The 112,477-nt window shown below is 72.4% G+C and carries 108 protein-coding genes (2 of these 108 only partly in view); 33 read left to right on the top strand and 75 right to left on the bottom strand.

The annotated features are described in order from the left end of the window. Positions 1-199, top strand: the final stretch of a protein-coding gene (locus ACZ43H_RS02530; protein ID WP_464587502.1) for a hypothetical protein. It extends 725 nt beyond the left edge of the window; only the last 199 of its 924 coding nucleotides appear in the window; its start codon lies beyond the left edge, outside the window; its stop codon occupies positions 197-199. Between the two features lie 28 nt (positions 200-227). Here ACZ43H_RS02530 and ACZ43H_RS02525 read toward each other — a convergent pair whose 3' ends face one another. From ACZ43H_RS02525 to ACZ43H_RS02500, 6 genes are all read right to left on the bottom strand, one after another. Further along, positions 228-386, bottom strand: a complete 159-nt coding sequence (locus tag ACZ43H_RS02525) for a hypothetical protein (RefSeq protein ID WP_464587500.1) — start codon at positions 384-386, stop codon at positions 228-230. A gap of 134 nt (positions 387-520) precedes the next feature. After that, the gene (locus ACZ43H_RS02520) at positions 521-715 is read right to left on the bottom strand and encodes a hypothetical protein (RefSeq protein ID WP_464587499.1); all 195 of its coding nucleotides are present in this window, start codon (positions 713-715) and stop codon (positions 521-523) included. Between the two features lie 51 nt (positions 716-766). Next, the gene (locus ACZ43H_RS02515; RefSeq protein WP_464587497.1) at positions 767-979 is read right to left on the bottom strand and encodes a hypothetical protein; all 213 of its coding nucleotides are present in this window, start codon (positions 977-979) and stop codon (positions 767-769) included. Between the two features lie 11 nt (positions 980-990). Next, entirely contained in the window at positions 991-1,317 is a 327-nt protein-coding gene (locus ACZ43H_RS02510) for a WhiB family transcriptional regulator (RefSeq protein WP_464587495.1), read from the bottom strand. A 125-nt stretch (positions 1,318-1,442) separates the two neighbouring features. After that, complete coding sequence (locus ACZ43H_RS02505; protein WP_464587494.1) at positions 1,443-1,625, bottom strand: hypothetical protein; 183 nt, start codon at positions 1,623-1,625, stop codon at positions 1,443-1,445. A 143-nt stretch (positions 1,626-1,768) separates the two neighbouring features. Beyond that, positions 1,769-3,796, bottom strand: coding sequence for an ATP-dependent DNA helicase UvrD2 (locus ACZ43H_RS02500; protein ID WP_464587493.1), 2,028 nt, complete (start codon positions 3,794-3,796; stop codon positions 1,769-1,771). A 75-nt stretch (positions 3,797-3,871) separates the two neighbouring features. Here ACZ43H_RS02500 and ACZ43H_RS02495 point away from each other — a divergent pair, with 75 nt between their 5' ends. Beyond that, the gene (locus ACZ43H_RS02495) at positions 3,872-4,123 is read left to right on the top strand and encodes a mycoredoxin (protein WP_379178861.1); all 252 of its coding nucleotides are present in this window, start codon (positions 3,872-3,874) and stop codon (positions 4,121-4,123) included. Between the two features lie 57 nt (positions 4,124-4,180). On the opposite strand, the gene nudC is transcribed toward ACZ43H_RS02495, so the two are convergent. Next, positions 4,181-5,092, bottom strand: a complete 912-nt coding sequence (nudC, locus tag ACZ43H_RS02490) for an NAD(+) diphosphatase (RefSeq protein ID WP_464587491.1) — start codon at positions 5,090-5,092, stop codon at positions 4,181-4,183. A gap of 65 nt (positions 5,093-5,157) precedes the next feature. Here nudC and deoD point away from each other — a divergent pair, with 65 nt between their 5' ends. Together deoD and ACZ43H_RS02480 are read left to right on the top strand one after the other, a co-directional pair. After that, the gene (deoD, locus tag ACZ43H_RS02485; RefSeq protein WP_464587490.1) at positions 5,158-5,877 is read left to right on the top strand and encodes a purine-nucleoside phosphorylase; all 720 of its coding nucleotides are present in this window, start codon (positions 5,158-5,160) and stop codon (positions 5,875-5,877) included. Beyond that, positions 5,874-6,764 carry a hypothetical protein gene (locus ACZ43H_RS02480; RefSeq protein ID WP_464587488.1) on the top strand — a complete coding sequence of 297 codons (891 nt, stop codon included), beginning with the start codon at positions 5,874-5,876 and terminating at the stop codon, positions 6,762-6,764. Before deoD ends, ACZ43H_RS02480 begins: the two co-directional genes overlap by 4 nt. Here the strand turns inward: ACZ43H_RS02480 and ACZ43H_RS02475 are convergent. Then, positions 6,751-9,996 carry a UvrD-helicase domain-containing protein gene (locus tag ACZ43H_RS02475; RefSeq protein ID WP_464587486.1) on the bottom strand — a complete coding sequence of 1,082 codons (3,246 nt, stop codon included), beginning with the start codon at positions 9,994-9,996 and terminating at the stop codon, positions 6,751-6,753. The two genes, ACZ43H_RS02480 and ACZ43H_RS02475, sit on opposite strands and share 14 nt — an antisense overlap. Then, complete coding sequence (locus ACZ43H_RS02470; RefSeq protein ID WP_464587484.1) at positions 9,993-13,223, bottom strand: ATP-dependent helicase; 3,231 nt, start codon at positions 13,221-13,223, stop codon at positions 9,993-9,995. The genes ACZ43H_RS02475 and ACZ43H_RS02470 overlap by 4 nt, the downstream gene beginning before the upstream one ends. Before the next feature lie 104 nt (positions 13,224-13,327). On the opposite strand from ACZ43H_RS02470, the gene ACZ43H_RS02465 reads away from it, so the two are divergent. Together ACZ43H_RS02465 and ACZ43H_RS02460 are read left to right on the top strand one after the other, a co-directional pair. After that, complete coding sequence (locus tag ACZ43H_RS02465; RefSeq protein WP_464587482.1) at positions 13,328-14,497, top strand: CaiB/BaiF CoA transferase family protein; 1,170 nt, start codon at positions 13,328-13,330, stop codon at positions 14,495-14,497. 80 nt (positions 14,498-14,577) lie between these two features. Next, on the top strand, positions 14,578-15,138 hold the full coding sequence (locus tag ACZ43H_RS02460) for a TIGR03086 family metal-binding protein (RefSeq protein WP_464587480.1): 561 nt from the start codon (positions 14,578-14,580) through the stop codon (positions 15,136-15,138). Between the two features lie 60 nt (positions 15,139-15,198). Here the strand turns inward: ACZ43H_RS02460 and ACZ43H_RS02455 are convergent, their stop codons facing one another. The 5 genes from ACZ43H_RS02455 to ACZ43H_RS02435 all read right to left on the bottom strand — a co-directional run bounded on the left by ACZ43H_RS02455 (position 15,199) and on the right by ACZ43H_RS02435 (position 21,540). Continuing rightward, positions 15,199-16,674: an alkaline phosphatase PhoX gene (locus tag ACZ43H_RS02455; RefSeq protein WP_464587478.1), complete on the bottom strand. Its 1,476-nt coding sequence runs from the start codon at positions 16,672-16,674 to the stop codon at positions 15,199-15,201. A 126-nt stretch (positions 16,675-16,800) separates the two neighbouring features. Then, positions 16,801-17,895 (bottom strand): barbiturase, encoded by a 1,095-nt coding sequence (gene bar, locus ACZ43H_RS02450; protein WP_464587476.1) that lies wholly within the window; start codon positions 17,893-17,895, stop codon positions 16,801-16,803. Positions 17,896-17,908: 13 nt separating this feature from the next. Beyond that, on the bottom strand, positions 17,909-18,844 hold the full coding sequence (locus ACZ43H_RS02445; RefSeq protein WP_464587475.1) for a carbamate kinase: 936 nt from the start codon (positions 18,842-18,844) through the stop codon (positions 17,909-17,911). 107 nt (positions 18,845-18,951) lie between these two features. Continuing rightward, positions 18,952-19,698 (bottom strand): SDR family oxidoreductase, encoded by a 747-nt coding sequence (locus ACZ43H_RS02440; RefSeq protein WP_464587474.1) that lies wholly within the window; start codon positions 19,696-19,698, stop codon positions 18,952-18,954. Positions 19,699-19,725: 27 nt separating this feature from the next. Next, on the bottom strand, positions 19,726-21,540 hold the full coding sequence (locus tag ACZ43H_RS02435; protein ID WP_464587472.1) for an amino acid permease: 1,815 nt from the start codon (positions 21,538-21,540) through the stop codon (positions 19,726-19,728). A 205-nt stretch (positions 21,541-21,745) separates the two neighbouring features. Between ACZ43H_RS02435 and ACZ43H_RS02430 the strand changes: the two genes are divergently transcribed. Next, positions 21,746-22,864, top strand: a complete 1,119-nt coding sequence (locus ACZ43H_RS02430; protein WP_464587470.1) for a 5-methyltetrahydropteroyltriglutamate--homocysteine S-methyltransferase — start codon at positions 21,746-21,748, stop codon at positions 22,862-22,864. Between the two features lie 7 nt (positions 22,865-22,871). Here the strand turns inward: ACZ43H_RS02430 and ACZ43H_RS02425 are convergent, their stop codons facing one another. The 8 genes from ACZ43H_RS02425 to ACZ43H_RS02390 form a co-directional block, all read right to left on the bottom strand. Then, positions 22,872-23,567 (bottom strand): hypothetical protein, encoded by a 696-nt coding sequence (locus tag ACZ43H_RS02425; RefSeq protein ID WP_464587468.1) that lies wholly within the window; start codon positions 23,565-23,567, stop codon positions 22,872-22,874. 64 nt (positions 23,568-23,631) lie between these two features. Next, on the bottom strand, positions 23,632-24,366 hold the full coding sequence (locus ACZ43H_RS02420) for an SDR family oxidoreductase (RefSeq protein WP_464587466.1): 735 nt from the start codon (positions 24,364-24,366) through the stop codon (positions 23,632-23,634). Between the two features lie 52 nt (positions 24,367-24,418). Continuing rightward, entirely contained in the window at positions 24,419-24,943 is a 525-nt protein-coding gene (locus ACZ43H_RS02415; RefSeq protein WP_464587465.1) for a flavodoxin domain-containing protein, read from the bottom strand. A gap of 80 nt (positions 24,944-25,023) precedes the next feature. Then, complete coding sequence (locus ACZ43H_RS02410) at positions 25,024-27,006, bottom strand: hydantoinase B/oxoprolinase family protein (RefSeq protein WP_464587463.1); 1,983 nt, start codon at positions 27,004-27,006, stop codon at positions 25,024-25,026. Beyond that, the gene (locus tag ACZ43H_RS02405; protein WP_464587462.1) at positions 27,006-29,114 is read right to left on the bottom strand and encodes a hydantoinase/oxoprolinase family protein; all 2,109 of its coding nucleotides are present in this window, start codon (positions 29,112-29,114) and stop codon (positions 27,006-27,008) included. Before ACZ43H_RS02405 ends, ACZ43H_RS02410 begins: the two co-directional genes overlap by 1 nt. Positions 29,115-29,212: 98 nt before the next feature. Next, entirely contained in the window at positions 29,213-29,800 is a 588-nt protein-coding gene (locus tag ACZ43H_RS02400) for a GNAT family N-acetyltransferase (RefSeq protein WP_464587460.1), read from the bottom strand. Between the two features lie 178 nt (positions 29,801-29,978). Beyond that, a complete protein-coding gene (locus ACZ43H_RS02395) occupies positions 29,979-30,647 on the bottom strand; it encodes a lysophospholipid acyltransferase family protein (RefSeq protein WP_464587458.1) in 669 nt (222 codons plus the stop codon). A 384-nt stretch (positions 30,648-31,031) separates the two neighbouring features. Then, positions 31,032-32,660, bottom strand: coding sequence for a PP2C family protein-serine/threonine phosphatase (locus ACZ43H_RS02390; RefSeq protein ID WP_464587456.1), 1,629 nt, complete (start codon positions 32,658-32,660; stop codon positions 31,032-31,034). A 70-nt stretch (positions 32,661-32,730) separates the two neighbouring features. On the opposite strand from ACZ43H_RS02390, the gene ACZ43H_RS02385 reads away from it, so the two are divergent. Next, a complete protein-coding gene (locus tag ACZ43H_RS02385; RefSeq protein WP_464587454.1) occupies positions 32,731-32,979 on the top strand; it encodes a DUF2630 family protein in 249 nt (82 codons plus the stop codon). A 7-nt stretch (positions 32,980-32,986) separates the two neighbouring features. Here the strand turns inward: ACZ43H_RS02385 and ACZ43H_RS02380 are convergent, their stop codons facing one another. From ACZ43H_RS02380 to ACZ43H_RS02345, 8 genes are all read right to left on the bottom strand, one after another. Continuing rightward, positions 32,987-33,379, bottom strand: coding sequence for a RidA family protein (locus tag ACZ43H_RS02380; protein WP_464587452.1), 393 nt, complete (start codon positions 33,377-33,379; stop codon positions 32,987-32,989). A 20-nt stretch (positions 33,380-33,399) separates the two neighbouring features. Next, positions 33,400-34,788, bottom strand: a complete 1,389-nt coding sequence (locus ACZ43H_RS02375; protein ID WP_464587450.1) for an amidase — start codon at positions 34,786-34,788, stop codon at positions 33,400-33,402. Between the two features lie 100 nt (positions 34,789-34,888). Then, positions 34,889-35,533, bottom strand: a complete 645-nt coding sequence (locus ACZ43H_RS02370; RefSeq protein WP_464587449.1) for an SRPBCC family protein — start codon at positions 35,531-35,533, stop codon at positions 34,889-34,891. A gap of 57 nt (positions 35,534-35,590) precedes the next feature. Then, on the bottom strand, positions 35,591-37,984 hold the full coding sequence (cutA, locus tag ACZ43H_RS02365) for an aerobic carbon-monoxide dehydrogenase large subunit (protein ID WP_464587447.1): 2,394 nt from the start codon (positions 37,982-37,984) through the stop codon (positions 35,591-35,593). Then, entirely contained in the window at positions 37,981-38,469 is a 489-nt protein-coding gene (locus ACZ43H_RS02360) for a (2Fe-2S)-binding protein (RefSeq protein ID WP_464587446.1), read from the bottom strand. The genes cutA and ACZ43H_RS02360 overlap by 4 nt, the downstream gene beginning before the upstream one ends. After that, entirely contained in the window at positions 38,466-39,290 is an 825-nt protein-coding gene (locus ACZ43H_RS02355; protein ID WP_464587444.1) for an FAD binding domain-containing protein, read from the bottom strand. The genes ACZ43H_RS02360 and ACZ43H_RS02355 overlap by 4 nt, the downstream gene beginning before the upstream one ends. Beyond that, the gene (locus ACZ43H_RS02350; protein ID WP_464587442.1) at positions 39,287-40,663 is read right to left on the bottom strand and encodes a uracil-xanthine permease family protein; all 1,377 of its coding nucleotides are present in this window, start codon (positions 40,661-40,663) and stop codon (positions 39,287-39,289) included. Before ACZ43H_RS02350 ends, ACZ43H_RS02355 begins: the two co-directional genes overlap by 4 nt. Before the next feature lie 158 nt (positions 40,664-40,821). Then, positions 40,822-42,114, bottom strand: coding sequence for a PucR family transcriptional regulator (locus ACZ43H_RS02345; RefSeq protein ID WP_464587440.1), 1,293 nt, complete (start codon positions 42,112-42,114; stop codon positions 40,822-40,824). Between the two features lie 79 nt (positions 42,115-42,193). On the opposite strand from ACZ43H_RS02345, the gene ACZ43H_RS02340 reads away from it, so the two are divergent. The 3 genes from ACZ43H_RS02340 to ACZ43H_RS02330 are packed head-to-tail and all read left to right on the top strand — an operon-like array spanning position 42,194 to position 45,911. After that, positions 42,194-42,991 carry an oxamate carbamoyltransferase subunit AllH family protein gene (locus tag ACZ43H_RS02340; protein ID WP_464587438.1) on the top strand — a complete coding sequence of 266 codons (798 nt, stop codon included), beginning with the start codon at positions 42,194-42,196 and terminating at the stop codon, positions 42,989-42,991. Further along, positions 42,988-44,472 (top strand): FdrA family protein, encoded by a 1,485-nt coding sequence (locus ACZ43H_RS02335; protein WP_464587436.1) that lies wholly within the window; start codon positions 42,988-42,990, stop codon positions 44,470-44,472. The genes ACZ43H_RS02340 and ACZ43H_RS02335 overlap by 4 nt, the downstream gene beginning before the upstream one ends. 8 nt (positions 44,473-44,480) lie before the next feature. Further along, a complete protein-coding gene (locus ACZ43H_RS02330) occupies positions 44,481-45,911 on the top strand; it encodes a YlbE family protein (protein ID WP_464587434.1) in 1,431 nt (476 codons plus the stop codon). On the opposite strand, the gene ACZ43H_RS02325 is transcribed toward ACZ43H_RS02330, so the two are convergent. From ACZ43H_RS02325 to moeZ, 8 genes are all read right to left on the bottom strand, one after another. Then, positions 45,877-46,200, bottom strand: a complete 324-nt coding sequence (locus ACZ43H_RS02325) for an MGMT family protein (protein WP_464587433.1) — start codon at positions 46,198-46,200, stop codon at positions 45,877-45,879. The genes ACZ43H_RS02330 and ACZ43H_RS02325 overlap by 35 nt on opposite strands. After that, positions 46,200-46,706 carry a hypothetical protein gene (locus ACZ43H_RS02320; RefSeq protein ID WP_464587431.1) on the bottom strand — a complete coding sequence of 169 codons (507 nt, stop codon included), beginning with the start codon at positions 46,704-46,706 and terminating at the stop codon, positions 46,200-46,202. The genes ACZ43H_RS02325 and ACZ43H_RS02320 overlap by 1 nt, the downstream gene beginning before the upstream one ends. Then, on the bottom strand, positions 46,703-47,998 hold the full coding sequence (locus ACZ43H_RS02315; RefSeq protein WP_464587430.1) for a DUF58 domain-containing protein: 1,296 nt from the start codon (positions 47,996-47,998) through the stop codon (positions 46,703-46,705). Before ACZ43H_RS02315 ends, ACZ43H_RS02320 begins: the two co-directional genes overlap by 4 nt. Further along, a complete protein-coding gene (locus ACZ43H_RS02310; RefSeq protein WP_464587428.1) occupies positions 47,995-48,972 on the bottom strand; it encodes an AAA family ATPase in 978 nt (325 codons plus the stop codon). Before ACZ43H_RS02310 ends, ACZ43H_RS02315 begins: the two co-directional genes overlap by 4 nt. Next, positions 48,969-49,403 carry a hypothetical protein gene (locus ACZ43H_RS02305; RefSeq protein ID WP_464587426.1) on the bottom strand — a complete coding sequence of 145 codons (435 nt, stop codon included), beginning with the start codon at positions 49,401-49,403 and terminating at the stop codon, positions 48,969-48,971. The genes ACZ43H_RS02310 and ACZ43H_RS02305 overlap by 4 nt, the downstream gene beginning before the upstream one ends. Next, positions 49,400-50,137 carry a DUF4129 domain-containing protein gene (locus tag ACZ43H_RS02300; protein WP_464587425.1) on the bottom strand — a complete coding sequence of 246 codons (738 nt, stop codon included), beginning with the start codon at positions 50,135-50,137 and terminating at the stop codon, positions 49,400-49,402. The genes ACZ43H_RS02305 and ACZ43H_RS02300 overlap by 4 nt, the downstream gene beginning before the upstream one ends. Before the next feature lie 206 nt (positions 50,138-50,343). Further along, positions 50,344-51,234 carry a serine protease family protein gene (locus tag ACZ43H_RS02295; protein WP_464587423.1) on the bottom strand — a complete coding sequence of 297 codons (891 nt, stop codon included), beginning with the start codon at positions 51,232-51,234 and terminating at the stop codon, positions 50,344-50,346. 167 nt (positions 51,235-51,401) lie between these two features. Then, the gene (moeZ, locus tag ACZ43H_RS02290) at positions 51,402-52,601 is read right to left on the bottom strand and encodes an adenylyltransferase/sulfurtransferase MoeZ (protein ID WP_464587422.1); all 1,200 of its coding nucleotides are present in this window, start codon (positions 52,599-52,601) and stop codon (positions 51,402-51,404) included. Between the two features lie 184 nt (positions 52,602-52,785). On the opposite strand from moeZ, the gene ACZ43H_RS02285 reads away from it, so the two are divergent. Both ACZ43H_RS02285 and ACZ43H_RS02280 read left to right on the top strand, forming a co-directional pair. Continuing rightward, positions 52,786-53,424: a TetR/AcrR family transcriptional regulator gene (locus ACZ43H_RS02285; protein ID WP_464587420.1), complete on the top strand. Its 639-nt coding sequence runs from the start codon at positions 52,786-52,788 to the stop codon at positions 53,422-53,424. Positions 53,425-53,477: 53 nt separating this feature from the next. After that, positions 53,478-53,699 carry a DUF3107 domain-containing protein gene (locus ACZ43H_RS02280; RefSeq protein ID WP_464587418.1) on the top strand — a complete coding sequence of 74 codons (222 nt, stop codon included), beginning with the start codon at positions 53,478-53,480 and terminating at the stop codon, positions 53,697-53,699. Here ACZ43H_RS02280 and ACZ43H_RS02275 read toward each other — a convergent pair. Then, positions 53,696-54,400: a ferritin-like fold-containing protein gene (locus ACZ43H_RS02275; protein ID WP_464587417.1), complete on the bottom strand. Its 705-nt coding sequence runs from the start codon at positions 54,398-54,400 to the stop codon at positions 53,696-53,698. The genes ACZ43H_RS02280 and ACZ43H_RS02275 overlap by 4 nt on opposite strands. A 244-nt stretch (positions 54,401-54,644) precedes the next feature. On the opposite strand from ACZ43H_RS02275, the gene ACZ43H_RS02270 reads away from it, so the two are divergent. Then, positions 54,645-56,051, top strand: a complete 1,407-nt coding sequence (locus ACZ43H_RS02270) for a DEAD/DEAH box helicase (protein ID WP_464587415.1) — start codon at positions 54,645-54,647, stop codon at positions 56,049-56,051. A 168-nt stretch (positions 56,052-56,219) separates the two neighbouring features. Here the strand turns inward: ACZ43H_RS02270 and ACZ43H_RS02265 are convergent, their stop codons facing one another. Beyond that, positions 56,220-56,933, bottom strand: a complete 714-nt coding sequence (locus ACZ43H_RS02265) for a L,D-transpeptidase (RefSeq protein ID WP_464587414.1) — start codon at positions 56,931-56,933, stop codon at positions 56,220-56,222. Positions 56,934-56,936: 3 nt separating this feature from the next. Next, complete coding sequence (locus ACZ43H_RS02260; protein WP_464587412.1) at positions 56,937-57,761, bottom strand: ParA family protein; 825 nt, start codon at positions 57,759-57,761, stop codon at positions 56,937-56,939. Positions 57,762-57,822: 61 nt separating this feature from the next. Here ACZ43H_RS02260 and ACZ43H_RS02255 point away from each other — a divergent pair, with 61 nt between their 5' ends. Further along, positions 57,823-58,602, top strand: coding sequence for an SDR family NAD(P)-dependent oxidoreductase (locus ACZ43H_RS02255; RefSeq protein ID WP_464587410.1), 780 nt, complete (start codon positions 57,823-57,825; stop codon positions 58,600-58,602). A 6-nt stretch (positions 58,603-58,608) separates the two neighbouring features. Here the strand turns inward: ACZ43H_RS02255 and ACZ43H_RS02250 are convergent, their stop codons facing one another. Both ACZ43H_RS02250 and ACZ43H_RS02245 read right to left on the bottom strand, forming a co-directional pair. Further along, positions 58,609-59,226 carry a MarC family protein gene (locus tag ACZ43H_RS02250; protein WP_379178957.1) on the bottom strand — a complete coding sequence of 206 codons (618 nt, stop codon included), beginning with the start codon at positions 59,224-59,226 and terminating at the stop codon, positions 58,609-58,611. Further along, a complete protein-coding gene (locus tag ACZ43H_RS02245; RefSeq protein WP_464587409.1) occupies positions 59,223-60,101 on the bottom strand; it encodes a PHP domain-containing protein in 879 nt (292 codons plus the stop codon). Before ACZ43H_RS02245 ends, ACZ43H_RS02250 begins: the two co-directional genes overlap by 4 nt. Before the next feature lie 134 nt (positions 60,102-60,235). On the opposite strand from ACZ43H_RS02245, the gene ACZ43H_RS02240 reads away from it, so the two are divergent. After that, positions 60,236-60,946: an ANTAR domain-containing protein gene (locus tag ACZ43H_RS02240; RefSeq protein WP_464587408.1), complete on the top strand. Its 711-nt coding sequence runs from the start codon at positions 60,236-60,238 to the stop codon at positions 60,944-60,946. Positions 60,947-60,998: 52 nt separating this feature from the next. Further along, positions 60,999-61,802 (top strand): alpha/beta fold hydrolase, encoded by an 804-nt coding sequence (locus ACZ43H_RS02235; RefSeq protein WP_464587407.1) that lies wholly within the window; start codon positions 60,999-61,001, stop codon positions 61,800-61,802. A 15-nt stretch (positions 61,803-61,817) separates the two neighbouring features. On the opposite strand, the gene ACZ43H_RS02230 is transcribed toward ACZ43H_RS02235, so the two are convergent. Together ACZ43H_RS02230 and ACZ43H_RS02225 are read right to left on the bottom strand one after the other, a co-directional pair. Beyond that, positions 61,818-62,456, bottom strand: a complete 639-nt coding sequence (locus ACZ43H_RS02230; protein ID WP_464587406.1) for a DUF6758 family protein — start codon at positions 62,454-62,456, stop codon at positions 61,818-61,820. 47 nt (positions 62,457-62,503) lie between these two features. Beyond that, complete coding sequence (locus tag ACZ43H_RS02225; RefSeq protein WP_464587405.1) at positions 62,504-63,070, bottom strand: histidine phosphatase family protein; 567 nt, start codon at positions 63,068-63,070, stop codon at positions 62,504-62,506. 60 nt (positions 63,071-63,130) lie between these two features. Here ACZ43H_RS02225 and ACZ43H_RS02220 point away from each other — a divergent pair, with 60 nt between their 5' ends. Then, entirely contained in the window at positions 63,131-64,309 is a 1,179-nt protein-coding gene (locus ACZ43H_RS02220) for an MFS transporter (RefSeq protein ID WP_464587404.1), read from the top strand. On the opposite strand, the gene ACZ43H_RS02215 is transcribed toward ACZ43H_RS02220, so the two are convergent. Further along, positions 64,269-65,738: a peptide MFS transporter gene (locus ACZ43H_RS02215; RefSeq protein ID WP_464587402.1), complete on the bottom strand. Its 1,470-nt coding sequence runs from the start codon at positions 65,736-65,738 to the stop codon at positions 64,269-64,271. The two genes, ACZ43H_RS02220 and ACZ43H_RS02215, sit on opposite strands and share 41 nt — an antisense overlap. A gap of 82 nt (positions 65,739-65,820) precedes the next feature. Then, positions 65,821-66,345, bottom strand: a complete 525-nt coding sequence (locus ACZ43H_RS02210; RefSeq protein ID WP_464590720.1) for a MaoC family dehydratase — start codon at positions 66,343-66,345, stop codon at positions 65,821-65,823. A gap of 594 nt (positions 66,346-66,939) precedes the next feature. On the opposite strand from ACZ43H_RS02210, the gene ACZ43H_RS02205 reads away from it, so the two are divergent. From ACZ43H_RS02205 to ACZ43H_RS02195, 3 genes are all read left to right on the top strand, one after another. Then, the gene (locus ACZ43H_RS02205; RefSeq protein ID WP_464587400.1) at positions 66,940-68,322 is read left to right on the top strand and encodes an HNH endonuclease signature motif containing protein; all 1,383 of its coding nucleotides are present in this window, start codon (positions 66,940-66,942) and stop codon (positions 68,320-68,322) included. Positions 68,323-68,430: 108 nt separating this feature from the next. After that, entirely contained in the window at positions 68,431-69,180 is a 750-nt protein-coding gene (locus tag ACZ43H_RS02200; protein WP_464587399.1) for a class I SAM-dependent methyltransferase, read from the top strand. Between the two features lie 131 nt (positions 69,181-69,311). Next, entirely contained in the window at positions 69,312-69,944 is a 633-nt protein-coding gene (locus ACZ43H_RS02195) for a histidine phosphatase family protein (protein WP_464587398.1), read from the top strand. A gap of 23 nt (positions 69,945-69,967) precedes the next feature. Here ACZ43H_RS02195 and ACZ43H_RS02190 read toward each other — a convergent pair whose 3' ends face one another. From ACZ43H_RS02190 to ACZ43H_RS02165, 6 genes are all read right to left on the bottom strand, one after another. Then, positions 69,968-70,153, bottom strand: a complete 186-nt coding sequence (locus tag ACZ43H_RS02190; RefSeq protein WP_379178977.1) for a DUF5302 domain-containing protein — start codon at positions 70,151-70,153, stop codon at positions 69,968-69,970. Between the two features lie 134 nt (positions 70,154-70,287). Continuing rightward, a complete protein-coding gene (locus ACZ43H_RS02185) occupies positions 70,288-71,478 on the bottom strand; it encodes an acyl-CoA dehydrogenase family protein (protein ID WP_464587396.1) in 1,191 nt (396 codons plus the stop codon). A gap of 74 nt (positions 71,479-71,552) precedes the next feature. After that, positions 71,553-72,689, bottom strand: coding sequence for a hypothetical protein (locus tag ACZ43H_RS02180; protein WP_464587395.1), 1,137 nt, complete (start codon positions 72,687-72,689; stop codon positions 71,553-71,555). A 50-nt stretch (positions 72,690-72,739) separates the two neighbouring features. Further along, entirely contained in the window at positions 72,740-74,101 is a 1,362-nt protein-coding gene (locus tag ACZ43H_RS02175; protein WP_464587393.1) for an endonuclease/exonuclease/phosphatase family protein, read from the bottom strand. Between the two features lie 179 nt (positions 74,102-74,280). Next, a complete protein-coding gene (locus ACZ43H_RS02170) occupies positions 74,281-76,443 on the bottom strand; it encodes an acyltransferase family protein (RefSeq protein WP_464587392.1) in 2,163 nt (720 codons plus the stop codon). Then, on the bottom strand, positions 76,433-77,506 hold the full coding sequence (locus tag ACZ43H_RS02165; protein WP_464587390.1) for an endonuclease/exonuclease/phosphatase family protein: 1,074 nt from the start codon (positions 77,504-77,506) through the stop codon (positions 76,433-76,435). The genes ACZ43H_RS02170 and ACZ43H_RS02165 overlap by 11 nt, the downstream gene beginning before the upstream one ends. Positions 77,507-77,586: 80 nt before the next feature. On the opposite strand from ACZ43H_RS02165, the gene ACZ43H_RS02160 reads away from it, so the two are divergent. After that, positions 77,587-78,657 carry a glycosyltransferase family 2 protein gene (locus ACZ43H_RS02160; protein ID WP_464587388.1) on the top strand — a complete coding sequence of 357 codons (1,071 nt, stop codon included), beginning with the start codon at positions 77,587-77,589 and terminating at the stop codon, positions 78,655-78,657. A gap of 9 nt (positions 78,658-78,666) precedes the next feature. Here the strand turns inward: ACZ43H_RS02160 and ACZ43H_RS02155 are convergent, their stop codons facing one another. The 5 genes from ACZ43H_RS02155 to ACZ43H_RS02135 all read right to left on the bottom strand — a co-directional run bounded on the left by ACZ43H_RS02155 (position 78,667) and on the right by ACZ43H_RS02135 (position 83,304). After that, positions 78,667-79,755, bottom strand: a complete 1,089-nt coding sequence (locus tag ACZ43H_RS02155; protein ID WP_464587386.1) for a hypothetical protein — start codon at positions 79,753-79,755, stop codon at positions 78,667-78,669. Continuing rightward, on the bottom strand, positions 79,755-79,976 hold the full coding sequence (locus ACZ43H_RS02150) for a DUF6752 domain-containing protein (RefSeq protein WP_464587385.1): 222 nt from the start codon (positions 79,974-79,976) through the stop codon (positions 79,755-79,757). The genes ACZ43H_RS02155 and ACZ43H_RS02150 overlap by 1 nt, the downstream gene beginning before the upstream one ends. Before the next feature lie 2 nt (positions 79,977-79,978). Continuing rightward, positions 79,979-81,511 carry a class I SAM-dependent methyltransferase gene (locus tag ACZ43H_RS02145; protein WP_464587383.1) on the bottom strand — a complete coding sequence of 511 codons (1,533 nt, stop codon included), beginning with the start codon at positions 81,509-81,511 and terminating at the stop codon, positions 79,979-79,981. Between the two features lie 10 nt (positions 81,512-81,521). Further along, entirely contained in the window at positions 81,522-82,814 is a 1,293-nt protein-coding gene (locus ACZ43H_RS02140) for a phospholipase D-like domain-containing protein (RefSeq protein ID WP_464587381.1), read from the bottom strand. A 70-nt stretch (positions 82,815-82,884) separates the two neighbouring features. Then, positions 82,885-83,304 (bottom strand): hypothetical protein, encoded by a 420-nt coding sequence (locus ACZ43H_RS02135; protein WP_464587379.1) that lies wholly within the window; start codon positions 83,302-83,304, stop codon positions 82,885-82,887. 78 nt (positions 83,305-83,382) lie between these two features. Between ACZ43H_RS02135 and ACZ43H_RS02130 the strand changes: the two genes are divergently transcribed. The 5 genes from ACZ43H_RS02130 to ACZ43H_RS02110 are packed head-to-tail and all read left to right on the top strand — an operon-like array spanning position 83,383 to position 87,733. Beyond that, a complete protein-coding gene (locus ACZ43H_RS02130; RefSeq protein WP_464587378.1) occupies positions 83,383-84,657 on the top strand; it encodes a magnesium transporter MgtE N-terminal domain-containing protein in 1,275 nt (424 codons plus the stop codon). Then, a complete protein-coding gene (locus ACZ43H_RS02125) occupies positions 84,650-85,168 on the top strand; it encodes a DUF1003 domain-containing protein (RefSeq protein ID WP_464587376.1) in 519 nt (172 codons plus the stop codon). Before ACZ43H_RS02130 ends, ACZ43H_RS02125 begins: the two co-directional genes overlap by 8 nt. Continuing rightward, a complete protein-coding gene (locus ACZ43H_RS02120) occupies positions 85,165-86,181 on the top strand; it encodes an endonuclease/exonuclease/phosphatase family protein (RefSeq protein WP_464587374.1) in 1,017 nt (338 codons plus the stop codon). The genes ACZ43H_RS02125 and ACZ43H_RS02120 overlap by 4 nt, the downstream gene beginning before the upstream one ends. A 46-nt stretch (positions 86,182-86,227) precedes the next feature. Then, positions 86,228-87,394: an Mrp/NBP35 family ATP-binding protein gene (locus ACZ43H_RS02115; RefSeq protein ID WP_464587372.1), complete on the top strand. Its 1,167-nt coding sequence runs from the start codon at positions 86,228-86,230 to the stop codon at positions 87,392-87,394. Between the two features lie 3 nt (positions 87,395-87,397). Further along, positions 87,398-87,733 carry a sec-independent translocase gene (locus ACZ43H_RS02110; protein WP_464587370.1) on the top strand — a complete coding sequence of 112 codons (336 nt, stop codon included), beginning with the start codon at positions 87,398-87,400 and terminating at the stop codon, positions 87,731-87,733. Positions 87,734-87,754: 21 nt separating this feature from the next. Here ACZ43H_RS02110 and ACZ43H_RS02105 read toward each other — a convergent pair whose 3' ends face one another. After that, positions 87,755-88,288 carry a hypothetical protein gene (locus ACZ43H_RS02105; RefSeq protein ID WP_464587368.1) on the bottom strand — a complete coding sequence of 178 codons (534 nt, stop codon included), beginning with the start codon at positions 88,286-88,288 and terminating at the stop codon, positions 87,755-87,757. A 111-nt stretch (positions 88,289-88,399) separates the two neighbouring features. Between ACZ43H_RS02105 and ACZ43H_RS02100 the strand changes: the two genes are divergently transcribed. Together ACZ43H_RS02100 and ACZ43H_RS02095 are read left to right on the top strand one after the other, a co-directional pair. Continuing rightward, on the top strand, positions 88,400-89,107 hold the full coding sequence (locus ACZ43H_RS02100) for a LysM peptidoglycan-binding domain-containing protein (protein ID WP_464587367.1): 708 nt from the start codon (positions 88,400-88,402) through the stop codon (positions 89,105-89,107). 31 nt (positions 89,108-89,138) lie between these two features. Next, positions 89,139-89,648, top strand: a complete 510-nt coding sequence (locus ACZ43H_RS02095) for an Rv3235 family protein (protein WP_464587365.1) — start codon at positions 89,139-89,141, stop codon at positions 89,646-89,648. A gap of 102 nt (positions 89,649-89,750) precedes the next feature. On the opposite strand, the gene secA is transcribed toward ACZ43H_RS02095, so the two are convergent. Beyond that, complete coding sequence (gene secA, locus ACZ43H_RS02090) at positions 89,751-92,558, bottom strand: preprotein translocase subunit SecA (protein ID WP_464587364.1); 2,808 nt, start codon at positions 92,556-92,558, stop codon at positions 89,751-89,753. 184 nt (positions 92,559-92,742) lie between these two features. On the opposite strand from secA, the gene ACZ43H_RS02085 reads away from it, so the two are divergent. Both ACZ43H_RS02085 and ACZ43H_RS02080 read left to right on the top strand, forming a co-directional pair. Then, entirely contained in the window at positions 92,743-93,330 is a 588-nt protein-coding gene (locus ACZ43H_RS02085; RefSeq protein ID WP_464587363.1) for a TetR/AcrR family transcriptional regulator, read from the top strand. 14 nt (positions 93,331-93,344) lie between these two features. Beyond that, complete coding sequence (locus ACZ43H_RS02080) at positions 93,345-94,472, top strand: glycosyltransferase (protein ID WP_464587362.1); 1,128 nt, start codon at positions 93,345-93,347, stop codon at positions 94,470-94,472. On the opposite strand, the gene ACZ43H_RS02075 is transcribed toward ACZ43H_RS02080, so the two are convergent. The 14 genes from ACZ43H_RS02075 to ACZ43H_RS02010 all read right to left on the bottom strand — a co-directional run bounded on the left by ACZ43H_RS02075 (position 94,426) and on the right by ACZ43H_RS02010 (position 109,361). Beyond that, entirely contained in the window at positions 94,426-95,616 is a 1,191-nt protein-coding gene (locus ACZ43H_RS02075) for a winged helix-turn-helix domain-containing protein (protein WP_464587360.1), read from the bottom strand. The genes ACZ43H_RS02080 and ACZ43H_RS02075 overlap by 47 nt on opposite strands. A 149-nt stretch (positions 95,617-95,765) precedes the next feature. Then, entirely contained in the window at positions 95,766-96,449 is a 684-nt protein-coding gene (locus tag ACZ43H_RS02070; RefSeq protein WP_379179018.1) for a response regulator, read from the bottom strand. Positions 96,450-96,560: 111 nt separating this feature from the next. Then, entirely contained in the window at positions 96,561-97,184 is a 624-nt protein-coding gene (gene hpf / locus ACZ43H_RS02065; RefSeq protein WP_464587358.1) for a ribosome hibernation-promoting factor, HPF/YfiA family, read from the bottom strand. Between the two features lie 379 nt (positions 97,185-97,563). Further along, positions 97,564-98,316, bottom strand: coding sequence for a ComF family protein (locus ACZ43H_RS02060; RefSeq protein WP_464587357.1), 753 nt, complete (start codon positions 98,314-98,316; stop codon positions 97,564-97,566). A 76-nt stretch (positions 98,317-98,392) separates the two neighbouring features. Further along, positions 98,393-100,144 (bottom strand): LpqB family beta-propeller domain-containing protein, encoded by a 1,752-nt coding sequence (locus ACZ43H_RS02055; protein ID WP_464587355.1) that lies wholly within the window; start codon positions 100,142-100,144, stop codon positions 98,393-98,395. Further along, positions 100,141-101,811 (bottom strand): MtrAB system histidine kinase MtrB, encoded by a 1,671-nt coding sequence (mtrB, locus tag ACZ43H_RS02050; RefSeq protein WP_464587353.1) that lies wholly within the window; start codon positions 101,809-101,811, stop codon positions 100,141-100,143. Before mtrB ends, ACZ43H_RS02055 begins: the two co-directional genes overlap by 4 nt. 4 nt (positions 101,812-101,815) lie before the next feature. Beyond that, positions 101,816-102,529 carry an MtrAB system response regulator MtrA gene (gene mtrA, locus ACZ43H_RS02045; RefSeq protein WP_464587351.1) on the bottom strand — a complete coding sequence of 238 codons (714 nt, stop codon included), beginning with the start codon at positions 102,527-102,529 and terminating at the stop codon, positions 101,816-101,818. 111 nt (positions 102,530-102,640) lie between these two features. Beyond that, positions 102,641-104,071 (bottom strand): adenosylhomocysteinase, encoded by a 1,431-nt coding sequence (gene ahcY, locus ACZ43H_RS02040; RefSeq protein WP_464587350.1) that lies wholly within the window; start codon positions 104,069-104,071, stop codon positions 102,641-102,643. A 131-nt stretch (positions 104,072-104,202) separates the two neighbouring features. Next, positions 104,203-105,195, bottom strand: a complete 993-nt coding sequence (locus ACZ43H_RS02035) for a cation diffusion facilitator family transporter (protein WP_464587349.1) — start codon at positions 105,193-105,195, stop codon at positions 104,203-104,205. Positions 105,196-105,205: 10 nt separating this feature from the next. Then, entirely contained in the window at positions 105,206-106,336 is a 1,131-nt protein-coding gene (locus ACZ43H_RS02030) for an acyltransferase family protein (protein WP_464587348.1), read from the bottom strand. 29 nt (positions 106,337-106,365) lie between these two features. Beyond that, on the bottom strand, positions 106,366-107,397 hold the full coding sequence (locus ACZ43H_RS02025; RefSeq protein WP_464587346.1) for an SIS domain-containing protein: 1,032 nt from the start codon (positions 107,395-107,397) through the stop codon (positions 106,366-106,368). A gap of 20 nt (positions 107,398-107,417) precedes the next feature. Beyond that, the gene (locus tag ACZ43H_RS02020; RefSeq protein ID WP_445322250.1) at positions 107,418-107,582 is read right to left on the bottom strand and encodes a Trm112 family protein; all 165 of its coding nucleotides are present in this window, start codon (positions 107,580-107,582) and stop codon (positions 107,418-107,420) included. Beyond that, positions 107,579-108,958, bottom strand: coding sequence for a phosphomannomutase/phosphoglucomutase (locus ACZ43H_RS02015; protein WP_464587344.1), 1,380 nt, complete (start codon positions 108,956-108,958; stop codon positions 107,579-107,581). The genes ACZ43H_RS02020 and ACZ43H_RS02015 overlap by 4 nt, the downstream gene beginning before the upstream one ends. A gap of 37 nt (positions 108,959-108,995) precedes the next feature. Further along, positions 108,996-109,361, bottom strand: a complete 366-nt coding sequence (locus ACZ43H_RS02010; RefSeq protein WP_464587342.1) for a DUF3499 domain-containing protein — start codon at positions 109,359-109,361, stop codon at positions 108,996-108,998. Positions 109,362-109,410: 49 nt separating this feature from the next. Between ACZ43H_RS02010 and ACZ43H_RS02005 the strand changes: the two genes are divergently transcribed. Then, positions 109,411-109,863 (top strand): metallopeptidase family protein, encoded by a 453-nt coding sequence (locus tag ACZ43H_RS02005; RefSeq protein WP_464587340.1) that lies wholly within the window; start codon positions 109,411-109,413, stop codon positions 109,861-109,863. 59 nt (positions 109,864-109,922) lie between these two features. Continuing rightward, complete coding sequence (locus ACZ43H_RS02000) at positions 109,923-111,164, top strand: IS110 family RNA-guided transposase (RefSeq protein WP_464587339.1); 1,242 nt, start codon at positions 109,923-109,925, stop codon at positions 111,162-111,164. Positions 111,165-111,403: 239 nt separating this feature from the next. On the opposite strand, the gene ACZ43H_RS01995 is transcribed toward ACZ43H_RS02000, so the two are convergent. Beyond that, a protein-coding gene (locus ACZ43H_RS01995; RefSeq protein WP_464587337.1) for a DUF5719 family protein crosses the window boundary here: on the bottom strand, positions 111,404-112,477 show its 3' portion. Its footprint extends 318 nt past the window's final position; 1,074 of the gene's 1,392 nt are visible here — the last part of the coding sequence; the start codon falls outside the window, past its right edge; it ends in the stop codon at positions 111,404-111,406.

The following is a 112,477-nucleotide window of genomic DNA, read 5'->3' as shown; positions in this document are numbered from 1 at the left end:
CCCACCGCCACGCGACCCGGCCCTGCACGCGGTCGCGCTGGGCCTGGCCGTCCGCGACCTCGTGTCCTTCGTCGACGGGGACCGCCCCGCGACCTGGTCGGCGACCGTGACGGTCGGCCCCGACCTCACGCTGGCGCGCCGTGAGTGGCGCCGGCACCTGCACTGCGGGTGCGCCTGGGACGAGCTGCTGGCCGTCTAGGGACGAGCCCTGGGTCCGGACGCCGCCCTCACCAGAACTCGCTGTCGAGCTTGCCCTCCATGGCGCGCAGGTTCGCCCGGGAGCAGGTGTCGCAGAAGACCCGCTTGCGACCGTTCTCGACCGCGGTCGTCCACGTCAGCGTCTTCGCCTCGTCGGTCTCCTGGCGTCCGCAGAAGTCACAGGTCATCACCCCCGACAGGCTACGCCCGCACCCGCGACTGGGCCCGGGCCTGGACGCGGCAGGAGCCGGCACGACGGGCGTCGTGCCGGCTCCTGCTCTTCACCCGCGATCAGGTGTTCCCGGCGGAGGTGCCGGGGGTGTCACAGTGCGCGTGCGAGGGCGAGACGTGCCTGCTGCGCGGCCTGCTCGGCCTTGCGGCTCAAGCGTCGGGCTCGGGCCACGTTGTGGCCCAGTCGCTGCTGCTGCGCCTCTCCCAGGCGCGCGGACATTTGCGCGCGGGCCAGGTTCTCGTGCATGAGATTCATGGTCTTGCTCCGCTTCCGGTAGGTCTTCATGGTGGTGTCGGTTGGCCTTCTAGGTCAGGGCGGCCGATCGGCCGCGTTTGCTCAGAGCGTGCCGGCGATGGCGTTGCGTGCCTGCTGCGCGGCCCTCTCGGCCGTGCGGGTCAGACGGTGGGCACGGGCCAGCCGGTGGCCGTGCCGCAGGTTCTGCGCCTCTCCCAGGCGCGCGGCCATCTGTGCTCGAGCCAGGTCTTCGTGCATGAGATTCATGGTGGTGCTCCGGTTCGGGTTCGTGTTCATGGATGTGTCGGCTTTCATGCGGGAGGCGCCTAGGCGGCGACCTCGTTCTTGCGGGGCCTGCCGCGCGGACGCTTGCGCGGGATCACCACTCCCTGGAGGAAGAGCTCGCCGCCCCAGACTCCCCAGGGCTCGCGGCGCTCGAGGGCGCCGTCGAGGCAGAGTGCCTGGACCGGGCAGCCCTGGCACAGCACCTTGGCGTGCTCCACGTCGGCGGGAGACTCGGCGAACCACAGCTCCGGGTTGTTGGCCCGGCACGGCAGCAGCTCGTCGTCCACCTGCCCGGCCTGGTCGTGCAGGAGCCCCAGGCTGGGCGCCTCGGCAGTCCCATCGGTGCGGTCGAGAACGCTGATGGTCATGTTTCACCTCCTTCTTCTGACCTGATCGCTCTGGTGTTGCTGGAAACAGGTGGGCCCGAGAAACAGAAAGGCCGCGGATCCCGGTGAGGGTTCCGCGGCCTGGAGGCTGCCGATGCTGTTGGTTCTCAACAGTTCGGTGGTCTCCAGGCAGAGGTCCCCGGGAAGTAGCCCTGGACGAGGCCCGTGCCGATACCGACGACGGCCTTGCGGTCGCGCACGGCAGCAGTGGCAGAGGCGGCCAGGGCGCACGAAGGCATGACGAAGGTCGACGGGATCTGAGCCGTCGCGTTGGTCATGGTGCTGATCATCTGGGCCACCTCCTTCGGTGAGTCGGGCGCCGACCTTGTCAGGGCCGTGGTGCGCGTGATTTGCGTAGTCGGAAAACTATCGCGTGATCCATGTAATGGGCAAACGATTTTGTGGGTATTTCTCGAAAAAGTTCCGCATCTGCTCAGCGGAGCAGCGTGAGCACGTCCTCGCCGTACCTCTCGAGCTTGGACCGGCCTATACCACTGATGCGCAGCAGCCCCTCCGGGGTCGTCGGCCGGTGCTCGGCGATCAGCTGCAGGGTCGCGTCGGTGAAGACCACGAACGCCGGCACGCTCTCCGACCCGGCCCGCTCCTTGCGCCACTCGCGCAGCCGCTCGAACAGCTCCTCGTCGTAGGACGCGGGGCAGTCCTCGCACCTCCCCCGCTTCTTCTCCGCCCCGGTGGAGAGCGGGCGACCGCACTCCCGGCAGCCGGCCACCTTGCGGTTGCGGGCGGGCGAGCGCTCGGCGAGCGTCTCCTCGGGCAGCAGCGGGGTCAGGAACCGCGAGGGCTTGCGGGAGGCGCGGCCGCCCGGGTTGCGCGCCTGCGCCCAGGACAGGGCCAGGTCGATCCGCGCGCGGGTCATGCCGACGTACAGCAGCCGGCGCTCCTCCTCGACCGCGGCCGGGGTGTCGGCGTAGGTGATCGGCAGGGTGCCGTCCTGGAGGCCGACGAGGAACACAGAGTCCCACTCCAGGCCCTTGGCGGCGTGGAACGTCGCGAGGGTGACGCCGTCGGCCACCGGCGCGTGCTGCTCGGCGGCGCGGCGGTCGAGGTCGTCGACGAAGTCGCCGAGCGTCGCACCGGGGGCCTGCGCGAACTCCGTGGCCTGGTCGACCAGCGCCTGCCAGGACTCCCACCGGTCGCGCGTCTGGCCGCGGGTCGTCGGAGCCTGGTTGGTCCAGCCCATCCCGGCGAGCGTGCCGTGCACGGTCTCGAGGAACTCGTCGCCCTCGCCCGACCGGGCGGCGCCGCGCAGCCGGGTGACCGCCTCGCGCACCTCGGGCCGGTCGAAGAAGCGGGCGGCGCCGCGCACGACGTAGGGGATGCCGCGGCTCGAGAGCGCCTCCTCGTAGGCCTCGGACTGGGCGTTGATGCGGAAGAGCACCGCGACCTCGCCGAGGCTGCGGCCCTGGTCGCGCAGCCGGGCGATGGAGGTGGCCACCGCGTCGGCCTCGGCCACCTCGTCGGGCTGGGCGGTGTAGGTGACGGCCGGGCCGGCAGGACGCTGGGCGCGCAGCTCGACGCCGCGGCTCGAGGATCCCGCCAGCAGGGTGTTGGCGGCGCCGACGACCTCGGGCGTGGAGCGGTAGTTGCGGACCAGCTCGATCGAGGTGGTCCCGGGGAACTTCGCGGGGAAGTCGCGCAGGTAGGAGGCGTTGGCGCCCGCGAAGGAGTAGATCGTCTGGGCGGGGTCGCCGACCACGCAGAGCTCGTCGCGGCCGCCCAGCCAGAGCTCGAGCAGCGCCGACTGCAGGGGCGAGACGTCCTGGAACTCGTCGACGACGAACCATTTGTACTGCCGGCGCACCTGCGCGGCCACCCGCTCGTCCTCGGCCAGCATCCCGGCGGTGAGGAGCAGCACGTCCTCCATGTCCATCCGCCCCTGGCCGCGCTTGACGTCCTCGTAGGCACCGAACACGCGGCCCACCGTGTCGGCGTCGTGGCCGGTGACCGAGCGCCCCCGCGCCGTGGCGACCTTGGCGTAGTCGTCGGGGTGGACGTTGCTGACCTTGGCCCACTCGATCTCGGAGGCGAGGTCGCGCAGCAGCGCCTGGTCGGCCGCGAGCCGCTGGCGCCGCGCCGCGGTGGCCAGCAGGCCGATCTTGGACTCGATCAGCGTCGGCAGCTCCGTGCCGTGCACGTGCGGCCAGAAGTAGCGCAGCTGGCGCAGCGCCGCGGAGTGGAACGTCCGGGCCTGCACGCCACCGGCGCCGAGCACCCGGAGGCGGTGGCGCATCTCACCGGCCGCCCGGGTCGTGAAGGTCACCGCGAGCACCTCGGTGGGCGCGTAGACGCCCGTGGCGACACCGTGCGCGATCCGGTGGGTGATCGCCCGGGTCTTGCCCGTCCCGGCACCGGCCAGGACCCGCACCGGTCCGCGCAGGGCCTCGGCCACCCGGCGCTGCTCGGGGTCGAGCGCCTCGAGCAGGTTTTCGGGGGTGGGCATGGGGAACAACTCCTCCTGCGCTGTGGTTGACCTTGCGTACCCCGAAACCCTAGACGCCGGAGGCGACACTTCCCGATGAGCGGTTCCTTCACGATGTACACGACGCCCTGGTGCGGCTACTGCCACCGCCTGAAGAGCCAGCTCGACCGTGAGGGCATCACCTACGACGTGGTCGACATCGAGCAGCAGCCCGAGGCCGCGGCGATCGTCGAGGCCGCCAACAACGGCAACCAGACCGTGCCCACGCTGGTGTTCGCCGACGGCTCCGCCGTGACGAACCCCTCGCTGGCCCAGGTCAAGGAGAAGCTGAGCGCGCTGGCCGTCTGAGCCCAGCTCCGCCGACCCGTCCGAGCACGACTCGGGCGGGTCGTCGCACGTCCGGGCCTACCAGTGACCGGGCAGCGGGCCGCCGTACCAGTGCTCGACCAGCGACCGCGAGATCGAGACCCCGCCGGGCAGCACCAGCTCGCCGGCCTCGGCGCCGGACCTCATCTCAGCGCGGGTGAACCAGCGGGCGTCCTCGATCTCGTGGTCGTCGACCTCGATCTCGGTGGTCTCGGCGCGCGCCACGAAGCCGAGCATCAGGCTCGCCGGCAGCGGCCAGGGCTGGTTGCCGAAGTAGGTGACCTCGCCGACCCGCACACCGACCTCCTCGGCGACCTCGCGGCGTACGGCGTCCTCGAGGGTCTCGCCGGGCTCGCAGAACCCTGCGAGCGTCGAGTACCGCCCCGCGGGCCAGGCCGACTGGCGACCCAGCAGGCAACGCTCGTCGTCCGCGCCGGGCTCGCCGGAGGTGACGACCATGATCACCGCCGGGTCGGTGCGCGGGAACTGCGCCTTGCCGCACGAGGTGCACACCAGCTCGTGGCCCGCGGCGCGCGGCTCGAGCGAGCCGCCGCAGCGGGGGCAGAAGCGGGTCGCGAAGAGCCACTCCGCCAGCCCGATCGCGTGGAAGACCAGGGGCGCCTCGTCCACGCCGTCCGTGGCCAGGTGCGGCAGCACGTCGCGCAGGCCCAGCCACTCGGCCTTCTCCCCCGGCGCCCCGGCGGGGTCCACGACCACCGCGAAGTACGTCGTTCCGTCCTGCTCCCCCAGGAGCACCCGCAGCCCGGCCGGCGCGGCGTGCGTCGGCAGCCACTCCAACGCGCCGTCGACGGGACGGACGCGCGTCCCCGCGACGACGAGGACCCGGCTGCGCGGGTCGGACCAGCGCTCGTCGAGCCAGGCGTCGTCGGACCGGCGGACACCGGTGCGGTCGTGGGGGTTCGCGGCCAGCTGCAGGTGCGGGAAGCTCACGACTGCGAGGCTAGGGCACCTCTCCCAACGCAGGACGACGCACCCTGGCCCTAGGGTGCGGTGCCATGAGCACCCACATCGGAGCCCGCCCCGGAGAGATCGCTCCGGTCGTGCTGATGCCCGGGGACCCGCTGCGGGCCCGGTGGATCGCGCAGACCTTCCTCGAGGACGCGTCCTGCTACTCCGAGGTGCGCGGGATGTACGGCTACACGGGCACCTGGCGGGGGCACCGGGTCTCCGTCCAGGGCTCGGGGATGGGTCAGCCGTCACTGGCGATCTACGTCAACGAGCTGCTGCGCGAGTACGACGTCACGACGCTCGTGCGGGTCGGCTCCTGCGGGGCGCTCAGCGAGAGGCTGGCCGTCCGCGACGTCGTGCTGGCCTCGGGCGCGTGCACGGACTCGTCGATGAACCGGATCCGCTTCGAGGGCCTGGACTACGCCCCGGTCGCCGACTTCGGCCTGCTGCGCGCGGCGTACGACGCCGCCGTGGCCCTGCCGGCCGACGACCGGCCTGGCGTGCACGTCGGGCTCGTGTTCGCGGGCGACTCGTTCTATGCCCCGCGTCCGGAGCTGACAGCACGGATGGTCGAGTACGGCGTCCTCGCGATCGACATGGAGGCGAGCGCGCTCTACACGCTGGCGGCGCAGCACGGCGCCCGGGCCCTGGTCGTCAACACGGTGTCCGACCACATCGTCACCGGCGAGGAGACCAGCGCCGAGGAACGGGAGCGGAGCTTCGGGGCGATGGTCGAGATCGCCCTGACCGCCGCGTTCACGGCATGAGCCGCGCGACCGCGACCGGGGCGGTCACGCTGCGGACCAGCCCGCTGTGGCTGCTGCTGCCGCTGGCTGCGTGCGGCTTCATCGAGGCGGGCCTGGTCGTGGCGCTGCTCGGTGCCCTGACCGAGGGCCACTTCAGCGTCGACGGCGCAGCCACCTCACCGGCCGTCACCGCGGTGCTCTTCCTGGTGCTGAGCGTGCTCGCCCTGCTGCTGGGCGTCGCGCTGGTCGCCCTGGTGAAGTCCCTGTTCTCGCCGTCGTCAGCGACCGTCCTGACCGCCGACGAGTGCCGGCAGGAGAGCGGCGGCGAGGTGCGCTCCCGGGTGACCCTGGCGGACGCGACGGGGCTCGTCCACCGGCCTGCCTCGAACACGACCTGGAAGCCGTCCGGACCGGGTGACCCGACCGTGCGCGGCGTGAGCACGCGCCGGCTGCACGCACGCATCGAGGTGCGCGGCCCAGAAGGCTGGATCGAGCTGACCGACTCGCGCTCCTGGGTCCAGGTGGTCGACATCCTGCGCGGCTGGGCGCGCACCCGGCCCGAGCTGGTCGACGACCCGGACACGGCCGCCCTGCTGCTCCCCCGCGAGCAGGCGCCGGTCGCCGGGCAGCCGACCGGCGAGCAGGAGCGCAAGGGGTTCCCGAGGACGCCCTTCGGCCTGGTCTGGCTGGCAATCCGCACCCGCGACCCGTGGGCGCCGTTCCTGCCCGACGAGTACGGGATGTACAGCCCCCAGTTCGGCGGGAGGATGTCGGCGGCCCGCGCGGCACGCCCCGGGAAGCCGGTCTGGCTGCTCCCCCGCTGGTGGCTCCTGCTGTCCTTCTGCCTCGTGTGGGCGATGCCGCTCTACATCGTGTGGCTCATCGCGAGCGCCGTCATCCGTCCGTGAGGCTCAGCAGCCGCTCCAGCCCGGCCCGGTCAGGGAGCCCCGTGGGCTCGACGACCTCACCGGTGCGGACGTAGTAGAACGCCGCCCGCACGCGCTCGAGGGGGACGTCGTGGAGCTCGGCCCAGGCGAGCCGGTAGAGGGCGAGCTGGAGCGGGTCGGCGGTGGCCGTGCGGTTGGTCTTCCAGTCGACCACCAGGTAGCCGGCCTCCCCGTCGGGTGCCCGCTGGGCGTAGACCGCGTCGATCCGGCCGCGCACCACCTGGCCCGCGAGCACGAGCGCGAACGGCGCCTCCACCCGGTGAGGGGTGCGGGTGGCGAACGGGCCGGCCTCGAAGGTCGAGATCAGCTCCTTGAGGTCGGTGTCGTCGTCGATCCCGGCGTCGGCGCGACCCGGCAGGTCGTCGTAGTCGAAGAGGTCCTGCTGGCCGAACCGCGCCTCCACCCACGCGTGGAAGCGGGTGCCGAAGCGGGCCGCGGAGGACGGCGGCCTCGGCATCGGTCGGGCCAGCTCGCGGGCGAAGGTGTCGGGGTCGTCGCGCAGCCGGGCCACGGCGGTGGCCGAGAGGCTGCTCGGGAGGGTGACGGCGATCTCGGAGCTGCGGTCGCGGCGGGCCTCGGCCAGCAGCCGGTCGATCTCGAGGTCCCAGTCGGCGACCCGCGCGGCCTCGATCATGTCGAGCTCGGGGTCCGGCCCGGCCGGGTCGGCCCCGCGCACCCGGCGGGCCGCCTCGAGGCGCAGCGCCGCCTCGACGCCCGTGCCCGTGGCCGGCCACGGCTTGGAGGGGTCCACTGCCGCATACGGGTTGGGGTCGCCCTTCTGGGGCTTGTCCAGCCAGCCGGTGACCGGCTCACCCCACTCCTCCAGCTGTTCGCGCACCACCCGCTGGTAGTCGGAGGGGCCGAACGGCGTCGCCCGCGGGCTCCAGAGGTAGGACGTGACCGAGAGCCGGTGCGCGGCGCGCGTGAACGCGACGTAGCCGAGCCGCAGCTCCTCTTCGGCATCGTGTGCGCGGGTCGCCGCCCGGTAGGCGTCGAGGGCGGCCTTGTCCCAGCCGACCAGCTGCGGCAGGTCGTGGGCGTCGCCGCGCAGCGGCGCGGGCAGGATCGAGGGTGCGGACGTCCACAGGGTCCGCGACCGGTTGGAGGGGAACCGCGTCTCGCAGACCCCGACGAGGAACACCGAGTCCCACTCGAGCCCCTTGGAGCGGTGCACGGTCAGCAGCTTGACCGAGTCGGCCTCGGTCGGGGTGGCGACGTCGAGGCCGTTGCCCTGGTCGTCCTCGGCGGTGAGGTAGGCGAGCAGCGCCGGCAGCGTCACGTCGCCGTCGACCGCCTGGAAGTCCGCCACGGCCTTGACGAACAGGTCGAGGTTGTCGCGCCGGGCGGCCGCGGCCGGGCTGACCGCCGAGGCGAGCTCGACGTCGGTGCCGGTGGTGTCGATGATCCGGCGGACGATGTCGAGCAGCGGCTCGCCGACGTAGCCGCGCAACATGCGCAGCTCGGCCGCGAGCAGCGCGAAGCGCTCCAGCGCCTCGGGTGAGTACGGCGCGTCGCCCGGATCGGCCAGCGCGTCGTCGAGCGACGGGATCTCGGCCGGGTCGATCCCGTCGGCGATCTCGAGCAGGTGGTCGGTGACCGAGGCGTGCTGGGTGCCGCGGCCCTGCCGGCCAGCGATCTCGAGGGCCCGGCGGCTGAGCAGGCGCAGGTCGCGGGGGCCGATCGCCCACCGGGGGCCGGTCAGCAGCGTGAGCAGCGCGGCGTTGGCCGTCACGTCGTGGAGCAGGTGGAGGACCGCGACGATCTCGGCGACCTCGGGCAGCCGCAGCAGTCCGGACAGGCCGACGATCTCGACCGGGATGCCGGCACCGGTGAGCGCGTCGAAGACGTCCTCGGCGTGGGCGTTGTCGCGGGTGAGGACCCCGATCTTCGACCACTCGCCGTCGTGGGCCTCGCGGACCGCCTCCGCGAGCCAGGCCAGCTCGTCGGCATGGGTCTCGAACACCCTCGTGGTGACCGTGCCGGGCTCGGCGTCCGGCTTGGGGACCAGAGGCTCGACCTGGGCGTAGCGCTCCAGCAGCGGGGTGGCCAGCCGGTTGGCCACGTCGAGGATGCGCGCGTCCGAGCGCCGGTTCACGGTGAGCGGGTGGACGGGGACGGCGCCCGAGGCGGCCGGGAAGGTGTCGGGGAAGTTGAGGATGTTGGACACCGAGGCGCCGCGCCAGCCGTAGATCGCCTGGTTGGGGTCACCGACCGCGGTGACCGCGTGGCCGCGGCCCCCGGCGACGTCGGGCCCGGAGAAGAGTCGCGACAGCATGACCGCCTGCGCGACCGAGGTGTCCTGGTACTCGTCGAGCAGCACGACCTTGAACTTCGAGCGCTCGAGCGCCCCGACCTCGGGCTGCTCGTTGGCCAGCCGGGCGCCCAGCTCGATCTGGTCGGAGAAGTCCATCAGCCCGAGGTCGCCCTTGAGCCGGCGGTAGGCCTCGACGAGGCCCAGCAGCTCGGCCCGCCGGTCGACGGCCGAGACGGCCTTCTCGCAGGGCTCGCGGTAGGTGGTGCGGTTCTTGCCCGCGACCTCCTCCTCGAGGGCGCGCTGGAACTGCGCGCGCGCCTCCGCGTCGACGGCACGCACCCGGTCGGGGTGCACGAGGTGCTCGCTCATCGCGCTGTCGAGGGCGAGGAGGTTCTGGATCGCGGTCTCGGGGTGGTCGGTCAGGTGCCGGACCTCGCCGGTGTAGCGGTCGACCACGCGCGCGCCGAGCTGGTAGCGGGCGGCGTCGGTGATCACCCGGGTGTCGGGCTCGTGGCCGATCCGCAGGCCGTGGTCGGTGAGCAGCCCGGCGGCGTACGCGTTGTAGGTCGCGACCGTCGGCTCGAGGACGTCCTCCTCGCCGTCCTCGCCCGCGACCGGCTCGAGGGCACCGGCGGTGCGCAGCGCGGCCCGGATCCGCTGGCGCAGCTCGCTGGCCGCCTTGGTGGTGAAGGTCAGGCCCAGCACCTCGTCGGGCCGGACCTGCCCGGTCACCACGAGGTAGACCACGCGCGCCGCCATCAGCGTCGTCTTGCCGGAGCCGGCGCCGGCGATCACCACCGCCGGGGAGAGCGGCGCGGAGATCGCCGCCCACTGCTGGTCGCTGGGGGCGTACGGCGTCTTCATGACCCGGGCGAGGTCCTCGGGGCCGGTGATCGCCACCGGCGTCAGCGGGCCGGGTGCGGCGGGGCTGGAGGTCATTGGGCGGTCACCGCTCCGGCGCTCTTGATCGGGCAGATGGGGACGAACGAGCACTCGCGGCAGTGCTGGCCGGCCACCGCGGGGAACGTCTCGGCGCGCAGCAGGCCGGCCGTGTGCGCGAGCTGGCCGCGCAGGGCCTCGCGCTGCGGCCCCGCCTCCTCCTGGACGGGCTGGCGCTGCACCACGGCGTCCGGACCGCCGTCGATGATGCCGAGCTGGACCAGCTCGGCCCCGCCCGCCTGCGCGGGCCCCTCGGTGAGCCGGTCGACGGCGCCGTGGTCGACGGCGTACTGGTAGAGGCCGAGCTGGACGTGGCTCTCGACGGACTTCGCGCTCGGCGCGCGGCGCCCGGTCTTGAGGTCGACCACCACGACCCGGCCGTCGGCGTCGACCTCGAGCCGGTCGGCGTAGCCGGTGACCTTCACCTGCTCGCCGTCGGGCAGCTCGACGACGGTCTCGAACGGCGTCTCGGTGCCGATCAGGGTGCGCCGGTCGGCGTGGTGCCACTGCAGGAAGCGGGCGAGCGCGGCCCGGACCCGCTCGTGCTCACGGGCCTTCGACCAGGGCGTGCGGAAGTCGAGCCGGTCCCAGACCTCGTCGACGTGGGACATCAGCAGGTCGACGTCGTCGGGCCCGGCCGTCAGGTCGCCCGTCGCGACCCGTTGGGCGAGCGCGTGCACCATCTCGCCGAGGTTGGCCGACTGGTGGGCCCGCGAGACTCCCCCGGCCTCGCGCTCGAGGAACCACTGGGTGGGACAGACCATCAGCGACTCCAGCACGCTGGCGGAGACGGGCACCGGTTGGTCGGGGTCGCGCACCGGCTGCACCGACCTGCTCGCCGCACGGGTGCCCCACCAGGTGGACGGGTCGGCGCTCGGGACCAGGGCGCGGTGGCCCACGGACTCGGCGGCGAGCCGGGCCAGGCGGCGCGCGGCGGCCTCCCGCAGCGCCTCGCCGGACTCCGGGTCGGCGACGGTGCGTCGCAGCTCGGCGACGATGCCGGCCATCGACAGCGGCCGGGCCGGGCGCCCGACCACCCGCTCCACGTGGACCCCCAGCTCGTCGAGGAAGCGGGACGGCTGCTCGCCCTCGTCGTCGGCCGAGGCCACCGCCGTGACGACCAGCCGCTGACGGGCGCGCGTGCAGGCGACGTAGAAGAGGCGTCGCTCCTCCATCAGCAGGGCCCGGCTGGAGACCGGCGGCACGATCCCGGTCTCTCCGATCCGGTCGGCCTGCAGCAGCGTCGAGCGCCGGCGCAGGTCGGGCCAGCCGTCCTGCTGGACGTGGGCCACGACGACCAGGCGCCACTCCAGCCCCTTGGCGCGGTGGGCGGTCAGCAGTCGCACCGCCGCACCGCGGGCACCCTGCTCGGCAAGCGTGTCGGCCGGGATCTGCTGGGCCACCAGCGTGGCGAGGAAGGCGCGGACACCGACGTGGTCGCGGCGCTCCTCGGCGCGGGCGGCGAGGTCGAACAGCGCGCAGACGGAGTCGAGGTCGCGGTGCGCCCGCCGCGCGGCGCCGCCCCCGAGGTCGACCGAGCGGCGCAGCCGCTGGGGCCAGCCGGTGCGCGACCACAGCGTCCAGAGCAGCTCCTCGGCCGACGCACCGCCGGCGAGCTCCTCCCGGGCGTCCAGCAGCAGCTGGACCAGGGCCCGGGCCCGCACGACCTCCGGGCCCTCGAGCCCGTCGAGGAATCCGGCCTCGACCACGGCACGGCGCACCAGGTCGCGGGACTGGCGCGGCGGACGGCCCTCGTCCCGGCTGGCGGCCTTCTCGCGGGTGCGCAGCTGCCGCGCCAGCCGGCGCAGGTCGCCCGCGTCGAGGCCGCCGAGCGGGCTGAGCAGCAGGGCCTCGGCCCGGCTCGGGTCGATGTGGTCGACGTGGTCGACCTCGGCGTTGTCGAGGTTGACCACCGCCCTCAAGCCGTCGAGCAGCGGAAGCACCGCCGGGTCGCGGACCAGGGGGACCTCGTCGCTGGCGACCTCGACCGGCACCCCCGCCGCGCCGAGGGCTCGTCGCAGCGGCGGGATCGACGCGCGGCCGGAGCGGACCAGCACCGCCATGTCGTCCCACCCGATGCCGTCCTCGAGGTGCGCCCGCCGCAGCAGGTCGGCGAGGTGCTCGGCCTCGGCGCGCTCGGTGTCGAACGTGCGGACGTGGACCCGGCCCTCGCCGAGCGGGCCGGCCACGGCCTCGGGCTGCAGGAACGCGGCCCGGGCCTCGGCGGGGATGCTGCCCGGGAGGGCGAGCCGGTGGGCGACCCGCTGCGAGGCCAGCAGGATGCGGGGACCGAACCGGCGGGTGGTGCGCAGCGCCACCACGTCGGCAGGGGTGCCGTCGGCCCGGGGGAAGTCGGTCGGGAAGTCGAGGATGCCGCGGACCTCGGCGCCGCGGAACCCGTAGATCGACTGGTGCGGGTCACCCACGACGGTCAGGTCCCGGCCGTCGCCGGCCAGCGCCCGCAGGAGCGCCACCTGGCCGGGGTCGGTGTCCTGGTACTCGTCGACGAAGACGTGCCGCAGGCCGGCCCGGATCTCGTCGCGGTGCGCCTCGGCCTCGATCGTGGCCCGGCGGATCAGGTCGGCGTAGTCGATCGCGCCCTGGCTGTCGAGGTTCGTGAGGTACTGGTCGAGGAAGATCCCGGCGGCGACGAACTCGGGCAGCCCCTCCGCCGCACCGAGGGCGCGCAGCGCCGGGCCGTCGAGACCCTTCTCCCGGGCCCGGGAGAGCACCGCGTGCACCTCCTTGGCGAAGCCGCGCGTGCCGAGCGCGCGCCCGAGGTGGTCGGGCCAGGTGACCGACTCCGGGTGGTCGGAGAGCAGCTCGCGGAGCACGACGTCCTGCTCCGGCGCGCTCAGCAGCCGCAGCGGCGCCTCGTAGAGCTCCGCGGGGGCGTAGCGACGGATCAGGGCGTAGGCGAAGGAGTGGAAGGTCGAGCTGAGGTTGGTGCCCATCGTGCGGCCCAGCCGCGCGGTCACCCGGTCGCGCAGCTGTTCGGCGGCCTTGCGCGAGAAGGTCAGGGCCAGCACCTGGTCGGGGCGCGCGCCGTCGTCCACGCGCCGCACGATCGCCTCCACCAGGGTGGTGGTCTTGCCGGTGCCGGGACCGGCCAGCACGAGCAGCGGCCCGCCGGGGTGGTCCACCACCTGCTGCTGGTGCTCGTCGAGCGCCGGGACGTCGGCCGCGGCGTGCGGTCGCACGAGGTGGTACGTCGTCGGCGAGCTCATGTGCGCAACTCAACCATCCGGCACCGACACTCGCCGTCAGGCGGGGCCCGAGGCTGTCGACACCTGCCATTCCCGCCCGGTCGGACGGGTGGAAGAGTTCCCGCATGACCGACGGACCGCTCTCCGACCTCCTCGTCCTCGACCTGACCCGCGCCCTGGCCGGGCCGCACGCCGCGATGATGCTCGGCGACATGGGCGCCCGCGTGATCAAGGTCGAGTCGCCCGCCGGCGACGACACCCGCGGCTGGGGGCCGCCGTTCATCGGGTCGGAGGAGGAGCGGGAGTCGACGTACTTCCTCTCGGCCAACCGCAACAAGGAGTCGCTGGTCCTCGACCTGAAGACCGAGGCCGACCGCGACGTCCTCGCCCGCCTGGTGGAGCGCGCCGACGTGCTGATGGAGAACTTCCGGGTGGGCGTCCTGGACCGGCTCGGCTTCCCGGTCTCGCGGCTGCACGAGCTCAACCCGGGCCTGATCGTCCTGTCCATCACCGGCTTCGGCCACGACGGCCCGGAGGCCACGCGCGCCGGCTACGACCAGATCGCCCAGGGCGAGGGTGGCCTGATGTCGCTCACCGGCACCGAGAAGCCGACCAAGGTGGGCGTGCCGATCGCGGACCTGCTGGCCGGCATGAACGGCGCGTTCGGGGTGCTCGCCGCCCTGCACGAGCGGGCCACGACCGGGCGGGGCAGGGTCGTCCGCACCTCGCTGCTGGCCGGCATGGTCGGCGTGCACGCCTTCCAGGGCACGCGGTGGACCGTGGCCGGCGAGGTGCCCGGGCTGGCCGGCGACCACCACCCGGCGATCGCGCCGTACGGCCTCTTCGAGACCGGCACCGCCCCGATCCAGATCGCCTGCGGCTCCGAGAACCTCTGGCGCGCGCTGTGCACCGCCCTCGAGCTCGACGCCGCCGACCCGCGCTTCGCGACCAACCTCCTGCGGGTCCAGCACCGTGACGAGCTGATCGCGCTGCTGGAGGCACACTTCGCGACCGACCCGGCCGAGCACTGGCTGGGCCTGCTCGCCGAGGCGGGCGTCCCGTCGGGCAAGGTGCGCACCCTCGACGACGTCTACGACTGGGAGCAGACCCGCTCGCAGGGACTGCTGCTGGAGGTCGAGCACGCCACCCAGGGCAGGCTCGACCTGCCCGGCTCGCCGATCCGGTTCGACGACAACCCGTTCTCCGGCGGCCGCTCCACCCACGCGGCTCCCCCGACGCTGGGCCAGCACGACGCGGCGATCCGGGAGTGGCTCGAGGAGCCCGTTCAGGACTGAGCAGGACACCGGCACGAGGGACTTTGGGCCCCGGCTCGCCCGCCCGCGCGCGGTTATCGTCGAGGCGAGGAGGAACCACCATGACCAGTCCCAACGACGCCGTCGTCGTGCTCTCCCGGGCCCTCGACCAGGCGGGCGACGTGCTCGCCGCGGTCCATCCCGACCAGCTCACGCGCCCCACGCCCTGCAACGACTGGGACGTCGCGCGCCTGATCGCCCACCTCGTGGCCGCCCCCACGAAGTTCCTCGCCGCGATGCGCGGCGAGGAGCCGGACTGGGCGACCGAGCCACCCGAGATCGGCCACGAGTGGGCCCCGGTGTTCCGGGTGGGGGCCGACGACCTCATCCACGCCTGGCACCAGCAGGGCGACGAGGCCGACGCCCGCACGGTGGACTGGCAGACCTCCGAGATCGCCGTGCACACCTGGGACCTGGCCCGCGCCACCGGGCAGTCGGCCCAGCTCGAGCCCAGCGTGGCCGAGCGGGCCCTGGCGTTCATGTCCGCCGGGCTGACCCCCGAGAACCGCGGCAACGCGTTCGGGGCCGAGGTCGACGTGGCCGACGACGCACCGGTCTACCACCGGCTCGCGGCGTTCGCCGGGCGACAGCTCGACGAGGCCTGGGTCGACGGCGGGGCCTGACGGCACGACGTCGTACGTCCCGGTCGCCCAGACGACCGGGACGTACGACGTCCGGCGGGGTCAGCCGAGGTACTTCTTCCAGGGACCCTTGATCGCGAATACGTGGCCCGGCTCCTGGACATTGGCGAACAGGATCCGGCCGTCGGGGCTGAAGCACGGCCCGGTCATCTCGCTGTAGACGTTCTTGCCGTTCTCGTTCTGCTCGGCGACGATCAGGTTCCGCGCGATCGCCTGGGCGCCGTGCTTCCGGCTCCAGCTCAGCACGTGGTTGGCGGTGTCGCCGTCCTCGGTGAGGACCAGCGAGCCGTACGGCGACACGTGGCAACCGTCCGGGCCGTCGAACGCCAGGTCCAGGCTGGGCCCGAGGTCGGTCAGCGGCTCGACCGTCTTGCTGTGCAGCAGCGCGTTGTAGGGGAAGTACGCCATCAGCGTCAGCGTCTGGTCGTCGTAGTCGTAGAACCAGAGCTGACCGTCGTGCGGAGTCGCGTCGCTCGGGATGTCGGCGGCGAAGGCGAAGCTGGCCACGAAGTACATGCCCTTGTCGTTGCCCCACGCGCCCTCGAGCTTCTTCGAGTGCGTGACCTGGCCGGCCTCGAACTGCTTGCGCAGCGAGGTCGTGGCGGCGTGCCGGTCGGGGACGGTCACCCAGCTCGTCCTGAACGGGCGGCCGATCTGGGCGGCCGTGACGTAGGCCAGGTCGGGCAGCACGCTGCCGTCGGGCGCGAGCAGGGCCAGGGCCTGCAGCTTGCCGGCGTCCTTGTCCAGCGCGTCGGCGATGTAGGGACGCAGCTTGTAGCCGGACGGCGCGGTCCAGCGGTAGAGCAGGCCGGTGGGGCCGCTCGCGTCCTCGGTGAGGTAGACCCGGCGCCGCGAGGGCTCGACCACGACGGCCTCGTGGGGCGCGCGGCCCCACGCCTCGATGGGCTTCGGGGACTGCTTCCTGGGGCCGCCCGCGAAGACCTCGAAGACGTAGCCGTGGTCCTTCTCGAGGGTGCCCGTGCCCGCCTTGGACTCGCTCTCCTCGCAGGTCAGCCACGAGCCCCAGGGCGTCGGGCCACCGGCACAGTTGCTGATCGTGCCGGAGAGGCCGACCCACTCCTGGACGCGCTTGCCGTTGCGGTCCACGTCGATCACGGTGCAGCCGCCGCCGAGGGCACCCGGGTCGTAGACCGTGCCCTCGACGAGCGGCACTGGCTGGGCGCTGCCGGGGCTGCCCTCGTGGTTCTGCACGAGGCGGTAGCCGCGGTCGGTCGCGACGACCAGGGTGCCGTCGGGGCGCTCCGGGGTCTTGCCGGCGCCGTCGGCGAGGTCGGTCTCGCCCGAGACGGCGACGACCTCGTAGGAGAAGCCGGGCGGCAGGGCGAGCAGGTCGCCGTCGGAGGACTGCAGCGGCGGGAAGAGGGGGTGGGCCTTCGAGGAGGCGCCGGGCCGGTCACCGGCGGCGGTGGCCGGGGCCTGCAGGAGAGCAGCGCCGGCGAGCAGGCCCGCCCCGGAGGCCGCGCCGGTGTTGATCAGCTGTCGTCTGTTCATGGTCATGGCAGCAACCTCGTGCAGCCACGTGAACACCTGCCGAACACCGCGGAAAGCGAACCGGGACGTCGCGCGAATCGAGGCCCGCAGGCCCCGGTCCGCACGACGTCCCGGGAGGACGAGCGGAGAGGGTCAGCCCAGGTCGACGATCGCGGCCACCGGGCCGCCGCCGTCGGGACCCTGGTGGGCGGCCGAGACCGACACGAACACCGCCGGGTCGCCCGTGACGGCCGCGGTGACGCCGCCGACGCAGGCCTTGATCTGGCGGTGCCAGTGCACGTCGGAGTCGTCGAGCATCGCGTTGCGTCGGCCCCGGACCTGGCCGTCCTGCGACGCCTCGCACTTGAGGAAGACGTTGACCAGCTTGCCGTCGAGGTCGGCGGTGCGCGGACGCTCGGGCAGCTCGAGGCCGGCGTCCTTGATCGCCGCCCAGATGCCGTCCTGGTCCAGCGCGTCCTTCATCACCGAGTGGCCGATGCGGTAGCGGCCGCCGACGCCGGTCGCGTTGCCGACCACGACGACCTGCGCCTGGTCGAGCTCGACGCCCGAGGAGCAGGACGCGACGCTGGAGTAGAGGTCGCGGTTGTGCATGACGTCCTCGTCGGAGGGCATCTCGATCTCGCCGAGCGCGACCGCGATGCCGAGCGCCGTGCAGCCGTTGGAGAGGTCCATCGACTCGTGGGTGTGCTCGGTCCACACGGTCTTGCCGCGGCTCTTGGCGTCACGGATGGTGTGGATCGTCAGCAGCGGCGTCTTGGTCTGCACGTAGTGGACGTCGGCCGGGTCGGTGATGCCGGCCCGCTCCATCGCGACCTTCACGGCGTCGGCGACCTTGGAGACCATCGTGGTCCGGCCGATGTCCTCGGGGAGCAGCTGCTCGCTCATCGCGAAGCCCACGGTGAGCCGCGGCTCGTCGGTCGGCTCGGCGTCGGTGGTGGCGAAGATCGTGGCGTGGGGGCTGATCACGCCGTCGGTGCCGCCGGACCACACGATCGGGACCTGCTTGACCTGGTCGGCCGGGGCACCCTTCTCGACCAGGACCTCGCGGAACGCGCGGTCGGCGATGATGCGGGTGTAGTCGTTCACCCCGCCGTTGCCCTCGGTCTTGCCGATGATGGCGATGACGCGGCTGGCGTCCATCACGCCGTCGTCGATGAGCTTCGCGAGCTCCGAGGCGTCGGCGACCGAGTGGATCGGGACCTTGCGTACTTCGATGGCGTCGGGCATGTGGTGTCTCTCCTCAGTTGGGTACGACGACGGTCCCGCCGTCGCCGGTGATCGCGTCGACGATGTGGTCGAGCCTGGTGATGACGGCGCGCGTCCCGCCGTCCTCCACGAACCGGCAGGCCGCGTCGACCTTGGGGCCCATGGAGCCGCTGGCGAAGTGGCCATCGCGGGCGTACCCGCGCATCTCCTCCACGGTGACCCGGCCGAGGGGTCGGGCCTGCGGGGTGCCGTAGTGGAGCACGGCGTTCGGGACGTCGGTGGCGATGACGAGGACGTCGGCGTCGACGGTGCGCGCCAGCAGCGCCGCTCCGAGGTCCTTGTCGATCACGGCCTCCACACCGCGCAGGGCGCCGTCGGCGTCGCGGACGACGGGGATGCCCCCACCGCCGTTGGCGACGACGACGAAGCCGGCGTCGACCAGCGCCCGCACCGCCGGCGCGTCGAGGATCTCGGTGGGCTCCGGCGAGGCGACGACCCGGCGCCAGCCCTTCTCGCCTCGGTCCTCCCAGGTCTCGCCGTGCTCGACGAGCAGCTTCGCCTCCTCGGCGGGCAGGTAGCGGCCGATCGGCTTGGTCGGGTGGGTGAAGTGGGGATCGTCGGCCGCGACCAGCGCGCGGGTGACCAGGGCCGCCGTACGCCGGTCCACACCGCGCTCGGCGAGCGCGGCGTCGAGGGCGTTCATCAGGACGAAGCCGAGCGTGGCCTGGGTCTGCGCGCCGCACCAGTCCAGCGGGACCGGCGGCACGACCGCCGCGGCGATCTCGTTCTTGACCAGCAGGTTGCCCACCTGGGGACCGTTGCCGTGGGTGACGACGACGTCGACGTCGTGCTGGAGCAGGTCGGCGACCGCGGCCATGGCGACGCGCGCGGCCTCGATCTGGTCCTCGGGCCGGGCGCGGCCGTCGGCGTTGGTCATGGCGTTTCCGCCGAGCGCGAGCAGCACCTTCATGCATCGAACCTAGTGACGCGCGCCGCACCGCGGCACGGTGCCGGATGACCAACTCCGGCAGGTCCTGCTGGCAGATCTTGCCAAGAGCTGCGGGCGGTACGGCGCGGTCAGCGGCCGCCGGCCACCCGCAGCGTCGTCCCGGTGACGTAGGAGGCCTGCCCGCTCATCAGCCACCCGATCGCGTCCGCGATCTCCGCGGGCTCTCCCGGGCGCCCGAGCGGGACCCTTCCGGCACCCCGCTCGAGCCGCCCGGCGTCGCCGGCGTCCTCGTGGATGCGGGTGCGCACCAGGCCCGGGGCCACGCCGACCACCCGGATGCCCTCGTCGGCGACCTCCTGGGCCAGCCCGAGCGTGAGCGCGTCCACGCCGGCCTTCGCCGCGGCGTACTGGACGTACTCCCCCGGCGAGCCGAGGGTCGCCGCGCCGGAGCTGACGTTGACGATCACGCCGCCCCGGCCGCCGTACGACGTGCCGAGCGCGCGGACCGCGGCCCGGGCCACGAGCAGCGCGCCGGTGAGGTTGAGGTCGACGGTCCGGCGGATGACGTCGACCGGGGTCTCGGCGAGACGTCCGAGGTGCAGGGTCGCTCCCGCGTTGTTGACGACGCCGGTCAGCCGGCCGTGACCGGTGGCCGTGGCGAAGAGGTGGTGGACCCCTTCCTGGTTGGAGACGTCGGCGCGGACGACCAGGCAGCGGGCACCGGCGTCCTCGGCCGCGAGCCGGCACTCCTCGGCGGCTGCGTCGTCCCGGGCGTAGCCGAGCACGAGGTCGTGCCCGTCCGCCGCCAGCCGCAGCGCGGTCGCCGCGCCGATGCCGCGGGTGCCGCCGGTCACCAGGGTCAGGGGACGTTCCATGCGGGCCAGTCAAGCAGCCCCGCGCGGTCAGGCGCGCGCGTCCACCTCGCTGGGGATGACGTGCCGCACGGGCACCGACAGCTCGGAGCGCGCGGCGCTCACCAGGTCCTTGCGCAGCCAGGTGGACTCCCCGCGTGCGTGCGTGGAGATGATGACCAGGTCGGGACGGAAGTCGGCCACGGCCTCGCGCAGCGCGACCAGCGGGCGGTGGTCGCCCAGCGCCCCGGTCGCCTCGATGCCGTGGGAGCGCAGCGCCTCGAGCATCTGGTCGAGCCGCTCCCGGGCCGCCTTGCGGGTGGCCTCCCACAGGAAGACCGCGCCCTCGACCTCGGCCTGCCCGGTGTCGACCGGGTTGGCCGGCACCGTGATGTGGAGGTGCGCACCGGTCTGGGCATGCACGTCGCGCAGCTCCCGCTCGAGCGCGTCCTCGCTCATCGTCTCGTTGGCCAGCAGCAGCACCCGGTCCGCCGACTCCGGGGCCTCACGTGCGGGCGCCTCCTCCCCGCCGCGACGCAGCCGGTTGAGCGCGAACGCCACGAGGATGACCCCGAACGCCAGCAGGCTGAGCAGCAGCTGCGACCGGGTCTCGCCGTCGATCCCCATCTGCACCAGGATCGCCAGGATGCCCGCGATCGTCAGCAGCGTCAGCACCGGGAACGCCCACATGCGCACGGTCAGCTGGTCCTCGGGCGTGCGTCGGCGCAGCACGAACTGCGAGACGCAGATCAGCAGGTAGACGAACAGGATGATCGCGCCCGACGAGTTGAGCAGGAACGCGAAGACCGTGTCGGGCGAGACGTAGGCGGCGATCACGCACAGGAAGCCGATGACCGAGGAGAACAGGATCGCCCGCACCGGCACACCCTTGCCGTTGACCGTGAGCAGCGAGACCGGCGCCTCCTCGCGGGCGGCCAGCACGAACAGCATCCGGCTGGCGGTGTAGAGCCCGGAGTTGAGGCAGGACAGCACGGCGGTCAGCACGACCGCGTTCATCACGTGCTCGGCGCCCGGGATGCCGATGATGTCGAACGCGGTGACGTACGGCGAGGCCGCGAGCTCGTCGCTGTTCCACGGGATCATGCAGGCGAGCAGGAACACCGAGCCGACGTAGAACGTGCCGACGCGCAGCACCACGGAGTTGGTCGCCCGGGCGATGGCCTTCTCGGGGTCGTGTGACTCGGCCGCGGCGACGGTGGCGATCTCCGCGCCCACCATCGAGAAGACGACCACCACGACCGAGGAGAAGATCGCGCCCACGCCGTTGGGCAGGAACCCGCCGTGCGCGGTCAGGTTGGAGAAGTGCGTCCCGTCGCCGCTGATCACGCCGAGCACGTAGAGGCCACCGAGCACGAGGAAGACCAGGATGGCCGCGACCTTGATGCCGGCGAACCAGTACTCGAACTCGCCGTACGACCCCACCGAGAAGAGGTTGGTGCCGGTCATCAGCAGCATCAGGGCCAGGGCCACCGTCCACAGCGGGACGTCGGGCAGCCAGAACTGCACGACCTTCGCGCCGGCCACGGCCTCGAAGCCGACCACGACCACCCAGAAGTACCAGTAGAGCCAGGCGACCGAGAATCCCGCCCAGTGGCCGAGCGCGTTGCGCGAGTAGTCGGAGAACGACCCGGTGCTCGGGTTGGCGGTGGCCATCTCGCCGAGCATCCGCATCACCATCACGATGAGCACGCCGGTGACCGCGTAGGTCAGGAAGGCGCCCGGTCCGGCGGTCTGCATGACCACGCCCGAGCCGACGAAGAGCCCGGCTCCGATCACGCCGCCGATCGCGATCATCGTGAGGTGTCGCTGCTTGAGACCCTTCTGCAGCTCTGGAGCTGTGGACATCCGAGATCTCCTGTCGCGCCGGTCGACCGCGGCGGGGGTGCACGGTCGAATCCCCTGCAGCATCCTCTCGCCGGCGCGGCTCGGCAAGCACTCCTCCCCCACGTGGGACTCCCGCCGGCGCCCGGCCAAGGCCACCCGGAGGTTCAGGAGCGCCGTGCCATGGTGGGGAGACGACCGTGCCGTTCCGCTCGAGGAGGAAAAGCCCGTGCTCCGTGACACCCCGCCGTTCCGTGCCGACCACGTCGGCAGCCTGCTGCGCCCTCCGGCGCTGCTCCAGGCTCGTGAGGACCACACCGCTGGCCGGCTCGACGACGCCGGCCTGAGGGAGGCCGAGGACCGGGCGGTCACCGAGGTCGTGGCGCTCCAGCGCGTCGCCGGCCTCCGCTCGGCCACCGACGGGGAGTTCCGCCGGGCGTCGTGGCACATGGACTTCATCTACCGCCTCGAGGGCATCAGCAAGGCTCACGACAACCTCGCCGTCCACTTCAAGAACGCCTCGGGCGAGATCGACTTCACCCCGGCCGCGCTCCGGGTCGACGGGAAGATCGGCCTGTCGGAGACGATCTTCGGCGACGACTTCGCCTTCCTCCGCGACCAGGTCGCCGAGGGAGTCACGCCGAAGCTGACCATCCCCTCGCCGAGCATGGTCCACTACCGCGGCGGCGCCGCCTCGATCGACCCGGACGTGTACGCCGACGTCGAGGACTTCTGGGCAGACCTGACCGCGGCGTACCGCGAGCAGGTGCGCCGCGTGCACGACCTCGGCTGCACCTACCTGCAGCTCGACGACACCTCGCTGGCCTACCTCAACGACCCCGAGCAGCGGCGGGCGATGGCCGACCGCGGGGAGGACTCCGAGCACCTGCACGAGGCCTACATCCGCCACCTCAACGAGGCGTTGGCCGGCCGCCCGGAGGGGCTGACCGTGACGACCCACATGTGCCGGGGCAACTTCCGCGACTCGTGGGTGGCCGAGGGTGGCTACGACTTCGTGGCCGAGGCGCTGTTCAACCAGCTCGAGGTCGACGGCTTCTTCCTGGAGTACGACGACGAGCGGTCGGGAACCTTCGAGCCGCTGCGTCACGTCCCGGCCGGCAAGCTGGTGGTGCTCGGGCTGGTGACCACCAAGCACGGGGAGCTGGAGTCCAAGGACGCTCTCCGCGCGCGCCTCGACGAGGCCTCGCGGTTCATCGACCTCGACCAGGTCTGCATCTCGCCCCAGTGCGGCTTCTCCTCGACCGTGGAGGGCAACTCGCTCAGCGTGGACCAGGAGAAGGCGAAGCTGGCTCTGCTCGTGGAGCTCGCGGACGAGGTCTGGGGCTGATCGCCGGTCACAGGGCCTGCGGCCGCCGAGTGCCCGGTGGCGGGTCGTCCTCGTCGAAGCGCGGGTCGGCGAGGAAGTACTGCGTGACCTTGCCCGGCGCCTTGTGCGGCGGCCGCACCGGCTCCGGCACCATCCGGCCCTCGGCGGCGTCCCAGAAGGAGTCGACCGCGTGCATGATCCGACGCGCCACGACGCCGGGCACGCCGGTGTGCGGGGCGTAGGGGTGCGGCCGGCTCGGTGACCTGGTCTCGCTCCGGTGCAGGCGGTCGGCGAGGGTCTCGAGCGCGACCGGCTGCAGGTGGACGGCCAGCAGCTCGCCGAGCGCGAACTCGTGGCGCCGGTGGTCCGCGAGCGCGCTCCCGACGTCGGACCAGACCGCGTTCCAGGGGCGGGCGGCGTCGAAGACCGAGCCGTACTCCCGGGCCTTGACGTGGGCCAGCGCCAGCTCGAGGGCCTTCACGCTGTGCAGGTAGTCGTGCACCACCTGCGCGCCGTCGGGGACCTGTCGGCGCACCGCCGGCAGCAGCACCGCGTCGACCGCGTTGAGGTGCTTGCTCGCCACGGCCAGGAACGTGTCGATGTGCTCGTAGCCCTTGCGCGGCTGGCCGGGCGTGTAGAGCATCGCGCTGGCCCGGTCGAACCGGGCCGCGAGGTTCTCGTGGGTGAACAGGATGGAGCTGCGGAGGACGTCGAGCGTGTCCATGGTTCTCACCTCGATCGGCCCACCGCACGCGTGGGCGGGCCCTCCCTCCATTGAACGCCGCGGGTCAGGCGCCCACAAGGACGCGCGGCGCCCGGTCGAGCAGGAGGCGCATGGGCCGGGTGCCGACCGGCAGGCCGTACCGGTCGTAGTAGCCGAACATCTGCAGCAGCCAGTCCCGGACCCGTGGCTCGAGGTCGCGGCCCTCGGTCGCCGCCCAGGCCTCGGGCGTGACCTGCTCGACGGTCGAACCGAGCGAGGCGACCAGCTCGCCGGCGGTCGCGGTGAACGACGCGAGCTCGTAGGTCGCCCCGTCGTGCCCGGTCTCAACCAGCACCCGGGCCGCCACGTCCGCCACGTCGTCGAGGTCGGCGAACCCGAACGGCGCCGACGCCCGGTAGGCGAGCCGGACGGTCGTGCCGGCCGCGAAGTTCTGCGCGTAGGCGCCGGGCTGCAGGATCGTCCAGGCGAGCCCGGAGCGGCGTACGACGTCCTCGGCGGCGGCCTTGCCGACGTGGTGCGGCATCGCCGGGACGTAGGGCGAGGCGACCGAGTGCAGGACCAGCCGGGAGACGCCGGACCGCCGCGCGGCGTCCACCACGCGCTCGACGTACGCCGCCTCGTCGTGGTGCATGTTCGGCGCGATGACGTACGCCGCCTCGCAGCCGCCGAGGGCGCCCGGGAGGTCGATCCACGCGGCCCGGCCGAGCGGGATCGCGTCGGCTCCGCGGGCGGCCAGTGCTGCGGTCACGGCACGACCGGTCTTGCCGGTCCCTCCCACCACTGCGACGTGCGTGTCCATCGCGCCCAAGACTCCCAGAATCGCTCGACGTCCTGCCAGCCCCGGTGCGGGCTCAGGCCTGCTGCAGCTCCCGGCCGATGTCCTGCGCCCAGCCGTCGATGTCGGCCCAGTCGCGGAAGTCCCCGGTGGGCAGGAGCTTCTTGCCGGCGGGGAACTTGGTCATCAGCCCCTCCGGGCCCGTGAGCGACTCGGGGTCCAGCGCGCCGAAGAACACCCGGTGGCCGCGGGCGTGCAGGTCCTCCACCAGGCCGGCGACGTCCTTCGGGGTCGCGGCCTCCCGCACGTCATGCCCCTTCGCGTCCTCGGTGTCGGTGCCCAGCGGTCCGCTGCTGAACAGCCAGACCGGGTGGTTGTCGAGCTCGTCGTGGTGGTGCTTCACGAAGCGTCGCGCCTCCTTGCGCCAGTGCCCGGCGTACGCCGCGCTGCCGACGACGAACGCGTCGTAGCCGGTCGGGTCGGCCTCCTGCACCTCCCGGACGTCGACGTCGAGCCCGGACCGGCCGAGGGTCTCCCCGATCCGCTCCGCGATCCCCTCCGTGGCGCCGTGCTTGGTGGCGTAGGCGACGAGTACTCGCATGTCGGTACCTCCTGCCACCAGCGTCGGTGGCAGGAGGTCCCGGCTCCAGAGGCGTATGTCCTCCGGAGCCGGGCCGGCCCTCAGAGCCAGTCGACGTCCGCGGCGGCCGCACCGGCCGCGAGGTGGGCGTAGCCCGGGCCGCGGTCGAAGAACGCTTCGGTGGGCTCGGGACGCGACGCGCGCTCGGCCTGCGTGGCCGCGGCGTCGTGGCCGAGCGAGTCGTCCTCGAGCGAGCCGGTGAGCACGACGCCGTAGTCGGCGAGCGCGGCCTCCGGGGAGACCTTGCGCCAGACCACGTCGCGGACCACGAGCTCGGGGTCGCGCTCGAGCGGGTTGCCCCAGCCGCCGCCACCGGTGGTGCGGATCCGCACCACCTCGCCGGCCTTGATCGGCTCGGCGTCGGCGAGGGCGTCGACCTCGCGCTCGTTCGGGCCACCCGGGTCGACGGTCACCTGGAACGGCTTGCCGGCCAGGCCGCCCTTGACGCCCCAGCAGGCCAGGATCGACCGGTCGGCGATCGACATGAAGTGGGCGTCCTTGAGCATCCGGATGTGCTTCTCGTAGCCCAGGCCGCCACGGAACTGGCCGGCGCCGCCGGAGTCGACCGCCAGGGACAGCGACTCGACGCGGAACGGGAAGCGGGCCTCGGTGAACTCCGTGGGGAGGTTCCGCGAGTCCGGGACGACGTGGATGGTGTCCTCGCCGTCGGCGTAGTAGCGGCCGCCCGAGCCGCCGCCCAGCACCTCGCGCATCAGGTAGGGACGGCCCTCGAGGTCCTCGCCGTACACACCGGTGTAGCGGATCGTCTCCTGGTCGGCGGGCATCCGGCCGTCCACGGCCTTGGCGACGACGCCCGCGAGGACGCCGAGCAGGCGCAGGATCACGAAGGTGCGGGCGTTGGTCGGCGCCGGGAAGACCGGCGTGAGCAGCGTGCCCGGCGGCGGGAACCGCATCTCGATCAGCGGCACGATCCCCTCGTTGACGTCGAGCTCGGCCATCCGCTCGGGGGTGTCGGCGAGGTTGCGCAGGATCGGCGCGAGCCACTTCTTGAGGAAGACGCCGTCGCTGTAGTCACCGCAGTGGTTGATCGGTCCCTTGGCCTGCGGCGAGGTCCCGCCGAAGTCGAGGATCAGCCGCTCACCCTCGGGGTCGTCGGCGGCGGTGCGGGTCAGCGTGATGCGCTGCGTGTGCAGCATCGGCTCGTCGACGCCGTCGTGCTCGGCGTAGTCCTCCCACACCCACTCCCCGACCGGGATCTTGGAGAGGATCTCGCGGCGGTACGTCGTGGTGGTGCGCTCGATGATCGCGTCGAAGCAGGACTCGACGGTCTCGATGCCGTAGCGGTCGAAGAGCTCGCCCAGCCGGCGGGCGCCCATCAGGCAGGCCGAGCACTCGGCGTCGAGGTCGGCGGCCAGCGACTCCGGCATCCGGGAGTTGCGGGTCATGATCGACAGCGCGGCCCGGTTGGGGACGCCCGCGTCCCACAGCCGGATCGGGGGGACCATCAGGCCCTCCTCGAAGACGCTGGTCGCGTTGGAGGGCATCGAGCCCGGGACCGCGCCGCCGATGTCGTCGTGGTGGCCGAAGGCCTGGACGAACGCGACGACGCGTCGCTCACCCTCGGGGCCGGCGAAGACCGGCACGGTGACGCACAGGTCGGGCAGGTGCCCGATGCCGCCCTCGGACTGGTAGACGTCGTTGTGGAAGAAGACGTCCCCCTCCCGCATCTCCTCGATGGGGAAGTCGCGGGCCACCGGGTGCACCAGGGCGCTGTAGGAGCGGCCGGTGAGCTTGCGCAGCAGCCGGTCGTGGATGCCGGCCCGGAAGTCGTGGGCGTCGCGGATCATCGGGCTGCGGCTGGTGCGGCCGATGGCGGTCTCGACCTCCATCTCGACGCTGGCCAGCGAGCCCTGGACGATCTCGACAAGCACCGGGTCGGCGCTCGCGCCGGCGTCGGCGGTCAGGTGGCCGAACGGGAACTGGGTGGGCGCGCGCCGGCTGGCGGTGTCCGCCTCCGCGGCGGAGGGGGGCGTGACGACGACGCCCGTGGAGCTGGTGCACATCAGATGCTCTCCTCGGCGGTGCGGGTGACGATGATGTTGAGGAACTCGTCGATGCGGGCGGTGAAGCCCGGGTGCAGCGGCACCGTCGACCCGAACTCCTCGATGATGGCCGGACCGACCACGACCGTGCCGGGTGCGAGGTCGGCGCGCCACAGCACGGGCGTGTCGACGTACCCCTCGGCGGCGTCGAAGCAGACCTCGCGGCGGCCCTTCTCGGACGGCACGGAGCCGTCACCCAGCGGGGCCCTCTGGATCTCCGGGCGCTGGATCGGGCCGATGCCCGAGACGCGCAGGTTGACCCACTCGACCTGCTGGGCCGGGTCGCCGGCGAAGTCGTAGCCGTAGAGCGCGGTGTGCTCGGCGTGGAAGCGACGCGCGACCTCGTCGAGCGCGGCCTGGTCAATCGGCCCGTCCGGCACGGCCACGCGCACCTCGAAGGCCTGACCGAAGTAGCGCAGGTCGGCGGTGCGGACGAAGGAGTGCTGCTCCTCGGGGAAGCCCTCCTTGGTCAGCGCCTCGATGGCCTGCCCGGTCAGCGCGTCGAGGACGCCGCCGACCGTGGCCGGGTCGAGCGCGTCGGCCAGCGAGACGTGGGTCTGCACGTAGTCGTTCTTGACGTCGACGGTGAGCAGGCCGAACGCGGAGACGTTGCCCGGGTTCGGCGGCACCAGCACCGTGGGCAGCCCGAGGACGTCGACGAGCCGGCACAGCAGCAGCGAGCCGGAGCCGCCGAACGTGGTCAGGGCGAAGTCGCGCACGTCGAGGCCGCGCTTGACCGTCACCTGGCGCAGCGCGTTGGCCTGGTTCCAGGCGGAGATCTCGAGGATGCCGGTGGCGCAGGCCTCCGGGGTGAGACCGAGCTTGGAGGCGAGCTGCTCGATGCCGTCCCGGGCCGCCTGCACGTCGAGCGGGATCTCGCCGCCGAGCAGGTGCGGAGGGATCCGGCCGAGGAAGACGTGGGCGTCGGTGATGGTGACCTCGGTGCCGCCCTTGCCGTAGCAGAGCGGGCCGGGGTCGGCGCCGGCCGACTGCGGGCCGACCTTGAGGGTGCCCTCGGGCGAGAGCCAGGCGATCGAGCCGCCACCGGCACCCACGGTCACGACGTCGATCATCGGGATCTTGGAGGGGAACGCGCCGACCGAGCCCTCGGTGGTCAGCGTCGGATCGCCGTCGATGACGACCGACACGTCGGTCGACGTACCGCCGCCGTCGCTGGTCAGCACCTTGTCGTAACCCGCGACCTTGGCGATCAGCGCGGCGCCCAGGGCGCCCGCGGCGGGGCCGGAGAGCACGGTGGTGATCGGCTGGTGCACGACCTCGTCGGCCGAGAGAACGCCGCCGTTGGACTTCATGACGTAGAACGGCACCTTCCGCTCACCGGCGTAGTCGGCGAGGCGGGCCTTGATGTTGTTGACGTACGCCGAGAGCCGCGGCTTCACGGCGGCGTCGACCAGCGTCGTCATCGCGCGCTCGTACTCGCGGTACTCGCGCAGCACCTCGCTGGAGAGCGAGACGACGGCGTCGGGGTGCTCCTCGGCGAGCACGGCGCGCATCCGCTCCTCGTGCTCGGGGTTGGCGTAGGCGTGCAGGAAGCAGACGCCGAGCGTGTTGATGCCCTGGTCGCGGAACCAGCGGGCGACCGCGCGGGCACCCTCCTCGTCGAACGGGCGGACCTCGGCGCCGGTGAAGTCGAGCCGGCCACCCACGCCCTTGACGAGGTGGCGGGGCACGATCCGCTCGGGCTTGACCCAGAAGTAGGAGTTGCCGTAGCCGTCGGGCACCGACTGGCGGGCGATCTCGAGCATCGCCTCGTAGCCCTCGGTGGTCACGAAGCCGAGCCGGTCGACCTTGCCCTCGAGGAGCTGGTTGGTGGCGACCGTGGTGCCGTGGCTGACGGCGCTGATCGCGTCACCGTGGCCGGTCGGCAGGCCCATCAGGCCGAGCACCTTGTCGATGCCGGCCATGAAGCCGTCGGCCGGGTTGCTCGGGGTGGAGGGGGTCTTGGTGGTGACGAGCGAGCCTGCGTCCTCGTCGAAGGCGACCACGTCGGTGAACGTGCCGCCGGTGTCGATGCCGATCCGGATCCGTCGCGGGGTGGGAGGTGCCATGGCTCGATTCAATCGCTCCACGACTCCCACGGGCCACGGCAGAATCTGCCGACGGAACGCTCATCCGACGGCAACCTCTGCCATCGGCCCGTGGTGGCTCAGCGGTCGGGCGCCGGCTCCGACGTCGGCCGCCACTCCCGCCGGAGCAGCCCGTAGACCCACGAGTCGGAGACGACGCCGTCCACCACACAGTCCTCGCGCAGCGTCCCCTCGCGGGCGAACCCGAGCTTCTCCAGCACGCGGGCCGACGCCACGTTGCGGGTGTCGGTCTCGGCCTGGACGCGATTCAGGTCCAGCGTGTCGAACGCCCAGCCCAGCAGGGCGCCCGCGGCCTCGGTCGCGTAGCCGTGGCCCCACGCCACCTCGGCGTAGCAGTGGCCCAGCGCCGCGCTGCGGTAGCCGGGGTTCCAGCGGCTCAGGCTGCACCACCCGAGGAACGCCCCGTCGGAGACCCGGTCCACGGCCAGCCGCGCTCCGGTGCCATCCTCGGCCAGCTGCCGACAGGCCGCGATGAACCGCTCGGCGCGGCCGCGGTCGCCCCACGGCGGCGAGTCCCAGTAGCGCAGCACGTGCGCGCTGCTGTGCAGCGCGAAGAGGTCGTCCACGTCCGTGTCGTCGAAGGGGCGCAGTCGCAGCCGCTCGGTCTGCAGCGTGGGGGTGGCCAGCGTGGGGGTGGGCGGCGACATGCGCGTCATGTTCCCCGCGTGCCCGGTGACCGATCAACCGGATATGCCACCCCCCGCCTGCTCCCCCGCGTCCACTTGTCGAACTGGGCCGAGATCGGAGACGAGATGGGCCTGATTCGGCGCTTGGGACCGAATCCGGCCCATCTCGAGACCGAATCAGGCCCAGTTCAACGATGGGTCAGGTGTCGGTGGGGCGCTCGTTGTAGATGCCGGCCTCTTCCTGCCCGGACAGCTTCTGGATGGCGGTCATGATCTCGTCGGTGACCTCGCGGCGGGCGCGGCCGAGGGGTACGCCGTCGTACCGCCCGACGACGTCGATCGGCTCCCCGAACCGCACGGTGATCGGGACGACCCTCGGCCGGTTGGAGCCGACCGGCTGGAGCTTCTCGGTGCCGGTCAGCCCGACGGGTACGACGAGCACGCCGGCGGTGAGTGCGAGGTGCGCGACGCCGGTGCGCCCGCGGTAGAGCCGGCCGTCGCGCGAGCGGGTGCCCTCGGGGTAGATGCCGAACGCCTCTCCCCGACCCAGCACCTCCAGGGCCGTGTCGAGGCTGGCGATGGCCGCCTTGCTGTCGTCCCGGTCGACCGGCAGCATGCCGATCCCCTCGAACCACAGCCGCGACAGCGTGCCCTTGACCCCGCGGCCGGTGAAGTAGTCGGACTTGGCCAGGAACACCACCTTGCGCGGCACGACGCACGGGATGACGACCGAGTCGGCGAAGCTGAGGTGGTTGCTGGCCAGGATCACCCCGCCGGTCGGCGGCACGTTCTCCAGCCCGATGACGGTCGGTCGCCAGACCGCCCTGGCCACCGGCGGGACCACCCGGTGCAGCACGCCGTAGATCATGCCGGCCATTCTCACCCACCCGACGGCGCACGCCGTACGACGTCCATGGCGTGCGGCGCGTCGCCGCCCGGGCAGACGCCACCGGCGCCCCCCGACACCCTCCCCCGTGCAGTGCGAGGGGCCCTTGGGAGTATGAGTCACAAGGGCCCCTCTGGTGACCGGTCAGGTGACGCTCCCGGTCGGTGGTTCTTCGGCTGCGGCTCCGCTGATCCCGTCACCCGATCCTCGCGACGTCTCACCCGTCGAGTGAGCCCTCGCCTCCCGAACCATCGCGCTCCTCCCGAAGGAAGTGGCGCACCTCCATGGTGTGCCGGGGCGCCCGACGGCTGACAGGGACCAACGTCCCGGCGGCCGCCGCCGACCGACCCGGGCGACCCCCCTCGATCAGGGGATGGCCGGTGCGGTGCCCTCATGCGCCACGATGTCGCGGGAGGCGCGCATGACGAGCAGGGCGACGTCGTCCTCGGAGCGCCCCGAGAGCTGGCCGAGCAGCCGGTCGCACAGCTCGTCGGCGGTCAGCCCGTGCTGGCCCTCGACCGCGCTCACCAGCCACGCCAGGCCGGCGTCGATCGTGGCGCCGCGGCGCTCGACGAGACCGTCGGTGTAGATGACCAGGCTCGATCCGGGCTCGAGCGCCAGGGTGTGGTCGGTCCGGTCGGCGTCGACGTTGAGGCCGAGCAGCAGGTCCGGGTCGGTCTCAAGCAGGCGCGCGGTGCCGTCGGCGGACAGCAGCACCGGCGGCGGGTGCCCGGCGTTGCACCACCGCAGCGAGAGCCGGCACCCGTCGGGACCCTCTCCGGACTCGAGCTGGGCGAGGACCGCGGTCGCGACCACGTTCACGTCGAGGCCGTGCATCGCGTGGTCGAGCCCCGAGAGGACCGAGGCCGGGGACTCCGGTCGGGAGTAGGCGACGCCGCGGACCAGGTTGCGGATCTGGCCCATGGACGCCGCCGCGTGCTCGTCGTGCCCGGCCACGTCACCGACCACGAGGGCCAGCCGCCCGTCCGGCAGCCGGAACGCGTCGTACCAGTCCCCGCCGACCTGGGCGACCTCCGCGGCCGGCTGGTAGCGCACCGCCAGGTCGAGCCCCCCGATGGTGGCCGGGCGGGCGAGCAGGCTGCGTTGCAGCGCCTCGGACCAGGTGCGCTCGGCCTCCCGGATCAGCACCCGCTCCAGGGCCTGGGTGAGCGCCGCAGCCACCAGCCGCAGGAAGTCGAGGTAGTCGCCATCGCGTGGCAGCCGGGGACTGAGCCGCACCACGAGGTGGGCGTCGAGCCCGGAGTCCTCGTCGGCGAGCGGGAGCCAGGCGACCAGTCCGTCGTCGGTCGAGTCGAGCGACAGGTCGCCCTCGGGCGGGAGGATCGGCTCCTCGGGCAGCGTGAGGTCGGGGTCGGCGTTCGGCACGCCGGAGACCCGCACGTCCAGGGCCGACCAGTCGTCGACGTTCTGCCGGAGCACCGACAACGCCCGACCGGGCACGTCCTCGACCCGCTCGACCGAGGCGAGCTCGTCGCCGAGCCGGGTCAGCAGCTGCAGCCGGCGACCGATCACCATCTGCGCCGTCGTCTCGGTCGCGATGTCGATGATCCCCTCCACCGTGCCGTCCTCACCCGTCACCGGGGAGTAGGAGTAGGTGAAGTAGCAGTCCTCGAGGTAGCCGTTGCGGCTCAGCGGCAGGTAGGTGTTCTCGTGCCAGGTGGCGCCGCCACCGTTGCGCACCCCCTGCATGAGAGGGCCGATCACGTCCCACGCCTCGGGGAAGATCTCCTGGGCGGGACGACCGAGGGCGCCCGGGTGCTTGTCGGCGATCATCTCGACGTAGGCCTCGTTGTAGACGAGGACGAACTCCGGGCCCCAGAGCAGCGTGACCGGGAACCGGGTGTTCAGCGCCACGCCGACCGAGTTGCGCAGGGCCAGGCTCCAGTCCTCGACCGGGCCGAGCGAGGTGGCAGCCCAGTCGACGCCGGCGTAGGCGTCACGCAGCGTTCCTGCGTCGTCGAAGAGGTCGGCCACCGCCGAAGCATTCCACGCCCGTGGTCGCTTCGCGGCTTCCTGGCCGAACCGCGCGGTGCGACACTGGACCATGGCCGAGGACGACGTCATCCTGCACCGCATCCACGCGCTCATCGACGAGGAGCACCGGCTGCGCCAGTCGCTGGCCGACGGCGACATCACCCCGACCGAGGAGCACGCGCGGCTCAAGCGGCTCGAGGTCGAGCTCGACCAGTGCTGGGACCTGCTCCGCCAGCGTCGCGCTCGGCGGGAGTTCGGCCGCAACCCCGACAGCGCCGAGGTGCGTCCGGAGGGGACGGTCGAGGGCTACCTGGAGTGACCGCGGCTCAGGTGACCGCGACCGCCTCCACCTCCACCAGCTGCTCCTCGTAGCCCAGCAGCGGGACGGCCAGCAGCGTGCTCGGCGCCGGGTGCTCGCCGAACGCCGCGCGCACCACCTCCCAGACGGCGACCAGGTCCTCGCGCCGGCTGGTGGCGACGTAGATCGTCGACTTCGCGACGTCCTCGAGGCGCGCCTCGGCCGCCGCGAGGGCGATGACCAGGTTGTCCATCACCCGTCGCGCCTGGCCGGCGTAGTCGCCCACCGGCCCGATCCGGCCCGCGTCGTCCAGCGGGCAGGCCCCTGCGGTGAACACGAGGGCGCCGCCCGACACCCGCGCGGCGTAGGCGTACTGCGCACGGTCGGACAGGGCGGGGGTGCGGACGAGCTCGAGGGTCATGCCTCGACCGTAGACCGGTCTCAGGCGACCGCGGCCTCGAACGCCGCCGCGACCTCGAGCAGCCGCCACTCGGCGCCGTGCGGAGCCACGACCTGGATGCCGACCGGCAGCCCGTCCCGGGTGCGGCCCGCAGGCACGGAGATCGCCGGGCACCCGGTGACGGTGATGAAGTAGGCCGAGCGCATCCAGTCCAGGTAGGTCTCCATCGGCCGGCCGTTGATGGCCGACGGGAACTCCTGGTCGGCCGGGAACGGCGGGACCTGCGAGACCGGCAGCACCAGCACGTCGTACGACGCGAAGAACTCCCGCATCCGCTCCGAGAGGGTGGTGCGCTGGGTGTAGGCGCGGGCCACGTCGGCCCCCGTCAGCGACTCGCCCGCCCGGATGTTGTCGGCCAGCGACTGCTTGAACGCCTCGGGGTGCTCGGCCAGCATCCGGCCGAACTTCGCCTGGAAGTGCCAGGCGCGCAGCGTCCGGAACGTGTCGTCGGCGAGCGAGAGGTCGGGGTGGGCCTCGGCCACCGAGGCGCCGGCGCCGGCGAAGACGGAGGCCGAGCCGGAGACGACCGCCGCCACCTCGTCGTCGACCTCGAAGGCGCCGCCGAGATCGACCGACAGGGCCACGCGCAGGCCGGACAGCGACCCCGGCCCCAGCCCCGCGAACATCGAGCCCGGGTCGCCGAGGGCCTGCGGCACCCGCGGGTCGGGACCGGCCATCACCGAGAGCAGCAGCGCCAGGTCGCCCACGTTGCGGGCCATCGGGCCGCCGACCGAGGTGGTCTCCCACTGGTTGTAGAGCGGCCACTCCGGGACGCGACCCAGCGAGGGGCGCAGCCCCACCACGCCGCAGAACGACGCCGGGTTGCGCAGCGACCCGCCCATGTCCGACCCGTCGGCCAGCGGCACCATGCCGGCGGCCAGCGCGCACGCCGCTCCCCCGCTCGACCCGCCCGCGGACCGGGTCGGGTCGACCGGGTTCAGCGTGGTGCCGAAGACGGTGTTGAAGGTGTGCGATCCCGCGGCGAACTCGGGCACGTTGGTCTTGCCGATCGTCACCACGCCGGCGCGGCGTACCCGCTCGACGATCAGCTCGTCGGCCTGCGGCACGTGGTCGGCGAACAGCGGAGAGCCGTACGTGGTGCGCCAGCCGGCGACCGCGTGGGTGTCCTTGAACGCGAAGGGCAGGCCGTGCAGCGGACCGGTCGTCGCGCCCGAGGCCAGCGCCTCGTCGGCCGCGGCAGCACCCTCCCGCGCCCGCTCCTCATCCAGGGAGACGATCGCGTTCAGCTCCGGGTTGCGTTCGGCGATGCGCTCGAGGTGGAGGTCGAGCAGCTCGCGCGCCGAGATCGCGCCGGAGCGTACGGCGACGGCCTGCTCGCGTGCCGTGGACCCGACGGTCAGGTCGCCCATGGGCCCGACTTCTCAGCCAGTTCCGGACGTTCTGGGGTGTTGCAACGGCTGAGAACGTCAGGAGTCACCGGTTCACCGGCGATTCCTGCAACCGCCACCATCACCGCCGCCGTCCGAAGATCCCGCCGACCACGACGCCGGCCAGCACCAGCCCGGCGCCGACCAGGATGCCCTTGAGGAAGTCGTCCTGGTTGCCGAGGGCGGTCGGCTTCGGGGGTGCGACGAAGACGCCCGGCTGGGCCTCGACGGGAGCGCCGACGGCGGCGGCCGCCTCGGCGACGCCGACGGGCGCCGGGGCCGGGGCGGCGCCGGTGAGCACGGCGTCGACGTTGCCGAAGAACTCCCCCGCCATCCGGCGCGAGACGCTGGTCAGCATCCGCTGGCCGACGCCGCCGACCATGCCACCCACGACCGCGTCGGCGTCGTAGGTGATGGTGGTGGTGCCGTCGCCGCCGTCGCGGAAGCCGACGTTGACGTCCGCCCCGATGGTGCCCGGGGCACCGGCGCCCTGGAGCTTCATCACCAGCGAGGAGTGCGGCTCGAGGTCGGACAGCTCGCACGAGCCGGCGTAGGTGCCCTTGATCGCCGCGACGCCGGCGGTCACGGTCATCGCGTAGGCGTTCTCGCCGGTCGCCTCGAGGCGCTCGCAACCGGGGATGGTGCGCACCAGCACCGACGGGTCGAGCAGCGCCGCCCAGACCTGGTCGACGGGGGCGTTGAGGGTGGCGTCTCCGGTGAACTTCATGGGGTCTCCTTGGGGGTTCCGGGGTTTCGAGGCTCAGGCGCGGGGCGCCTTCGCACCTCAACCACCGGACGCGTGCTGTGACCGTGAGCGGAGCTCGAAGAGCTCGGACGGCGAGATGGGCATGGCGGTGATCGGGAAGCCCTCGGCGTCCTCGATCGCGGAGGCGAAGACGGCGGAGGTCGGGATGACCCCGGCCTCGCCCGCGCCCTTGATGCCGAGCGGGTTGAGTGGCGACGGCGTCTCGAGGTGGTCGATCTCGATCGAGTTCGGCACCTCGGTGACGTAGGGCATCAGGAAGTCCATGAACGAGGCGTTGAGCAGCTGGCCGGACTCGTCGTACGCCATCCGCTCGTAGAGCGCGCCGCCGATGCCCTGCGCGACGCCGCCGTGGATCTGGCCCTCGACGATCATGGGGTTGATCAGGTGGCCGCAGTCGTGGACGACGGCGTACTTGAGGATCCGGATCTCGGCGGTCAGCGGATCGGTCTCGACGATCGCGGCGTGCATGCCGGAGGCGAAGGTCGCGCGCTCGGGCGAGTAGAAGTCCTTGCCCTCCAGGCCCGGCTCCTCGTCCTCGGCGACCGGCGGCTTGCCGGGGTCGCCGACCGAGAACTGGGTGGCGGCCTTCGACGCCTCGTCGAAGGCGTAGCGCAGCGGGTTGGACAGCACCGACACGGTGCCGAGGTCGATCGCGGTGCCGGGCGAGCCCTTGACCGAGACGACGCCGTCGACGATCTGCAGGTCGGACTCGTCCGCCTCGAGCGCGTCGGCGGCGATCTTGAGGACCTTCTCCTTGGCCCGCTTGGCCGCGAGGTGGATCGCCGAGCCGCTCATCACCGCGGCGCGGGAGGCGAACGTGCCGACGGCGTACGGCATCCGCCGGGTGTCACCGGTGACCACCTCGACGTCCTCGAACCTCACCCCGAGCTCGTCAGCGACGAGCTGGGCGAAGACGGTGGCGTGGCCCTGGCCCTGGGTGGTCAGGCCGGTCGCGACCTTGACCTTGCCGGAGGTCTCGATGTGGACGTGGGCGCCCTCGTAGGGGCCGACGCCGGTGCCCTCGACGTAGCAGGCCAGCCCGATGCCGACCTTGCGGCCGGCGGCGGCCATGGACTTCTGGAACGTCGGGAAGTCGTCCCACCCGATCAGCTCCTTGAGCTTCTCCAGCGACGCCGGGTAGTCGCCGGAGTCGTACTCGAGCTCGCGGCCGTCCTGGAAGACCAGGCCCTGGTCGTAGGGGAACTCGTCGGGCTGGATGAAGTTGGCCGCGCGTACCTCGGTGCGGTCCTTGCCGAGGTACGCCGCGATCGCGTCCATGGTCCGCTCCATGACGTAGCAGCCCTGCGGCCGCCCGGCGCCGCGATAGGGCGTGACCATCACGGTGTTGGTGTAGAGCGACTCGAAGACGACCCGGTAGTTCTGCGGCTTGTAGGGGCCGAGCAGCTGGGTCGAGGTGATGATCGGGACGATCAGGCCGTACGGCGAGTAGGCGCCGTGGTCGTGCCAGAACTCGACGTCCAGCCCGAGCAGGCGGCCCTCGTCGTCGAACCCGACCGACACGTGGTGGACCTGGCCGCGCTCGTGCGCGGAGGAGATGAAGTGCTCCCGGCGGTCCTCGGTGAACTTCACGGTGCGGCCGAGGGCGCGGGCCGCCATCGGCACCAGCAGCTCCTCGGGCCAGGGGTGGTTGATCTTCACGCCGAAGCCACCGCCCACGTCGGGGGTGATCACGTCGACCTGGCCCAGGTCGAGCCCGAGCTTGACCGCCACCGCGGCGCGGACGCCGGTCGAGGTCTGGGTCGAGGTCCACACCTGCATCCGGTTGATGTCGGCGTCCCAGCGGGCGACGGTGCCGCGGCCCTCCATCGGCATGCAGGCGCTGCGCTCGATGGTGAGGTCGAGCTCGAGACGGTGCGGGGCCTTCGCGATCGCGGCCGGTGCGTCACCGACGTTCTGCTCGAGGCGGGCGCCGACGTTGCCCGGCACGTCCTCGTGGACCAGGTGCGTGGCCGCGCGGGCCCTGTCGATGCCGACGACTGCCGGCAGGAACTCGTAGGAGACCTTGATCCGCGACACCGCGTCCTCGGCGACGTATCGGTCGTCGGCGACCACGAAGGCGATCGCCTCGCCGACGTAGTTCACCTCGTCCCTGGCCAGGGCGTACTGCGTGCGGCCGTGGGTGAGCGCCGGGTGCGGGATCAGCAGCGGCAGCGGCTCGGCCATCGGGCCGGTGAGGTCGTCGTGGGTCCAGACCGCATGCACCCCGTCGAGGTCGAGCACCTCGTCGACGTCGATGTCGGTGATCCGGGCGTGGGCGTGCGGGCTGCGCAGCACGGCGGCGTGCAGGGTGCCCGGCGAGACGGCCACGTCGTCGACGTACCGGCCCAGGCCGCGCAGGAAGCGCTGGTCCTCCACCCGCTGGACGGGCGTGCCCATCAGCTTCGTGGTCATGCGCGCTCCTCGATCAGCTCGGCGGCGCGCTCGACCGCCTTCACGATGTTCTGGTAGCCGGTGCAGCGGCACAGGTTGCCGGCGATCATGTCGCGGCACTGCTCGCGGGTGGGCGTGGGGTTCTCCTCCAGCCCGGCGGTGATCGTCGTCAGGAAACCGGGCGTGCAGAAGCCGCACTGCAGGCCGTGGCACTCCGCGAACGCCTGCTGCACCGGACCGAGCGAGCCGTCGTCGTTGGTGAGCCCCTCGACCGTGGTGATCTCGGCGTCCACGGCGGAGACCGCGAACATCAGGCAGGAGCGCATCGGCCGGCCGTCGACGAGGACCGTGCAGGCGCCGCAGACGCCGTGCTCGCAGCCGACGTGGGTGCCGGTCAGGCCGAGGTCGTGGCGCAGCGCGTCGGACAGCAGCCGCCGGGCCGGCACCTCGACGTCGTGGGCCACCCCGTTCACGGTGAGGCGGACGTCGTGCAGCTGTTCGGTCATCGGCGTTCCTTCGCGTCGTCGTGGGCCGCACGGACGACCCGTTCGGTCAGCACGCGGACCAGCTGGGCGCGGTACGCCGCGGTCGCGTGGATGTCGTCGGCGGGCTCGAGGTGCGCCAGCGCGGCCTCGGCCACCTGGTCGAGCGGCACGCCGCTGAGGTCCACCACGGTGGGGACGTCGGCGACGGACACGAAGCCGCAGCGCACCGAGTCGCCGTCGACGAGGGCGGCCACGCCGGCGAGGGCGTAGTCGCCGTGCCGGCGGGCGATCTCCTCGAAGGCGACACCGGCCCCGGCCGGGAGCGCCGGGAAGAAGGCGGACACCGCGATCTCGTCGTGGTGCAGGGCCGACTCGAGCGGGCCGAGGTAGAGGTCCTCGGCCGCGATCGTGCGGCGGCCGGCGGTCGACTCGACGTCGACCGAGCCGCCGAGCAGGCTCAGGACCACCGGCATCTCGGCCGCCGCGTCGGCGTGCACGATCGAGCCGACGGTGGTCCCGCGGTTGCGGATGGTCGCGTGGGCGACGTGCTCGAGAGCCATCGCCAGCAGCGGCTGGACCCGGCGGGCCTCGACGGAGGCGAGCACGTCGGCGTGCCGGGCGAGGGCGCCCACGCGCACGCCCTCGTCCGACACCCGGATGTCGGCCAGGCCCGGGAGCCCGTTGATGTCGACGAGCAGCGACGGCGCCGCCAGCCGCATCGACAGCAACGGGACCAGGCTCTGGCCTCCGGCCAGCACCTTGGCGTTCGGCTCGCCGGCCAGGGCCTCGAGGGCCTCCGGCAGCGACCCCGGGCGGCGGTAGTCGAACGGTGCCGGCTTCACAGCGCGCGCGTGACCTCGTCGGCACCCCGGTGCGTGGGACCGGTGTGGTGACCACGGTTCACGAGGTGGAAGTAGACGATCACCATGATCGTGCCCAGGGCGATGCCGCTCAGCGAGAAGTTGTCGCTGAACTGCAGCGTGACCCCGCCGATACCGGCGATGAGACCGCCGGCGAGGCCGACCATGTTCACGGGGTTGCCGAAGTCGACACCGTTCTCCACCCAGATCTTGGCGCCCACGAGGCCGATCATCCCGTAGAGGACGACGGTGATGCCGCCCAGGACCCCGCCCGGGGTGGCGCTGACGATGGCTCCGAACTTCGGGCACAGGCCGAGCAGGATGGCCACGACCGCGGCCACGTAGTACGCCGCCGTCGAGTAGACCCGGGTGGCCCCCATGACGCCGATGTTCTCGGCGTACGTCGTGGTCGGCGAGCCGCCGAACAGGCTGGCCAGCGCGGTGCCGAAGCCGTCGGCGGCGATGGCCTTGCCCATGTAGGGGTCGAGGTCGTCGCCGGTCATCTCCGCCACGGCCTTGACGTGGCCGGTGTTCTCCGCAACCAGCGCGATGACACCCGGCAGCACCAGCAGGATGAAGGTGAGCGAGAAGCTCGGCGCGTGCACGACCGAGACACCGTCAGGAAGGCTGCCGCTGGGGAAGCCGATCCAGTCGGCGCCCTTGACCAGCGCCCAGCTGACCCGGTCGTGGTCGATCTCCTTGCCCTGGCTCGCGCCGGTGATGGAGTGGATCTGGCCGAAGACAGCGTCGAAGATCCACGACACCACGTAGCCGAAGACCAGCGCGAGCAGCACTGCGATCCGCGACCAGAAGCCGGGAAAGAGCACCGCCGCACAGGTCATGAACGTCGCCGTGGCCAGCGCGACCCACTGGTCCTGGGGCCAGTAGATGCCCGCGACCACGGGGGCGAGGTTGAAGCCGATGAGCATGACGACCGCGCCGGTGACGGCCGGCGGGAGGATCTTGTGGATCATCCCGGAGCCGGCGAAGTGCACCAGCACGCCGATCGCGAGCAGCACGAGGCCGGCGACCATGATCGCGCCGGTGACCTGGGCGGAGTCGCCGCCCTGGGCACGGATCGCCGCCACACCGGCGACGAACGAGGCGCTGGTGCCGAGGTAGCTCGGCACCCGGTTGGAGCAGATCAGCAGGAACAGGATCGTGCAGATGCCGGAGAACATGATCGCCAGGTTGGGGTCGAGCCCCATGACGATCGGGAAGACGAACGTGGCGCCGAACATCGCAACGACGTGCTGGGCGCCGAGACCGAGGGTCTTGCCCCACGGCAGGCGCTGGCGTGGGCCGACGGCCTCGCCCGGTGCGGGATTGATGACATCCCACTTGAACATCGACATGTTGGGAGGACCCTTTCGCTGAGTGACGGCCCCGAGAAGCAACAAGTTAGTGATCTACATGACACACCCACGATGGCGACAGATGCCGAAGGAACACCGCTCCTGCTGGCACCTGTTGTCGGCGAGCCACCCTCCCGGGGTCCGTCACCGGGACGTGATCAGCCCGTGATCTCCAGGACCCGCAGCGCCACGGCGACGTCGAGCCTCAGGTGCGGATCGGTGGAGAGCGGACCCAGCAGCCGCTCGAGCTTCGAGACCCGGTAGCGCATCGTGTTGTAGTGGAAGAACTGCAGGCGGGCCGCCTCGGCCACGTTGAAGTTGGTGTCCAGCAGCACCTGCAGCGTCTCCCGCAGGTCCGCGGCCTCGGTCGTGCCCTCGGACAGCGGACCGAGCACGTCGCGCGTGAAGGAGCGCAGCTCGGCGGTGTCGGGCACCAGCGCGATCAGCCGGTGCAGGCCGAGCTGGTCGAAGAACGTCGTCGACCCTCCCCCGGAGACCCTGCGGCCGACCTCCACGGCCCGGCGGGCCTGGGCGTAGGCCTCGGGCAGCTCGTCGAGCGTGTGCGCCACCCGGCTGACCCCCACCGAGAACGGCCGCCGACCGCCGCCCTTGTCGCCGGAGACCGCGGTGACCACACGTCGTACGACGCCGTGGCCGGCGACCGGCTCGACGTCCCCGTCGGCGAGGGGCAGCAGCGTGACCACCTCCGAGGAGAAGTCCACGCTCGGGATCCCCGGGTCCAGGGTCCGGCTCACCTGGCGCCACGCGGCCGAGAAGCGCTCCTGCCACTGGCGCCGCTGCTCGCGCGACGGCGCGGGCTCCTCGGGGGCGACCGGGTCGATCTCGGCGGCCACCACGACGACGGGGCGGCGCAGGTCCCAGCCGAAGGTGTCGGCGTGCTCGGCGACCGCCTCGGTGTCGTTGGTGCGGCGCAGCAGCAGGTCGCGCAGGAAGTCGCCCTGGTACTTGTTCTCGACGGCGGTGACCGCCTCCTCGCGGGTGATCAGCAGCGCAGCGACCGCGGCCGCCCGTTCGAGGGCGTGCACGTCGTCGGAGGAGATCGGCCCGTCGGCGCGCAGGCAGACCAGGCGGGCGAGGTCGACGCCGCCCGCCGCCACCCGCAGGCCCCGGACCTCGCCCCCGCCGACCGGTGCGGTCTCGCCGATCCGCTCGATCCGGACCCGGCCGGTGGGGTCGAGCAGGCCGTGGCGCTGCAAGGCCTCCCGGTCCGCGGGCTCCAGCGCCGCGGACCGCTCGCGACCGTCGCTGGAGCTGAACAGCACGCCCACGCCGAGGACGCGGGCGACCTCGGCCGCGATCCCGTCGAGGTTGCCACCCTCCAGCACGATCTGGGTCAGCCCGGTGTGCAGCGCGTCCACGCGCGCCAGGGCCGCCGCCGCGCGGTCCTGTCCCGACCCGACCCCGCCTGACTGCTCACCGGTGGTTATCAACGTTTGCGCTCCCCTTGCCGGATCGTTGGCACAACCTCACATCGGCAAACGGTAACCGGGACGACTAGCGTCGTTCGACGTGACCTCAGGCTCCGTCGCGGCCAGCGCCCCGCCCCGTGTGCTGGAGCGGCTGCGCCAGGCGCCGGACGGTCCGCGCAGCGTGCTCCACCGGGGGCGCCACGCGGTCTACCTCGACCTCGACGGCTGGTGCTTGGGGGTCGTCGGGAGCGCCGCCACCCAGGTCCCGTGCGCGCTGCGGCTGGGCACCGACGACCTCGCCACGCTCGAGGGCGGCTCGGCACACGTCCGGGGCGGGGTCCTCCACGTCGACGCCAGGCCGGTGACCGTGGGTCGGGTCGTGGGCACGCAGGTCCCCCGGTTCGACCTCGCGGAGGTGCGCCGGCGCGCGGCCCGGGACAGCGAGTCAGACCAGGCCGCCCCCATCTCCCCGCCGGCCGCCGTGGTCGAGTTCGTCGAGTCCGTGGGACTGGTGCGCAGCCCGGCCCGGGCCCTCGACCCCGCCGACGTCGCCCGGCTCCTGGGCCGCGGCGACGGCCTGACCCCGCTCGGCGACGACGTGCTGTGCGGCTGGCTCGCGCTGCACCGCGCCGCCGGGCGCGCCACCCTCGTCGTGGACGCCGCCGTCCGATCCCTGCTCCCCCGCACCACGCTGCTCTCCGCGACGCTGCTCGACTGCGCGCTGCACGGCGAGGTCGTCCCCGAGTTCGCGGCGTACGTCGCCGCGCTCGGCACCCCCGACGTTGCCCACCGGGCCGCGGCCCTCGCCGCGGTCGGGCACACCTCCGGCGCCGGACTCCTGTACGGCGCCCTCCTGGCCCTGGCCGAGCTCCACCACACGAACGGAGTCGCTGCATGACCGACCTGACCCACGTCGAGCTGCGAGCCGGCGCCTACGCCGACTCGGTGACGCTGCTGCAGGTGAGCCGCACGGTGCAGGGCGTCGACGGTGTCGCCGCCGCCCAGGTGGCCATGGCCACCCCGCTCAACGTCGACGTCCTCACCCAGATGGGCTTCGAGGTGCCGGCCGGCGCCGGCCCGAACGACATGGTCGTCGCGCTGCGTCTCGACGAGCCGGACGCGCTCGAGCGAGCGCTCGCCGGGGTCGACCTCGCGCTGCGCGAGGCGAGCCGCCGCGACAGCGGCCCCAGCGAGGTGGCCCCGCCGCGCACGACCGCCGCGGCGCTGACCCGCTCCCCCGACGCGGTCACGCTGGTCTCGGTGCCCGGCGCCAACGCGTTCGTCGAGGCGATGGACGCGCTCGACGCGGACCGGGACGTGATGATCTTCAGCGACAACGTGCCGCTGGACCAGGAGCTGACCCTCAAGCGCACCGCCACCGAGCGTGGCCTGCTGGTGATGGGTCCCGACTGCGGCACCGCCGTGGTCGGCGGCCTCGGCCTCGGCTTCGCCAACACGGTGGCGCCCGGTCCGGTGGGCATCGTCGCCGCCTCCGGCACCGGCTGCCAGCAGCTGCTCGCGCTCCTCGACCACGCAGGCGTCGGGGTGACCTCCGCGCTCGGCGTCGGCGGCCGCGACCTGTCCGCCGACGTGCGGGGCCTCTCGACCCGGGAGGCGATGCGCCGGCTCGACGCCGACCCGGCGGTCGAGCTCGTCGTGGTGGTGTCCAAGCCCCCGGCCGAGGAGGTCGCCCTCGAGGTCCGCGAGCACGCCGACTCCCTGGGCACGCCCGTGGAGCTGGCGCTGCTCGGCCCCGGCCGGCCGGACATCACCGCGGCCGCCGAGCAGGTGCTGCGACGGCTGGGCCGCGACGTACCGACCTGGCCGGTGCAGGGCCACGCCTCCCCCGCCACGAGCGGCACCGCTCTGGCCGGCCTGTTCGTCGGCGGGACGCTCTGCGACGAGGCGATGCTGATCGCTGCCGGCGACCTCGGCCCGGTGCACAGCAACATTCCGCTCTCCCCCGACCTCGCGCTCGGCCAGGACCTGGCCGCCCCCGCCGACGGCCCCGGCCACACGATGGTCGACTTCGGTGACGACGCCCTCACCGCCGGGCGTGCCCACCCGATGATCGACCCGACGCTGCGCCTGGACCACCTGGCCCGCGTCGCCGCCGACGAGCGGACCGCCGTCGTCCTCATGGACGTCGTGCTGGGCCACGGCTCGGAGCCAGACCCCGCCGCCCTGCTGGCTCCGGCGATCGCCGCCGTCGCCCAGCCGGTGGTCGTCGCGGTGGTCGGCACCGGCGCCGACCCGCAGGGCCTCGACCGCCAGGTCCGCGCGCTCGTGGACGCCGGCGCCGAGGTCCACCTGTCCAACGCCGCCGCCACCCGGCGTGCGATCGAGCTCCTCCCCCAGACCGGAAAGGGCCAGCGATGACTTCAGCGATGACCACCCCCACCCACGTGGTGTCCGCCGGGGCGGACCTGTTCGCCGACGCCGTGGCCGCCCAGGCGGTCGACGTCAGCCGGGTCGACTGGCGTCCGCCGATGTCGGGCACCGACGCCGACCTCGCCGCCGTCGCGGCCGACCCGCTGCGCCGCGACGCCAACCGGCGCGCGCTCGCGAAGATGCTGGGCGTGACCGCCCACCTGGTCGACGTCGCCCCCGCGTCCGAGCTCCTCGGCCTCGAGCCCGGCCAGTTCCTCCACGCCGGTCCCCCGATCACCTGGGACCGCGCCTCGGGGCCGCTGCGCGGTGCCTTGATGGGCGGCGCCGCGCTCGAGGGACTCGTCGAGGACCCCGAGGACGCGGTCGCGCTGTTCGAGGACGGCGGCAACGTCTCCCTCGAGCCCTGCCACCACCACAGCTCCGTCGGGCCGATGGCGGGCGTGGTGACACCGAGCATGTGGATGTTCGTGCTCGAGGACCTCGAGACCGGTGCCCGCACCCACTGCTCGCTCAACGAGGGGCTCGGCAAGGTGCTGCGGTACGGCGCCTACGGCCCCGACGTGCTCACCCGGCTGCGCTGGATGCGCGACGTGCTCGGCCCGCTGCTGCAGCAGTCGGTCCGCACCACGGTGGCCGGGGCCGGTCCGGTCGACGTGACCGGCATCCTCACCCAGATGCTGCAGATGGGCGACGAGGCCCACAACCGCAACCGGGCCGGCACCCTGATGCTGCTGCGCGACCTCGCCCCGGCGATGGTCGAGAGCGCCGCGGACGCCGGCTTCGGCCAGGCCGACGTGGCCGAGGTGCTGCGCTTCATCGGCGGCAACGACCACTTCTTCCTCAACCTCGCGATGCCCGCCTGCAAGCTCGCGCTCGACGCCGCCCGCGGCACCGAAGGCTCCACCATGGTGGTGGCCATGGCGCGCAACGGGACCGACTTCGGCATCCAGGTCGCCGGCACCGGCGACGAGTGGTTCACCGGGCCGGCCCAGCTCGCCGACGGGCTCTTCCTCGGTGACTACGGACCGGACGACGCCAACCCCGACATCGGCGACTCGGCGATCACCGAGACCGCCGGCATCGGCGGGTTCGCGATGGCGACCGCGCCGGCGATCGTGCGGCTGGTCGGCGGCTCGGTGCCGGACGCACTGGCGACCACCCGCCGGATGCACGAGATCACGCTGGGCGAGAACCCCCGCTGGTCGGTGCCGGTGCTGGAGTTCCAGGGCGTGCCGAGCGGCATCGACGTCACCCGCGTCTGCCGGACGGGCATCCTGCCCCAGATCAACACCGGGATGGCCGGCCGGCAGGCCGGCGTGGGCCAGGTCGGCGCCGGGCTGGTCACGCCGCCCGCCGAGATCTTCCCGAAGGCGCTGGCCCGGCTGGCCGAGCTCAGTCGAGGGCGGGCCGCCAGAACGCCTGCCTGATGTCGACGTTGCCGGTCGGGCGCAGCGGCGTGCCCTCCTCGAGGTAGCGCTGCCGCGCCTCGCCCTGGTGGCTGGGTGGCAGGGAGCCGTCGGCCCTGACCACCCGCCACCACGGGACCGGTCCGCCGTGGGCCGCCATGACCGAGCCGACCTGGCGCGGGCCGCCCCCGCCCAGCAGCTCGCCGACCACCTCGGCGACCGCGCCGTACGTCGTCACCCGGCCGCGCGGCACCCGCTCGACGCAGGACAGCACCAGCTCGGCGTACTCCTCGGGGTCGATGCGGGCCATCAGCCGGCGTCCTTGGTCACGGCCAGCGTGGCGACCGCGGCGGCGGCGAGCGCCACGGCCATGCCGACGACCCAGATGACGGGTGTCCCGGGGCGCGGCAGGCCGACCGCGAGGACCAGCGCCAGCGGCGAGAGCAGGAAGGCTCCGGCTCCCCGGCGCAGCCAGAGCCGGGCCGTGGCGGGGTCGACCGCCATCGTCTCGGGGCCGTAGGAGGCGAGCAGCGCCGCCACGTGGGAGGCCAGCAGCGCCGCTGCCGCCACCAGTGCCCACCCGGGCACGCCGTCGTGGACGGCCATCCCCCACCACACCACCACCGCGCCCAGCGCACCGGTCCCGAAGGGTGACTCGGGCGAGCGCGCGTGCGCGACGGACAGCCCCGCGACGAGCACCACGAGCCAGGCGTACGGCGGCGCCCCCGCCGGCGCGGTCGCGAGCAGGGCGACCAGCGGGCCGATGGCGACGACCACCCGCAACAGCCACTGGGACCGGGGCCAGGCGCGGATCATCGCGCACGCACCCGGGGCAGCTGGGCCCGGCGGGCCAGCCGGTGCAGGACGGCGTCGAGGGTGCCGGGGCCGCGCCAGGGGACCACCGGGCAGCCGAGCGAGGCGAGCTGGTCGAGGACCTCGCGGCGCTCGACCAGACGCATCCGCCAGGCCAGCTCGGCGACCTGCGGGTCGGTGCCCTCGACCACGGACGGCGTGACCCGGTCCGGGAGCGGGTCGACGACCAGGACCGGCACGCCCCGCTGCACCAGCGTGGCCGCGAGGGTCCCCATCGCCTCGGCCAGCATCGGCGAGAGCACGATCACCTCGGTCCCGGCGGTCACCCCGAGCTGGAGCGGCTCGCCCCGCAGCCCGCGCGGCGCCCCCACCCGGAGGCTTGCCAGCCGGCCGAGGATCCGTCGCAGGTGGCGCGCGCCGGCGCCGTACCGCACCGTCTCGCCACCGCTGCCCACCACCCGCAGCGCGACGCGGTCGCCGCGGCGGACGTGGTGCTCGGCGAGCGCCGCGGCGGCCCGGACCGTCACGTCCAGGCTGCTGGCCGCGCCCCCCACGCCGCCCGAGATCCCGTGGTCGGCGAACGCGTCGACCACCAGCAGCACGGCGGCGTCCTCCTCGCCCCGGGTGCTGACCACGTGGAGCGCGTCGGTGCGCAGGGAGACCCGCCAGTTGATGCGACGCAGCCGGTCCCCCGCGTGGAAGGGCCGGATCGCGGCGAACTCCGACCCGTCGCCGGGGCGGCGCGAGCGGTGCGCCCCCACCAGTCCCAGGGGCTGCGGCGCCTCGGCACGCGAGTCGAACACCGCCCGCACGGGGAGCACCTGCAAGGCGGGTACGCCGACGTCGACCGGGCCCCACCGGTAGCCGCACCAGGGGCTGGTGAGCGCAGCGTTCTCCTCCCCCAGGTCGCGGCGCCCCCAACGACGAGGACTCACCTCCAGCACGGGCAGCTCGCCGTCCGGCCCGACCAGCCGGCCCACGGCCCCCGAGCCGGGGTGCAGCGCGAGGTACGGGCCCGGTGCGGCGAACCGGGTGATCTGCTCGACCCCGCCCAGGTCGTCGACGACCAGCCGCGAGCGGGTGCCCTGGCCCTCGTGCAACACGGTGTGGTCCAGCGTCCCTCGGATCTCGGGGCTCGAGGCGGGCCGGTGCAGCACCCCCAGGGCCCCCAGGAGCAGGAACGGCGCCGTGAGCACCATGATCGTCGGCTCGCCGAAGAGCACCGCCGACGCGAGGCCGACGGCCCCCAGCGCCACCGCACGGGTCAGCGCCGGGGTGATCCGCCAGGCGGTCATCCCCGTGCGGCGTGCTCGAGGGTCGAGGGCGTCGGCACGCTGCGCAGCACCTCGTCGACGACCGAGCGTCCGCTCACGTCGGTCATCCACAGCTCGGGACGGACGGTGATCCGGTGCGCCAGCACCGCTCGGGCCACCACCTTGACGTCCTCGGGGATGACGTAGTCACGGCCCCGCAGCACCGCGAAGGCCCGCGCGGTGAGCACCAGGGCCAGCGACCCGCGCGGCGAGGAGCCGGTCAGCACGTCGGCGTGCACCCGGGTGGCGGAGGCCAGCTCGACGCAGTAGCGGCCGACGCTCTCGTCGACCTGCACCGTCTCGGTGGCGGCCTGGATCTCGAGGAGGCCGGCGGCGTCGGTGACCCGGTCGAGCACGACCTCCTCGCGCTGGCGCTCGAGGCGGCGGGCGAGCACGTCGTACTCCTCGGCGGACGAGGGGTAGCCGAAGCTCACCCGGAGCAGGAAACGGTCGAGCTGGGCCTCGGGCAGCGGGTAGGTGCCTTCGTACTCGATGGGGTTGGCGGTCGCCAGCACGCAGAACGGCTCGGGCAGCGGGAACGTCTCGCCCTCGACGGTGACCTGGTGCTCCTGCATCGCCTCGAGCAGCGCCGACTGGGTCTTGGGAGGCGTCCGGTTGATCTCGTCGGCGAGCAGCAGCCCGGTGAAGATCGGGCCGCGGCGGAACTCGAACTCGCCGCGGCGCTGGTCGTAGAGGAAGGACCCGGTCAGGTCGGCCGGCAACAGGTCCGGGGTGAACTGCGCACGCCGGAAGTCCAGGCCGAGTGCCTGGGCGAACGACCGGGCCGCGAGGGTCTTGCCGAGCCCCGGGAAGTCCTCGAGGAGCACGTGCCCCTTGGCCAGGATCGCGGCCAGCACCAGGGTCAGCGCGTCCCTCTTGCCGACCACGGCTCGCTCGACCTCGTCCAGCACTCGTCCGGCCAGCTGGGACGCCTCGGCCACCCTCTCGTTCCTCACCGCTCCTCGATCCTCCTCAGGTAGTCGTCGATCTGCGCCTTGCCCAGACGCCGGGGTGGTCCCTCGAGCTCGTCGGCCAGCTCCCCGTCGGAGAGGTCCACCAGCCGGTCGCGCAGCACGCCGCTCGGCGTCGGCGAGGTCAGGTGGTCCTCCACCATCCGGACGTAGCCGGCCAGCCGGGCGTCGGACCCGGTCGGCAGCACGGAGTGTGACGGCTGGGCGCTCCAGGTCGCCGGTCCGGAGACGGCCAGGCTGTCGCGCGCCAGCCCGGCGGCCGCGACGCCGACGCCCACGAGCAGCGCGAGGCGCAACGGGTCGGGCGCGTAGTCGACGACGGTGAGCGTGACCTCGAGGACGGCGTACAGCGCGAGCGCGCCCAGCGCCCGCCACCACCACCGCACGTGGCCCGCCGCGCCCACGGTCTCGCTCACGACCCCGCCCCCGACCGGGTCGGCAGCCGGGCGTGGATGGCGTCGAGGGCGGCGAGGGCCGCCGACCGGGTCTCCTCCCCCATCGGGTGGTCGGAGAAGCGGGCCTCGCGGTAGAGCCCGCCGAGGCGTGCGACGTCGGCGGAGCCGGCGTCGACCATGTCGAGGACCCGCAGCGTGAACTCGGCCGACGTCTCCCACTCCGCCCGCACCACTCCGGCCGCCGCGGCCTGCTCCTCGAACCGGTGCCAGCAGGCGACGATCGCGTTGCGGGGTGTCCCGTCGAGCAGTGCCGCCCGCTGGTCCTCCGCGTCGTGGGCGATCGCCTCGGCCACCCGGCGCGGCGTCTCGATCACGTCGAACGCCACCTCGGGCGGGGGCGGCGGTCGGCGGCGGATCTCGCGCAGCCGCTCCCACGTGCCGCGGGCCACCTGGAACAGGCCGGCCAGCAGGAGCAGCGCCACCGCCGCCTCGAAGATCGCCACCAGGGCCCGGAGCAGGTCCGGGTCACCACCGCGCGGGGCGTCGGCGTTCTCGGAGCCGGGGCTGGCCGTGCTCGAGGACGAGGCGGTGTCCGAGGGCCGGGTCGGGAGCGGGACGCTGTGCACGGTCGGTCCGTCGCCCCGGAGCACGCCGCCCGGGCCGACCGAGGACGCCCAGGTCACCAGCATCGTCACCAGCAGCACGGAGCCGATGACCGTCGCCACGGCCACCGTCGACGCGCGCCTGGCCCCCATGGGCCGAACCTATCGGGGCTCCGGCCCGAGAGCGATCACGGCAAGGGCACGATCCGCGGGTCGGGCCGGGTCGCGGGACGGCGACTGCCCCGCCCGCTGGCGCGGACGGGGCAGTCGTCGTGGCCGTGTCGTCGACGGCCGCGTGTCAGAGGCTCACCCGAGAGGGGCCTCGGACGCTCCCTCGCTGGTCGAGGTCGGGGTCGTCCTCAGAGGACGGGCGAGAACGGCTCGGTGCCGTTGACCAGCTGCAGGCCCGAGATGCCGGAGTGCTGCTGCGCGAAGGCGAGCTCCTTGGCCAGGTCGCCGATGTTGTTCGACGCCGGCAGCGGCGCCAGGCCGAGCGTGGACAGGACGCCGATGGCCTTGCCGTCGGCGCTCAGGAACCCGGAGCCCGAGTCTCCGGGGATGCCCGGGGACACGGTGTAGAGCGGGTGCGACCAGCCACCGTCGGCGGCGTCGTCACCCAGGCTGACGCCGGTGTGCGGCGAGAGCGGCTCGAGGCCGGCCCGCAGGCTGGAGTTGCCGTAGGTGTAGACCCGGTCACCGGCGGCGGTGCCGTCGGTGTCGATGCCGGTCGGGCCACCCCAGAACGGGACGCTCGGGTTGACCTTGGAGACGTCCCCGGCGTCGACCTTGACCAGGGCGAGGTCGTTGTAGGCGCAGGTGTTCGGGTCGGTGGTGCCCAGCTGCTTCTCGGTCAGCCAGGACGAGTACACCAAGGTGCCCGAGCCCACCTGGGTGCCCTCGTCCACCAGGCTGCCGCCCTCGTTGAAGGTCACCTTGGTGCCCAGCGGCAGCGAGTCGGTCTTGCAGCCGTCGGTGTCGGTCGAGGAACCGGTGCCGGCGCAGTGCGCGGCGTACCCGACGTAGACGTTCGCGGCCGCGTCGGTGTAGACGAAGTTCGCGGTGCACTGGGCGCCCTCGGTGTACATCATCGTCCCGGGGTGGATCTTGGCCGTGTCGGCCGGCGCCCAGGCGGTGGTGCCGGCCGCCGTTGCGGGGGCGGCGGTGGCGATGGCGGTGCCGAGCGCGGCGCTGCTCAGGACGGCGAGCGCCCCGGTGGCGACCCGGGCTGTCTTCGACGGTGCAAACCTCATGGGGTGGATCCCTCCCGATGTGCGGGGCCGAGGGCGCGGTCGCCGACGGCGGCTGTGCAGGGTCCAACGAGACATGGCCCGAACGGGTTACGCCGGAGTAGTCATCTCGGGCCAGACGCACGTCGACCCGCCACCGGATCCGGTGGCGGGTCGACGTGGGTGAGGAGTCAGTACGACGGCTGGCTGGGGTCGATCTGGTTGACCCACGCGGCCACGCCACCGCCGACGTGCACCGCGTCGGAGTACCCGGCGCCCTTGACGATCGCCAGCGTCTCGGCCGAGCGCACGCCGGTCTTGCAGTGCATGACGACCTGCTTGTCGGCCGGCAGCTGCTCCAGCGCGCTGCCGTTGAGGAAGTCGCCCTTGGGGATCAGCACGGAGCCCGGGATCTTGTTGATCTCGTACTCGTTGGGCTCGCGCACGTCGACGAGCACGAAGTCGCGCGTGCCCTCCTCGCGCTCCTTGAGCATCGCCTCGAGCTGGGTCACCGAGATCGTGGAGCCCGCGGCGGCGTCCGCGGCGTCCTCGGAGATCGCGCCGCAGAAGGACTCGTAGTCGATCAGCCCGGTGACGGTCGGGTTCTCGCCGCACAGCGCGCAGTTCGGGTCCTTGCGCACCTTGAGCTTGCGGTACTCCATCTCGAGGGCGTCGTAGATCATCAGCTTGCCCACCAGCGGGTCGCCGATGCCGGTCAGCAGCTTGATGGCCTCGTTGACCTGGATGGAGCCGATGCTGGCGCACAGCACGCCCAGCACGCCGCCCTCGGCGCACGACGGGACCATGCCCGGCGGCGGGGGCTCGGGGTAGAGGCAGCGGTAGCACGGGGCGTCGTCCGCGATGGTGGGCGCGAACACCGACGCCTGGCCGTCGAAGCGGTAGATCGAGCCCCACACGTAGGGGATCCCGAGGAAGTACGCCGCGTCGTTGACCATGTAGCGGGTCGCGAAGTTGTCGGTGCCGTCGACGATCAGGTCGTAGCCGCGGAAGACGTCCATGACGTTGTCGTTCTCGAGGCGCTCCTCGTGGAGCACGACGTCCACGTAGGGGTTGGCCTCCGCGATCGACTCCTTGGCCGACTGCGCCTTGGACTTCCCGACGTCCGACTGCCCGTGGATGATCTGGCGCTGCAGGTTGGACTCGTCGACCTCGTCGAACTCCGCGATGCCGATCGTGCCCACGCCGGCCGCGGCCAGGTAGAGCAGCGCCGGGCTGCCCAGGCCACCGGCGCCGATCACGAGCACCTTGGCGTTCTTCAGACGCTTCTGGCCGCCCATCCCGACGTCGGGGATGATCAGGTGCCGGCTGTAGCGCCGCACCTCGTCGATGGTCAGCTCGTCGGCCGGCTCCACGAGTGGGGGAAAGGGCACTGCTCGCTCCTCGTACGTCGTCGGACTCTCTCGGTTGGCACAACATCCGGGAGTCCGACCATGTTCCCCGCTCCCCCGGGACGTCCCGCCGCGCGTCCCGTCATCCGGACGGAGGTGACCAGCGGGTAGGCTGCGGACTCCGCGGGTGAGATCCGACACCCGAGCCGAGGCCGAGGAGCATGACTTGAGCGCTGGTCAGCACGACACCGCAGTCTCCCGTCCGCGCGGCAACCGGATGCCGCGCCGGGAGCGTCGCGCCCAGCTGCTGGAGTCGGCGCTCGAGGTGTTCGTGGCGCAGGGCTACCACGCTGCCGCCATGGACGACATCGCCGACCGCGCCGGCGTCTCCAAGCCGGTGCTCTACCAGCACTTCCCCGGCAAGCTGGACCTCTACCTCGCGCTGCTCGACGCCTCCTGCGACACGATCATCGACAACTGCCGCCAGGCGCTCGCCTCCACCCAGGACAACAAGCTGCGGGTGGCGGCGACGATGGACGCCTTCTTCGAGTACGTCGCCAGCGACACCGGCGCGTTCCGCCTCGTGTTCGAGTCCGACCTGACCAACGAGCCGGCCGTGCGCGAGCAGGTCGACCGGGTCACCTCGGAGTGCGCCACGATGATCGCCCACGTCATCCACGACGACACGGGGCTGCCGGACACCGCCTCCCGCCTGCTCGCGGTCTCCCTGGTGGGAATGGCCCAGGTGAGCGCGCGGTTCTGGCTGTCGGAGGCGGGCGGCATCACCAAGGCCGACGCCGCCGCTCTCGTCGCCGGGCTGGCCTGGCGCGGGATCCGCGGCTACCCCCTCACCGACGACCACTGACCCGTACGCGCTGGTCGCGCCCGTCCGCGACCACCACCAGAAAGGAACCGACCGTGGAGGTCAAGATCGGCGTCCAGCACGCCCCCCGAGAGCTTGTCGTCGAGACCGACGAGACCGCAGACGCCGTCGAGAAGACCGTCGCCGAGGCCGTGGCCTCCGGCGGCATCCTCACCCTCACCGACAGCAAGCACCGCAAGGTGATCGTGCCCGCCTCGAAGCTCGCCTACGTCGAGATCGGTGGCGGCGTCACTGGCCAGGTCGGCTTCCGCTCCTAGGAGGCGAGCCCCAGCTCGGCCATCCGCTCGGCGTGCCGCTCGGTGAGCCGGGTGAACATCCGGCCGATCGCGGCGAGGTCGAGGCCCGGTCGGTCCACGCCACCGGCGAGCAGGGCCGAGAGGGCGTCGCGCTCCGCGGCCACCCGCTGGGCCTGGGTCAGGGCCTCCCCCATCAGCCGGCGACCCCACAGGGCGAGCCGGCCGCCCAGCCGCGGGTCGGCCGCGATGGCGGCACGGACCCGGTCGACCGCGAACCGGGCGTGACCGCTGTCCTCCAGCGAGGCGAGGACCAGGTCCCGGGTGCCGGTGTCGAGGTAGGCCGCGATCTCGCGGTAGAAGTCGTTGGCCAGCCCGTCCCCGACGAAGGCCTTGATCAGCCCCTCGTACCAGTCCGACGGGGCGGTGTGCTCGTGGAACAGGTCGATCGCCGAGCGGAACGGCGCCATCGCCGCGAACGGGTCGGCGCCGAGCTCGGTCATCCGGTCGAGCAGCGGCCCGACGTGGGCGAACTCGGCCGTCGCCATCGAGGCGATCGCGACCTTGTCCTCCAGCGAGGGCGCCATCTTCGCGTCCTCGCAGAGCCGCTCGAACGCCGAGATCTCGCCGTACGTGATCGCCCCCAGCAGGTCGATGACGGCCTCCCGGTAGGCGGGGTCCTGGAACGCCAGCGGGCCGTCCGACGCTGCGGGCGATTCAGTCATGCGCGAACCCTACCGATACAGTGGCGAGGAACGATCGTCGTGCCCGCCCCGGGCGGGGACCGACGCAGCATGTGCGCGGCAGACCCTCCCCTGTGAGTCCGCCGCACCGAACTTCTTCGGCTGAACCGGCTGAACTCACGAAAGCGACAAGACACTGACCACGTTCCGAGAGCTCGGGGTCCTCCCCGAGATTTGCGACGCGCTGGAGCGCGCCGGCATCACGACCCCCTTCGCCATCCAGGAGATGACCCTCTCCGTCGCCCTCCTGGGCACCGACCTGATCGGCCAGGCCCGCACCGGCACCGGCAAGACGCTGGCCTTCGGCATCCCGGTGCTGCAGCGCAGCGTCGCGCCGAGCGACCCGGCGTACGCCGACCTGCCGCAGGGCAAGCCGCAGGCGCTGATCGTCGCCCCGACCCGCGAGCTCGCGCTGCAGGTCTCCAACGACCTCCACCTGGCCAGCAAGGACCTCGGGCTCCGGGTCCTCACGGTCTACGGCGGGGTCGGCTACGACACCCAGCTCGACACGCTCGCGAGCGGCGTCGACATCGTGGTCGGCACGCCCGGCCGCCTGATCGACCTGGCCAACCGCAAGGCGCTCGACGTGTCGCACGTGCACGCCCTGGTGCTCGACGAGGCCGACGAGATGCTGGACCTCGGGTTCCTGCCCGACGTCGAGCGGATCTTGAAGATGACCCCCGAGACCCGGCAGACGATGCTGTTCTCGGCGACGATGCCGGCCGCGATCGTGGCGCTGGCCCGCACCCACATGCGGCACCCGATGAACATCCGCGCCGAGTCGTCGTACGAGAACGCCACGGTGCCGGCGACCGCGCAGTTCATCTACCAGGCCCACGACCTCGACAAGCCCGAGATCATCGGCCGCGTCCTGCAGGCCGAGGACGCCGGCAAGGTCATCGTCTTCACCCGCACCAAGCGCCAGGCGCAGCGGGTCGCCGACGACCTCGCGGAGCGCGGCTTCTCCGCCAGCCCGCTGCACGGCGACATGGCGCAGGTGGCGCGCGAGAAGGCGCTGACGAAGTTCCGCGAGGACAAGCTCCGTGTCCTGGTCGCCACCGACGTCGCCGCCCGTGGCATCGACGTCGCCGGCGTCTCGCACGTCATCAACTACACCTGCCCCGAGGACGACAAGACCTACGTCCACCGGATCGGTCGCACCGGCCGGGCCGGCGCCACCGGCACCGCGATCACGTTCGTCGACTGGGCGGACCTGCACCGCTGGAAGATGATCAACAAGGCGCTGGACCTGCCGTTCGACGAGCCGCAGGAGACCTACTCGACCTCCGAGCACCTCTTCCACGACCAGGGCATCGCCCCGGGCACGAAGGGCCGCATCGTCGACCCGGCGCCGGTCGAGCGCAAGCCGCGCGAGGACCGCGGCGAGCGGTCCGACCGTGGCGGCGACCGCCCCGCGCGCAACCGCAACCGGAGCCGCACCCGCAGCCGGGGCGGCGAGCCGGTCGCCGGGGACGCGAGCACGACCTCGGCTCCTGCCGACGCGGGTGAGTCCACCGGGGACGCCTCCGGCGAGCAGCGCTCCGGTGGCAATCGGAACCGCCGCCGTCGTCGCCGCTCCTCCGGGGCGGGCTCCGGCGCCGACTCCGCTCCCGCTCCGGCCTCCGCCGAGTAGCCCGCCCACCCGTCGCTCGTCGACGGGCAGGACACGTCGACCCGTCGTCAATTGACGACGGGTCGATGCACTTCAGCGTGAAGCTGCGACAGGTCGACGCCGTACGCCGTGAAGCTGCGACAGGTCGACGCCGTACGCCGTGAAGCTGCGACGGGTCGGCGGGTCCGGTCAGACGACGACGACGGTGGTGCCGATCGGCGCGAACTTCCACAGCGCGATCGCGTCGCCGCGGCGCTGCCGGATGCAGCCGTGGGACTGGGGGGTGCCGAGCTGGGCGACGGACTGCACGAGCCGGCCGTCGTCGACGGGGATGTCGTGGAAGCCGATGGCGGCCCGGTCACCGTGCGTGAAGCGCACGAAGTACCTCATCGTGCCGGAGTCGTCGATGCCCCACGCCTGCTCGGAACGGGAGTAGACCTCGAAGGTGCCCGGGGAGAGGTTGTCGGTCACGCTGCCGGAGACCAGGTAGGTGCGCAGCACCCGGTCGTGGGCGCCCACCAGCCACACGCGCTGCCGGCCCTCGCTGAACACGACCCGACGGCCGGTCCCGGAGCGGAACGGCAGGGCGGTGTCGAGCGTGTCCCGGGCGCGGTACTCCGAAGCGTCCGCGCTCCCCTCGCTGGTCACCGGGGCCGCGTCACCCTGCGCGGTGGCGCCGTCGGGGCTCGTCGCCTCCGCGGAGGACCGCTCCGACCCGGTCGTGGACTCGTGGGCCGACACCTGCTCGATCGCGGCGGGGGCCCGGTGCTCCGGGGTCGAGGCGGCCGACGGCAGCATCCCGCTGCCGCCGAGCACGGCGACGGCGGTGACCGTGACCGACGACCCCAGCACGGCGATGCGCCCGTAGCGGGGGCGGACACTGTGCTCGCGGTGTCGGCTCACGGCTCAGCCCTTCTTCTTCGAGGACGACTTCCGGGCCGGCTTCGAGCGCGGCCGCTGGGACCGGGCCACCAGGTTGACCGCGACCTCGCGGTAGGCCTGGGCGCCCTTGTTGGAGCGGCTGGTCGCGAGGATCGAGCGGCCGGCGGCCGGGGCCTCGGCGAACTTGATCGTCTTCGGGATCGGCGGCTCGACGACCTCGAGGTCGTAGGTGTCGGAGATCGTCTCGAGCACGGTGCGGGCGTGGTTGGTCCGGCCGTCGTACAGCGTGGGCAGCACGCCCCACACCTCGAGCTTGCGGTTGGTGAAGCGGCGCACGTCGTGGACGGTGTCGAGCAGCTGGCCGACCCCGCGGTGCGAGAGCGTCTCGCACTGCAACGGGACGAGCACGCCGTTCGCCGCGGTCAGCGCGGCGACGGTGAGGACGCCGAGCGAGGGCGGGCAGTCCAGCAGGACCCAGTCGTAGTGCTCGTCTCCGAGGTCCTCCTCGAGCGCCTCGATGGCCGACTTGATGACGTGCTCGCGTCCGGTGCGGGTGAGCAGGTCCGCCTCGGCGCGGGCCAGCTCGATCGTGGCCGGCATCAGGTCGACGCCGTCCTCGGTCTCGATGATGACCTCGGTCGGGTCCAGCCCCTTGGTCAGCACGTGGTGGACCGACAGCTCGACGTCCTCGGGGTCGATGCCGAGCGAGAACGTGAGGCAGGCCTGCGGGTCGAGGTCGACCAGGAGCACCCGGTGGCCGAGCTCGGCGAGAGCCGCCCCCAGGGATGCGACCGTGGTCGTCTTGGCGACGCCGCCCTTCTGGTTGGCGATCGCGAGTGTCGTGGTCATCGGTCCATATCATGCCCGACGCCCTTGCTCATCTCGCGGCGACACCTGTTTGCTTGCCCGCATGTCTGAAATGCGTTCCGCCGACGGCACCGCCCTCGTCACGGGCGCGACGGCCGGCATCGGCCATGCGTTCGCCGTCCAGCTGGCCCGCCGCGGCCACGACCTGGTGCTCGTCGCGCGCGACGAGGAGCGGCTGGAGCAGGTGGCCGCCGAGCTGCGGGCCGCGCACGACGTGCAGGTGGAGGTGCTGCCCGCCGACCTGACCGACCGCGACGCAATCGGCCGCGTGGAGAAGCGGCTGGCCGACCCGGACCGCCCGGTGGAGCTGCTGGTCAACAATGCCGGCTTCGGGCTGAAGGGCCGGTTCCTCGACAACCCCGTGGACGCCGAGAACGCGATGCTCGACGTGCTGGTGACCGCCGTGCTGCGGCTCAGCCACGCGGCGCTCGGCGCCATGACCCGACGCGGGCACGGCGGCATCATCAACGTCTCCAGCGTCGCCGCGTTCCTGCCCCGCGGCAGCTACAGCGCGGCCAAGGCGTGGGTGAACAGCTTCGGCGAGTGGGCCGCAGCGGAGTACCGACCCCAGGGGGTGACGGTGACGACGCTGTGCCCGGGGTTCACCCGGACGGAGTTCCACGAGCGGATGGACGTCGGCCGCGACTCCGCACCGTCGTTCCTGTGGCTCGACGTCGACGACCTCGTCGAGCAGGCCCTCGCGGACTTCGACAAGGGTCGCGTCTACTCGATCCCCAGCGCCCGCTACAAGGCGATCGCCACCGCCGCCCGGCTCGTCCCCGGGCGGGTGCTCCAGCGGTTCCAGGCACTGGGGCGCAAGTAGGCCGGCTCAGCCCTCGCCGGCGATGAAGGCCCGGACCGCGTCGGCCACCAGCTGCACCGCGATCGCCGACAGCAGCAGACCCGCGATCCGGGTCACCAGCAGCACGCCGCTCTCGCGGATCAGCCGCAGGATCGGCAGGGAGTAGCGCATCGCTGCCCACAGGCACACGTGCACGAGCACCACGCCCGCGGCGACGGCCACGAAGTCCGGTCCGTCGTGCACGTCGCGCGAGAAGACCATCGTCGCGACGATCGCACCGGGGCCGGCCAGCAGCGGGGTGCCCAGCGGCACCAGCGCGACGTTGGTGCCGACGGCCGCGGTCGGTTCCTGCTCGTTCCCCGTGAGGAGCTCGAGCGCGACCAGCAGGAGCAGCAGGCCACCGGCACACTGCAGGGCCGGCAGCGAGATGTGCAGGTAGGCCAGGATCTGCTGGCCGAAGAACGCGAAGATCGCGATCACGAAGAAGGAGACCGCCACCGCCTGCCAGGCCGCCTTGCGGGCGGTGTGGGCCGAGCGTCCGGCGGTCAGCGACAGGAAGATCGGCACGGTGCCGACCGGGTCCATGATCACGAACAGCGTCACGAAGACCTCGGTCAGCAGCACGCCGTTGACCAGCGTGCTCACCCCTGCACCACCTGCGGCGTGCTCCGCCCGGACCGGGCCGCGGCGGCACCGGCCAGGTCGAGGAGCCGGTGGTACTCGTCCGGGTCGGTGGTGTTGCAGCCGAGCTCGTGGTCGACCTTGCCGGTGCCGTGGTGGTCGCTGGACCCCGTGGCGACCAGGCCGAGATTGCGGGCGATGCCACGCAGCCGCTCCCGGGTCGGGCCGTCGTGGTCCTGGTGGTCGACCTCGATCCCGGCGAGGCCCGCGTCGGCCAGCGCGGCCAGGGTCTGCTCGTCGGGCTCCTGGCGGCCGTGGCGTCCCCACGGGTGGGCGATCACGCTCACACCCCCGGCCTCGCCGACGATCCGCAGCATCGGCTCGAGGGGGGCGGCGTAGCGGTTGGCGTACGCCGGCCGACCCGGGCTGAGGAAGCGCCGGAACGCCTCGGTGCGGTCCGCGACGACCTCGAGGTCGACCAGCGCGTCCGCGACGTGCGGGCGGCCCGTCGAGACGGCGTCGCCGGACACCCGGCGTACGTCCTCGTCGTCGATGTCGATGCCGAGCTCACGCAGCCGCTCCAGCATCGCCGGCAGCCTGGAGCTGCGCCCCTCGAGGATCCGGTCCAGCTCGGCGACCAGACCGGGGTGGGTCGGGTCGGGCAGGTAGGCCAGCAGGTGGACGCCGCGGCCGTCGTGCCGGGTGCTGATCTCCATGCCGCGCACCAGCGCGACGCCGGCCTCACGTGCCGCGACCGCGGCCTCGTCCCACCCCTCCGCGGTGTCGTGGTCGGTGAGTGCGACGACGTCGAGCCCCGCCTCCGCGGCCGCGCGCACCAGCTCTGCCGGGCTCTGCGTCCCGTCGCTGGCGCGCGAGTGGGTGTGGAGATCGATGCGCACGCGAGAACTCTAGAAGGGGGTGCGGCCGCCACGGGAAACGGCGGACGTGTGGATCGCACCACCCCTGTGTCACGCTGGGGGTGTCGGCCCCGACCTGCTTGCTGCAGACCACCGGCGCCGGCGGAGAGGTCCCCGTGACCCACCCCGAGGAACCGTTTCCTCACCCGGTCGAGTTCGAGGCGGTGCTCCATGCCTCCGACCAGCTCACCGTGGCGGCATCGGCCGTGACGTCCGTCGCGCTCGGCCTGCTCGACGTCGACGCCGTCGGCCTGGCCCTGCACGGTCCTGGCGGCTCCCTCGTCCGCCTCAGCACCACCAGCGACCTGGTCGACCGGCTCGACCGGATCCAGGCCGACCTCGGCGAGGGGCCAGGCCTGGGCGGGTTCTACGTCGGGTCGGAGCGATTCACGGCCGACGCACGGGTGGACGAGCGCTGGCCGGGCTGGAGCCGGGCGGCCGTCGGGCTGGGCCTGCTGTCGGTGCACATGACGGCGCTGGCGCCGTTGCGCGGTCGCGGCGTGAGCCTCGATCTCTACTCCCACCGGGCGCACGGCATCACGGCCGCCACGGTGGCCGCCGTCGCGGCGCTGTCCCTGCCCTCGGCGCTCGACCTCGCGGCGATCGGTCGGCTCGACCTGCTGCAGCGGGCGATGCGCGCCCGGCAGGTCCTCGGCCAGGCCCAGGGCATCCTCATGGAGCGGCACGAGCTGACCGCCCCGCAGGCGAAGGCCGTGCACGACAGCCGGGCGTCGGGCACCGGGCTCTCCGTCGACGTCCTCGCGCGCTCCGTGGCCCTGGGCGAGCCGCTGCCCTGGCCGCCCGGACCGCGCGACCCCACCCCGTGACCAGCCGTGGACGAGGGCAGCACCGGAGCCGCCGGGGTGCCACACTCGGCTCATGACGGCCGGCTGGGGTCGGGTCGAGCGACCCGACGCGGAGATCTGGTACTACGACACGGCCGAGGACAAGCCGATCGTGGTCCTCCTCCACGGACTGGCCGGCTACGCGCGCGAGTGGGGCGCCACCATCGAGGCGCTGCGCGAGGACTGGTGCGTGGTCGCGGTCGAGCAGCGCGGGCACGGCAGCTCCACCCGCCGCCCCGATGACGTGTCCCGGCGTGCGTACGTCGACGACGTGGTGGCCGTGCTCGACGACCTCGGTGTCGACCAGGTCCCGGTGGTGGGCCAGTCGATGGGCGCGAACACCGCCATGCTGCTGGCCGCCCTGGCACCCGAGCGGGTCGACCGGCTGGTCCTGGTGGAGGGCGGCCTCGGTGGCGACTCCACGGCCGCCACCGACGGGATCGGCGAGTGGCTCGCCTCCTGGCCGGTCCCGTTCGAGGACCGCGAGGAGTTCCTCGACTTCTTCCGCGGCAGCCGGATGGTCGCCGAGACGTGGGCCGACGGGCTCGAGCAGCGTCCCGACGGGCTGTGGCCCCAGTGGGACGCCGAGGTGCTGACCCGGGCCGTCGCCCACCTCCACGAGCGCGAGCACCTCGAGGAGTGGTCCCAGGTGCACGCGCCCACGCTGCTGGTGCGCGGCGAGCACGGCTCGCTGCCGGACCGCCAGGTCGAGAGCATGTGCGCGTTGCGTCCGGACACCGAGGTCATCACGGTGGCCGGCGCCGGCCACGACGTGCACCTCGAGGCGCCCGAGGCCTTCCTGCGCGCGCTCACCCGCTTCCTCACGCACGCACGCTGAGGCGCCGGGTTCGGCTCACCAGAGCGGAGCCGGTCCCCCGAACGGCACCTCCAGGAGCGGAGGGCCCACCCTCGAGACGTCCCGCAGGATCCAGTCGTCGCGCAGCAGCAGCACCGCCGAGGCCGGCCGCAGCACGATCCACAGCCACCGCCCCTGGGCCTCGCCGGCGACCACGGAGCGGTCCAGCTCACCGTTCACGGCACTCGTCGAGACCGGCCACAGCGGCACCACCTGGCTCTCGACCCTGACCTTCACCGACGGCGGGCCCTGGCCGACCTCGTCGCCGGGGTCGTCGTGCAGGGTCCCCGCGCACCGGGCGCCGAGCCCGGTGCCGGCCTCCTCGGTGACCACGGCGACGTCGACGGGGCCGTCGAGCTCGCTGGTGCCCGAGCAGCAGGTCAGCGTCGCGCGGGCGCGCCCCTCCTCCCCCACGAGCGCGAAGTCGGTGACGCTCCAGCCGGGGCTCATCGGCCAGGGCAGGTACGTCGGGAACCCGTCGGCCGCGAGGAGGTGCTGCGCGAACGCGTCGTACGACGCCTCGCCGGGACGCCACAGCGGGGCGATCGTCCCGTGCTCGGGGCAGGACCACGCCTCGCCCGGCCCCGGACGGGCGATGGGGGTGGAGCAGCGCGGACAGCCGACCACCAGCGACATGCGACCACGGTGCTGGCGCCGCGGGCCGGCGTCAAGAGCCCATCGGGTCAGGAGTTCCAGCGCAGCACGACCGGGGACTCCCGCTCGTGCCCCAGGATCGAGACGGTGGCCGTGTCGAGGCGGAACAGCCGGCCGTCGGTGACCGGGAGCCCGAGCCACCGCGCGGTCAGGGCGCGCAGGGCGTGTCCGTGCCCGAACAGCAGGGCCGGGCCACCCACTGCCCGCACCTTCGCCACGACCCGGTCCAGCCGCTCACGGACCTGCTCGGCGTCCTCGCCGCCCGGGCAGGGCTTCGACCACACGGTCCAGCCCGGCACGGTCCGGCGGATCTCCGGGGTGGTGATGCCCTCGTAGTCGCCGTAGGTCCACTCCACCAGGTCGTCGTCGACCTCGGCATCGGCGTACCCGGCGAGCTCGGCGGTGCGCCGGGCCCGCTGCCGGGGGCTGGTCAGCACCAGCGCGAAGTCCGGTCCGTCGATCCGCTCCCGCAGGCCGCGCGCGACGCGCTCGCCGTCGGGGAGCAGGGGCAGGTCGGTGGTGGAGGTGTGCCGGCCGGACCGGCTCCACTCGGTCTCGCCGTGCCGGACCAGCCACACCTCGGCGTCGTCGCTCATGGCCGCGAGTCTGGCACGCAACGCCCCCGGTCGCGGGGCGGTCCGTGCCACGATCGGGGCATGACCTCCCGCAGGGCCCGGGCCGCGACCGCGGCCGCCTTCCTCACCCAGGGGCTGGTCTTCATCAGCCTGACCACCCGGTTGCCGGACTTCTCCGACCGCTGGGACATCTCCGAGCTCGAGCTGTCGCTGCTCCTGCTGATGATGGTGCTGCTCGCCGGCCTCGGGTCCGTGGTCGCCGAGACGCTGGCGAAGCGGGCGGACAGCGCGACCCTGCTCCGGGTGGGGCTCGGCCTGATCTGTGTCGCCGTACCGGTGCTCACCACCGCGCCGGTCGCCGCGGTGTTCGTCGCCGGGCTGGCGGTGTACGGCGTGGGGCTCGGCGTCGTCGACGCCACCACCAACATGCAGGCGGTCGCGCTCGAGCACGACTACGCCCGCCCGATCCTCCCGTCGTTCCACGGGTTCTGGACGCTCGGCGGCATCGTGGGAGCGGCGGTCACCCTGGCGACCGCGGACGCCCCGCTGCAGGCGACGGCCGTGCTCGCGGTGGTGCCGTTCGTCGTCCTGTTCGGGCCGTTCCTGCGCCGTGACCACGGACCGACCGAGACGGTGCAGACCGTGGCGGTGCCGTGGCGCCCGATCCTGCTCGTGGGACTCGGGATGGTGCTCTTCTACATGGTCGACACGGCCACCCAGACCTGGGGCCCGCTCTACCTCGACCACACCTTCTCGACGCCGTCCGGGCTGGTGGCGCTCGCGACGTTCCCCTACCTGGTCGCGAGCGGCGTGCTGCGGCTCGCCGGCGACACGCTGGTGGTGAGGTACGGCGAGGTGCTGGTGTTGCGGGTCGGGGCGGTCATCGCGTCGGCGGCGCTCGCCGTCGTCGTGTTCGCCCCGACCTGGCCGGTCGCCGTCCTCGGGTTCACCCTGCTCGGGGCCGGGGTCGCGGTGATCGCGCCGCTCAGCTTCTCCGCGGCCGCCCGGATCGCCGGTGACGAGGGGCTCGAGCCGGCCGTCCGGCAGGCCCGGGTGGATGCCGTGATCGCCCGGTTCAACCAGTTCAACTACGTCGGTGCGCTGCTCGGCGCGGTGATGACCGGCGTGGTCGGGTCGGGCTCGCTCCGGGTCGGCTTCGCGGTGCCGATGGTGCTGATCCTCGGCATCCTGCCGCTGGCCCGGGCCTTCGCCCCTCCGGTCAGTGCACCCCGGACATCAGGCGTCGGATCGGCGTCGTGACGACCGCGAGCGCCAGCCCGACCACCACCGAGACCAGCCCGAGGACGCCGAAGTACGCCGCCTCGTGGTCGGCCGAGTAGAACTTGCCGAGGTAGCCGGCCAGCACCGAGCCCAGCGCCACCGAGAGGAAGAACAGCGAGACCATCTGGGTCTTGAACGCCTCCGGTGCCAGCTTGGTCGCCAGCGACAGGCCGACCGGGCTGAGGAGCAGCTCGGCGACCGTGAAGACCAGCAGGATGCCGATCAGGGCGAGCAGCGGCGCGCTCTGCGGACCGCCGCCGGCCATCGGGACGAAGAGGAGGAACGCGACACCCATGATCGCCGTGCCCAGCGCGAACTTCATCGGGGTCGACGGCTGCCGGCTGCCGAGCCGGGTCCACAGCGCCGCGAACAGCGGGGCCAGCACGATGATGAAGACCGGGTTGATCGACTGCACCCACGAGACCGGCATCTCCCAGCCGAAGAGGTCGCGGTCCAGGCGCTTGTCGGAGTAGATCGTCACCACGGTGAACTGCTGCTGGTAGAGCGACCAGAACGCCGTGCTCGCGAGGAACATCGGCACGAACGCCCAGACGCGGCCGCGCTCGACGGTGTCGATCTTCTTGCTGGAGACGATCCGCAGGAACAGCAGCACCGCGCCGACGGCGGTGAGGACCAGCACCCAGGTCGCGAGGTTCTCGGCGGTGACCAGGCCGGCGAAGACCAGGGCGAGGACGACGACCAGCGCCACGACGGCGACCGCGACGACCTTGGTGCGCTCGCTCGCCGGCAGCGGGTTGTGCACGGTGTTCGCCTCCGCCGGGAGCTGCTTGCGGCCGACCGTGTACTGCGCCAGGCCCAGGGCCATGCCGATCGCGGCGGCCAGGAAGCCGATGTGGAAGCCCGCCTCCTGCTGCAGCAGACCGGTCAGCAGCGGGCCGAAGAGCGCGCCCAGGTTGATGCCCATGTAGAAGATCGAGAAGCCGGCGTCGCGCCGCTCGTCCCCCTCGGCGTAGAGGGTGCCGACGAGGGCGGTCGCGTTGGCCTTCAGGCCGCCTGAGCCGATCCCGACCATCAGCAGGCCGGCGATCACGCCGGCGTACCCGGGCAGCGCGCTGAGCGCGACGTGGCCGACCATGATCAGGCAGGCGCTGTAGAACAGCGTCCGCTCCGAGCCGAGGACCCGGTCCGCGAGCCACGCGCCGGGGATGGTCGCGAGGTAGACCAGGCCGCCGTACGCGCCGATGACCGCGCTCGCGGTCCCCTCGTCCATCCCGAGACCGCCCTGTGAGGCGGTGTAGTAGAGGTAGAGCAGGACGATGCCCTGCATGCCGTAGAAGCTGAACCGCTCCCACATCTCGACGCCGAAGAGGTTGGCGAGGACACGGGGCTGGCCGAAGAAGCCGCGGTCCTGGGTGGGACTCGGGGCGGTCTGGGTCTGGGCGTTCACCCGACGGACGATGCCAAATGGACTACGTGAGGCGCAAAATCAACCCCCCGTTTGAGGGATGGACAATCTCACCCGCGACTTGCTATTCGCCTGGCCAGTTCTTGTCCGGCTGCGGGGTCGGGCGGCCCGGCTGCTCGCCGCCGCGCTCGGCGAGGTAGCTGTCCTTCGGGACCATCACCTTGCGCCGGAAGATGCACACGACCTTGCCGTCCTGGTTGTAGCCGATGGTCTCCACGTGGACCACGCCACGGTCGTCCTTGGACTTGCTCTCCCACTTGTCGAGCACCCGCGTCTCGCCGTACAGCGTGTCGCCGTGGAACGTCGGGGCCACGTGGCGCAGCGACTCGATCTCGAGGTTGGCGATCGCCTTGCCCGAGATGTCCGGCACGCTCATGCCGAGCAGGATCGAGTAGACGTAGTTGCCCACCACCACGTTCTTGCCGAACTGGGTGGTCTGCTCGGCGTAGTTCGTGTCCATGTGCAGCGGGTGGTGGTTCATCGTGAGCAGGCAGAACAGGTGGTCGTCGTACTCCGTCACGGTCTTGCCGGGCCAGTGCTTGTACGTCGCGCCGACCTCGAACTCCTCGTAGCTACGACCGAACTGCATGCTCACTCCTGATCCTCGACGACGTTCCCGGCCATCCTGTCGGACCGGTCCCGCGCGTGGGGTTACTCGTGGGAAACCTCACCCTCGGGGGTGGTTGGGACGGTCGGAGGGCACCCCGACTCGTCGTTCGCGCCGGGCCTGCGGGTCACTTCTGGTTGCGGTCCTCGGCAGCGACGGGAGAGGTATGCCGCGCTCGGCGCCACTTCCCGGCCTGCCGGTACGCGGTGGGCGGCACCGGCGCCAGTGGCCCCGGAGGACTTGCGGCACGTGGGTGGTTGCGGTCCTTGGCAGCGACGGGGAGAGGTACGCCGCGCTCGGCGCCACTTCCCGGCCTGCCGGTACGCGGTGGGCGGCACCGGCGCCAGTGGCCCCGGAGGACTTGCGGCACGTGGGTGGTTGCGGTCCTTGGCAGCGACGGGGAGAGGTACGCCGCGCTCGGCGCCGCTTCCGGTCTTGCGGTCCGCGGCAGGAGGGGCCAACACCGGCCATGGGCGGCTCTGGAGTCCGAAAGTTTTACCTTCGATTTTCTCCGAATGGGCCACGAACCGTCCACAGGCAGGGACGGATGTCGGCGCCCTCTGAGACAATGGACACATGTTCGAAACAGACGCCAACTGGGAGCCGGTCGAGGTCGAGGACCTTGACGCGGACGGCCTGCTGGCGCTGCTCGAGCACAAGCGCACCGAGGCCCGCGCGGCCCAGCGGGGCAAGCTCCGCCTTGCCCTGCAGTGGTGCGTCCTGCACCCCGCCACCGCGGACACCGGGGTCGCGACCTGGGGCGGCCCCAGCGTCCTCCTGACCGACGAGTCGCTGGGTGGGGACGGGACACCGGCGGTCGCGGCGGTCGCGGCGTTCGCGCCCGGGCCCGTCGCCGCGACGCTGGGGATCTCCACCACCGCGGGGATGGCGTTGATTGCGGACGCGCTGGACCTGCAGTTCCGGCTCCCTCGGATCTGGCGGCTCGTACAGCAGTTGGCGGTCGAGCCGTACAAGGCGCGGCAGGTCGCCCAGGCCACCCACCAGCTCTCCGAGGCTGCGGCCGCCTACGTCGACGAGCAGCTCGCCCCCCGGCTGCCCTCGTGCGGGTGGAAGGCCGTCGAGACAACCGTCGCGCACGCGATCGCCAAGTTCGACCCTGACCTGATCGCCCAGAAGGAGAAGAAAGGCAAGGCCGGCTGGCACGTCACCCTGCGCCACGACAACCCCGGCCAGTTCGACGGCACCAGCTACCTCGACGTCGCCGGCGACACCCTCGACCTCACCGCCTTCCACGACCTGGTCTGCGACCAGGCCGCCCAGCTGAAGGCCCTCGGCGACACCGACGACCTCGAGATCCGCAAGACCAAAGCACTCGGTGTCATCGCCGCCCAACAAGCCACCCTCGACCTCCTCACCCTCACCGGACAGCAGCCCGACGTCCCCGCTGCCCCCGCGAAGCCGCGGCCGCCGAAGACCCGGCTCTACCTCCACCTCTCCCTCGCCGACCTCGCCACCGGCTGCACCACGACCGCAGGCCCTGGCCGTGGCGACGGCGGCACCGTGACCGGCACGGTGGAGCGGCTCGGGCCGGCGACCATCGACCTGATCAAGGACTGGGTCGGCCGCTCCCGCGTGACGGTCCAGCCGGTCATCGACCTCGCCACGACCACCGCGGTGGACGCGCACGACCCACCCGCGTGGATGGCCGAGCTCGTCATCCTCCGCGACGGCCACTGCGTCTTCCCCTGGTGCCCCGTCGACGCCCGGCGATCCGACCTCGACCACATCCAGCCGTACGTCCCGATCGACGACGGCGGACCACCGGGCCAGACCGCACCCGACAAGCTCGCCCCCTTGTGCCGGCGACATCACCGCTGCAAGACCAGTGGCCGCTGGCGCTACCGGCGACGACCCGACGGCACCTACGAATGGCACGGACCCCACGGCCGCAGCTACCTCGTCACACCCCACGGCACCATCCGGCTCAACACCAACTGACACCAGCCAGCAGCACCGGCAGGCCTGATCACCCGGCACCCACCGGGCGATCGGGCCTGCCGTGCTGCCCTGTTCCGGCGTTCCTGGGCGTCACGGGAGGATGAGCCCATGCGGACCTTCGAAGAGCTCATCGCCGAGGCCGAGTCGGCGGACATCACGGGCTGGGGGTTCGCCTGGCTCGACGGTCGCGCCACCGAGCAGCGCCCACCCTGGGGCTACTCGCGTCTGCTCGCGGGACGGTTGGCCCGGGCCGGGTCCGCCCTGGACATCGACACCGGCGGCGGCGAAGTGGTGGCGGAGGCGCCGGTGCTGCCCGAGCGGATGTGCGTCACCGAGGCGTGGCCACCCAACGCCCGCCGCGCGCGGGAGGCACTCGGTCCGCGCGGCGTCGAGGTGCACGACACCCAGCAGGGCGGCCCCCTGCCCTTCGTTGACGAGTCGTTCGACCTGGTCACGGCCAGGCACCCGGTGAAGCCGGACTGGTGGGAGATCCGACGCGTGCTCGCGCCTGGCGGGCACTACTTCGCCCAGCACGTCGGACCGGCCTCCGCGTTCGAGCTGATCGAGTTCTTCCTCGGCCCCCTTCCCGAGCACCGGCTCGGCCGCGACCCCCGGCGTGAGGCCGCGCAGGCCGAAGAAGCGGGACTGACAGTCACCGACCTGCGCACCTCTCGCGGCCGGATGGAGTTCCTCGACGTCGGTGCGGTCGTGTGGATCCTGCGCAAGTGCGTGTGGTGGGTCCCCGACTTCTCGGTCGACCGGTACCACGACAAGCTCCTGGAGCTCGACGGCGTGATCAGGCGCCAGGGGTCGTTCGTGGCGCACTCGACGCGCCATCTCATCGACGCCCGGCGGTGAGGCGACCCCGCGCCGCTCAGCGCGAGCTGCCCCGCGGATAAGGGCGGACCTGAGCCGCGCGGCTCGTAGGGTGCTTCCGAGGGGAAGCACCGCGGTGGCGACCGCACCCCCGGCGACCGCAAGGAGGTCCGTTGCGTCGGTTGTACGTCATCACCCATCCCGAAGCCACGCACCACGTGTCCGGCCTCGTCGGCGGGTGGTTCGACTCGGAGCTCACCGAGCGCGGGCTCCGGCAGGCCGAGGCCGTCGCCGACCGGGTCGCGGAGCTCGTGCCGGCGGGAGCTGCGCCTCGGCTCTACTCGTCCGACCTGACCCGGGCGGCGCAGACAGCGGAGCCGATCGCCCGGCGACTCGGCGTCCGGCCGACCTTGCTGGCGGGCCTGCGGGAGAAGTCGTACGGCGTGGCCGAGGGCCGCGAGCAGGCCTGGCTCGACGCGCGCTTCGTGCCCCCTCCCCCGGCCGGCGACCGGATGGGGCACCACGAAGGCATCGAGGGCGCGGAGACCAAGCGGGCCTTCGCGACGCGGGTCTACGAGGCCGTCCAGACGGTCCTGGCCGAGCCCGCCTCCCACCAGGTCGTCGTGACGCACGGCTTCGCGCTGACCTTCGTCGTCGCCGCCTGGATCGGCATGCCGATGGAGTCGGCCCACTACGTGAACCTGCGCGCCAGCAGCGGCGGCATCACCCTGCTCGAGCAGGACGACCGATTTCACAACCGCAGCGTCGTGCGCCTCGACGACTGCTCACACCTGGCCGGTCTCTGACCTCCTCTGGCTCGGGGCCGGGCTCACGAGCCGCCGCCACCGGCCTTGCGTCGGTGCATCTTCGGAGCTCCACCCACGACCTCGGAGCCGTGCGCCTTCTCCTTGACCGGCCCGTCGTGCTGGACACCCTGGTCGTTCGACTTCTTGCGATCCAGGGCCTCCCGCATCTTCGCCTTCAGGTCCTCGTTCGCGCCGTTCGATTCGGGCATCGTTCCTCCTCAGGTCGGTCCCACCACCCTTGCATCCCGTGGTGGCGCACGTCGACCTCATTCCGGGCCCCGGCACAGCAGAAGGCCCGGACCGACGCAGCGCGTGGTCCGGGCCTTCGCCGAGTGGCTCCGGGCTAGATCTTGTAGTCCTTCAGCAGGCTCCGGCCGATGATCATCTTCTGGATGTCGGCGGTGCCCTCGCCGATCAGCATGAACGCTGCCTCGCGGTAGAGGCGCTCGATCTCGTACTCCTTGGAGTAGCCGTAACCGCCGTGGATCCGGAAGGAGTCCTCGACGACCTCGTTGCAGTACTCCGCGGCGAGGTACTTGGCCATGCCGGCCTCGACGTCGTTGCGCTCGCCCCGGTCCTTCAGGCGCGCCGCGCGCACCATCATGGCGTGGGCGGTCTCGACCTTGGTCGCCATCTCGGCCAGCCGGAAGAGGATCGCCTGGTGCTCGGCGATCGGCTTGCCGAACGTCTCGCGCTGCTGGGCGTAGGCGATGCCGAGCTCGAAGGCGCGGTTGGCGATGCCGCAGGCGCGGGCGGCGACGTTGACGCGGCCGACCTCGACACCGTCCATCATCTGGTAGAAGCCCTTGCCCGGCTCGCCACCGAGGATCTGGTCGGCCGAGATCCGGTGCCCCTCGAAGACCGCCTCGGTCGTGTCGACGCCCTTGTAGCCCATCTTGTCGATCTTGCCCGGGATCGTGAGCCCCTGGGCGGTCTCGCCGAAGCCGGGCTCCTTCTCCACCAGGAAGGTCGTCATGTTCTTGTAGACCGAGTCCGAGCCCTCGTCGGTCTTCGTCAGCACCGCCACCAGCGTCGACGTGCCGCCGTTGGTCAGCCACATCTTCTGGCCGGTGATCTCGTAGCCGTCGTCAGTCTTCGTGGCCTTGGTCTTGATCGCCGACACGTCCGACCCGAGCCCCGGCTCGGACATCGAGAACGCACCGCGGACCTCGCCGGTGGCCATCTTGGGCAGGTACTTCCGCTTCTGCTCCTCGGTGCCGTGCTGCATCAGCATGTAGGCCACGATGAAGTGGGTGTTGATGACGCCCGAGACGCTCATCCAGCCGCGGGCGATCTCCTCCACGCACAGGGCGTAGGTCAGCAGTGACTCACCGAGGCCGTCGTACTCCTCGGGGATCATCAGGCCGAAGATCCCCAGCTCCTTGAGACCGTCCACGATCTCCTGGGGGTAGGTGTCGGCGTGCTCCAGCTCCGTCGCGACGGGCAGGATCTCCTTCTCCACGAAGGACCTGACCGCCTTGAGAATCTCGGTCTGGTCGTCGGTGAGTCCTTCGGTCTCGCAGAGCCGGCCCATGGGGCGTCCTTCCGGTCGGGAGCGTGAGCGGCTGCGATCCTACCGGCCGGTAGGTCAGCCGGGACCGAGCTCGGTCAGTGGGATATCCCACCCGGGACGACCCGGTCGCGCACCCGGGCGGCGGCCCGTCGGGCCCGCCCCAGCGGCGTGGCTGCGTCGCCCTCGTCGTCCGGCTCGGGCGCCTCGTCCTTGCGCGCTCGCAGGGTCAGCATGTCCACCAGGGCGCGTACGGCGGCCGCCGCCACCTCTCGTTCCTTGGGCGGACGCTCCGCCTCGGAGAAGGCCGACGCGGCGCTGCGCAGGTCGGCGAGGTCACCCTCGACGGAGTACCCCGCCTCCTCCAGCGCGGAGATCTGGGACTCGGACAGCTGGCGCACCCAGCCCTCGAAGCGGGTGGGCACCCTGATCGCGCGACGCTCCTGACGAGCCAGCACCCGGACCGCGAAGTAGCGCTTGCCGACGTCGCCGTACACCTGACGGCGGCGCAGCTCCGGCTCGAGGCCGGCATTGACCCGGCGCAGCACCTCGCTCTGCAGCCGACCGAGCCCCGTGTTGCTGCCGACGACGTCGGTGCTCAGGGCCGTCGGGTCGACCCCGAGCACGCGGCAGTACCGCTCGAGCAGCAGCGTCGGGCTGCTGCCCGACGGGGGCACGGTCACGACGTGGATGCGCTCGGCCGGGACGTGCGCTGCCCACCGGGCGAGCACGTTCGGCGGGTCGAACTGGGGCCGCTGGTCCCCGAAGCCGGGTTCGCGCGACTGGCGACGCAGGCGGCGCAGGTACTTCTCGTAGGGCACGGAGCCACCGGCGCGCAGGTTCTCCTGCCACGCCGAGGGCAGCTGGCGGCCGAGGTCGCGCACGGTGAGCACGACGTGGACCTCACGGTCCCCGCACGCCTCCAGCAACGTCTTGACCTGCGCGGGGGTGCAGGACGACAGCGACTCCTGGCTCAGCAGCGCACGGGTGCCCGGGGCGTTCGCGAGCTCGCGCTCGAAGCGCTGGAGGGCGCCCCGGACGGCCGGCGGGTCGAGGTCAGGCTGGTAGCGCTCACGCACCCGGAGCATCGTGTGGAACGCGGCGCGCTTGGTGGACGGCACCAGGTCGAGCCCCTGCGCGGCCAGCTCCTCCTGGTTCGCCCAGAAGATGCTCTGCAGGTAGGACGTGCCGGTCTTCTGCAGTCCGATGTGCACGAAGAGCGGGGGGTGAGGCATGGGCCCGACTGTATCGGCCGCCGGCGCCGCGCCGGCCGGGGCGTCCGGGGCTACTTCGCCGAGGAGTCCAGGCTCGCGACCAGGTCCGCCGCCTGGGTCAGGCTCACGTTGCCGACGTTGAGCGTGGCCCTGCTCCGGGTCGCGATGACGGTGGTGTCGAGGAGTCGGTTCACGTCGACCCGCTGGACCGGGGTCCCGCTCGTGTCACGGCGCAGGATCATCGTGCGCGGCCCGTTCCCGGCGTACCACGCGTCGCGGCAGGAGCCCAGGCACTGGCGGACGCCGGTGCCGGAGCCGGACGACTTACCGATGGCGGACATCAGCGCCTTCTCGCGCGGGGTGAGCACCTCGCTGAGCGTGTGGACCCGCACGAAGACCCCACGGTCCACGGCGGCCCGGAGGACCCGGACGACCTTGGGACGCTCGAGGCCGGTGGTCACCAGGTCGACGGTCTCGCCGGCGGTCGCGTCGCGCACGACGCCGACGGCCTCGTTGAGGACGACGCGCTGCTCCGCGTTCGTGCCGGTGGGGTTGTTGCGCACCACGGTCGTCTGACCGGGAGCGTCGACGGTCCAGGAGAGTCCGGCGACGACGGCGTTGTGGTCGGAGTTGAGCTCGACGGGGTGCTGGCTGACCACCTGGATCTGGTCGTCCGCGGTGGCGAACACGTAGTCGATGGTCGCGCCCCGGTGGTCGCCGGTCGGGAAGTAGCTGCCCATGGCGTCGTACGTCGGCACCATGCTGTCGGCGGTGAGCACGTCTCGCGGGTAGGAGCTGGACCGGTAGTGGACGTTGAAGTCCCCGCCCACGAAGACCGGACCGCGGGCCTTGAGCTGGGTGACGAGCGCGCCGATCCTGCGCACCGTGCCGCGACGGAGGTCGGGCATGCCGTTGACGAGGGGGGCGACGTGGGCGGACACCACCGAGACGGTCCGGCCGTCGGCGGACTGCAGGGTCACCCAGTTGGCGAAGCGCAGGCCGAGCATGGTGTGCCGCTTCGGCGGGATCTCGCGGTAGTTGCTGATCCGCTGGGTGCCCTGGTCGACCCGGGTCCAGGTGTCGGTGCGCCAGGCGACCGGCGTCGCGCCCTTGTAGCGGCCAGGCGTGCGCCAGATGTCGTAGTCGGCCGGCGCCAGGACGCCGTCCTGGCGCATCGGGACCTCGTTGTAGGTGACGAAGTCCGGACGCGGGGCGAGCACGGCGCGCACGTCGGACTGGAACTTCTCGACCGTCATGCCGGTCTTGATGTTCGCCTGGACCATCACCACCTGGGCCGGCGCTCCGTCGGTCGAGGCCTGGGCGGGGCTGCCCGTGACGAGTCCGCTGAAGCCGACGGCCAGGACTGCCGTGGCGGCAAGGGTCCGGTGGACGAGGGAAGATCGCGCGCCAAGCGCTGCTGAATGGGGGCTCACGGTGCCGACTCCTGGTGCCTCGAGGGGACCCAGGACGACGCCCGGATTCCTTGATCACACACATCACATCAGCACCATGCGCATCGTGGCAACGCGTTCCGGATAACTACAGACGTGTAGTTATGACAGGCCCCGTGGAGGCCCGTGTCCACGCCGCCGCGACCGCGCCGACGGTCCGGTCAACCGGCGTCGCCGATGCCCAGCGCGCGCGCCAGCGGCGTGGCCAGCCAGCGCGCGTAGTCGGGCGTCATGTGCTCGGAGTCGCGCATCGTGATGAAGTTGCCGACCACCGACGGGCACAGCCCGTCGGCACAGAACCACTTGCGCGCGTCGACCACGCCCACCCCGGCGTCCCTGGCCGCCTCGAACGACGTGTGGGCGACCGCGGTGGCCTGGTGGCCGGGCCGGAAGGCACAGTCACCCAGGTCGGGGTCACCGTGGCTGAGGCACACGCCGGTCTCCCGAGGCAGCTTCGGGGTGTTGCCGATGACGTAGACCTGGTCGGCGGACTCCTTGAACGTCGCGAACTCCTGCTGGAAGCCGGTGCGCAACGTGGCGAGGTAGTGGTCGAGGTCGCCGCCGGGCGAGGAGACGTCGCCGGTCTCCGGATCCACGAACCGGCCGTACGAGCTCGACACCAGCACGAAGTCCGGGTGCAGTGAGGAGACCGTGTCCGTGACCCAGGCCTTGAAGTCCTGGCACGCTCCCCAGGTGCGGCCGGTCAGGTGGTCGATCTCCTCCAGGGTGCTGGCCATGCAGCCGCTGTAGACGAGCACATAGACCTTGTAGCCGTACTCGCGACCCAGGGCGTCGACGGCCGGCGAGAGCGCGCGTGCGTGGGAGTCCCCGGTCACGACGATCGTGCGGTCGGCACGAGGGTCACCCACCGGGCACAGCGTGCGGGTCCCCGTCCGGTAGTCGCAGTCGCCCAGCGACGCCGTCTGCTCGCGCAGCCCGAGCAGACGCGGTTGCAGCTTGCTCGGCACCGCGCGCCCGTCGCGGGCGGCCAGCACGGACGCCTCCACGAGAGCGACGTACGAGTCGTGGGCCAGCTTCCCCGAGGGGTAGTCCGAGGTGGAGATCGCCGGATCGTTCCCGAACTCCCCCAGCCGGTAGCGCAGCGTCTGGTCGCTGGCGAACACCCCGACGAAGACCAGCGCCAGGCAGCTGGGGTAGATCGCGAGCGCCCGGACCGGCACCCGCCAGCGGTGGCCGCTGCGGAACGGCGTCTCCACCCAGCGGTACGTCGCCCAGCTGAGCACGAAGACGAGGACCAGCACGGCGAGCTGGAACGCCGGGGCGTTGAAGCGTTGGGGGCCGACCTGGCTGCGCACCAGGATGATCACCGGCCAGTGCCACAGGTACAGCGAGTAGGACCAGTCCCCCACCCGTACCGCGGGCCGCGACGAGAGGACGCGTCCGACCACGGTCGGCCGGCCGTGCGCCCCACCCAGGATGAGCGCCGCAGCGCCCAGCACCGGCACGGTCGCCACGATGCCCGGGAAGGGAGTGCGAGGCGTCAGCCACAACGCCGCGAAGCCGATCGCCGCCAGGCCGATCCACGGCAGCGTCGCCGAGACCGCCGCCGGCGGGCGCCAGCGCCCCCCGGACAGGAGAAGGGCGCACCCGGCGCCCACGCCGAGCTCCCAGGCGCGGGCGAAGGTGGAGAAGTACGCCGTGGTCGGCGAGTGGTAGGTCGCCCACATCGACCACGCCAGGGACGCTGCGACGAGCGTCGCCAGCACGACGACGGACAGGAGTCGACCGGCCGAACGGCTCCGGCGCCGGGCCCAGACGGCGCAGAGGAGCATGATCACCGGCCAGACGAGGTAGAACTGCTCCTCCACCGACAGCGACCAGTAGTGCTGGAGCGGCGAGGGTGGCTCACCCTGCGCGAAGTAGTCCGTCCCGACCATCGCGAACCGCACGTTCGCGGCGAAGAGCGTGGCCCAGACCGCGTCGGTGATGACGGTCTGGGTGCGCAGCATCGCGAGCAGCACCGTCGAGCCGACGACGGTGGCGAGGGTGACGACCGTGGCGGCCGGGAGGATCCGGCGGGCCCGGCGCGCGTAGAAGTCGACGATCGAGACCCGCCCGGTGCGGTCGACCTCACGGACCAGGAGCGAGGTGATCAGGAAGCCCGACACCACGAAGAACACGTCGACCCCGATGAAGCCGCCCGAGATCCCGTGGCCACCGAGGTGGTGGACGATCACCAGGAGGACGGCCAGCGCCCGGATCCCCTGGATGTCCGACCGGAAGCTCAGGCGCGCACTCCCCGGACCGGCGGGTCCGACGGGTTGCTGGGCGTGCGACGAGGACCGGGCTGGCTCACTCGACATGCGCGAGGGCACTGACGAAGATGTGGTCGCTGATCCGCTGCTGGGTCGATGACACATCCCTCCAGTAGCCGCTCCAGGTGGCCCCGCTGCCGACCACCCAGTCCACCGGCAACGGCATCGGCGGCGGGTGGCACCCGTTGGCGGTGCTGCCGCCGTTGGGGGCGCTCAGGCCGGCAGGGACGACGACGTGGCAGTAGAACTCCGCGCGGTCGTTCATGTCACCGGTGGTGAAGACCGGCAGGCCGCTGGCCTGCAGCTCCCGGATGACCGAGACCGTCGTCGCCTGCGCGTTGCGGCGCTCGACGAGGGCCCGACCTCCTCCCGGCGAGGGATGGGTGTTGACGACGTAGAACTCGCGGCCCGTGGCCTTGTCGCGCAGGCGCAGGATGGGCTGCGGCCGCGGTCGGCCCACGAAGGTGACCGTGAACTTGCTGCCCGAGACGAACTCGAACCGGTCGGGGTCGTAGAGGATCGAGTTGTCGGTCTCGACGGTGCCCCACGACAGGCCGGGATAGGCGGCCATGCCGGTGCGGGCCTGCAGCGCGCGCAGCTGGTCGTCCTGGAGCTCCTGGGTCCCGAGCACCTCGACGCCGTGCTTGGCGATCAGCCGCGCGGCGCCCGCGCTGCGCACCGAGGCAGGCGGGAAGTTCTTGCGATCCCCGGACGGGGTCGTGTGCTGGCTGCCCAGCACGTTGAAGGTCCCGATCCGGACGTCGAAGGGGGCGCTCGAGGGCTGCGGCGGCTCGCTCTCGGTCTTCGCGGTCTTCGCGGGCTCGGGCTTCTCCGGCGCGGGCGGCGGCAAGCGCTTGAACAGCGTCCCGGACACCACGCGCATGGGCCGCGTCCGCTGGCCCACCGTCTCGACGCTGCTGCGCGGCGAGGCGACCTCGGTGGCGCGGGTGGCCCCGGCCGGCCGCAGCTCGGCGGCCGTCGGCGCCGGATCCGGACGCAGGGTGAGGACCGCGACGACTGCCGCCAGCACCGTCAGGCAGACCAGCACCGTGAGCGCGACGAGGCGCTGGGGGCGCGACGAACCGGGTGCACGGTGGACGGGGAGGGGCACCACGGGACGTTAACACAGGACCCACACCTCGGGGCCATCGCGCGAAAGGCCCCGGGCGGGCGTTCGCTAGGCTCCCGGCCATGCTGCTCACGGCCTCCACCATCAGGGACTCCCTGCCCAACGTGCGCCGGTTCGTGGCAGCGAACCTGGCGTCCGGGGTGGACCACATGGTCGTCTTCCTGGACGCTCCGAAGGAGGCCGGGCAGCGCGAGGTGCAGGCCGAGCTGGACGCCCACCCGCACGTGACGTGCGTCCCCACGGGACGCTCCGGCTGGTGGCTCGACGACCGGCCCGCCGGCCTGAACGTGCGGCAGCGGATCAACGCGAACGTCGTCCTGCACCTGCTGCGCGACCTCCCCTGGGCCGAGTGGCTCCTGCACATCGACGGGGACGAGGTCGCCTGCGTCGACCCGGCACTGCTCGCCGAGGTCCCTGCCGGCTCCGGCGCTCTCCGGCTGACCCCGATGGAGGCGGTCAGCCAGTGGCACGTCGACGCGGTGCCCACCCTCTTCAAGCCGCTGCTCGACGAGCACGACCTCAACCTGCTGTTCACCCTCGGGCTGATCGACAACCCGTCCAACGCGTCGTACTTCCACGGGCACATCAAGGGGAAGTCGGGCGTCCGCCCGAGCTCCGGGCTGCAGCTCACGCTCCACAACGCCGTCGACGCGTCGGGCAACATCGTCGATGCCTTCAGCCACCCCGCGCTGCGGCTCCTCCACTACGACGCCATCTCCGGCGAGGAGTTCGCCCGGAAGTGGATCGCCCTGTCCTCGGCCGGGCGCGCCCAGTACCGCCCCAACCGAGGGATCACCGCGGACGCCCTGGGCGCGCTGGTGAAGAAGGACCTCGATCCCGAGCTCATGCAGAAGTACCTGCGGCGGATCTACGAGGCCACCACGCGCGACGACGTCGAGACGCTCTCCGAGCTCGGGATGCTCGAGACCTGCGACCCGACCCGCGGCGGGCACGTCCCGCGGGAGCTCACCGCGGAGGCTCGGGCGCAGCTCGACGCCCGGCTGGCGGAGGTGCGGGAGCAGCCCAAGCGGGCCTTCCACGCCGTCGAGTCCGCGCAGGGTGACGCGCGGGACCACGGCCGGGGCAACCGGCTGCGGGACCGGCTGCCCGGTGGCCCCCGGCGCGCGCGGTGACGGCGTCGGTCAGGCGTCCCGACGGCGCCGCTTGCGCCTGACGATCGAACGCAGCCCCGGCTCGGCGTCCTCGTCGGCCGCCGCGCGGCGGCGCAGCCGGCGTACGTCGCCGAGCATCACGGCCACCAGGTCGAGCGCCACCTCGGCCACCTCGGAGTCGGTGACCGAGTCGGCCGACCGGCGGTCCTCCAGGTGCTCGGGGACGAGCAGGTGCTCCAGCTCGCCCACCACGTCGAAGGAGCCCGAGGTCAGCAGGTCCACGGCGTCGTGCGCGCGTCGCCGGCACTCCTCGATCTGGTCCGGCTCCGGCCAGAACCGGTCGCCGCGCCGCGGCACGAGGCGTTCGTCGGCCAGGAACGTCCGGATGAACACACCCTTGTCGAACGCCTTCTTGAAGCCCTCGAGACGGGTGTTGATGCGGCGCAGGGCCTCGGCCTCGACGATGCCCATCGAGGTGTTCGGAAAGCTCCCGGACAGGTCACAGCTGTCCGGGTCGAAGTCGACGATCCCTGCGAAGCGTCGCCACACGTCGTCCCGGGGAGCGGTCGGATCCAGCACGAGCACGTGGATGCGCTCGGGCGGCACCGCGGCGCTCCAGCGCTGGAGGACCAGCCGCAGGTCGAGCGTGCGCCAGTTCCAGATGGCGTTGGAGCTCTTGGAGACCTTGCGGGCGTAGTCGGCCAGCGGCACGGTCTCGCCGTTCTTCAGGCTCTCCTGCCAGCTCGCGGCGAACAGGCCGAGCGGCTCGCGCGCGGTCACCACCAGGTGGACGTCCGGCGTCGGCAGCGCCTCGACCATCGCCCGCGCCTCCTTGCGGGACGCGGCGGCGAAGAACTCGTGGCTGATCAGACCGGTGCCGCTCGACTGCTCCAGCTCCTCGAGCATCCGGGACCAGGCCGTGCGGTGCTCCTCGGGCGCCGATGCCGCGTGGCGGTCACCACGCACCGTCCGCGACGCCCACAGGTGGTCGCGACGCTGGGCGCCGGGAACCACCACTCCCGCCTCGCGGAGCCGGTCCCGGTTGGACCAGATGATGGTCTGCAGGTACGACGTGGCGGTTTTCGGCAACCCGATGTGGACGAAGATCCGTTCGACCACTACATGCTCTCGTGGAATCGATCGATGGCCGCCCTGATGACCTCCTCGTCGCGAGACGCCATCGGGACCAGGAGCTCCTGCACGACGTCGGCGAGCTCGGCGAGCCGGAGGTTGTGCCGCCTCAGCTCGGCCATGTCAGCCTCGAGGTCCTGGACCCGCTGCTCCAGCCGCGCCACCGCATCGGCACTGGCCACCCTGCGCAGGGGATTTCTGACTGCCACGCTCACCACTCTCCCATGAGTCTCATCACCGGCGGACCCTTCTTGACCGGCACCTCGTCCACCTCGACCACGTGCGCCCCGGCGCGCCGGGCCAGCGCGGCCAGCCGCTCGGGATCGACGGCGCCCACCGCCCAGGGCAGCTCGCGCACCTGGGCGCCGAGGTGGAAGTCGGCGTACAGCCGCCCGCCGCCTCGCAGCGCCATGGAGGCGAACCGCACCAGCGACTCCCGGCCGGCGATCGACGTCGCCTCCAGGACGTGGCGGGCCATCATCACGCGGGGCCGGGGGTCGTGTGCCAGCCGGGCGCCCTCGGCGAAGACGGAACGCCACTCGGTCAGGTTCAGCAGCCGGACCTCGAGGTCGAGGCCCTCGATCTCGGCCTGCGCGCCGACGGCCCGCAGCGCGCGCGGCACGAAGTCGTACGCCGTGACCGGCAGGCCCTGCCGGGCCAGCCAGAGGCTGTCGCGTCCCCGGCCCGCCCCGACGTCGAGGACCTGCGCGCCCGTGTCCAGGGCGCGCTCGCCGACCACGCGGGCGAGGCCGGAGTACCCGTTGGGCAGCTCGCGACCGCCCGCGGCCGCGCGCCGTTGCCAGTGCTTCACCATCGGTCGGGTGCCGCGGAACCACTCGTCCAGTGCCCGGACGGTCCGCTCGGGGGTCGAGAACTGGAACGCCGGGTCGGGCACCGACCAGCTCGGCCCGTACATCGCCTCGAGCAGCTTCTCCGGACGGGCGGGGACCGGCATCTCCCGGCCCTCGAGCCGGCAGGTCGTCAGGGGGTGCAGCCACGCGGGGTCGAAGTCGACGCCCACCTCACCCATGAGGTAGAGCCGGTGGCCGTCCATGAAGCCGCCGAACACGTCGAGGCCGCGGATCACCCCGTCCTCCTCGGGGACCTCGATCTTGAAGGCGAGGCCGCTGTAGCGGGACGTGCGCCACCCGAGCTTCGTGATCGCCCGCTGGAGGCGGAACGACTCGCGGATCACGTCCACGGGGCAGGTGTGCTCACTGACGTAGCCGACGTCGGCGTCGGAGTCGTGGCCCAGGACCGCGCCCTCCCGCACCGCACCCAGCAGCGTGCCGTAGGCCAGGAACGGCCGCACGCCTGCGTCGGCCAGGGCGCCGAGCACGACCTCGACGGCGTCGACCAGGGCTGCGACGTCCGCGCTGCTCCGGGTCGCGAACGTCGGGACCATCCGCCCGGACTTGTCGATGCCCAGCTCGACGCCCCGCTCGTCGACGAAGCGGATCTCGTCAGCACTGTCTCCGAACGTCACCTGCTCGTCGAAGAGCACCTCCCCGGTGGCCGAGTCCTGGACGACCACGCGGGCGTGACCGTCGAGGTACTTGGCCATCGAGCGCGGCCAGGTGGCCAGCCTCGACAGGCCGGCCGCCGACCGCTCGGTGTCGCGGTGCGTCCAGAACGACCACACCCGGTGGCCCCCGAAGAGCACGTCGACGACGCGCTCCCTGCCGGCCCACACGAGGATCCCGCGGTCGTCCACCCGGCGTACGCGGGCACTCAGATCCGCCACGGGGCCGCGCTCAGTCCATGTCCATGTGTGCGAACGGGTTGACCGCGGAGCGACGGGCGAGCAGCTCGCCGTCCTGGCCCTCGACCACGTAGTTGGCGCCACGACCGAAGATCAGGCGGCTCGAGGTGCTCGGGAAGTTGTCGTACCAGTAGTTGATGTGGGCCTGGTACTTCAACGTGGTGCCCTTGCGGTGGTAGATCGCGACGTTCTCGTCGCTCATCTTGCTGTTGCCGGACATGTTCGCCGAGCCGTTCAGCGTGACGTAGTCGGCCCGGTCGCCCCCGATGTGACCCACGATCGAGATCGCCTTGAGGTGGAAGTAGTTGTCGAACTGGCCGTCCCCGTTGGCGTCCTGGACCAGGTGGCGCAGCGGGACCGGGCCGCGACCGCTGGGGTCGCGCAGCATGCGGGCGATGTCCTTGCCGAGCACGGTGTAGCCGATCTTGATGTCACAGCCGTCCTGCCACAGCGAGCGCAGCTTGCGGCCCAGCTTCATGCCCCGGTCCTCGCGGATGACGTCGGGCGCGATGCGCAGGACCGTCCGGTTGTTCGGCGTGTTGGTGGCTCGGCGGCACCGGACCTGGTTGAGCAGCTGCATCACCGGGTCGCCGACGTTCTTGCCGGTGTCGGGGAAGAACATCAGCCGGGTGGAGCCGAAGGTCCGGGAGATGAAGGGAGGCTTGACCGGCTGGTCCTTCGCGGCCTGCTTGAACACCTCGACGGCGTAGCGGTACAGCTTGCGCTGCCCCACGTGGGTGACGACGTCGTTCCACTGGTTGCGCGCCGAGGCCACCGTGTAGTTGGCCGACCCCTGCATCACGACCCGCTTCGCCTTGCCGGAGTGCGAGAAGAGGTAGAACTTCGAGTGCGCCACCCCGTGCTGGCCGCGGCACGAGCCCTTGCAGATCCGAGCCCAGCTGTGCCGGCTCGGCTTGCGGTTCTTGTTGCCCGCCTTCAGTCCGGCACGCAGCCGCTGGAACGGCCGGTTGTCGATCTCGGTGAGGTTGCCCTTCGCCATGATCAGCTGCACGCGGACGCCGCGGCGCTGCGCGTGCAGCAGCGCGTCGGTGCCGGTGCGCGTCAGGAAGTTCCAGCTGAAGATCCGGATGTTGCTGCCCTGGGGCGAGGCGTTGATCGAGCGGGTGATCTTGTTGAAGATCGCGTTCTGGGTGGCCGCGCTGCCGAGCGGGCTGTTGAAGGTCACGCCCGGCGCGGGCGTGAACTTGTCCGCTGCCACGGCACCCTCAGCCGGGACGGACAGCCCGAGACAGATCATGAGCACGACGAACAGCCTGGCGGTCATGGATAGCTTTCCCCTCGATCATCTGGTCACGCTCGTCGACGCCGGTCCGAGACCGGGCAAGCGGTGGAGCTCAGCCGCGGCAGACCGCGACCGCAGCACGGTACCCGCGATCCTTGTCGAGCACCGATTCGGTCTCGTAGATCCGGCCGTGCAGCACGGCGTAGAAGTGGTCCCCGTAGCGGATGATCCGCTGGCCCGACGAGCACCCGAGGGTGTCCCTCGCGACGTACTGGCCATCCTGCACGCAGCCCTGGTAGGTCGCGGGCAACGTCGCGCCGCCCTTCCAGATCGCGGCACACCGCGGCCCCGTCGGGGCGGCGGAGGACTCGGTGGCACCGGGCTCGCTCGGGCTGGATGCGGCCGAGGAGCTGCTCGGGGAGGTCCCCGCGTCAACGGCCGTGTCCCCGTCGTCGCCGCAGGCGGTCAGCGCACCGGCGAGTGCTGCGACCAGCACCCACATCGAGATCGTCTGGCCGGCCCGTGCACGCATGCGAGCAGTATAGGTGGAGCGGTCGGTGCGGGCCGGGATCTGACGTGTCCGCCCACAGGGTCCCGGTAGCGTGACCCCGTGACCACCGCCCCCATCCGCGTCTACGCCGCCCGCCTCGTCGGGCTGCCGATCTTCGACCCCCTGGGCGACCAGGTCGGGAAGGTCCGCGACCTGGTGGCTGCGGTGCGCTCGGAGGTCAACCAGCCGCGGGTCCTCGGGCTGGTGGCGGAGGTCTTCGGGCGGCGCCGGATCTTCGTGCCGATGACCCGGGTCACCAACATCGACAGCGGTCAGGTCTACACGACCGGCCTGCTCAACATGCGCCGCTTCGAGCAGCGCTCCACCGAGACGCTCGTCATCGGCGAGATGCTCGACCGGACGGTCCGCATCCCCAGCATCGGCGTGACCGGCACCGTCTACGACGTGGGCATGGAGCAGGCGCGCAACCGCGACTGGGTCCTGTCCCGGGTGGCGGTGCAGGAGCCGGCCAAGGGGCTGCGCCGACGTGGCCAGACCCACGTCGTCGAGTGGCGCGACGTCGAGGGGTTGATCGGACGCGAGGAGTCCCAGGGGGCGACCCACCTGATCGCCGCCCTCAACGAGATGCGGCCCGCCGACGCGGCCAGCATGATCCACGACCTGCCGGTGGAGCGGCGCACGGCCGTCGTGGCGGCCCTCGACGACGAGCGGCTCGCGGACGTGCTGGAGGAGCTGCCCGAGGAGGACCAGGTCGAGATCCTGGAGCACCTCGACTCCGAGCGGGCCGCCGACATCCTCGAGGAGATGTCCCCCGACGACGCGGCCGACCTGATCGCGGACCTGCCGCCCGCCACCGCGGCCACGCTGCTGGAGCTGATGGAGCCCGAGGAGGCCGAGGACGTCCGCAGGCTGATGTCGTACGCCGAGCACACGGCCGGCGCGATGATGACCCCGGAACCCGTGATCCTGGGCCCGGACGCCACGATCGCCGATGCCCTGGCGCACGTCCGCAACCCCGACCTCCCGGTCTCGTTGGCCGCCATGGTCTTCGTCTGCCGGCAGCCGCTCGAGCCGCCGACCGGCAAGTTCCTCGGCGTCGCCCACATCCAGCGGCTGCTGCGGGAGCCCCCGTCCACCCTGGTGGCCGGCGCCCTGGACGACTCGATGGCACCGCTGCGTCCCTCGGCCTCGATCGAGCAGGTCGCGGCGCACCTCGCGACGTACAACCTGGTCGCGGCCCCCGTGGTGGACGACAACGGCCGGCTCCTCGGCGCCGTGACCGTGGACGACCTCCTCGACCACATGCTGCCGGAGAACTGGCGCGAGCAGGCGCTGCGGCCGGGTGACGCCCGTCCGGGGGTGGGCCGTGGCTGAGGCACGCGCGCCGCGGGCGCGGCTCGACCAGCCGAAGGAGACACGCCGGTCGCTGGTGCGCCGACCGGCCTACGACTCCGACGCCTTCGGCGTCTTCGCCGAGCAGTTCGCCCGGTTCATGGGGACCGCCAGGTTCCTGCTGTACATGACCGCCTTCGTGCTGATCTGGGTGGGCTGGAACCTGCTCGCGCCCGAGAGCCTGCGGTTCGACGACTACCCGTTCATCTTCCTCACCCTGATGCTCAGCCTGCAGGCGTCGTACGCCGCACCGCTCATCCTGCTCGCGCAGAACCGTCAGGAGTCGCGGGACAAGGTGATCGCCGAGCAGGACCGCCAGGCGAACACCCGGGCCCACGCCGACATGGAGTTCCTGGCCCGCGAGGTCGCCTCGCTGCGGATGTCGGTCGGCGAGATGGCGACGCGCGACTTCCTGCGCTCGGAGCTCCGCTCGCTGCTGGCCGAGCTGGACGACCGGTCGCGCGCCGAGGCGGCCCGCCCGGGTGACGAGTGAGCCCACCGGACGAGCCAGACGTCGCGCAGCGCCGCACGGTCGTGGTGCTGGCCGTCGTCGCCGTCCTCATCGTGACGCTGGCGGCCGTCCACCGGCAGCGCAGCAAGGCTGACGACGAGAGTCCCGTGTCACGGGTGGGTGCCACCTCGGCACCCACCCCACTCCCCGCGGGGCCGGCACCCCAGGCGATCCTCCCTGCCCCCGCCCCGATCAGCCCGGCACAGGGACCCGAGAAGTGCGTCCGGTTCGAGGGTGCTGACGGTCTCGCGGTCACGACGTTCAACATCCACTCCGGGCTGGCCGGTGGCCGGCTGCGCCTCGACGACCTCGCACGGGCGGTCGGGTCGTGGGACTCCGGCGTGGTGCTGCTCCAGGAGGTCTCCCGCAACCGCGGCCGGGTGAGGAACGTGGACGAGCCCGCCGCACTGGAGGCCACCCTCGGCATGCACGCGGCGTTCGGGGTGAACGACCATCCGTCCGACGGCGGCGACTACGGCGTCATGACGCTCTCCCGCTACCCGATCGTGTCCTCGCGCAACACCCTGCTCCCTACGGCGCCCGGGGCCCAGCAACGCGGGCTGCTGCGCACCGTCGTCGACGTCGGCGGGACCCGGATCGCGGTCTACAACACCCACCTGCAGGACGGGTACTTCCCCCTGCGGCTCCGGCAGATGCGCGCGATCAACGAGGTCCTGGCCCGTGAGGACCTGCCGGTCATCCTCGGGGGCGACCTGAACACCGTGCCGGGCTCACCCGTGATCGGCATGACCCGGCCGCTGCTCGCGGACTCCTTCGCCGAGGTGGGCGCGGGTGAGGGCGCGACGATCCCGGCGTTCCGGCCCCGCATCCGCATCGACTACCTGCTGCACTCGTCGGAGCTGACGCCCCTGGAGTCCCGGGTGATGCCCCTGACTCCCTCGGACCATCGCGCGGTGCGCACCGTCTTCGGGCTCCCCGACGACGACGTCCGGGTCTGCGTGCCGGCTGTCGCGCTCCACGCGGCCGGACGCTGACACCGCGAGCTCGGCGCTGGTGCCCACCGCATAGAATCGGGACATCATGACTACCCCCCTCCTCGACCGGATCCACGCGGCCCTGGCCACCGTCAACGACCCCGAGATCAAGCGACCGATCACCGACCTCGGCATGGTGGACTCGGTCGAGGTCGACGACCAGGGCGTCGTGCACCTCACGGTGCTGCTGACCGTGGCGGGCTGTCCGCTCAAGGACACGATCAACCGTGACGTCACCGCCGCGGTGACCCGGGTCGAGGGCGTCACCGGGGTCGACCTCCAGCTCGGCGTCATGACGGCCGAGCAGCGAGCGGGCCTGCAGGAGATGCTCCGCGGCGGTCAGGCCCAGCGCGAGATCCCCTTCGCCCAGCCGGGCAACCTCACCAAGGTGTTCGCCATCGCCAGCGGCAAGGGCGGCGTCGGCAAGTCCTCGGTGACCGTGAACCTGGCCCTGGCCATGGCCAAGCAGGGGCTCAAGGTCGGCGTGGTCGACGCCGACATCTACGGCCACTCCGTCCCGGCCATGCTCGGCGTGGCCGACTCCCGCCCCACCCAGGTCGACGACCTGATCATGCCGGTCCCCACCGCCAGCGGTGTCTCGGTCATCTCGATCGGCATGCTCAAGCCCCGTCGCGACCAGGTGGTCGCCTGGCGCGGCCCGATGCTGGACCGGGCGCTCGTGCAGATGCTCGCCGACGTCTACTGGGGCGACCTCGACGTCCTGCTGCTCGACCTGCCGCCCGGCACCGGCGACGTCGCCATCTCCCTGGGCCAGCACCTCCCCGGCGCCGAGGTCGTGGTCGTCACCACGCCGCAGGAGGCCGCGGCCGAGGTCGCGGAGCGCGCCGGCACGATGGCCTCGATGATGCACCAGCGGGTCGCGGGCGTCGTGGAGAACATGAGCTTCCTGCTCTGCCCGCACTGTGCCGAGTCCGGCGAGCCGGAGCACCGGCTCGAGATCTTCGGCAGCGGCGGTGGCGACCGGGTCGCGGCCACGCTCTCCGAGCGCTTCGGCTACTCGGTGCCGGTCCTGGGCCGGGTGCCGCTCGACACCTCGCTGCGCGAGGGCGGCGACGTCGGCAAGCCGATCGTCGACGCCGACCCGACCGCGCCCGCGGCCGCCGTGCTGCTCGAGGTCGCCGGACAGCTCTCGGGTCGCAGCCGCGGGCTGGCCGGGATGCAGCTCGGGCTCACCCCCACCAGTAAGTTCTGACCCGTGTTCGGGGTCGGTCTGCCGGAGTTTGCGGTCATCGCGTTCGTGGCCGTGCTGGTGTTCGGCCCGGACAAGCTCCCCGAGCTCGCCCGTCAGGCCGGGCAGATGGTGCGCAAGGTCCGCACCCTCGCCAACGCCGCGCGCGACGAGCTGCGCGACGAGCTCGGTCCTGAGTACGCCGACCTCGAGCTGCGCGACCTCGACCCCCGCACCATTGTGCGCAAGCACATCGTCGAGGCGATGGAGGAGGCCGACCGGGACGAGGTCACTCCCCGCCGCCGCGGGCTGCGCCCCCTCGAGGCCGGCGAGCTCCCGCCGTACGACGCCGACGCGACCTGACCGGGATCGGCCGGACCGCGGTCAGTCGCGGCTCTGGACCGCGGCCAGGGCGGTGAAGGCGAACAGCTGCACCCGCCCCTCCCCCACGGCCGCCTCGACGAAGTCGGCACCGACCCGACGCAGCACCACCTCGTGACGGCTGCCGTCGACCAGGTGCAGCAGGCACCGCTCGCCGGCGTCCGCGACCCGGCGCAGCGCGGATCCCAGGCCGAGCTTCGTCACCGGTGACCAGGCCACCTCCGGCAGCGACCTCTCGGAGGCGCCGAGGACCCGGGTGACCGCGTCGGTGCGCACCACCCAGTCCTGCACGCTCCCGCGCAGCAGGCACCAGCCGGTGCCGACCCGTTCCAGCACACCGGTGACCGTCCCCGCACCGAGCAGGTCCAGAACCACCTCGCGGTCCACCGAGGCCATCAGCCTGCTGGCCAGCGTGACCTGGTGGTACTCCGCCCGGCTGCGGTCGGCCAGTTCCGGTCCGCGGTCGGCGTCGTAGAGCGCCTCGGCCTGCTGCTCGAGGTCGTCGAGCAGGGCGAAGAGCTCCTCCTCCCAGGTCATGGGCAGACCCTGCCACGACGCTCGTCACCTGGCCACTGTGGATGAACCGTTGACCGCGAAAGTAAAGAAGCGTGTACTAAAGCAAACGCACGCAAACGCAAGGGTCTCGGGATGAACGATCGGAGCGACGCGCCGCCCGCACGCTGCCTGGCCGTGTGGCTGGCGGTCACGGCGGGAGCAGCGGGAGTCGGCTGGCTCCTCGCCCCGGACCTGCTCGGGCTGTCCCGGGCCGCTGGCGCCGGCGGGCTCGACACCCAGCCCTTCACGCAGCTGCTGGAGTGGACCTGTGCCGTCGCCGCCGCCACCGCGACGTCCTGGCTGTGGCTGGTCACCGGCCTCGTCACGCTGCAGACCGCGCGTGGCGGCCGGACCGACCGCGTCCCGGGAGTCCCGGCGCCGGTACGCCGGCTGCTGCTGGCGGCCTGCGGGGTCGCCCTGACGGGCGGGCTCACCTCCACCGTGCTGGCGGCCCCCTCCCACGCGACGCCCGGGGCACTGCACCGGGACCGGACCGGCGCGACCGCCGCCGCCCTCCTCCAGGGCCTCCCCCTCCCCGACCGGGCCACCGGCGGCCTGCCCGGCGGTGGTCGGATCACCGCCACGGCCCACCCACGCGGCCCCAGCGGGGTGGGTCGGCAGGTCACGGTGCGGGTCGGCGACTCGCTGTGGCGGATCGCCGAGCAGGCCCTGGCCCCGGGAGCTTCCGAAGCCGCCGTCGAGGCCTGCTGGCACCGGATCTACGCGCTCAACCGGGCGGTGATCGGCCCCGACCCGGACCTGGTCCGACCGGGCCAGACCCTCCGACTCCCCCACCCCTGAACCGATGAGTCCGCACCGAGAGGAGCACCCCATGTCACCGTCCCGCGAGAACGTCGTACCCCTCCGGGTCCCGGTGCCCGTGGACAGCATCCAGGGCACCCTCGCGCTCGACCTCCAGCCCCGTCACGACCCGCCCGCCCTCGACCGCGTCGCGGGCCGGGCGGCCGGCGACGTCATCCCGATCGACCAGGCGGTGCGCCGCCAGGTCGAGGAGTGGTCCCGGCGCTACGCCCAGGCCGCGGTGGAGATCGTCGGCGGCGACCGGCCGGTCTCCCAGCTGCTGCGCTGGTCGAGCCGTGAGGTCTACCTCGACCTGCACCGGCGGGCACTGCTGGTGGCCCGCGCCGGCCAGCACCTGCCCGGTCAGGGGCGCGTGCAGCCCGTGCGACCCCAGGTCCGCGGGGTGCACACCTGCTTCCTCTCCCGGCGAGCCGTCGAGGTCAGCGTGCACGTGCGCTACGGGCAGCGCTCGCGGGCGCTGGCGGCCCGCTTCGAGCTCCGGTCCGGCCGCTGGCAGTGCACGGCGCTGGAGTTCGCGTGAGACGGAGCAGGGCGGCAACCACCATGGGTTACCGCCCTGCATCACGCGAAGGGGTTTCGAGGCTCAGGCGCCAGGGCGCCTTCGCACCTCAACCAACGAGAGTCACGAGATCCGCGCCGTCAGCCCGGTCGGCCCGCCCGGGCGGCCGTGGCACTGCTTGAACTTCTTGCCGGATCCACAGGGGCACTTGTCGTTGCGCCCCACACCGGCGAACTCGTCGTCGGCGGCCGGGGCGGCCTTCACCTCGACCTCGCCGTCCTCGCTGGGAGCGGAGTAGGCGAGGTTGGTGGGCTGCTGCGGACGCTCGAGCCCCTTGGCCCGGATGTGCGGGGCCTCGTGGCCGGGGGTGCCGGGGACCGGCTGGCGCATCGGCTCGACGACCTCCTCGAGCTCCTCGACCTCCTCGTCCTCGGCCTCCACCTGCACCTCGAGGTTGAACAGGAAGCCGACGGCCTCCTCCTTGATGCCGTCCATCATCGCGGCGAACATGTCGAAGCCCTCGCGCTGGTACTCGACCAGCGGGTCGCGCTGCGAGTAGGCGCGCAGGTAGATGCCCTCGCGCAGGTAGTCCATCTCGTAGAGGTGCTCGCGCCACTTGCGGTCGAGGACCGAGAGGATCACGCGCCGCTCGAGCTCGCGCATCACCTCCTCGCCGATCTCCTGCTCGCGACGGTCGTAGGCCTCGTGGGCGTCCTTGCGGATCGCCTCGATGACCTCGTCGGCCTCGAGGTTGGCGCGGCCACCGGCCTGCTTCTCGAGCACGGCGGCGTCGACCGAGATCGGGTAGATCTGGCGGAGCGCGGTCCACAGCGCCTCGAGGTCCCACTCCTCCGCGAACTCCTGGGTGGCACCGGTGACGTAGCCGGTCACGACGTCGTCGATGAAGGTCCTGATCTGCTCCTGCAGGTCGGCGCCCTCGAGGACCCGGCGGCGCTCGGCGTAGATCACCTTGCGCTGACGGTCCATCACGTCGTCGTACTTCAGGACGTTCTTGCGGGACTCGAAGTTCTGCGACTCGACCTGGCCCTGGGCGTTGGCGATCGCGTTCGTGACCCGCTTGTTCTCGATCGGGACGTCGTCGGGGATCTTGAGGACCTGGAGCACCCGGTCGACCCAGTCGGACTTGAACAGGCGCATCAGCTCGTCCTGCAGCGACAGGTAGAACCGGGACTCGCCCGGGTCGCCCTGACGGCCGGAGCGACCACGCAGCTGGTTGTCGATGCGGCGTGACTCGTGGCGCTCGGTGCCGACCACGTAGAGGCCGCCGAGCTCCTTGACCTCGTCGTGCTCGGCCGCGACCTGGGCCTTGATCTTCTCGACCATGCCCGGCCAGGCGGCTTCGTACTCGGCCGCGCTCTCGCCCGAGGGCTCGAGGCCCTGCGCACGCAGCTCCTGGTCGGCGAGGAAGTCGATCGAGCCGCCGAGCATGATGTCGGTGCCTCGACCGGCCATGTTCGTCGCCACGGTGACCGCGCCCTTGTGGCCGGCCAGCGCGACGATCTTGGCCTCGTTGGCGTGCACCTTGGCGTTCAGCACGGTGTGCGGGATGCCGCGCTTCTTCAGCAGCTGGGAGAGGTGCTCGGACTTCTCGACCGACACCGTGCCGACCAGGACCGGCTGGCCCTTCTGGTGGCGCTCGGCGATGTCGTCGGCGACGGCGTCGTACTTCGCCTCCTCGGTGCGGTAGACGAGGTCGGCCTGGTCGATGCGGGCCAGCGGCTTGTTGGTCGGGATCGGCACCACGCCGAGCTTGTAGATCTTGTCGAACTCCGAGGCCTCGGTCATGGCCGTGCCGGTCATGCCGGAGAGCTTCTCGTAGAGGCGGAAGTAGTTCTGCAGGGTGACGGTCGCGAGCGTCTGGTACTCCTCGCGGACCTGCACGCCCTCCTTGGCCTCGATCGCCTGGTGCAGGCCGTCGTTGTAGCGGCGGCCGGCGAGCATGCGACCGGTGTGCTCGTCGACGATGAGCACCTCGCCGTCCATGACGACGTACTCCTTGTCGTTGCGGAACAGCTCCTTGGCCTTGATGGAGTTGTTCAGGAACGAGATGAGCGGGGTGTTGGCCGACTCGTAGAGGTTCTCGATGCCGAGGTGGTCCTCGACCTTGGTGATGCCGGGCTCCAGGACCGAGATCGTGCGCTTCTTCTCGTCGACCTCGTAGTCGACGTCCTTGACCAGGGTGCGGGCGATGGTTGCGAACTCGCCGTACCAGCGGACCTCGTCCTGGGTGGGACCGCTGATGATGAGCGGGGTGCGCGCCTCGTCGATCAGGATCGAGTCGACCTCGTCGACGACCGCGAAGTGGTGGCCTCGCTGGACGCACTCCTCGATGGAGCCGGCCATGTTGTCGCGCAGGTAGTCGAAGCCGAGCTCGTTGTTGGTGCCGTAGGTGATGTCGCAGTTGTAGGCCGCGCGGCGCTCGTCGGGCCGCATCTCCGGCAGGATCACGCCGACGGTGAGCCCGAGGAAGTGGTGGATGCGGCCCATCATCTCGGACTGGTACTTGGCCAGGTAGTCGTTGACGGTGACGACGTGGACGCCCTTGCCGGTCAGCGCGTTGAGGTACGACGGCAGCGTGGCGACGAGGGTCTTGCCCTCGCCGGTCTTCATCTCGGCGATGTTCCCGAGGTGCAGCGCGGCGCCACCCATCATCTGGACGTCGAAGGGGCGCATGCCGGTGACCCGCTTGGCCGTCTCGCGCACGGTGGCGAACGCCTCCGGCATCAGGTCGTCGAGGCTCTCGCCGTTGGCGAGCCGCTCCTTGAACTCCGCGGTCATGCCCCGGAGCTCGTCGTCGCTCATCGCGACGAAGTCGTCCTCGATGGCATTGACGGCCTGCGCGACGGCCTCGAGCTGGCGCAGGATCTTCCCCTCGCCGATGCGGAGGATCTTGTCAAGAATGGCAGGCACGACGGCGTAACTCCCTGATCAGTTGAGTGCTGCGCCACTCTACCCAGCGCGTGGAGCGGACCCTAACCGAACGCGGCACGAGACGGGCAGCCGGAACCCCCTGCGCGCGATCGCGCGGCGCCTCCCCTTTTCGCGCGAACGACCCTTGACACCAATGAGGCATTCGGCGTTAACTGCAATTGACATGAACAGCAGGCGCAGCTACACCATGACGAGCCGGGCCCGGTCGGTCGAGGAGACCCGGTCCCGGATCCTCACCGCGGTCGTCGACCTCCACACCGAGAAGCTCGCCGGTGACATCGGGCTCGACGACGTGGCCCGGCGGGCGGGGGTCAGCGTGCAGACGGTGCTGCGCCACTTCGGCAGCCGGGCCGGCCTCGTCGACGCCGCCTTCGAGCACGCGGCCCGGATCGTGCGCGACGAGCGGCACTGTCCTGTCGGGGACGTCGCCGAGGCGGTCAGGGTCGTCGTGGCCCACTACGAGGAGCGCGGCGACGGCGTGCTGCTGCGGCTCGCCCAGGAGGACCACGAGCCGCTGATGCGGCGCATCACCGAGCAGGGACGGGGCCTGCACCGGGCCTGGGTCGAGGAGGTGTTCGCACCGTTCGTCGACGCGGCGCCCGACCCCGAGGGGCTGGTCGACCTGCTCGTCGTCGCCACCGACGTCTACACGTGGAAGCTGCTGCGCCGCGATCGCGGCCTGGGCCGCGACCTCACCGAGCAACGGATGCGCGACCTCGTCGCCGCCCTGCTCCCCCGCACCACCGACTGACCCCGGGAAGCCCCATGTCCGACATCCTCTTCGTCACCTGGGACGGGGGCGGCAACGTCCCGCCCGCCCTCGGCATCGCCCGCGAGCTCGCCGCCCGCGGCCACCGCGTCCGCTTCCTCGGCCACGACGGCAACCGGGCCGTGGTCGAGGCGGCAGGACTCGCCTTCGAGCCCTTCCGCACGGCCCGGCCCTTCTCGTCGCTCGCGCCCGGCTCCCCCCTCGACCAGCTGGCGGTCTTCGGTGATCGCGGGATGGGGCGCGACCTCACCGAGACGCTGCGGCGCGACGCGGCCGACCTCGTGGTCGTCGACTGCCTGCTCTTCGGTGCGATGGAGTCGCTGCGCGGCGGACGGACGCCGTACGTCGTGCTCGAGCACTTGTACGACGGCTACCTGCGTGGCGCCTGGCTGCGCGGGCCGATGGGGCTGGGCATGCGCGCGCGATGGCTGCGTCCGACCCGCTCGCTGGCCGGGGCGGCCGCCACGCTGGTGGCGACGCTGCCCGAGCTGGACCCGGGCAGCAGCGGCCGGCACGCGGCCGGGCTCGACTTCATCGGACCCGTGGTCCCCCCGGCACGACCCGCCCCGGCGACCCGGGGGCCGGCAGTGCTCGTCAGCCTCAGCACCTACGCGTTCCCGGGCATGGCCGAGCGCCTGCAGGCCATCCTGGACGCCGTCGGCGACCTCGATGCGCGGGTCGTCGTCACGACCGGCCCGGCCGTCGACCCGGCGGGGCTGCACCCGGCCGCCAACACCGAGGTCCACCCCTTCGTGCCGCACGCCGACCTGATGCCGACGGTGTCGCTCGTGGTCGGGCACGGCGGGCACGGCACCACCATGCAGGCCCTCGCGCACGACCTCCCCGTCGTCGTGATGCCGCAGCACCCGTTCCTGGACCAGCCCCTCGTCGGGGCCACCGTCGCCGCCGCCGGTGCCGGCTCGGTCGTCAAGCGCTCCGCGAAGCCGGCCGAGCTCACACCGGTGCTGGCCGGGCTGCTGGGCGACGGCCCCCACCGCGGCGCCGCGGCGCGCCTCGGGTCGGCCATCCGGGCACTGCCGGGGGCAACGAACGGAGCGGCCCGGGTCGAGGAGCTGCTCAGAGCAGGGCTGCGAGCGCCGGCGCGAGGTCGCCCCGGGGCTTGACCGTGACGTCGTCGAGCCCCAGCCAGCCGACGAGGACGCGCAGCTCCGTCGCGAGCTCGCTCGCGGTCTCCGGCGGCGCCCCGGCCTCGGAGTACGCCGCCTTGACCTGCAGGCGCCCTGCCTTGCGGTCGGCCTTGAGGTCGACCCGGCCGACGATCCGGTCACCGAGGAGGAACGGCAGCACGTAGTAGCCGTGCACCCGCTGGGCGGCGGGCACGTAGATCTCGATCCGGTAGTGGAAGTCGAAGAGCCGCTCGGTGCGCTCCCGCTCCCAGACCAGCGGGTCGAACGGGCTGAGCAGGGCCCGGGCCCGCACCCGCCGCGGGAGGCGGGCGTCGCGGTGCAGGTAGGCGGGGCGTCTCCAGCCGTCGATCGTGACCGGCAGCAGCTCTCCCTCCTCCACCAGCTCGGCGATGGCGGGCCCGGCGTGGTCGACGTGCATCCGGTAGTAGTCGCGCAGGCACTGGGCGGTGGCGACGCCGTGCGACCGGGCGGCCCGGCGCACCAGCTCGCGGTTGGCCTCGGCCAGGGACGGCGTCTCGCGGGCCAGGACCTCGGCGGGGATCACGCGCTCGGGCAGGTCGTAGAGCACCTCGAACTGGCTGTTGCGCCCGGCGATGGCGAGGTCGCCGACCGTGTAGAGGTAGTCGAGGACGCGGCGGGTCCTCGACCAGTTCCACCCCCAGTGCTCCTTGGCGCGGGGCAGGCCGTCGTCGAGGTCGCGGGCCGTGGACGGGCCGAGGTCACGCACCTCGGCGATCAGGTTCGCCTCGAGCTCGGGGTCCTCCTCGACGAGCCCCCACTTGCCCCGCTTGGCGCGGTGCTCGGCCATCCGGTGCTGCATCACCGGCCACAGCTCGACGGGCATGAAGGCCTGCACGTGGGCCCAGTACTCCACGACCCGGCGCGGGCTGCGCTCGGACGCACGGCGCAGCAGGTCGGGGTCGTAGGGCCCCATGCGGGAGTACAGCGGCATGTAGTGAGCGCGCTGCAGCACGTTGACCGAGTCGACCTGGAGCACGCCGGTGCGCTCGAGGGTGCGCTGGAAGGTGCGCATCGTGGGCACGGCGTGCCGCCTGTCGAGGAAGCCCTGGGCGGCCAGCGCCACGCGGCGCGCCTGTGACGTGGAGAGACTGTCGGTCACGCGCCGAAGTCAAGCACGGGTCACCGACAGTGGTCGCCGTCGGCGCGTACGTCACCGGGTTTCGACGCGCGGCTCGCCCTCGCAGGCTCGGGCATGCCGCTTGCTCAACCTGACTTGCTCTCGTAGCCCGGCCTCGTTCCTCGGCCGGCCTACGGCAAGTCAAGCAGCTTTTCCCGGACGGCGTACATGACCGCCTCCATGCGGGAGTGCAGCTGGAGCTTCTCGAGGATGTTGCGGACGTGGTTCTTGACGGTGTTCTCGCTGATGAAGAGCTGCTTGGCGATCTCGCGGTTGTTCAGGCCCTTGGCCACCAGCCGCAGCACCTCGAGCTCACGCTCGGTGAGGCGGAGGCCGGGCACGTGGTCACGCTCGGGGCGCGACATCTGCTTGAACTCGTCGATGAGCTTGACCGCCATCGACGGGCTGATCAGCGACTGGCCGTCGGCGACCACCCGGACCGCCTGGGCGACCTCGTCGATCGAGGAGTCCTTGAGCAGGTAGCCCGAGGCACCGCTCTTGACCGCCTCGTAGAGGTCGGCCTCCTCGTCGGAGACGGTGAGCATGATGATCTTGGCCGACGGGACGGCGTCCTTGATGGCCAGGCAGGCCTCGATCCCGGACCGCTTCGGCATCCGGATGTCGAGCAGGACCACGTCGGGCGCGGAGGTCGCCGCCAGGTCCGTCCCCTCGATGCCGTCGCCGGCCTCGCCGATGACCTCGATCCCCGGTTCGACGGCGAGCAGCATGGTCAGCCCGCGCCGGAAGAGCTCCTGGTCATCGACCACGAGGACGCGGATCGGCTCCGGCTCTGCCTCGATCTCGTGTTCCGCCACCTGCGCATCATGGCACGTGTGGGTGGCACTTGGGACCCACCCGAGGCCGGGAACGACGAACGGGGTGGCCCGATCGGGCCACCCCGCTGCTTCGCAGGCGTCAGGAACGCGTCACTCGGAGGCGCCGAGGTCGAGCGAGATCACGCCGTAGTCGTAGCCGCGTCGACGGTAGACGACCGCCGGACGGTCGTTCTCCTTGTCGACGAAGAGGTAGAAGTCGTGGCCGACCAGCTCCATCTCGTAGAGCGCCTGGTCGAGGGTCATCGGGCTCGCCGGGTGGGTCTTCTCCCGGACCACCAGCGGACCGTCACCGGTGACGGCGATCGGCCCCACCTGACGCTCGGTCACCGTCTCGTCCTCGCCGGTCTCGAGGCCCGCCACGGGGGCGTCGGCGAGCGCCTGCCCCACGGACACCGGGGCGTGCCGGCCACGGTGCACGCGGCGCCGGTCCGCGGCGCGGCGCATCTGCGCGGCCATCTTGTCGAGGGCCAGGTCGAGGGCACCCATCTTGTCCTCGGCGGCTGCCTCGGCCCTGATCACCGGTCCCTTGGAGAACGCGGTCAGCTCGAGCCGGACGGCGCGGTCGTGCTGGCGCGGGTTGCGCTCGCACTCCACCTCGACCTGGACCCGCATGATGCGGTGGTCGTGCTTCTCGAGTCGCGTCAGCTTCTCCGCGACGTGACTCCGGAACCGCTCGGACAGCTCGCAGTGTCGACCCGTGACCACAACTTCCATGGGAACCTCCCGTTGCTTGGTTGGTTTCTTCCTAGCTCCTGCGCGCACCCTCCGGTGGGCAGGCCGAGGCACGGGTCCGGAAGGACCCGCGACCCGGAGTTGAAGGAGCCCGTCCGGCCGACCTGGTCTTCGACCCCACAATCGCCTGCTGAGGGGTTCGCAGCTTCTCTGCCACTACTGCCCTTCTCTCGCCGACCGTCGTGTCTGACGACGGGGACGAGGCAGGACTTACGACTAAGCCGCACCGTGATCGGCTCTCGAGGAGAGCCTTACGTGGACCGTTTCGCCTGCGACTGGCATCGGCTAGCCGTCCTGACACCCCGGACCGGGGCGCCCTGACGACGCAACCACGGACCCGGACGGACTCCATGTAGAGACGCTAGTGGGTGTTCGGTCCCGGCGAAACCCTGGGTCCTGAAGATTCGCCGAGAGTCGGCGCAGGTCCGGGCGGCAGCCGCCGACGGGTGGCCGCCACCACCGCCACGCAGGTCACCTCCAGCCCCACGGACTCCAGCGCGCGCTGGGCCTCCCGCGCCGTCGCGCCGGTGGTCAGGACGTCGTCGCAGACCACGAACCGCGCGCGCGGCCGGCGCCTTCCGGCCCGCCGCAGCGCGGTGGTCGGGCAGCACATGGACCCGGCCAGGTTCGCCGCCCGGGCGCCCGCGTCGAGGCCGGCCTGGTCGACCACGCCGGGCCGGGTGCGCAGCATCCGTTGCGCCACGACGTCGTGCCCGGCGCCGCGGAGCACGGCGGCCGCCCGCGCCGTGAGGGCGTACGTCGGGTCGTAGCCGCGCGCCCGGACGCTGACGGGCCGCGACGGGACCGGCACCAGCACGAGCGGCCCGGCAGCGGGGCCGGCCGCCACCGCACGGGCCAGCAGCAGCGCCAGGCTCCGTCGCAGCGCCAGCAGCCGGTGCTCCTTGTGCCCCACGACCATCGACCTCACGACGCCGGCGTACTCCGCGGCCGCCCAGGGGGTGGCCAGGCCGGCCGGCGCCGGGGTGGGCCAGGCGACGCCCGCGTGGTCGGGCAGTGCCGCCTCGCAGCCACCGCAGAGCACCCGTCCCGGGCGGAAGCACCCGACGCAGCGTGCGCCGAGCAGCAGGTCGGCCGCAGCGTCGAGGGAGCGCACCCGTCGATGACAGCAGGGGGCGGCCGCAGGCTCAAGCGCGGGCCGCGCACGGTGTGGACAACGGCCGCGTCGGCGCTCAGCCCACGTAGCCGATGACCGAGACCCCGGGGTCGAGCGTGGCGCTGCCGCGCTCGGAGTACGACAGGTCGATCAGGCTGGAGCGGGTCACGGCGTACAGGCTCTGCGAGGGGACCGGCGACCCGGCCAGCGCGCGCACGTTGCCGCGCAGGGTGGTCGCCAGGCTGTCCACGCCCGAGGGCGACCCGTCCACGGCGATGGTGCGGACCTGGGAGAGGTCGTCGGTGAGCCCGTGCAGCACCGCGACGGTGGTGGCCGTGCGCCACGCGATGTCGCGGATCCGCAGGCGCTCGCCCCCCTCCCACGCGATCCGGTGGGCCCGGGTCGCGCCCAGCACCCGGCCCTGCTCGTCGTGACGGATCCTGCTGACCACGAGGGCGTCGCCGGAACGGCGGTGCTCGACCGCGACCAGGCGCGACCCGTCGCGCGACACCAGGAAGCCCTTGACCGAGCGACCGCTGATGCCAGGCACGCGCAGCGAGGTGGGCCCACCGCCCTCGACGTACGACACCTGGGCACCGCCCGGCGCCCGGTCCACCAGCCAGATCCGGTCGGCGAAGTCCCAGGCCGGCGTCAGCAGGTTGCTGGCGCGGCTGACCTCCTGGCGCACCTCGTCGGTCGCACCGCCGACCGGGGCCACCAGGAGCGAGTCCCCGCCCCCGGAGACGCCGGCCGCCTGGGTCGCGTCGAGGTTGACCGCGACGGAGCGGAGGCCGTACTGGGTGGCCCCGAGCGGCCCGTCGACGGCGGACAACGCGCCCGCCTCGCCCGCGACGAGCAGCCCGTGGCGCAATCCGTAGAGCTGCGAGCTCGCGGCGAACCCCGTGGGGTCGTACGCCGCCCCCTGGTCCACCGCGACCTCGCTGACCCCGCCGGGCAGCTGGATCTGCTGGCCGCCGATCGAGACGCGCAGGGCGCTGATCGCGGGCTCCTGCCGCAGCGTCCAGGCGAGCTGGGCCATCATCAGCGTGACCGCCTGGGCGGTCTGGGGGCCGGCGTCCCCCTTCAGCGAGATGTCGGCGACGCCGTTGGCGGACACCGGCACCGAGAGCCCGAAGGTCAGGCCCGGCGGGATGAAGCTGCGCGAGACCCGGGCCAGGTCGGCGCGGGGACCGCGCAGCAGACCCTTGATGAGCGCGGTCGCCAACTGCTCACCCCGGGGCACGAACACCGGCTCCGGCACCAGCACCTGGGCGGTCGGGTCGAAGAAGTAGAGCGACACCTCGCGGAAGCGCTGCGCGAACCACGGCTCGGGCACGATCAACGCGTTGGGGGCCTCCGCGATCCGGTACTCGCCGTTCTCGACCGTCACCGGGAACTTCAGGTGCTGCGCACGCCGGGGCAGGCGGCCGCGCCAGGCGCCGCGCGCGTCGAGGTGGTCCGCCCCCGTCAGCTGGACCGCCACCCGCGACCCCCGGATCAGGCGCGGGGGCGCGGCGTCGGAGTAGGTGATGGTGCGGCGCTCGGGGTTCCACGAGGCCTGGGCGCCCTTGGCGAGGAACTGCTTGGCCACGTTGGTCTGGATCGGGGTGGCGGTCATCGCGTCCAGGAAGCCCTTGACGATGTCGGCGGCCGAGGCCCCCTTCTCGGGAGGGCGCGGGTCGATGAAGATCCCCGGCTCGTCGTTGAGCGCGCCTCCCGACCGGGTCTCGACGACGGGGCCGCTCTCGGGCATCCGCACGCAGCCCGACACGGCCGGCACCAGGGTCACCACCAGGGCGAGGAGGAGGGCAGCAGGTCGGCGGCTCACGGGACGGTCTCCTCGGCGTCGACAGCTGCGGTCTCGACCTCGTCCGCCGTGACGTCGGCGTCGACGGGCACCAGCGGGAGCGGGCTCTGGCGCAGCGGCACACCGGCCCGGCGGGGCAGGGTGAGCCGGAACTGGGCGCCGCGCCCGGGTCGCCCCCAGGCCTGGAGCCAGCCGCCGTGCAGGTGGGCGTCCTCCATCGAGATCGACAGTCCCAGCCCGGTGCCACCGCTGGTGCGCGCCCGGGCCGGGTCGGCCCGCCAGAACCGGTTGAACACCATCGCGGCCTCCCCCGGTGCCAGCCCCACCCCGTAGTCGCGCACCGCGATGGCCGCGGAGTGCTCGTCGCCGGCGACGTTCACGACGATCTCGGCGCCGCGGTCGCTGCTCTCGGCGTGGTCGATGGCGTTGGTGACCAGGTTGCGCACGATCCGCTCGACGCGGCGCACGTCGGCCTCCGCGAGGCACGGGTGGTCGGGGCCGCGGACCACCACGCGCACGCCGCGCTGGTCGGCCAGCACCCGGGTGCGCTCGACGACGCGGTGGGCGACGTCGACGAGGTTGACGTCCTCGGCCTCGAGCACGGCTGCGCCCGCGTCGAACCGGCTGATCTCGAGCAGGTCGCTGAGCAGGGTCTCGAAGCGGTCCAGCTCGGTCTGCAGCAGCTCGGCGGCGCGTGCCGTGGCCGGGTCGAAGTCCTCGCGGGCGTCGTGCAGCACGTCGCTCGCCATCCGGACCGTCGTCAGCGGCGTGCGCAGCTCGTGGGACACGTCGGAGACGAATCGGCGCTGCACCCGGCTCAGCTCCTCGAGCTGGCGGATCTGCCGCTGGAGGTTGCTCGCCATCTGGTTGAACGAGGTGGCCAGCCTGGCCAGGTCGTCCTCCCCCGAGACCTGCAGCCGCTCCTGCAGCTGCCCCGCCGCCAGCCGCTCGGCGACCCGCCGGGCCATCCGCACCGGGGCCACCACCTGGCGCGTGACCAGCCAGGTCATCCCCGCCACCAGCACCAGCAGCAGGACGGCGGCGGTCAGCAGGGCGCGGGTGACCAGGGCGAGGGTCTCCTGCTCCTCGTCGAGGGGGAAGAGGTAGTAGAGCGTGTACGTCGCGCCGTCCGAGGGCAGCTTGACCTGCGACCCGACCACGATGCCGGGCTCGTCGGTGACCGATCCGTCGGCGCCGGTGAGCCTGATCTGGGTGTAGGTCCAGGCCGTGGGCGCGTTCTTGTCGAAGTGGGCCTCGAGCGAGGTCGGCACGCTGGAGGTGTCCAGCCCCGGGGTCGACTCCGCCCCGCCGTCGGCGATCCTGCCGTTCTCACCGACCGGGCCGGCGAGCACGACGCTGAAGCCGCGGGTGGCGGCCCGCTGGATGATCGGCTCGACCAGGTCGCGCTGCTGCGAGGCCGAGTCGATGTCGGTGCCGGGTGCGGCGGCGAGGCGGGTGCGCGCCTCCGTGGTCTCGTTGTTGGCCTCGGCGACCACGGCCTGCACCCGGTGGTCGAGCATGCCCTCGCGGGTCTGCTGGAGCAGGAACCAGCCGACGATGCTCACGACCACGGCGGAGAGCACCACGGTGCTCGCGACGACCCGCGCCTGGATCGACCTCCGCCAGAAGGTGAGGCCCCTCCGGAGGCCCGAGGGGAGGCCGCGCTGCGGCAGGGCACCGGAGGACACGGGATCAGGCGTTCCCGGCCTTGTACCCCACGCCACGCACGGTCACGACGATCTCGGGGTTCTCGGGGTCGTGCTCGACCTTGGAGCGCAGCCGCTGCACGTGCACGTTGACCAGGCGGGTGTCGGCGGCGTGCCGGTAACCCCACACCTGCTCGAGCAGGACCTCGCGGGTGAACACCTGCCAGGGCTTGCGGGCCAGGCACACCAGGAGGTCGAACTCGAGGGGGGTCAGGCTGATCGGCGCTCCCCGGCGGGTCACCGAGTGGCCGGCCACGTCGATGGTGAGGTCGCCGATGGTCAGCGACTCGTGCGTGGGAGCCTCGTTGCGGCGGACCCGCGCGCGGATCCGGGCGACGAGCTCCTTGGGCTTGAAGGGCTTGACGACGTAGTCGTCCGCGCCGGACTCCAGGCCGACCACGACGTCGACGGTGTCCCCCTTGGCCGTGAGCATCACGATCGGCACGCCCGACTCGGCGCGGATCTCCTTGCAGACGTCGATGCCGTCACGGCCCGGCAGCATCAGGTCCAGGAGGACGAGGTCGGGCCGGTAGTCGCGGAACTCGTCCATGGCGAGGTCACCGCGCGTGCACATCCGGCTGTCGAACCCCTCCTGACGCAGCACGATGGTGAGCATCTCCGCGAGGGAGGCGTCGTCGTCGACGACCAGGATGCGTCCCTTCCAGGCGTTGTCTGCCGAAGGGCCAGCGGGCTGGGTCATGGCTCAATCTTGCCAGCCGTCCGTCGGGATCGTGGCAGGAGACGGCAACGAGGCCGTCCGCGCAGTGCGCGGACGGCCTCGTCGGGAACCCGGATCGGACCGGGTCGTGGATCAGTAGCGGTACTCGTCGGACTTGTACGGCCCGGCGACGTCGACGCCGAGGTAGGCGGCCTGCTCGTCGCTGAGGGTCGTCAGCTTCACGCCCAGCGACTCGAGGTGGAGGCGGGCCACCTCCTCGTCGAGGTGCTTGGGCAGCACGTAGACGCCGACCGGGTACTCCTCGGGCTTGGTGAAGAGCTCGACCTGGGCCAGCACCTGGTTGGTGAACGAGTTCGACATCACGAACGACGGGTGGCCGGTCGCGTTGCCGAGGTTCATCAGCCGACCCTCGGACAGGACGATGATCGAGGTGCCGGTGGGGAAGGTCCACACGTCGACCTGCGGCTTGACGGTCTTGCGCACGACGCCGTCGTACGACTCGAGGCCGGCCATGTCGATCTCGTTGTCGAAGTGGCCGATGTTGCCCAGGATCGCCTGGTGCTTCATCTTCGCCATCTGCTCGACGGTGACGACGTCCTTGTTGCCGGTCGCGGTGATGATGATGTCGGCGACCTCGAGCACGTTGTCGAGGGTGTCGACCTGGTAGCCGTCCATCGCGGCCTGAAGCGCGCAGATCGGGTCGATCTCGGTGACGATGACGCGGGCACCCTGGCCGCGCAGCGACTCCGCGCAGCCCTTGCCGACGTCGCCGTAGCCGCAGACGACCGCGACCTTGCCGCCGATCAGGACGTCGGTGGCGCGGTTGATGCCATCGATCAGCGAGTGGCGGCAGCCGTACTTGTTGTCGAACTTCGACTTGGTGACCGAGTCGTTGACGTTGATGGCCGGGAAGAGCAGCGAGCCTTCCTTCATCATGTCGTAGAGCCGGTGGACACCGGTGGTGGTCTCCTCGGTCACGCCCTTGATCTCGTTGGCGATCTTGGTCCAGCGGTCGTCGCTCTCGGCGAGCGAGGCCTGGAGGACCTCGAAGATGACCTTCTGCTCGTGGCTCTTGGCGGTGGCCGGGTCGGGGGCCTTGCCCGACTTCTCGGCCTCGACACCGAGGTGGACGAGCAGGGTGGCGTCACCACCGTCGTCGAGGATCATGTTGGCGAAGGTGCCCTCGGGCCACTGCAGGATCTGCTGGGTGCACCACCAGTACTCCTCCAGGGTCTCGCCCTTCCAGGCGAAGACCGGGACGCCCTGGGGGTCCTCCGGGGTGCCGTTCGGGCCCACGGCCACGGCGGCAGCCGCGTGGTCCTGGGTCGAGAAGATGTTGCAGGAGGCCCAGCGGACCTCGGCGCCGAGCGCGACGAGCGTCTCGATCAGCACCGCCGTCTGGATCGTCATGTGCAGCGAGCCGGCGATGCGGGCCCCGGCGAGCGGCTTGGAGTCGCCGTAGCGGGCGCGCATGGCCATCAGGCCAGGCATCTCGTGCTCGGCGAGCTGGATCTCGGTGCGGCCGTAGTCGGCCAGGCTGAGGTCGGCGACCTTGTAGTCCATGAACTGCCCCCTGTGTCCGGGTGTCTCGTGGCTGTGCCATCGAGATTAGAACGCCGGACGTCAGGTTGCAGAATCCTCGACGCCTCCGGCTCCGAACACGGATGGGGGGCGTGCGCGCCCGCGCCTCTGGCTCAGTGGCCTGCCGGCGCCGGCGGCTCGGGACGCTCCGCGGGGACGTAGTCGCTGCGGTAGATGTCGGGCTCGAGGTAGATGACCTGCGCCGTGGGCTCGGCCGCGCGCACCGCCTGCTCGGCCCGGTCGATGGCCTCGGCCACCACGTCGGCCGTGGCGCCCGCCGGCACGCCGATCTTCGCCGCGACCAGGAGCTCCTCGGGGCCGAGGTGCATCGTCTTCATGTGGATGATCCGCTCGACCCCGTCCGTCGTCTGGAGGGCGTCGGCGATCCGGCGCTGCGCCGGCAGGCTCGCGGACTCCCCCAGCAGCAGGCTCTTGGTCTCCATGCCCAGCACCACGGCGACCGCCACCAGCAGCAGGCCGATCAGGGCGGTGCCGATCACGTCGTAGTAGAGGTTCTCGGTGACCAGCGAGAGCACGACCGCCACGAAGGCGAAGCCGAGCCCGACCAGCGCGGCGAAGTCCTCGAGCAGGATCACCGGCAGCTCGGGCTGCTTCGCCCGCCGGATGAACTGCGGGAACGTCGCGCCGCCCTTGATCTTGTTGGTCTCCGCGATCGCGGTCCGGAACGACAGCCCCTCGAGCACGATCGCGATGCCCAGCACCAGCGGCGGCACCCACCACCAGCGGCTGTCGAGGATGGAGTCCGCCGGGTGCCCGTGGGCCGCGTGGATCTCGTGGTACTTGTGGTAGGCCTCGTAGAGGGCGAACAGTCCGCCCACGCTGAACAGCACGATCGAGACGATGAACGAGTAGACGTAGCGCTCGCGCCCGTAGCCGAACGGGTGCTGCGGGGTGGCGTCCTTCTGGGCCTTCTTCCCGCCGAGGAGGAGCAGGACCTGGTTCCCCGAGTCGGCCACGGAGTGGATCGCCTCGGCGAGCATCGAGCTCACCCCGGTGAGGAAGAACGCGACGAACTTCGTGACCGCGATGCCCAGGTTCGCGAACAGCGCCGCGACGACCGCCTTGGTTCCACCCTCTGCCGACATGCGCGGAAGGCTATCGGGTCGGGTCGGTCTCCCGGCTGGCGAGTGCCTCGGGCTTCGCGACCGCCGCCACGACCTCCGGGGCCTCGCCGGTGGCGACCTCGGCGCTCACGGCGGTGAGCTCCACCGCGTGGAAGACCCGGTGCTCGGCGGAGCCGAACGGGTCGACGGCCAGGTCCAGGCGGCGCGCCAGCGGGCTCCAGGCCAGACCCAGCGCGAGAGCCACGGCGGCCACGGTCGTGAGCACCAGCGCCACCCCGGCGTGGTGCTCGGCCCAGCCCGGGTAGCCGGCGTACGAGAAGGACTTCACGACGAACCCGTGGAACAGGTAGACCACCAGGGTCCAGGTGCCCATCGTGGTGAACCAGCCGCGCACCCGGGGCACCAGGGCGAAGAACGACCAGGCGCCCAGGGTGCCGACCACCAGCAGAACCGCCCGGGTGACGAAGGCGCGTGTGTCACTGACGTCGAGCTCGCCGTAGGTCGAGCGGTAGTAGAGCCACTCGGTCTGCGCCCAGGTGTCGGTCCAGGTGGTCAGCACGAGGATCGTCAGCAGCACCACCACCGCGGCGATCTGCGACGGCCGGCGCCGGAGCAGCTCGAGGCGCTCGGGCGTGGCCTTGAGGCCCATCACGAAGAACGGCAGCAGGCCCAGCACCCGGGCCATGTCGAGGGTGTCGCCGGCCCGCAGCCCGGCGAGGATGCTGATCGCCACGGCCACCGCCAGGCCGCCCCACATCGGCTTGAAGATCGGCGTCATCAGCCGCCAGAAGAACAGCGCCGAGAGGTACCACATCGGCCAGTGCGGGTCCTGGAACAGGCCGGCCAGCTCCTCGCCGCCGACGTAGATGCGGAACAGCGCGAGCGCGAGCTCGAAGACCAGGTAGGGGACGACGACACCCTTGAAGAGGCCCCACATCCGTGGCGAGGTCCAGGTGAAGGACCGGGAGAGGTAGCCGGTGACGAAGACGAACGCCGGCACGTGCCAGGCGTAGAGGAAGTCGTAGAGGTGGTCGACGACGACGTTGTGTGGGAGCAGGGTCCAGGAGTGGCCGACGACCACCAGGGTGACCAGGGCCATCTTGGCGTTGTCGAACCAGGGGTCGCGGGCGCGCTTGGATGCGGCAGGAGTCGGGGAAGCCACCTCGAGAACCTACCCAGCCGGCGACGAGGTCAATCCTCGACGAGCCCCAACCTGAGGTACGCCGCGGCGTAGGTCCCGCTCAGCATCAGCGAGGCGTACCGGGCCACCTCGGTCGGGGCATCGGCGGTCAAGGCCTCGACGCGTACGCCGCGCGCCGCGGCCGCCGCCTCCAGCCGGCCGCGCTGCTCGCTGACCACGGGGTCGTCGGCGCCGTCGTCGAGCACCAGCAGCATCGGTCGCCGCTCGGCGGGCTCCTCCGCGAACGGGTCGTCGAAGACGTCGCGGGCCCTGGTCGCCTCGATCACGGGCAGCAGGTGCTCGGCGTCACCGGCCAGGGCGGTGCGCCCGCTGGCCCGTCGGATCGACTCGGCCACCCGGCGGGCGGCACGGGCCGCCAGCACCGATCCGCCCCACACCAGCGGAGTGGCGTCGGCGAGCGCGATCGCCAGCATCTTGGCCGGGTTGACCGCGAGGTCGCGGTGGGGCGAGCAGGCGATCGCCACCCCGTCGAGCGCCTCGGCCACCACCTCGGCGTCGGCCCGCGGACCCAGGCCGACCCGGTCGAGGTACTCCAGCATCACGACCGCAGTCGCCAGCTGGTCGCGGGTGACGGTCGGCAGCAGCGTCGCCCAGCGGCCGACCGCGTGGTCGGCGACCAGGGAGCCGGGCGGACAGGCGACGACGACCTGGCAGCCGCGACGCACCGCCTCGGCGACCGCGGAGGCCGTGCCGGTGTCGGCGCCGTCGGGCGCCAGCACCACGACGAGGTCCAGGCTGCCGGCCCAGCCCGGGAGCATCGGTCCGGGCCAGGCGACGAACGGCACCGGGCACCACGGCTCGAGGACGGCCCGCAGCAGCCGGGAGTCCGGCCCCGCCGCGATCACCGCCCGGGGTCGGGCCTGGTCCTGGCTGCGGGCGACCGCCTCGGCGGCCGCGGCCGCGGCGTCGATCGACTCCCGGCGGACCCGGGCGCCCGCCTCGGCCAGCGGTCGCAGGACCGCGTCCTGCGCGGCCAGGACCGCCTCGTCATCGAGCCGGGACTCGTCGAACCAGGTCGCCATTGCCACTCCCCTCGCGCCGGTCAGGCCGGCTTGCGTGCCTCGTCGACCAGCAGCACCGGGATGTCGTCGCGGACGGGATAGGCCAGGCCGCACCCGGTGCAGACCAGCTCCTCGCCGGCCGGCTCGAGCGAGGCGCGGCACTTCGGGCAGACGATGATCGCCAGCAGTGCGGGGTCGATGTTCATGGGCGGTCTCTCCTGATGATCGCGAGGACGGCGTCGCGGACCTGCACCATCGTGGCCTGGTCGCGACCTTCTGCGTTCAGCCGCAGCAGCGGCTCGGTGTTGGACGGGCGGACGTTGAACCACCAGTCGGGGTGGCTCACCGTGAGCCCGTCCAGCCGGTCGGTGGTCACCCCCTCCCGGTGCGCGAAGGCGTCCTCGACCTCGGCGACCGCCGCCGCCTGGTCGTCGACCGTCGAGTTGATCTCCCCGCTGACGACGTACCGCTCGTAGTCGGCGAGGAGCTCCGAGAGGGTGCCCTCGTAGCCGGCGAGCGCGCCGAGCGCGTGGAGGGCCGCGAGCATGCCCGAGTCGGCGCGCCAGAAGTCCCGGAAGTAGAAGTGCCCGCTGTGCTCACCGCCGAAGATCGCGTCGGTCTCGGCCATGGTGCCCTTGATGAAGGAGTGCCCGACGCGGGTCCGGACCGGGTGGCCCCCCAGCTCGGTGACGATCTCCGGGACCGCCCGGCTCGTGATCAGGTTGTGGATCACCGTGGCCCCCGGCTCCCGGGCCAGCTCGCGGGCCGCGATCAGCGCGGTGAGCGTGGACGGCGAGACGGCCTCGCCGCGCTCGTCGACGAGGAAGCAGCGGTCGGCGTCGCCGTCGAAGGCCAGACCGAGGTCGGCGCGCTCGGCGACCACGCGCTTGCGCAGGTCGACGAGGGTGTCGGGGTCGATCGGGTTCGCCTCGTGGTTCGGGAAGGTGCCGTCGAGCTCGAAGTACATCGGCACGACCTCGACCTGGTCCTCGCCGAGCCGGCCGAAGACCGCGGGTGCCGTGTGCCCGGCCATCCCGTTGCCGGCGTCCACGACGACCTTGAGCCGGCGTCCCCGGACCGGGGCCAGCGACACCAGGTGCGCGGCGTACGCCTCGAGGACGTCGTGGCTGGTGATCGTGCCGGGTTGGGCGGCACAGCCGGCGCCGCCGGAGGCCACCCGGTCCCGGATCTCGGCCAGGCCGGTGTCCATGCCGACCGGCTGCGCGCCGGACCGGCACATCTTGATGCCGTTGTAGCGGGCCGGGTTGTGGCTCGCGGTGAACATCACGCCCGGGTGGCCGAGGTGGCCGGAGGCGAAGTACAGCTGGTCGGTGGAGGCGAGGCCCACCAGCACCACGTCGGCGCCCGCCTCCGTGGCGCCCTCGGCGAACGCACCGGCCAGACCGGGCGAGCTCGGTCGCATGTCGTGCCCGACGACGACCGTGCGGGCGCCCAGGACCTGCACGAACGCGCGCCCGGTGGCGTGGGCCAGCCGCTCGTCGACCTGGGCGGGGACGACCCCACGCACGTCGTACGCCTTGAAGACGGCGTCGAGGTTTGCGGGATCGAGCGTGTTGGGCATGGCCGGAGCCTAGTGTGCGCGGCGTCGCCGGCGTCGGTCAGTCCGTGCTGAGCATGCGCAGGTGCCCGCGACGACCGATCTCCCGGCCGGTCTCCTCGGCCGGCGGCGTGGACCGGACCGGGACGGGAGCGGGGCGCGCCGCCTCGCGCACGGCGTCGGCGAGGGCCAGGAGGTCGTCGCTGGAGGGGCCCTGGGCCGCCGGGTCCGGGGCGAGCCGGAGCACCTCCCAGCCGCGCGGCGCCGAGAGCCGCTCGCTGTGCACGTCGCAGAGGTCGTAGGCGTGCGGCTCGGCGTACGTCGCGAGCGGCCCGAGCACCGCCGTCTGGTCGGCGTAGACGTAGGTCAGCGTGTTGACCGCGGTGCGGCCACAGGCAGTACGCGAACAGCGGCGGACAGGACTCACGCGGGGAACGGTACCCGCCGCACCAGCCGGGCCCGATTAGGCTCGCGGCGTGGACGACGCCAGCTCTCGCCCGACCCCGCAACGCCCCCGCCGGGACCGGCGCGGACGCGGCATGCGCGGCCCCGCGGTCGTGCCGCGCGACCCCGGCCGCCCGGAGCTGCGCACCGCGCGCGAGCGGTTCGACGACCTCGCGCTCGGCATCGTCACCGACATCGACGCGCGCTGGCAGGACCGCCTCGGCCTCGTGGAGTACGCCGTCGAGGACGCGCCTCAGATCCCCGACGACTGGGACTCCGGGACCGTGCCGCTGTCCTCGCTGGTGCGTGGAACCGGCGGCGAGCCCACGCGCCTCGTGCTGTTCCGACGCCCCATCGAGCACCGCTGCGAGACCCGCACCGACCTGGAGGCGATGGTGCTGACGGTCGTCGTCGAGCAGGTCGCCGAGCTGCTGGGCATCGAGGCCGAGCAGGTCGACCCGAGGTACGAGTCCGGCGACAGCTGATAGGTCGTGAGCTGTAGCTGAGAGGACTCTGGACGGGTCCGCTCACAAGGAGGCAGCTCATGGGCATGTTGGACGTTGCCCTGGATCCGGCGACGGTGGTCGTGGCCGTGGATCCGGGGAAGGTGATGAACCGGGTCTGGGTCAGCAATGGGACCGGTCTCCTGGAGGAACCGGTGTCGTTGCCGGTCGCCCGGTCGGGGATCGCGGCGCTGGAGAAGATGCTTGCCGCCCACGCTGGCGAGCGGGTGATCGCGATCGAGGCGACCGGCAGTCTGCACCGCGCATGGGCCGCCGAGCTCGAGCGGCTGCATCCGGGCTCGCTGCGGCTGTTCGCGCCATCGGAAACCAAGGCCGCCCGCACTCAGCTGGGGTCGGGTCGGTTCAAGACCGACGACCGAGACTGCGCCGCGCTGACCTACCTGGCTCGCCAGGGCGCCGGCCGACGCCAGGCCGAGCAAGCCGTGGTCGAGGAACTGCGCGCTGCGGTCAGGCATCGCCGCGGGCTGGTCGCTGACCGGAAGAAGGCCCAGCAGCGACTCCACGACCAGCTCAACGCCCTGTGCCCCGGCCTGTCCGCACCTGACGGCCACGCCGCGACGCTGGGTCGGGCGCTGCCGATCGAGACACCGACCGGCCAGGCAGTGCTCGCGTGCGCGGTCCGCTTCGCCGGGCGAGCACCGTCAACGCGTTCGCTGATCGCCAGGTCACCGGGCAGGCTGACCAAAGCGACCGCCGAGTACTGGGTCAGTCGGTGGCGCGATTGCCTCCCGCCGCCGCCGGACGCGGCTGCGCGAGCCGAACGGATGGGCCGGGACCTGGATCGCTACCGCCGACTGCTGGTCGACGTGGCGGCCGTCGAGGACGAGGTCGCGGCCCTGCTCGCTCGTACCGATGGCCAGGTCCTGACCAGCCTGCCGGGTGTGGCCGTGAACCGCGCTGCTGCATTCGCTGCGCACAGCCTGGCCATCAGCCGGTTCCCCGACGCCGAGCACCTCTACTCAGCCACCGGCCTGGCGCCAGCGATGTACGAGTCCGCCACGATCCGCCGCCGCGGCCGAATCTCTCGTCAGGGTCTGGCCGAGCACCGCGACGCCCTGATGGGCATCGCCTGGGGCCTGTCGCTGTACTCGCCCTCGTTCGCCGACCGCAACGCCGAGCTGCGTGCCCGCGGAATGACGCCGATCCAGGCCCGCGTCGCGCTCGCCCGCAACGCCTGCCGACTGATCTACCGCATGCTCGTGACCCAACAACCCTTCGACGAAGAGGCGTATCGTCGAGGAAGGCTCAGCCGCGGACGGTGACGGCCACGTTAGCTATGCCGCTCGACGGCGCAACCTAGCTTGCCGCCCGTGCGCGCTGGGCCGCCTTCTACGGCGAACACGAAAGCCTGCCGACCACGGCGCCTGATCAGCCTGCCGACACCAGCGGCCCGCACCGGACTCCTCGATCCCGCTTCGTCGCGAACCCAAGCCGAGGTCCCCATCGACGCCCTCGGCCGATCCCGCACGCCCGCCGTCACACTTGACCGCTCGCGCGAAAGCTAGGGCAGGCCGGGGCGCACGTCCGGGACCAGCCCGCTGACGACCGGCTCGACCAGGGGGACGACGGCGGCGCCCCGTCCGGTGACGATCACGGCGCCGTGCACGCTGGTGCGCTCGGTCTCGACAGACACCAGCGTGGCGCCGGACGGCACCGTCACCACGGTGCCACGACCGGGCTGGACGTCCGCGCGGGTCCGCGCGAGCTCCTTCCCCGTCGACGAGCGGGCGACCACCGTCACGGCCCCGACCCCGCCGGCGCCGGCGAGGACGACCCGCTTGGCACCCTGGGGCACCACGGCCGTGGCCCCGCGGCGCACGGCGGGTCCGGGCACGGCGTGCGACAGGTCGCCGCCGGCGAAGGTCCGCAGCGTCGAGGCGACCGGCCCGGACGCGCTGACCTCGACCCCGACCACTCCGTCGGCGATGGCTGCCGGCAGCGCGGCCCCCAGCGAGACCCTGGCGACGCCCTGCGGCGGCACGCGCACCTCGTCGATCCCCTCGGGCGCGAAGATCGACTTCTCGCTCACGAAGCGCAGCGTGGCGCGGACCTCGCTGTCGCCGGGGTTGGCGATCGCGAGGGTACGCGTCCCGTCGCCCGCTCCCAGGCCCAGCAGGAAGCTGTCGGTGACCGGTTCGGCCTGGGCCGGCAGCCAGTCCGCGCTCGCCTGGCCCCGCCCGAGCTCGTCGGAGCTGTCGAGCACCGTGGCGCCCAGCCGTCCACGGGCGGTCACCACGTGGAGGGCGAGCTCGCCGCGGCGCGGCGCCACCTGGCCGAGGTCGAGGGACACGCTGCTGTGCCCGGGGACCGACACACCGCGCAACCGCGGGACGTCGACGGGCCCCGTCTGGGCGTACATGTTCACGTCGGCGACGGCCGGTCCCGCGTCGGGGTTGACCAGCTCCAGCACCGAGCCGTGCCGCGCACCGGCCCCGACACCGGTGAACCACTGGTCGGGCGACGTGGCCGGGCACGACGTGGCCGCGAGGTCGGCCGCGCCGCCGAAGCGGGCGCCGAGGAGACCGGGGGCGAGCGCGTCCTGGCCGGTGACCACGACCGGGCCGGTGCCGGCCTG

The organism is Nocardioides sp. DN36 (genome assembly GCF_055380375.1).
The sequence above is the reverse complement of the archived record's forward strand: the minus strand, read 5'-3'. Positions and strand labels throughout refer to the sequence as shown.

Coding starts and splice junctions, on each gene's coding strand:
- ACZ43H_RS02415 (WP_464587465.1), bottom strand. CDS start 24,943: ATGCGAGTACTCGTCGCCTACGCCACCAAGCACGGCGCCACGGAGGGG.
- ACZ43H_RS02315 (WP_464587430.1), bottom strand. CDS start 47,998: ATGACCGCCTGGCGGATCACCCCGGCGCTGACCCGTGCGGTGGCGCTG.
- ACZ43H_RS02135 (WP_464587379.1), bottom strand. CDS start 83,304: ATGCGTGCACGGGCCGGCCAGACGATCTCGATGTGGGTGCTGGTCGCA.
- ACZ43H_RS02500 (WP_464587493.1), bottom strand. CDS start 3,796: ATGCCCACCCCCGAAAACCTGCTCGAGGCGCTCGACCCCGAGCAGCGC.
- deoD (WP_464587490.1), top strand. CDS start 5,158: ATGAGCACCCACATCGGAGCCCGCCCCGGAGAGATCGCTCCGGTCGTG.
- ACZ43H_RS02235 (WP_464587407.1), top strand. CDS start 60,999: ATGACGGCCGGCTGGGGTCGGGTCGAGCGACCCGACGCGGAGATCTGG.
- ACZ43H_RS02380 (WP_464587452.1), bottom strand. CDS start 33,379: ATGACCCTCGAGCTCGTCCGCACCCCCGCCCTGTCCGACCGTGCGCAG.
- ACZ43H_RS02100 (WP_464587367.1), top strand. CDS start 88,400: ATGAACGATCGGAGCGACGCGCCGCCCGCACGCTGCCTGGCCGTGTGG.
- ACZ43H_RS02505 (WP_464587494.1), bottom strand. CDS start 1,625: ATGATCAGCACCATGACCAACGCGACGGCTCAGATCCCGTCGACCTTC.
- ACZ43H_RS02115 (WP_464587372.1), top strand. CDS start 86,228: ATGACTACCCCCCTCCTCGACCGGATCCACGCGGCCCTGGCCACCGTC.
- ACZ43H_RS02160 (WP_464587388.1), top strand. CDS start 77,587: ATGCTGCTCACGGCCTCCACCATCAGGGACTCCCTGCCCAACGTGCGC.
- ACZ43H_RS02300 (WP_464587425.1), bottom strand. CDS start 50,137: ATGGGGGCCAGGCGCGCGTCGACGGTGGCCGTGGCGACGGTCATCGGC.
- ACZ43H_RS02205 (WP_464587400.1), top strand. CDS start 66,940: ATGTTCGAAACAGACGCCAACTGGGAGCCGGTCGAGGTCGAGGACCTT.
- bar (WP_464587476.1), bottom strand. CDS start 17,895: ATGCCCGACGCCATCGAAGTACGCAAGGTCCCGATCCACTCGGTCGCC.
- ACZ43H_RS02000 (WP_464587339.1), top strand. CDS start 109,923: ATGGGCATGTTGGACGTTGCCCTGGATCCGGCGACGGTGGTCGTGGCC.
- ACZ43H_RS02260 (WP_464587412.1), bottom strand. CDS start 57,761: ATGACCACGACACTCGCGATCGCCAACCAGAAGGGCGGCGTCGCCAAG.
- ACZ43H_RS02335 (WP_464587436.1), top strand. CDS start 42,988: ATGACCGACCTGACCCACGTCGAGCTGCGAGCCGGCGCCTACGCCGAC.
- cutA (WP_464587447.1), bottom strand. CDS start 37,984: ATGACCACGAAGCTGATGGGCACGCCCGTCCAGCGGGTGGAGGACCAG.
- ACZ43H_RS02320 (WP_464587431.1), bottom strand. CDS start 46,706: ATGATCCGCGCCTGGCCCCGGTCCCAGTGGCTGTTGCGGGTGGTCGTC.
- ACZ43H_RS02405 (WP_464587462.1), bottom strand. CDS start 29,114: ATGGCACCTCCCACCCCGCGACGGATCCGGATCGGCATCGACACCGGC.
- ACZ43H_RS02295 (WP_464587423.1), bottom strand. CDS start 51,234: ATGAGGTTTGCACCGTCGAAGACAGCCCGGGTCGCCACCGGGGCGCTC.
- ACZ43H_RS02330 (WP_464587434.1), top strand. CDS start 44,481: ATGACCACCCCCACCCACGTGGTGTCCGCCGGGGCGGACCTGTTCGCC.
- ACZ43H_RS02525 (WP_464587500.1), bottom strand. CDS start 386: ATGACCTGTGACTTCTGCGGACGCCAGGAGACCGACGAGGCGAAGACG.
- ACZ43H_RS02445 (WP_464587475.1), bottom strand. CDS start 18,844: ATGAAGGTGCTGCTCGCGCTCGGCGGAAACGCCATGACCAACGCCGAC.
- ACZ43H_RS02025 (WP_464587346.1), bottom strand. CDS start 107,397: ATGGCGACCTGGTTCGACGAGTCCCGGCTCGATGACGAGGCGGTCCTG.
- ACZ43H_RS02095 (WP_464587365.1), top strand. CDS start 89,139: ATGTCACCGTCCCGCGAGAACGTCGTACCCCTCCGGGTCCCGGTGCCC.
- ACZ43H_RS02400 (WP_464587460.1), bottom strand. CDS start 29,800: ATGTCGCCGCCCACCCCCACGCTGGCCACCCCCACGCTGCAGACCGAG.
- ACZ43H_RS02170 (WP_464587392.1), bottom strand. CDS start 76,443: ATGTCGAGTGAGCCAGCCCGGTCCTCGTCGCACGCCCAGCAACCCGTC.
- ACZ43H_RS02460 (WP_464587480.1), top strand. CDS start 14,578: ATGACCAGTCCCAACGACGCCGTCGTCGTGCTCTCCCGGGCCCTCGAC.
- ACZ43H_RS02480 (WP_464587488.1), top strand. CDS start 5,874: ATGAGCCGCGCGACCGCGACCGGGGCGGTCACGCTGCGGACCAGCCCG.
- ACZ43H_RS02200 (WP_464587399.1), top strand. CDS start 68,431: ATGCGGACCTTCGAAGAGCTCATCGCCGAGGCCGAGTCGGCGGACATC.
- ACZ43H_RS02080 (WP_464587362.1), top strand. CDS start 93,345: ATGTCCGACATCCTCTTCGTCACCTGGGACGGGGGCGGCAACGTCCCG.
- ACZ43H_RS02180 (WP_464587395.1), bottom strand. CDS start 72,689: ATGCCTCACCCCCCGCTCTTCGTGCACATCGGACTGCAGAAGACCGGC.
- ACZ43H_RS02360 (WP_464587446.1), bottom strand. CDS start 38,469: ATGACCGAACAGCTGCACGACGTCCGCCTCACCGTGAACGGGGTGGCC.
- ACZ43H_RS02515 (WP_464587497.1), bottom strand. CDS start 979: ATGAAAGCCGACACATCCATGAACACGAACCCGAACCGGAGCACCACC.
- ACZ43H_RS02255 (WP_464587410.1), top strand. CDS start 57,823: ATGTCTGAAATGCGTTCCGCCGACGGCACCGCCCTCGTCACGGGCGCG.
- ACZ43H_RS02455 (WP_464587478.1), bottom strand. CDS start 16,674: ATGACCATGAACAGACGACAGCTGATCAACACCGGCGCGGCCTCCGGG.
- ACZ43H_RS02350 (WP_464587442.1), bottom strand. CDS start 40,663: ATGTCGATGTTCAAGTGGGATGTCATCAATCCCGCACCGGGCGAGGCC.
- ACZ43H_RS02420 (WP_464587466.1), bottom strand. CDS start 24,366: ATGGACACGCACGTCGCAGTGGTGGGAGGGACCGGCAAGACCGGTCGT.
- ACZ43H_RS02510 (WP_464587495.1), bottom strand. CDS start 1,317: ATGACCATCAGCGTTCTCGACCGCACCGATGGGACTGCCGAGGCGCCC.
- ACZ43H_RS02495 (WP_379178861.1), top strand. CDS start 3,872: ATGAGCGGTTCCTTCACGATGTACACGACGCCCTGGTGCGGCTACTGC.
- ACZ43H_RS02370 (WP_464587449.1), bottom strand. CDS start 35,533: ATGAAGTTCACCGGAGACGCCACCCTCAACGCCCCCGTCGACCAGGTC.
- ACZ43H_RS02210 (WP_464590720.1), bottom strand. CDS start 66,345: ATGCAGTTCGGTCGTAGCTACGAGGAGTTCGAGGTCGGCGCGACGTAC.
- ACZ43H_RS02105 (WP_464587368.1), bottom strand. CDS start 88,288: ATGACCTGGGAGGAGGAGCTCTTCGCCCTGCTCGACGACCTCGAGCAG.
- ACZ43H_RS02020 (WP_445322250.1), bottom strand. CDS start 107,582: ATGAACATCGACCCCGCACTGCTGGCGATCATCGTCTGCCCGAAGTGC.
- ACZ43H_RS02220 (WP_464587404.1), top strand. CDS start 63,131: ATGACCTCCCGCAGGGCCCGGGCCGCGACCGCGGCCGCCTTCCTCACC.
- ACZ43H_RS02085 (WP_464587363.1), top strand. CDS start 92,743: ATGAACAGCAGGCGCAGCTACACCATGACGAGCCGGGCCCGGTCGGTC.
- ACZ43H_RS02225 (WP_464587405.1), bottom strand. CDS start 63,070: ATGAGCGACGACGCCGAGGTGTGGCTGGTCCGGCACGGCGAGACCGAG.
- ACZ43H_RS02470 (WP_464587484.1), bottom strand. CDS start 13,223: ATGAGCTCGCCGACGACGTACCACCTCGTGCGACCGCACGCCGCGGCC.
- ACZ43H_RS02015 (WP_464587344.1), bottom strand. CDS start 108,958: ATGCCCAACACGCTCGATCCCGCAAACCTCGACGCCGTCTTCAAGGCG.
- ACZ43H_RS02035 (WP_464587349.1), bottom strand. CDS start 105,195: ATGTCGGCAGAGGGTGGAACCAAGGCGGTCGTCGCGGCGCTGTTCGCG.
- ACZ43H_RS02425 (WP_464587468.1), bottom strand. CDS start 23,567: ATGGACACGCTCGACGTCCTCCGCAGCTCCATCCTGTTCACCCACGAG.
- ACZ43H_RS02275 (WP_464587417.1), bottom strand. CDS start 54,400: ATGACTGAATCGCCCGCAGCGTCGGACGGCCCGCTGGCGTTCCAGGAC.
- ACZ43H_RS02325 (WP_464587433.1), bottom strand. CDS start 46,200: ATGGCCCGCATCGACCCCGAGGAGTACGCCGAGCTGGTGCTGTCCTGC.
- ACZ43H_RS02465 (WP_464587482.1), top strand. CDS start 13,328: ATGACCGACGGACCGCTCTCCGACCTCCTCGTCCTCGACCTGACCCGC.
- ACZ43H_RS02475 (WP_464587486.1), bottom strand. CDS start 9,996: ATGACCTCCAGCCCCGCCGCACCCGGCCCGCTGACGCCGGTGGCGATC.
- ACZ43H_RS02190 (WP_379178977.1), bottom strand. CDS start 70,153: ATGCCCGAATCGAACGGCGCGAACGAGGACCTGAAGGCGAAGATGCGG.
- ACZ43H_RS02520 (WP_464587499.1), bottom strand. CDS start 715: ATGAAGACCTACCGGAAGCGGAGCAAGACCATGAATCTCATGCACGAG.
- ACZ43H_RS02440 (WP_464587474.1), bottom strand. CDS start 19,698: ATGGAACGTCCCCTGACCCTGGTGACCGGCGGCACCCGCGGCATCGGC.
- hpf (WP_464587358.1), bottom strand. CDS start 97,184: ATGGAAGTTGTGGTCACGGGTCGACACTGCGAGCTGTCCGAGCGGTTC.
- ACZ43H_RS02395 (WP_464587458.1), bottom strand. CDS start 30,647: ATGATCTACGGCGTGCTGCACCGGGTGGTCCCGCCGGTGGCCAGGGCG.
- ACZ43H_RS02410 (WP_464587463.1), bottom strand. CDS start 27,006: ATGTGCACCAGCTCCACGGGCGTCGTCGTCACGCCCCCCTCCGCCGCG.
- ACZ43H_RS02230 (WP_464587406.1), bottom strand. CDS start 62,456: ATGTCGCTGGTGGTCGGCTGTCCGCGCTGCTCCACCCCCATCGCCCGT.
- ACZ43H_RS02185 (WP_464587396.1), bottom strand. CDS start 71,478: ATGGGCCGGCTCTGCGAGACCGAAGGACTCACCGACGACCAGACCGAG.
- ACZ43H_RS02375 (WP_464587450.1), bottom strand. CDS start 34,788: ATGGGCGACCTGACCGTCGGGTCCACGGCACGCGAGCAGGCCGTCGCC.
- ACZ43H_RS02140 (WP_464587381.1), bottom strand. CDS start 82,814: ATGACCGCCAGGCTGTTCGTCGTGCTCATGATCTGTCTCGGGCTGTCC.
- ahcY (WP_464587350.1), bottom strand. CDS start 104,071: ATGGACTACAAGGTCGCCGACCTCAGCCTGGCCGACTACGGCCGCACC.
- ACZ43H_RS02435 (WP_464587472.1), bottom strand. CDS start 21,540: ATGTCCACAGCTCCAGAGCTGCAGAAGGGTCTCAAGCAGCGACACCTC.
- ACZ43H_RS02270 (WP_464587415.1), top strand. CDS start 54,645: ATGACCCTCTCCGTCGCCCTCCTGGGCACCGACCTGATCGGCCAGGCC.
- ACZ43H_RS02385 (WP_464587454.1), top strand. CDS start 32,731: ATGGCCGAGGACGACGTCATCCTGCACCGCATCCACGCGCTCATCGAC.
- mtrA (WP_464587351.1), bottom strand. CDS start 102,529: ATGACCCAGCCCGCTGGCCCTTCGGCAGACAACGCCTGGAAGGGACGC.